Origin of the sequence: Mycoplasma amphoriforme A39 (assembly GCA_000723365.1) — a bacterium.
Lineage (GTDB): Bacteria > Bacillota_I > Bacilli_A > Mycoplasmatales > Mycoplasmoidaceae > Mycoplasmoides > Mycoplasmoides amphoriforme.
In genome coordinates, this window is the sequence record HG937516.1 from 634386 (window position 1) to 749728 (window position 115343).

A 115343-nucleotide genomic window follows, 5' to 3' on the forward strand; every position below is an offset into this window, starting at 1 on the left:
AAAGTGGCTGCAATGCACTTTGGTGATTTGATTTTAGATGCAAAAGTGATTAAAATCCGGACCACAATCGAAGAAGAATTTGACAGCAATAATCCTAAAAAAATCCCGCCAAAAAACATGCGTAATAGCGTTAATATTAAATGAAAAACGATTGGTAAAGGCAAATATTTAAAGGTTAAAATTGTCGATAAAAATAAGTTTCCCGGTTACATTTATGTAAAAATGGTGATGACTGATGATACGTGGTATGCAGTCCGTAATGCACCAAACATTACGGGTTTAATTGGCTCATCAGGAAAACGTACTAAACCAATTCCGATTAATTTTGATGAAGAAATGCTTTTATCAGGAGAAACTGATGATCCTAGTAGAAGGATTGTTGTTGAACCTAACGCCATTATTGATATGGATCGTAATCTTTTTGATGAAGAAGGCAAACTAATTGGCTTCCTTGCTCCTGAAGATCATCAAGATCATGATTTTAAACCAGATCCTAATAAAGTAGTTAACTCACCTGAATTAGCAGTCGATTCAGTGCAAGATGATTCAATTAGTAACAGTTTACCAACATTAATTTTAGAAGAATTAAATAAGTCTGACCAAAGGCGTGAACCATTAACAGCAGAGATTGAAGTTGACGAAATTTCAGTAACCAACCCCACAGTAATGAAGCTTCCTGATGAAACGAGTGATCACAATCAAAAACCCGAACTTGATACTCATTCTTTAAGTCATAAAAAAGATGAATAATTCCAACAAACAATACCGCTTTTCTTATGATTCAAAATTGCTAGGTAAACAGTCTACAATCACCTTAAATTTTAACATCCAAAGCACGCAAAATTATCCAATCAAGCCCGATTTGTTTCGCATTGGTCACGGGGTCAAAATTATTCTAGATGAATGCCGGGAGTTAATTGGAACAATCGTTGGTGTTGATATGTTTAACCGTATGGCTTTGGTTGAATTGGAACTATTAGGTCGCTTAACAAAAGTGATTATTAGTTATGATTATTTAGAACTAGATCAGTAAAAAAGATCTTATGAAAAAAGCGATTTATCCGGGAAGTTTTGATCCGTTTCATCTGGGCCACTTAAACATTATTAAAAAAGCAGCAAACTTGTTTGATGAACTTATTGTGGCCGTTGGTATTAATATTAGTAAGCAACCTAGCAGTAATTTAAATATGCGTGTTGCAAATATTGAAAAGGCAATTAAAAATGCTGCGTTAACAAACGTTACGGTAATTTCATGATCAGGTTATATGGTTGATTTAGCCAAAAAAATGAGGATTCATTATTTGGTTCGTGGGATTCGCAATCATGATGATTTAACTGATGAAATCCTAACTGCTGCTGTTAATAAAAATCTCTATCACCAAATTGAAACTGTGTTTTTTTTAAGTGATGTTGCTTACCAGTCAGTATCGTCATCAAGAATTAAAAAAATTCTTGCTGATCACGATCATTTTTTTGATAAAAAATAACCTAGATCAGAATCTTAGTCAATAAATTATCGACGTTTCGGTAGATTTTCAAGTATCTTGATAATGTGAGATCTACTAGAATTTTTTCCTCACCAATTAAAATAATCCGGTTTGTTAATAATTGGATTTCTTCATCAACATTGCTACATAATACTAAACAAATCCGGTTAGTTTTTACATACCAATCAATGATGTTTAAAAGGTATTGTCGGTGTTTTATGGGAATGCGGTACCAAATTTCATCTAAAACACACAAGCGTTTGGCTAGCAAGAGTTTTAGTAAAATTTTTAGTTTTAAAGTTGTGTTTAGATCTAGTTGGTAAGGATGATCCAACAAGTTTAATTCTAAACCAAAAGTTGTTACTAAGACTGATAACTGTGATTTGGTAATACGATTTTCGGCTAGATTAATGACGTAATTAATTAAATCACTAACGGTATTAAACCCTGTTAAGGAGGCTTCGTAAGTTAGTTTTCTTTTAATTTTATTAATTTTTGTTTTTGCACTGGGTTTAACAAGCTTTTTATGAATTAGATAAGGTTGCTTGTCGTCAAGAATATGGGCTAATTCAAAAACCCGATGGATGTCGTTACTTAACAATGCAATTTGGTTAGTTTCATAAATTTTTAAACTGATGTTTTTAAATAAGCGTTTGGGTTTAAGGAAACTTTTTCAACTTCATTTTAAACAACTTGAAATTTGTTCAAAGTTGATGATTATTCCTTCTTTTTTGAAGGCTTCATCAACTGCAAAAGGCACGTGGTTTGTGTTGATTTCCGTATTTTGCGATCATGATTTTTCGATTTTGTGAATCCTGATTAATCCCGGTGTTTTAATTTGTTTTGGTTTTGCTAAGAACCTTTTTTCTTTTAAAAAAGTAATAATTTTTTTCAAAGTTGATCAAACTTTGGCGATAGTTTTTTTCATGATACCTAAACGATGATTATAAAAATGATAACACAAGATAGGTTATTATTAGCTATTAACTATTATAATTTTTAAGACATTAATTAGTTTAATTTATACCATATTTTTAGCAATCACGACCACGCTTAAAAAGATGGCTACAGTACAATTAATGAAAAACAAAAACTTAAAATAATTTAATTAAATATTATTTTTTTAAAACCCTTGGAAACTGGCTTGGATGTCTGGATCACTAACAAAAACATAAGATAAGAAGTTTTTAACTTGTTGAACTAGTTTGGGTTTTTGATGATCAGTCGTATCCAAAACACTATATGGTAAATAAGTGGTCGAATCTAATAAACGAATGTCATATGATAAATTAATTGTTAGGCCAATTTTAACTGGAAAAATGACAACGGGAATATCGACTTGATTTAGTTGAAAGGCCAATTTACTTAAACCACTACCATACAGGTTAATCGCAGTATTTACATAACGTTTCTTTAAGAAATTCTTTAACTCAAGACTGAACTTAACATAACTTTTAACTAGTTTTGACGCTGTATCTGATAGTTTTGGAACATGATTTTGGTATGTTCACCCTTCTTTCAAGATCGTTTCTTGTGTTTTGCTTAATTGATCACCACCAAATTGGGGATTTACTGCTAAGGTGTAGTTGTTTAAATAAACAAATGGGGCCACATTTTGTTTTGGATCAGATAAATCTAGGGTATATAGGGGCGTACTGAGGTTGGTAATTGGATCAATCTTTTTGGGGAACAACGTGATATTAGTTGTTGTTTGGTACTTACGATTAACAGTATTTTTTAAGAAATTTTGTAATAATTGCTGAACTGATTGATTGAGTTGTTTACTAATGTAATTTTTTTCAGATCCACCAAAATTAGCGACAATGCTTTGCTCGCTTGGATTAATATTGTAAATCGTTGTATTGCCAAACTTTGATTTCTTGGCAATATCAGTTGCATTAATTATAAAGTTAGCACCAATTATTTGGTAATTAACAATCGTTTTATTTTGCCCATCAACATCATAAGCTGGTAAAATAACTAAATCTTCACCAGTATAACTAATTTGAATTGATCCGTTAATTGTCATGAAAGGATGGTTTAGTTGTGGTGATAATGAGCCAAAAACTAATTCTTTAAAAAAACTTTGAATTGTCGCCTTTTTGCTAACTCCCCGTTTAATTCCATCCAAGACGTTATCGATTAATCCGGGACGTCCGTTAATTCCGTTAATTCCATTATTTAACATTTTTCAAGAAATGTACCATGGTTTTGGGTACTTTTTAACTTGCTGACTGGCTTGATCTTTAATTTCTTCAAAAACTTCAGGAGTTAAAAAATTATCAAAAACGAAATCAGATAAACTCGAAGTTGGCATTAAGTCCACTAAAGCAAGAATTAAACTATTTTTAATAACAAGATGATCAACACTAATTTGATATGTTTTATTTAAATTACTAATCACTAGATCGCCATATTTATTATATCTAGTAACTGGTTTGTTTGCTAGTTGGTTATTAATTGTTATTTTAATCTTATTTAAGTTGTCATTACTAAATAATGCACTAATCTCTTTTAATAAGGTGTAGATCTTATTAATTGTTGCTGGATTATTTTCTAACAAAGAATTGTTAGTGATAAACGTATCAAATAAATGCTTCACTTGGGGTGTTAGTGCTGCTGTACTAAAACCAACCAGCCCTAATAAATCAGTTAATCCTTGCTTGTTATTGGCTAATAATCCTTCGACAAAACCATTTACGGGATTATTAGCATTTGCTAAGATGTCAATAAAAATGTTTTTGTATTTCTTTAAAAAATCGATTAATGATAGTTTCTCTAAAGCGTCAGGCGGATTTGGATTGCTTACTAAGTTAGTAATTGGGTTTTGGCTTGGTTTGCTTTCATTTAAGTCAGGTGGGGTTAAGTTATTGAGTAATGATGCACCATTTTCGCTTAATTGGATGACTAAATCAAAAATTAACGGGGCAATGTTTGGTTTGGATAATAAGTCTAGTACATAAACATTTTTAGTAGCAACTAGTTCTTGAAAGATGGTGAATAATGAATTTAATTTCGCATTCTTTAATAAATCAAGAACTAGTGGTTGGAGCGTTTTTAATTGTTTGAATAAGTCTTCAGGTTTTTTAAGAGTATTAAAGAAATTGTTAACAATGAGATTAATTCCGCCAGCTATCGGTAGATTTTTCAATATAAAGTTAACCAAGATGTCCTTATTATCAAAAATTATTTGGTAGATTGTTTTTCCATTATTGTTGGCTTTTGAACTAGTTAACAGATCATATATCAGGTCACGAATGGAGGTTTTGTTTTTGATTTTTTCATTTAATTCGGGTTTGGCAATAGTTAACAAGTGAGTAATGTTATCGGCGTTTTCGATCACTAGATCAATTAATTGGTGGTTGTTTGCACGCATTTGGCTTAGTGAACCAAAAATTCCACTAACTGTTTTGGCAATTTGTTTAACTAAAGCTAATTTTTTGGTAAATAAATTGTCTAAATCGCTAACAACTTGTTTTCCTGATAAGGTATTAGTGTTGAAAACCTTGCCATTTATACCAGCAATATCGTTTTGGGCACTATAAGGATCTAATCCCGAAGCGACATCAGTAATTTCGAGATTAATATTTGATTTTGCTTGGTTAAACACAAAATCGGTTAGATTAGTTATCTTCTTACCAATTGTTAGTTGCAATTGTTGTGTTTGTCAGTTTAAATACGATTTATTGGAAATTGGATCAACAGTAACAATCCCGTTAATGTGGTTTTGTTTTTTGCCAAATTTAGTTGTAAAAGTAAAATTAACAATGTCTTTTGGTGAAACGTTTTCCAAACCCTTAATGATATCGCCATTGTGATCTTTAAATGGGCGTGGTTGACTATTAATGTTAACAAATTGGTAATTCCCGCTAATGTTTATTGCCAGCGGATCACTACCAATTTGTTCAATTTTTGGCATTTGCCCTTTTAAAGAAAAAAATTGATTATTTTGTTTGAAAACATTATCAAGATATGAATTCACATCAGCAATAATGATGGTGTAATCAGGATAGCCGTTAGCATCAATAAGTTGACCCGATAATTGGTGGTTTAAACCGGCTTTGATTGCACTGGCTGCAACTTTTAAACCAGTAGTGTCAACAGTTGCGTGGTTGATAATACTTTGTGGTGGACTGTACAAATCATTTGCTGATTTGATTGATTTCTTGTTGACCTTAATGTCGTTTAAAAACTCTGGTTTAGTTCCTTTTTGTTCAATAGTGACTTTGGATGGTTTGAGGGAATTTGAGTCACCATTATTTATAGTATCTGGTTTGTTTGTGGCTGCAATAATTCCATAAGTAGCACCAGGAATGATTGCAGCAAAACTAAAAATTGCTAGACATATTCCAATCAGACGTTTTCTCTTGGTCATGAAGTTTACCTCATTGCAATGGACATCAAAATAAGTTTATAAAAATTTCACCTTATTCAAAAGTCGTTGAAGTTACTAGTTAAAATTAATGAACCATTGTTAGTTTTCAATTTAGTTTTTAAATTAAATACATTTTGAAAAAAAACGATAAGTAATGAAACTAATTAATTTTTTAACAGACCATCTAAATTCAGTTTTATCTAAATGAAACGTTAATAACTTAGTTAGAAAAAAATTGTTACAACTAATTTTATGTTGATGAAGGAGATACTTCGCATTACGCTGTATTAATTATACCAAAATGATACTAAATGCGTAAATGAGGACCTTTTGCGTACAATTTATGGATTTTTTATTCATTCTGTCAAAATATTTTAGTGAACATGGTAATGTTTTACAAAAAACGATTATGAAATTAAATGATTTTCTTAATAATCTACATTAAAAAGGGATTATTGGCATCATCACTTGTGCTTTTAAAAGTTGATAATGATAGTAAATTTTTAATTTCTTTTAGTAAACCATTTTTACCATCAATTTTTCAATTATTACCCATTCCGTTATTAGGATCATCAACTTTTTTATTATTTTTTATTGTAGGACCTCGACCGCCACCTAGTAAGGTTGATCCGTCTTCTTTATATTTATTACCACCATCATTATCAGGTTGATTATTATCATGTAATGGGTTAAAACTAACTATAAAAACAGAAGTCTTTAACGTGGCTTCGCTAATTTTAGAGTTGCTCCAGGCTTTTTCAATAATCTTTAAAAACTCTTCTGTTTTATTTTCTTTAACGATTGCTCGCAAATATCTTTTAACTTGTTCTTTTGTCGTTAAATAAGGTAACGAAATAAAGATACGTTTTCATGTAGGAAGATCAAGCAATTTGAATTTAATATTTTTTTCAATTTGTTCATCTATTTGAACACGGTATTTTTTGGAAAAACCTTCAATTCCTCGTGTTAATCCCCTTCATGTTTGGGTATTTTCTACTTCACCATTTGGGTCATAAACCGTGTCTTTTTCATTTACTACTGATAAGTTAAATTTGACACGATTTGATTGGTAATTAGTTTCATGATCCGACTCAACGTTAGAAATTTTTACTTTATAATTGAGTTTTTTAATCCAGGAAGTAATGGTTCGAACTTTTTGTTTTCTTCGTCTGGTAACCACTGATTAATTTTTGAAATAACATCGCCTTGATCTTTTTCTTGAGCTAATTCATCCAAGGCAATATGAGTATTTCACGTTCCTATGTTATTTAAGTTATTTTTAAGAACTAAAGATGGTGTATTTGTCCATAAATCGTATTGTTTTTTAATTAATTGAGTTTCGGTTGCAAAGCCAGTGAGCTTAATTGTTTTGCCAGCTGTACGAAGATCACCAAAGTTACCGTCACTTAAATAACTTTGACGAGCACGATTTTTTTCAGAAACAACTAAGCGCAGCGTAACGGTTCCCTTGGAATTATCATGACTTATTTTGGTTAAAGATACTTCATGTTCTTCATTTAATTTATTTGATAATTCTGGAATTGGTTTAGGTTCATCTTGCTCTGAATCCTGATTTTCTATATCTGAATCGGATTCACCACCCCCATTATTCTCTAATTCTGAATGACTAGTTTCATCCTTTGAGTCTTCTTTTGTTGCATCGTTTTGTGCATCTGAACTAGTAGTTTCACTGTGCGGACTTAACTGGATGTTTTGGTTTTGTTCATTTGTCAATTCCAATCATTTTTTATTAATGTCACCAATTGTTAGTTTTTTTTCAGAATTATCTGTATCTTCAAGGTTAATTTCCACCGGAAGCAGTGACTTTATTTTTTCACTTTTAACTTGGTATTCACTTTTAATGGATGCGTAATATTCGCGGACTAGGTCATTATTAGTAGGTACATGTGGTTTTGGTTTGGAAATAATTTTTTTGTTTTGCTTACCAAGGACTGATCCTGGTTCTAAATGTTCAGCCAACACTACCACTCCTGAACTAGCAGCACCTATTACGCCAACTGTTCCAACTGCGGATCAGATCGAAATTCATGCTTTCAAGTTAAAACGATTAATTTTCATAAGGTTCCTCTACTTTCATTGCTTACACACCTTGATACTGCTGATTAATTTTAAAATAACGATTAAAAGAATGATTGAATAATTTAAATGTAAAATCGATTACTAAAGTAATAGTTTTTGATTTGCTTCCATGTTTATATCAATAATTGCTTCATCGAAGTTTTCTTTCCTCTTTATTCTTTTTATGTATCCTAGTTAAGATCAATGATTAATTAGGACATTTGAACCAACATTAAAATTGTTTTTCATATTAAATTTATATAAACAAGTGAAACTTAGATTTTCTTCTAATAGTTAAATCAGGTCAAACGAAGAATAATTGACGATCAATTTATAAAAATTTATCTAAATGCATTTTTCTTGTAACGTAATTGTAAAAAATTTTAAATCTTAAAATTGACTAGATTATGTTATTAAGAACCGTTTATTTTGTTAATAACTTTAGATTTAGACAGAAAGAATTTTGAATATAATTTTTTCCTCTTCAATTATTTACACTTTTAAGATTTTATATATTCAAATGAAGCCCAACACTTATAAATATTAGCTTAAAAAAATTGCTAAATCTTTAATTTCTGCAACTATTAGGAATTACAAATTATTACTTTACAATCTCTTATTTATAACTAATTGTTTTAATTTTTTAGTTTCATCTTAGTTATCAAGGATTAATAAAATCATTCATTTTTTGTTTGAACTACCTGGGTATTTTGTTTAAAAACAGTCGTGATCTAGTGGGTATTAATTGAAAAAAGAGGCGAAAAATACTTGACTTAACAGATGTTTATTTTTCACTAAAATCGTTACGAACCGGCCAGTACGAACTTGAAAAACTCTTAATGTTTGTTTTTTTAAAAATAACGATTTTGCTTAGAGAAATTATCATGATTTGATTTCACACCAAAAATCATTATTGGCATGAACAAAATTTGAATGATAATTGATGGTTAAGCCAACTTTAAATTATGTTGGCTGCAAATTTTAAGCAAATAACATTAAAAACTGGACACCTGATAACGCCTTGTAGTAGATTACACGACTTAGATTCATTTATTTTTCAGTGATTTTTTCTTAATTATAATTCCTTAAAATTGTGGTTTCATTACCACTTTTCTCACAATAATAATTTTTGGTATTTTAAGTTATTCTTATTTTTGTAACAAGTTTATTTCTAGTAGCGACTATGAGTAAGTAACATAAGGAATGATTGTTGCAAAACATATGCTGATGAATCGTTTTCTTGTTTTTTTTGATCATGAAGGCTTACATCATTGCAATAAATGTGAAAAATTTTTATAAAAACTATATTTCAAAAAGATTAATACCATAAAATTAAAATGAGTAAAATGAAACTGGTTTTTATTTGATTTGAATCAATATATCTGCATAATTTATAAAACAAATCAATTATTTAACAAACTTATTGGTCACATTTATAAAAATTAAATGTGAATATAAATTTTTAGAAAAAGAAAAATAATTACAAAATAACTTAATGACGTTATCTTTTGGATACGCTTTAATTTGTTACTTATATTAAATTGAAAAAAATAATTCTAAGGACTTTACATACAAATTTATAAACACTTGATAATTTTTTTATCACCAATATTAAATGGGATATTTTTGTGAATATCAATCAAGTTTGCTAAAAAATAAATATGCAATTAAATCATTTTCTTAATAACTTATCCTAAAAAAGGGTTAGTTGGATCTTCTTTTGTAAATGTTGATAATGATAGTAAATTTCGAAGTTCTTTTACTAATCCTTCTTTGCCATTAATTTTTGCTTTATCACTCATTCCGTTTGTAGGATCGTTCAAATTTTGTCGATTAGGAGCACGACCACCACCTACTAGGGTTGACCCGTTTTGTTGGTATGAACTATCTTGATTTTTAGTAGTCTCATTATCGTGTAAAGGGTTGAAACTAACTTGATAAACGCTTGTTTTTAACGTGTTTTCGTCAATCTTGGAATTACTCCAAGTTTTTTCGATAACTTTTAAAAACTCTTCAGTTTTATTTTGTTTAACGATTGCGTTTAAATATTTTTGAACCTGTTCCTTTGTTTTTAAGTAAGGTAACGAAATAACGACGCGTTTTCAGCCTGCTGAAGTATCGTGCAATTTATATTCAATTCGTTTTTCAATTTGTTCATCTATTTGAACACGATATTTTTTGGGAAAACCTTCAATTCCTCGTGTTAATCCCCTTCATTCTTGTTCATTTGTTGCTTCACCGTTGGAATCATAAATCGTGTTTTTTTCGTTCAATATTGATAAGTTAAATTTTACCTGATTTAATTGGTAACTAGTTTGGTGCTCGGCTTCAACGTTAGAAATTTTTACTTTATAATTGAGTTTTTTTAATCCAGGAAGTAACGGTTCGAACTTTTTGTTTGCTTCGTCTGGTAACCACTGATTAATTTTTGAAATAACATCACCTTGATCTTTTTCTTGAGCTAATTCATCCAAGGCAATATGAGTATTTCACGTTCCTATGTTATTTAAGTTATTTTTAAGAACTAAAGATGGTGTATTTGTCCATAAATCGTATTGTTTTTTAATTAATTGAGTTTCGGTTGCAAAGCCAGTGAGCTTAATTGTTTTGCCAGCTGTACGAAGATCACCAAAGTTACCGTCACTTAAATAACTTTGACGTGCCCCATTTTTTTCAGAAACAACTACGCGCAGCGTAACGGTTCCTTTGGAATTATCATGGCTTATTTTGGTTAAAGATACATCATGTTCTTCATTTAATTTATTTGATATACTTGATAATTCTGGAATTGGTTTAGGTTCATCTGGCTGTGAATCCTCATTTTTTAAATCTGAGTCAGTTCCATCGTCCTCACTATTCTGTAATTCTGAATTATTAGTTTCATCTTTTGAATTTTCTTCCATTACATCATTTTGTGCATTTGAACTAGTAGTTTCACTGTGCGGAGTTAACTGGATGCTTTGGTTTTGTTCATTTGTCAATTCCAACCATTTTTTATTAATGTCATTAATGGTTAGTTTTTTTTCAGAACTACCAGTATCTAGCAAATTAATTTCCGAAGGAAGTAAAGATTTTATTTCTTCATTTTTAACTTGATATTCACTTTTAATGGATGTGTAATAATCGCGAATGAGTTCATTGTTAGAAAGTGACGGTTTAGGTGGTTTTGGAATTACTTTGGTATTTTGATGTCCAAGGATTGAACCTGGTTCTAAAAATTCCGCCAAAACTACCACTCCCGAACTAGCAGCACCTATCACACCGATTGTGCCAACTGCTGATCAAATTGAAATTCATGCCTTTAAGTTAAAACGATTAATTTTCATGATGATCCTCGATTTCAATGATACACTAATTGATATTGCTAATTTTAAAATAACGATTGGAAAATGATTGAATAATTTAAATGTAAATCGATTACTAAAGTAAGAATTTTTGATCTGTTTCCATGTTTTATCAAGTACGACTGACTTGAGTTTTTTCATTGTTAATTGCTTTTCATATAACATTGATTAAATTTTGTTAATGATAACCAGCAGATTTAATGAGTTTCAAAATTATGTTTTGAAACGTTTTATGAGTGAATTAGATTATTTCTAATAGTTAGAAATGATAAACTAATTTAATTCGTTAGTCATCTATTAGATTTTATGAGAAGTAGTATTTAAAAATAAAACAAAATTGTATGTAAATTTAAATCTTAAATATTTTTACATCATTCATCGTCAAAAAAATGTTTGCTTCATTGTTTTATTAGAACTAATAATTTTTTAGCACTAATGTTTTTGTTGTGGCACATCATTAATGGTTTTAAGATTTTGTGCATTTAAACCTCTAGAAGTGGTAATTATATTTATTTGTTACATATCCACATTAATGATTTGAAAACTTTTTCTAAAAGTTAAATGCTAAATCTACAATTTTGGGCTTGATTAAACTGTTAGTTCAAAAACTTTTACTTTTACATTCTTGTATGCATTTAATTACTTTAATCTTAATTCCTGGTTATAAAAGATTAATATGATTCAAGATTTTTGCTTTATTAATAGATAATTTTTTGAAAAATTTTCATGATTTATAGAGGTATTAAATTAAAAACAAGCACTTCTTGTGCTTGTTTAGTATTTATATTGTTTGAACTATAAGTTAGTTTGATTATGATTCTGTTAATAAATAAAAGAAATCTTGGAAAATGTTAGTGTAAAAAACCGGACAGAACAGTTGTTTTTCCTGCTCCACTAGCCAGGTTTCTAGTTGTCGAGCCATCTTTTAGATAATACAGACTGCGATCTTTTTTATAAACATAAATTTTCAGCGAAATGGTTCCGTGTACATCATCTGACCTAAACTCAAAAGCAGCCACGGCATTTTTTTCTTGAAGCTCTTTTGGCAGTGCTGGAATGCCACCTTGTTTACCGATTCATAAATTTACTTGGTCAATCCCTACACTAGCTGCCCTAGGTTCGACAACTGAAGGAACTTTAGATTTGTGTTCAGGATTTGTAACTTGATAACCATCTTTAATTTGTTCATAGTATTCAGCAATCAACTGCGTTTCAGTTTTTTTAACTGGAGGAACATCTGGTTTTGTGGCCGGAGGTGGCGACGGAATTGAAGGGCCGTTATCATTTGGCTTTGATTCCGGCTTTGGTTCAGCTGGTTTTGTTGGTGGTGTAGACTCCTCTTTTTGTTTTGGTGGCGGTATTTGTGGGTCGGGTTGTTTCTTTTGATTTGGTCTAGGTTGCTGAGGCTTTGGCAGTTGTGGTTTGGGAGGGGTTTGTTGTGTTTCGTTTTGATTTTTATTTTCTGATGCTGGCTTTTGGGCTTGTTGGTTAGAAATTGAACCAGGGTTCACGTATTCACTTAAAACTAATGCACTGGGAACTATGACTCCAACAGCTCCGACTACTGATCAAGTCGACCCTCATACTCAAAGGTTAAAACGCTTTTTCTTCATAAAAATTCCTTAATAAATATTTGTTGTGTTTATTTTAAACATGCAATAATTTTATTATATTTTTGAAAACACTGCTTGAAATTGGATTATTCGACCTCTATTAATTCGTTATTTTTAATTATTTGAAGAACTCAAAATATCTTCAGATAACAAAAATTTTATTAATTCAAAACTTAAAATTTAGAAACTAAAGTTTTTAAGTTTTATTCAACATTATTAATTTTTAGAACGATATTCTTAATTATTTTATCTTTTTTCCTTAGCCAAGATTTTACTGTATTTATTAATTAGTTTTTTCACATCATGTTTAATGTCATCATGATGAAGGGCGGCTTCAATTGTGGCGTGTAAAAAACCAACTTTTGAACCGATATCAAAGCGTTTACCAGTAAAAACTTTGGCATAAATACGTTGGTAACTTAATAGTTGAAAAATGGCATCAGTTAAACTAATTTCATCATGAAGATCTGGTTTTGTTTTAGCTAATTCATCAAATATTTCGGGTGTTAATACATACCTACCCAAAATGGCATAATCAGATGGGGCATCTTCGGGTTTGGGTTTTTCCACAACGCCCTTCAAAGAAATAACATCATCCCCTCACGTTGCTTTTTTAAAATCTTTGGAAGGATTAATCACTCCGTATTTAACAACCAGTTGATGTGGTACTTTTTGGACACCGACAACTGTTGATTTAACTTTTTGAAAAACTTCAATACATTGCTTTAAAGCTGGTTTTTCATCAGGTCTAGACATTACAATATCATCACCTAATAAGACAGCAAAGGGCTCATCATTAATAAAATTACGAGCACATAAAATCGCGTGTCCTAAACCACATGGTTCTTTTTGTCGAATGTACTGGATGTTAGCCATATCAGCAATTTTACGAATGTTTTGAAATTCTTTTAATTTGTTTTTTTTCTGTAACCGATTTTCTAATTCATAAGAATAATCAAAATGATCAATAATGGCATTTTTACTTGATGAAGTAATGATCATGATGTCTTCGATGCCGCTAGCTACTGCTTCTTCAACAATATATTGAATGGTTGGTTTATCAACAATGGGTAACATTTCTTTCGGTAAGGCTTTGGTTGCTGGTAAAAAGCGGGTGCCTAAACCGGCTGCTGGAATTACGGCCTTACGAACATTTAATAGTGGCATCTGTTTGTTTCCTTAACTGTTGATCATTTGCTGAACAACTCTTTTGATAATCTTATTTTATTTGTAACATAGTTTAATTTATGAAATTGTGATTGATAAGATTTTTGTAACTTGAAAATCAGATCTTTTTCAAAATTTGCTGATGATAGACACAAGCATCCAATTTGATTTTCAATATTTTTTAAATTCAAAGATTGATATTTTCAATAATCAAATCATTCAGTTTATTAAAAAATAAATACTAAATGAGGACTAATGCCTTTTAGTTTTTAAAAATCTTTTGGCAATTAATAAATGGTTTTTCACCAATGTTCTGCAATCTATTATAAGAATGGATTTACATTATCATCATTTTTATTTTGAAATGTTGATAAACTTAATAAGTTCTTAAGTTCTTTGTTTAACCCCGTTGTTCCTTGAACTCTTCATGCATTCCCGTTATGTCTTCTCATTCCGTTATTGTTTCTTGTAATTATTTTCTTATTATTAGCAGTTACATCACCATCTTGATGACCGCCCGCAATCAAATTGGCTCCTGAGTTTGTTTGTAGATCATACAATTTGTCAGCATCATATTTAGTTTTTTTCTCTTCTGGATTTAGTGATATTGCAAAAACATCACTGTTAATTTTTGCATTTGGACGTCATGCTTCTTGATGATGGTATTGCTTTTTGTAACCATCTTTGACGCTATTTTCAATTTTTTTGAGTAATTCATCTACTTTATTTTTTCGAACAATCGCCTTTAGATACCATGTTACTTGTTGTTTGGTAATAAGGTTTTCAAACGAAATGTCTAATCGATCCGATTTTTTCCCTTTTGTAGTAATCGGTGTAAAACGTGCTTTAATTGGAATGTTTAATAAATTGGTTTCGTTTGCAGCAAAATTTGTTAACTTGATTGGCAAACCAACTCACGATTGTTCATTTGGTATGGAAAAATCTTCCTTATCAACTTGATTATCTCCATTTTTGATTAAAAGGTTTAAATTTAACTCGTTTTGCCCATTAGTTAAACGGTTAAGTCCGACTTGTGCAAGCTTTACTTGATATTGACGTGCCTGCAAAGATTGATTTAAGGGTTTTAATTTTTGTGCATTATTTTCGGGTAAATAATGGTTAATTTTGGAAATCACATCTGTTTGATTTGATTCATTCGATAAATTTGTTAGATCAAAATAAACTTTTCAAAATGGATGTGTTTGATTGGACTGAACATTGAAAGTTGTATTTTGCGATCATGTACTATATTGTTCTTGAATTAAATTTTTTTCACCCGCAAAACCAGATAAAGTAACGGTCTTACCAGATGAGTCCATATTTGTTGATAGTTCGCCACTAGTTGCATAATGACCAGTGCTATCTTTTTTGGAAACAAAAATTTTTAAAGTAATTGTTCCATCACGATCATCGGCATGTAGTTTTAAGCCAACTGATTCATTGGTTTTACTAAGTTCATTTGGTAATAACGGAATTCGGGTTTGTTCACCAATTCACGAATTAATCTCAGGGACTGTTACCTTTGAAGATTGATTGATAATTTGCGTAGGAAACAATGATTTTTGCTGCTGATTTGTAACTTCATATCGTTCTTGAATTTCACTATAATATTTTTTAATAAGGTGACTATCAGTAGTGCTTGGCGAATCATCTAAACTGGGGAGTGGTTTTGGTGAATTTTTTAAATTATCGTCAGTGTTTTGTTCTGATCTAGTGGATGGTCGATCAGTTGAAAGACTCGTTTCATTTTTACCTTTTTTGGTTGGGGGGGGGGACTTTAGTTTCCTGTTGATTTACAGTTTTTACCGGATTTGTTACTTTTATTAAAACCGTTGCTGCTGGAATCATCACCCCAGCCATTCCGACTACTGCTCAACTAATTATTCATGCTTTAATACTAAAACGTTTTTTCATAACACACTCCAATTCTGTCATTTTTTAGTTTCGTATTATTTAACATTTTAACTTAATAAGCACTCATAAAATTTGATTTTTCTGCCAAAATTATTATGTTTTTTAATTAAAATTATTTAAATTTTAAAAATAATGGCTTTGATAAGGATTTAAGTAAAATTTTGGCAGTCCGTTTTTTCCTCCTTAAGTAATAAGCAAATTTAGAATTAAGTTAAAAAACGTTTTAGAAAATAAATCTTTACTACAAATTTTGTAATTAGTACAAAATTGTAGACGAATCATTGTATTAAACGATGTCTTGGATTATTTAAGTATATTTGGTACCAGTGATGTTAGTAAAGAAACAGTTGTTCTAAACTAGACTGGAAAATTTTGGATTTTATGTTGATTTAATTAAAAATCACTTAAAACCTGATTTCAAAATTGTTAACAACTAGAGTTGTGATTAATTTACTACTCAGAATATGACGGTAAGAAAGCAATCAATCAGTCGTTGTTGCTAATGTTGCAAAAAACGATGCATGGCATAGTTTTTAGATACTACGGTAACTAGCATTAATTGATTAAACATATATATATTTATATATCGATCTAATTAGAACACCAGCAAAAGAATTTAACATAATTAGAACTGTTAGCAATCATGCAATTAGAACCAATCATTTTTTTAAGTTTAACTTTTTTAGTTCAATCGCAATACTCAATACCAAAAAAAAGAATTGTTCATATAAATGCTAACAAATTTAGCATAGAAGAAAATTTAAATAATAACAAATTATCTTTGTACCTTTGCTTACTTCAATCATCATTAAAAAAATGCGATTTCTTGTCTTGCAACACTTAGTATTTTGATGATTTTGTCTCTTGCTAATTAGTGATTTAGGTAATTAATTATTATTTAAAAAGCATTAGTTTGTTTCACTTTTTGGTTTACAAGGTTCTAGTAGTTTCACTAATTTGATCTTTTCTTTCTAATCTAAATAACTTTTTAAATTATTTATTTTAATTTTTTAAACTTGTCATTTTTTGAATTATTTTCATCTGTTCAAGTTTCAAAAAAATATTGTTAATGCAATAAAACTAAATAAATGTTCACTAATCCCTATTTATTTGGATTTGACACTAATTAAAATAAACATTTTTATTTTTTTAATATTAAATTGTCATTATTTTTTATAAAAATGTAATTCAAGTTGCAACTATTTATAATGTCTCAGCCCTTGCCTTCAATTACTAAAAATAATCAAATTTAATTTGAATTTTTTATTATACGAATTAAAAAAGTCATCTTGATACTTCTTGAAATCAGCATAAGTTAGAACTATTAATTAAGCAAATTTACCAAGATTTTAGTCATCTTAAAAAGAATAAAATTGGTTACGTTCAGTTTCGAGTTCTTCCAAGCAAAATGGAATTTGTTAAAAAGTATTTAGAAGCAATCGAATTTCGCAAGGATTACCAGTACTTTATTGATAATGAAATTGATGAATCAAAAGCGTAAATAATTATTTCTTCAAAAAGTTATATTTCCGAGTAAATTGTTAGTTTTGCTAATCGGATTTAATTTATAATGTATTTATCAAATATTGAAAATTTACTCAATAATATCAAATTAATAACGGGATTAGACATGGCTAAAAAAAATAATGACTCTGAATTTCAAAAATTGGTCCTTGAGCAACTAAAAGAACTTACTGAAAATGCTAAGAATACGAATCAGAGCGTTCAGAGCATCAAAACCGATTTAAAAAAAGAAATTGATAACAATAAAATTGAGTTAAAAAAAGAAATTGAAAAAACCAACCAAAAGGTTGATAAACTAGACAAGAAAATTGACAACACTAAGATCGAATTAAAAAAAGAAATTGATAACACTAAAATCGAGTTAAAAAAAGAAATTGATAACAATAAAGTTGAGTTAAAAAAAGAAATTGATAACAATAAAGTTGAGTTAAAAAAAGAAATTAATAAAACCAATCAAAAAGTCGATAAACTGGACCAAAAAGTTGATCATGGTAATGCAGCAATTCACGCCCGGATCGATTCGTACCATTTGAATCCTGACTTACCTCCGCCTCCGCCTCCAGTAGAAAAACTTTACAAATTAATGAAAATTATTTTAGTCCATATTGGTCCTTCTTGAAATGAGCATAAGTTAGAACTATTAATTAAGCAGATTTACCAAGATTTTGGTCACTTTAAAAAGAATAAAATTGGTTACGTTCAGTTTCGAGTTGTTCCAAGCAAAATGGAATTTGTTAAAAAGTATTTAGAAGCAATCGAATTTCGCAAGGATTACCAGTACTTTATTGATAATGAAATTGATAAATCGAAACATGTGTAGCATCACTTTAGATATTTTGTTTAGAAAACTTTTGATTTCAAACTATTTCAAACTAATTAGGCTTTTGTTAATTTAAATAATTATGATTTGGCAAAAATGACTTGATATGACGAAAACGATGCTATATGTCAAAAATTAATTATTGATAAAATTAAATAAACACAAGGGAATTTTTACAAAACAAATCATAAATTTGATCACATTAAAACAGATTAAATTGTTAGGATATTTTAAACGCGTGATTGATTCGTTTATTCTTATTAAATCGGTCATGAATATTAACTATAATCAATAGTTTTTTTATATTTTTCAAGTTAACATAAAATATTAAATTAGAAGTAAAAAATTGCTACAACTTTAAAAAATAAAAGCGGTTAAAAAACCTAACAAATGAGTTAGGTTTTTTATTACACGAATTAGAAAATTATACGATCATTTTTTTTATGATTTACTTAGATTTTTTAAAATTCGGCTATGCTTAATGTTTTAAGTGTAACGCATTTAATTGCAATTTCTCACCAGTAGTTGGATCAAAAACAGGTGTTTTTTAAAGCAAGTTAAATTATAAAAATGTTCCTGGAAAATCATTACCATTTGCTGAAATATCATAATGAAATCTTGAAGTTCTTCAGCGATTTTTGGAAATTTTTACCATCGGCTTTAATCTGAGTATTAGCAGCATGACGGTTACTGATTTCAGTGCAGGTTAATTTGCTTTTTAGACTTAATAACACTTGTAGTTAATATATCCATCAGTTTTAAATTTTTCGAATAATTCTTTAATTTTGCTATTTTGAGTTACTGCAGTGTTTTCTTGTTTTCTGTTATTGGAGCACGCCGATGTAGTTACAACTAGTAAAACTGCGAATACTAATTCCAGTTAATTAAATTTATTATTTAGATTTTTACTCAGATTAATCTTCTTACAATCTTTCATAAATATAAAAATTTGGAAGAATGAATTCTTGGTTTTGAAAGAAATTGGTTAATTTTTTGTCGAATGATTTTTTTTAAAAATTCGTGCTTTCTAGTGTAAAAATATCTAGATTAAGTTTTTTTAAGGTGATAAATTTTCGTACTAAAAAAATTATTGTATTTTTAATTTAACCTTGGAAATTGCCAACAATTAAGAATCATAAATTTAATAAATGCATATTTTTCGTAAGCATTCTTGGAACCTGGTTTTGGATTTTGGTTATGATTATCTTAATTATAAACCTTATACTTTTTAATTTAATTTTAGGTTATGAAACAATCATGTAAAAAAGTATCTTGCTTGAATGAGCATTTTAATTATTATTTTATTAATAGTTTGGCTTTATAAAAAAATGAACTAAAACAATAATTTAATGTATTTTTCAAATAATTAAACTTATTCAAAACAGAAAATTTATGTGCAAAAACTAAAAATTGTGGCCCATTTTTAAGTTTTCGATTATTTCATATCGTCACTATAATAAAGATGGATTTGTGATGTTAAATCTAAAAAAAACAAACCTATTTTTACGTTAATGCTTGGCTTTCTCAATGGCTTAATTGTTTGTTATTGATCAAAAGAATATCAAGATATTGTGAAGCAATCCTTGTTTTCATTCCTAAGTATATAACTTATTAAGAGTGAGTTTGATGCTATTACGCTGTTTCCTGAAGCAAGAGGAGGGAAAGTTGGAATAATGGAAACACTTGTTTCTTAACGCGTAACCACTTGTAGATCAAAGATTGTAATAATTTTATTTTATTAGTTTGTGACAGTTTGCCAATAGTTTAATTTATGAAATCGCTATTGATTACTTTTTTGTAATTTGAAAATGGTTTTTTTCTAAATTTTAAGATAACTGACCCTAATTATCTAATTTGATCCTACTTATTTCTTTTTTAAGCTTAAAAATTGTGATTCCAATAACTTAATAATTGTTATCAGAAATAAAAAACTAAATTGGCGTTTAAACCACTTTAGTTTTTAAAATTGCATCGTAATTAATAGTTTCAAACAAGATGTAATCAGAATCTATCCTAAGAATGGATTAGCATTGTCATCTGTTTGATCTTTGAATGTTGATAGACTAAATAAGTTTTTCAGTTCTTTGTTTAACCCAGTTATTCCGTCAATTCGTCATAAATTTTTTCGTAATTTTATCCCATTGTCATTTTTTGTAATTATTTTCATATTATTAAAAGTTACATCATTATGCTCGTGACCGCCAGCAATTAAATTAGCTCCTGAGTTTGTTTTAAGATCATATAATTTATCCACATTATAATTAATCATTTTTTCCTCAGGATTTAATGATATTGCAAAAACATCGTCGTTAATTTTTGCATTTGGCCGTCATTTTCTTTCGTCCTTGTATTGGATCTTGTACCCTTCCTCAACACTGCTTTTAATTTTTTTAAGCAATTCATCTACTTTATTTTTTCGAACAATAGCCTTTAGATATCATGTTACTTGTTGTTTGGTAATAAGGTTTTCAAACGAAATGTCTAATCGATCCGATTTTTTACCTTTTGTAGTAATCGGTGCAAAACGTGCTTTAATTGGAATGTTTAATAAATTGGTTTCGTTTGTAGCAAAATTTGTTAACTTGATTGGCAAACCAACTCATGATTGTTCATTTGGTTTGGAAAAATCTTCTTTAACAACTTGATTATCTCCATTTTTGATTAAAAGGTTTAAATTTAACTCGTTTTGCCCGTTAGTTAAACGGTTAAGTCCGACTTGTGCAAGTTTTACTTGATATTGACGTGCCTGCAAAGATTGATTTAAGGGTTTTAATTTTTGTGCATTATTTTCGGGTAAATAATGGTTAATTTTGGAAATCACATCTGTTTGATTTGATTCATTTGATAAGTTTTTTAAATCAAAATAAACTTTTCAAAATGGGTAGGTTTGATTAGACTGAACATTGAAAGTTGTATTTTGTGCTCATGCACTATATTGTTCTTGAATTAAATTTTTTTCACCCGCAAAACCAGATAAAGTAACGGTCTTACCAGATTTTTCTTTATTTGTTGATAATTCGCCACTAGTTGCATAATGACCAGTGTTATCTTTTTTGGAAACAAAAATTTTTAAAGTAATTGTTCCTTCACGATCATCGGCATGTAGTTCTAAGGCAACTGATTCATTGGTTTTACTAAGTTCATTTGGTAATAACGGGATTGGGGTTTCTTCACCAATTCATGAATTAATCTCAGGGACTGTTACCTTTCAGGATTGATTTATAATTTGCGTAGGAAATAACAATTTTTGCTGCTGATTTGTAACTTCATATCGTTCTTGAATTTCACTATAATATTTTTTAATAAGTTGACTATCAGTAGGACTTGGCGAATCATTTAAACTGGGGAGTGGTTTTGGTGATTTTTTTAAATTATGGTCAGTATTTTTTTCTGATCTAGTTGATGGTTGATTAGTTGAAAGATTTGTTTTATTTTTAGTTTTTTCGGTTGGGGGGGAACTTTAGTTTCTTGTTGATTTACAGTTTTTCCCGGATTTGTTACTTTTATTAAAACCGTTGCTGCTGGAATCATCACCCCAGCCATTCCGATTGCTGCTCAACTAATTATTCATGCTTTAATACTAAAACGTTTTTTCATAAAACACACTCCAATTCTGTCATTTTTTAGTTTCGTATTATCTAACATTTTAACTTAATAAGCACTGATAAAATTTGATTTTTCTGTCAAAATTATTATGTTTTTTAATTAAAATTATTTCAATTTTAAAAATAATGGTTTTGATAAGGGTTCTAATTTTTTGCATTCATTATTTCATCAACATTGTTTTAAACCACTTTAATTAGACAACTTTAAAGAAAATGATTTTCGAAAATTGATTTATTGAACAAAAGCAAACAAGTTATTTAGTAAATTTTCAAACAAAGTCACAGTGAATATTAAAACTGTCTATCAAACTTAGGTAGCAATCAAAATTTCTTAACAAATGTATCCACAGTTTGACTTTCTTTTAAAATCCTATATTCCATTTTAATCTTGCGATCATCTGGTTTATTTTCTCAATTTATTCGATGATTATAGCTGTCTACCAATATATTGTTTAGTAGCAAAAATTGTTATTAATAACATTATTAATAAGCAAAAAAAAGCAGCGATTGGATTCGTTTTAACGGTTTAATTTGGGTAAAATTTTAGAAGGCAGTTTTGTTAAGACTGCAACCGCAACGTGTTTTAGTTTATAAGGGGGTACGCCGCATGAAATACCCACGTAAATCCAAAAGGAATCAATTTGGCCTGGTGCTTTTAGGTTTTTTAACTGCATTAGGTAGCAGTTCGTTAGTTTTATTTTCTCATAATAGTTTTAATGAATCGCGTAAACAACAACACATTTGATTAGCTAATAAAATAACACAAAGTGAAGTTAATAATGGCCAGAAGTCTGTTCATGATCCTAAGTCTGTTGAACTTCACGACCAAAACGGATCTACATTAAACTTTGCCAGTTCTTTCATTCGCTTAAATAATAAACAGATTTATAATGAAGTTAAAAACGTTTTAGAAACTAAATCCTTATTACAAATTTACAACCAGTACGCGATCGTTGAGCAATCAATTGAGCTAAACGAAATGTTTAATCATTTAAGCATGGTCGATACTAACGATATTAGTAAAGGAATCGTTGTTTCTAATTTGTCCGGAAAAGCCTTGTGGTTTGATGTTGATTTAATTAAGAATCGCTTAAAACCCGATTCTAAAAGTGTTAATGTTCCAGTTAATTCAACTAGTGTTGGCGCTAATTTTAATACTAAGAATAGTGATGGTAAAGAAACTAACGAATCAGTTGTTGTGAGTGTTGAAGCTAAAAATGATGCATCAAATAGTTATTTTTTAGACATCACCGTAACTAGCATTAACTCGCTGAACAAATATCATGTCGATCAAATTAAAACCTCAGCAAGAGAATTTAATGCGATTGAAGTTGTTAGCAGTTATGCCATAGGAACTAATTTATTTTTAGGTTTAAACTTTTTTAACATTGACCAGATGACTCATACTAAAAAAGCCATTGGTTCAGAAATGATCTTTCTAAGAGACGGAAAATTTGTTCCCGGCGGTCCCTCATTTTTCTTACACTTTACGTTAACAACCATGATTTTTGACGCGGAGCACCGCTCGATTTACGCCCAATACCGCGATATTAAGGATAAATCGTTACGAATCTGGGGGTTTGGCACTGATAAACCCGATGCTTTTGCCCAAATTACAGCCCAAGTTCATCATGAATTTAGTAGTATGACTTATGTTCCAGGAGTGGGGATTGCTGCATTAAATGCATCAAAAACCACAGTTGAGTTATTTAAATTTGCTGAGCAGTCATTAACAACGGCACCGAATTTTACTGCAGCAGTTAGTTTTCAGAACAATTTAATGCGTAACGGTGAATTAAAAATTAGTGATTTGGTTTTCAATCCGTCAACAAAAACCTTCAATTTGTTTTACGCTCCCGATAATTTTACTGACGGCTTCATTCAGTGAAACCTTAATGCCACTGTTAATGATGATACTTGGTACACCAACTTTGTGCCGATTCATATTGACTATGAAAAATTAATTAAGATTAAAAACCAAAATAGTTGGTTAAACGTTTTTGCTTCTGTCTATGCAAGACAAGAAATCAGTAAGGCTTTTGCTGATTTTCTAGTGCTTGATGGTTACTACCAATGATTAAGGAAACAAAACCAGCTTCATAAGGATGATCGTTTTGTAATAAATTATGTTGTTAATGATAATTTAGGCGAAATTAAATTAACAATTACGGGCAAACCCCAGGCGATTGAAAATTCGATTACGTTATTAGATACAAGTGTTCATGGTTATCGCAAGGTGTTGCCGGACAATATTGTCACTAATATTAATCGAAGTTCAGATTTATTTAATAAAACCCCATCCGAAGTCCAAACTTTATTATCTGACCCTTTAACTACAGCCCAAACCAAATTAGAGATTTTTGATTTGTTTGGTTTTGCTAAAGAATATGCTCAACTTCCCTTTGATGTGAAAATCAACGATACTTCAGTATTAGGTAACATTAATTTTCAAATTACTTTTAGCACTGTTCATACGACAACTCAAAATAGTTTAATCTCCAACCATGGCGAAATAATTACAAACCAGAATGATTTAACAAATAGCCAAGCATCAACATTAAATTTTTCCGATGCTTTTCAAATTTCCATCGAACGCTGGTTTATTCCCGTGGTGACTATTCTAGCCATCATTGTTTTTGCAGGTATCATTTTAGGCTTGTGGTTTAGTTATGGTAAGCGCTTATACAAACGCTATGTGATTGGCAACCAGCAGCGCATCATGGAAGAATACGATGCACTAGAAGAAGTTGCAATTGAAAATGAAGCATTTTTAAAGACAAGCGATTTACAATTACCAGTAACAATTTCTAAATCCGTACCAGAAGCTGCGTTTGGTGCCCGTTTCCGCGAAGAAATTCCTTATGTTAAAAAACGCCAAGATCAACAAATTGACCGACGTTTGACTAATAGTCACAACATTGATGACTTTCATACCCGATTAGCCAAAAAACGAATTCATTGACAAGCATCTTTGTCATTAACCAAACCGGTTATTAAATCCTAAAATTAAGTGCACTAACTTTAGTGGTGAATCTAGGTTGACCAACTTAATTATCTAATTGGTTAATTTTGGTTTACAAATCAAATATTTAATTTATAAATTCCTTATAAAAAGCAACTTATTTATGAAAATTAAAGGAACCGTATTAGATATTGGTGGTACCAAAACCCGACTCGCTGTTGTGATTAATGATCAAGTCGTTAATCGTTGAATTTATTCAACGAATCCGATCGATCCCATTGCGACATTAAAACCAGTTGTCGAGCACTTGCAACAATTAGATACTACTGCCCTTGGTGTTTGTATGCCAGGGCCAAGTGATTTTGAAAAGGGTATCGTTTTAAATACTCCTAATTTAACTGGTGGTTGAAATAATTTTAATGTGAAGGCTTATTTAACTAATCATAGTCATGTGAAAAAAATTGCTTTTGAAAATGACGCAAATGTCATGGCCTTAGGGAACCATTATTCTTATGGTTTTAATCATAAAGATATTACCCAATTTTTTACAGTTAGCACCGGCCTTGGAGCAGGCTTAATTATCAATAACCAAATTTTTACAGGGTTTAATCATTTTGCCCAAGAAGTAGCTCGTGCACCACTTGCTTTTTTTGCTGATAAAACCCCACTAGGTATTGGTTCGTTAGAATATTATGCATCTGGTTCTTGAATGGAAAAACAGGCATTAAAAAAAGAGATGAAATATTCAACGAAAACTTTGTTTGAAAATTATCAAACTAATCAAGTGGCTCAAGAAATTATTAACAATGGTATCAGCACTTTGGCAAACGCTTTTGCTACAGCCATGGCTTTTCTTAATCCGAACCATTTCGTTGTTGGTGGTTCTGTGGCCTTTCACCACTGGTGGTATGTCCAAAAGGCTTTTGAACTTGCTAGAACCCGAACGGTCAAAGAGCAATATGATGTTGCCAAATTACTTCCTGATAAATTCGGTGATGATTCAGCTTTAATCGGTTTAAGTTATTTTATTAAAAATACCGTGTCCGATTAAACTTTGTTTTACATTTAATCTAAATGATCTTTGCTTGGAGTGTTATTTGTCTTGTAAAAAAATAGCTTTTTATTGATTAATAAATCGTTATATATCATCTATTTAATACATCCAATATTACGGTTATTTTTGTAGAACTTAAACTAATTTTTATAACAAAAGCATTTTATTTTTTTAATTTTATTTTATCTATTGATAATTTATTATATTTATCGCCAAAAAAAATTATAATTAGATAACTATCTATACAAAATAGTAAAACTTTAAAAAAAATCAAACCAGATCTTTCGTATTTGGTATTTATTGACAAGGAAAATATTATGCCTTTGCCTGAATATGCAAAAATGGTTCTTGATGAATTAAAAAGAACCAACGCAAGAATTGATGAAATTAGTAAAATTATTACTAGTGTTGAAAACCGTTTAAACCAACGGATTGATTTGTTATATAAGAAGATTGAAGAAGTAGAAGCGAAATTTAAAAAAAAGATTAATGAAGCCTTCGAAAGAATTCAAGTACTCCAAGCCGAAGTTAATGAAAAATTAGATCTTTTTGAGCAGTATTTTGACCGAAAAATTGATGGTCTAAATAAAAAAATTGAGGAGATTAGACGTAAAAATCGTTTGCCATCAGAACAACGCGAGTCTGATGGTAATAATCGATTCTTCATTCTTGACAATTCATTTGCTTGTATTTTTGTTGATGATACCTGGGATGCTGACAAGTTTAATCTATTGTTATCGCAGTTACAAGACTGTGACAAAGATCGAAAAACAAATAAATTTAAATACATCGATTTTCGGGTTCCACGACATTTGTATCATTGGACTGTAGAAAATGTTGAAAGATGAGGTTTCAAACAATATTGAAAATGTCAAATTATTAAAGTAAATCGGTATAAAAAAGTCGTTTAAAAACATTTTATAGGCTTGTGCATTAGAGAAGATGAGGTGATCACAAAAATGCCGTTTTTAGCACAAAACAGAGTTAATTTTAGATTAATTAATAAAAGGAATTGAATAGCAAATCAATAAGAATACTAGAATTAATTATTCTAAACTAAAAACTTAGTTTTGAAAAAGAAATACCTATGTTGTAAAACACCAAAGGCCAACTGTGCTATTTTAGTTGTTTTTACATATTTTCTTATTATTAATTTAAAAGATTTTGCGTCGTAAATAATAATGTTTACAACATCTATTTTTTTTAATTCTAGAAATTTAACCGTAATATTCAGATTTTTTATTATTTTTCCAGGATTTTATTTGGTAGTTAAATCTTTTTATTTAATGCTTTTAGAATCCTAAGATAATTTATTAAACGTTGATTACTTGGTGCAATTAAATAATAATTAACGAATTTTTTAATAAGATAATTTGCCTTAATTGAATGAAAAAAACTTTAGTCATTTTATATGACTAAAACAATCCTAGATTATGTAAAATGTTGCTAATTTTAATTTAATTATTTTGCAACTCTTATTTTTTTAATAGTTAACTAAACTGATTCAGAATTGGGTGCAGGTTCTACAGAATTTGTAGAGTTTACAGGACTTGGATCTTGTGAAACTGTTGCACTTGGACTCATTGCATCTGGACTAACTGGTTTTTGCGGCGTTGGACCTGTCGGCTTTCCAGCATTTGGAGCAGTTGGTTTTTGTGGAGTTGGTCGCATTGGTCTTTGAACAGGTCTTGGACCAACAGGCCCTTTATTTACTTTAGCATTAGGATTCCGAAGCGGCTCTTTACCGATAATTTTCGGAAAATCTCAGTACTTTGTTTCAGCCTCGGGAGTGTTCATGATGTTAAACTCAATTAAGTAATTGAGTCATTCATAATCAGTTTTGTCAACACTAAGTTGTTTTGGCTCGTTGTCATTAAAACCGCCTGCTTCCATTTTTGCAAATAGTTTATCTAGCAGGATTTTAAGTTTTTTGTCTGTTATTTCGTTTTCTGCAAAAAATCGTAAAATTTCTAATTGCCAACTTGTGTAAATAATTTCCTTAGTTTGTGATTTGAAAACTGATTTTACTGAAGTCATAATATCTTTAAATGATTTCATCTGTAACCTTCTCCTTTTTTCGAACTTAAGTCTTTGTGTGTTTTAGTTTTTATTAGGTATTTTATATACGTTATGTGCTATAAATTTTAACATCTTTTTGTTAAAGTTAATTGATAAAAGTTATGTTAAAGTAACTATCTTTTATTAATTTTAGACTAATTGCCTGCATTAACTTTAATTATTTTAATTTTTTAACAGGAATTTGCTTGCATTAAAGTTTCATTGATCAAACAAAGCGATTATTTTTTCTTCATAATGTTAAGAGGGGTAAATATTTTCTCTTACACATTTTATCTTTTAGATACAATAATACAGGATTTTCACTATCATTTGTAAAAATGAATTTAGGAATTAAAAAATGAACTTAGAAAATGGCAATCTACCAGAAATTTTAAAAGGAATTGAATATCTAGCCAGTCCAGTAGAACACGCAAAAGGAACAATTTTTTACTGCCATAGTTTTATGGGCACATACCAACATAAACATTCATTAAGAAAACATTATGCAAACTATAATTTTTATGCTTTAAATTTACCTGGACAAGGCAAATCCGCTTATACAAATGAAAAGCAATTTGACTTGGATTATTCGATTCAAGTTCTTCTAGCCTTTATTGACTATTTTAAACTTCAAGATATGATCATGATCGGCCACTCACGAGGCGGGGGAATTGTTGCGGTATTAAATGAATTAATTGGCGAAAAAATTAAAATGAATATTTTAGAAGCTCCTGCTAGCGGAGCCATGTTGTTAAATTATGATGTGATTAAAGTTCTGATTCCCAATTCGATTAGTGATGCCAAAGTGATTGTAGATGCATTGTATTATGATGCAGCCAAAACTTTAGGACCACACTATAATGGCTTTGTCCAAAAACAATTTAGTGAAGTAAGTAATGAATTTGGCAAGTTTCGTCATATGTTAAACAAAGCAGTGGTAATTAAGGACGGTAAAAGTTTTGATAATGGCTATAAAAAAATCATCCGACCCACATTGTTTATTTTAGGAGAAAAAGATGGTATATTACCACCTTGACAAACGGTTAACCACTTAAAAGATTTGAATTCAGATTTTTATTTTGAAATAATTCCTAAAGCCGGACATTTGGTCTTTCATGAACAAACTAACCAGTTTTTGCAATTATCTGACGCGTTTATTGTAAAACATCAAGGCAAACAATAAAAGATTAAGTTGTTAATAAATATTAGTAAATTTTGCTTCGAATCGATTTATTTTAATGATTATCGAATGGTTTTATTCTCGCCTATGATTAAATTTAATTAATTCGTATTTTATTTAGAATAATATATAAAAACACACCGTAACTGGTGTGTTTTTATATGTCAAACTTTAACTATCTTCTAGTTCTCACTACTTGATCGTTAATTTTTCAGTCAGAGTAGAAGTTTGTTCCAATTGCTGTTGGGAACACATAGCCAGGGTTGCGTAAAGCAGGAACGAATTTTTTTGCACTTGCTAGCATTGTGTTGCTTACTGTAAAGCCCATAAAATTAGTTAATTCATGAGCTAGTTTTACTAATTCCCAGTTCTTGTGAGTAGTTTGATAGTTTAATCAAAACTTAGATGATAAAACATACGGATCGATATATGTTTGATTTTTAATTTCATCTGCAGTTTGATCGATCAATGATGGATTACCATTACTATTAGAAATAGATTGGCTGGCGATGTTGGTGGCTAATTTCATTGAAAGTAATGCATCTTTTAAACTAACTTTTTTGTTACTTTGGTTATTAGCATCACCTTTACCCGGTATTAAATTAGGTAAACTGTCTCATTGTTCTACTGGAACTGATAGTTTTGGTTTTTGATTATTACCATCTTTTTTTAGTTCCTTGTCTACATAATCAACAAAACTAGATGCAGCTTTTTTAATTTCTGGATAAACTTTTGATATGTACGAAAGGGAAGCATCGTTTGCATTATTACTGTTGTTTTTGGCTTTAGTACCAAGTACACCCAATAACGGAATGATATCAGCACTTCATGATAAAGCATCGATGTTCGCTCCAATTCCGTCGTAATCATTATGTCAACCAGATCGACTTCGATCTAAAAATTTATTTTGGGGTGGTAATCAATTTTGGATAAATGATTCCCGATTGCCATCTGATTTTCAAAATGTTGGCTCTAGTCGATTATCTAATTCTTTAACAATTCTGACTACATTCTCGCTAGCAATAACTTGGTTATCATTTTCGTTTAAAAATTCACTGGTAACTAAAGGTCATTTTACCTTCTCATTTTGTTGAATGTTATCACTATCTAATAAAGCTTTTATTGCTGTCTTGATTTCATCAAAGATGGCAGATTTTCATTGGTCATTTGCGTTAGCAGTTAATGCTTTTTGATCGTTGTCTTCAGATGTCACCTTTTTCGAATTACCATTAGTTAAATCAAGTAATGCAACACGTGTATTTAAGTAGTTAGTGCTATCACGCAAATTATTAGTAATATTACCAATTGTACTATCACTTGGTTTTTCTGGACCACTTGCAGCATCCCTTCCGTTAATTGATGCATCTGGTGCAAGTCGACTTAATCACGAGATGGCTGCATTGCTTTTATCTTTCGTTGTGGCAACTTTTTGTCAATTAATTGCTGCACTAATTAGCGATCTAAAAGCAACGGCTTTTGGCGAAAAGGAATTGGAAATCGTATTTTTAGCATCACCCTTTCGAATGTTTAACACAGTATCGCCATAAAGTAATTTTGTGTATGCATCATTATAAAACTCGCTGGGATTATTTTGGTCAATACTTTCACTACCACTATAGGCAACAGGAATTAATTTTGGTAATTGTCTAAAAATCGGCGAATCAATATTCTTCGATGGTCTTTGTGTTAACCCATAAGCTGTTGCATTGCTGTTAACAATATTTAGATCTGCATCATCTAAATTACCGTATCCGGCTTCACTAACCGTTCCGTTAACATAATTTTGAAAACTTTGTTTACTAAAAACTTTTTCATCAGCCTTTTCAAGTTTATAAATACTAGTGAATGTTCTGATTACATTAGGGTCATCAACAAATGATTTATCCCAATAATTTTGGTTCAAGCTATAAGTTTCCTTATTTTCTTGTTTATCATAGCCTTGAGCGTAGTAGGGTCCGATTTGCAAGGTTGTTAATTCACTTTGTCCGTACCAGTAGATGCCAAACTTTTTTGAATTGGAAGTTTCTGGCAATTCTTTGATGATTTTTTTTGCGGCTTCAAGTTTTGATTGATCACCATTTTCACTTTGTAATTTATTACCATCCATATTTTGTTTAATGTATTGCGATGGAGCTGGAATAAAGGTTGTATCGTTTGTTAGAATTTCAGTAACGTATTGATGAATATCATTTCCGGCTGTTTGGTTTAGAGTTTGAAAGGTTACCGCATTAACATCAACATTACTTTTTAATAGGCCTTTGTCTACCTTCTGAATGAATTGATTTTCTTCATCAAATTTTTTTCAGTCAATTCCAAATAAATCAAATAAATATTGGTTATTATAGTTAGATCCAAGGCTCTTACCACCAGCGGTGTCTAGATAATTGTCGTTACTAGATAAAATTTCTCGTCATGTTTTTTCCTTATCAGCAGATGTATCACTATTAGTAAATCGCGAAATTGGGTTATTAACTAGATTAGTTCGTTTTCAAGAGTAATAAAAGTCTTCAGCAGTTAGTTTAAATTCTGTTGGTTTGCCTTGATTATCAACCCAGGTTGCGTCTTCACGAATTACAAATTGAATTTTTTTAGTTTCTTTTAGTGCATTAATGAATGCCACACTGTTTACAGAGTTGCTTTTATTGCTAGTTGCTTTATATAATGCTTCCTTGAAGTAAATTTTTTGACCGTCATCTAGCGGCGAGTAGTCGGGTTCTTGCTTAACTTCAGCCTCATCACTATCAAATAGATGTGTTTTATCATCTTTAGTTGTGACTACAATGGCTTTTGCTAATTCCAAGCGAATTTTCGAATAAGTTGGCGAAGTCACAACTTGTTCGGATTGACCATTTTTTAGTTTAACGGTTTTGCTAACTGGTGCTCCACTATTTTGAACCCGAAGCAAACCAGCAATGTTAACTTCATTCATTCTTGATTGAAATGCACCAAAACTTGCTGATCGGTCATAATTTAGAAATGCAGGCGTAGACGTTGAATTATATTCTTCAATATATGTTCGATTTTGCGGTAAGGTTAATGAGACTTTGTGTGGATTTTGAGTCCCACTACCACAAGCTGTGATAATAAGAGCACCAGCAGATAAAATTGCTGAATTTGCTGTTCAAAACAATAAACGTTTTTTTTGATATTTGTTATGTTTCATTATTCAAATTCTTACCTCTTTTATATTTTTATTTTTTATGTTGTTTTAATTTAGTATACAAAAATAGCGAATCTGAAATTCGTAATTTGAATACCCACATTAGTGGTGAAAGAAAATACTAAGGATTAAGACAGAATTGCATTGAAAATTTAATAGAGCGATTTGTCTTATAGATGCATTTAGTGAATTTATTTAAACAAAAACCCTTGGTAAATTGTTTCACCATAATTTAAGTATATCAAAAAATTTATTATAAAAATAATAATTTTGTTTCATTTTTAAAACAAAAATTAAAATCCAATAATCCTATTTAAACATAAAATTTCAGACCACAATATTTGCTAGAATTATTTTAGTTACTCGGGTCGTTTTTGGTTATTCTTTTATTTTTAAGTTTTTGACTGTTACATTAATCCTAAATGACTATTTGTTAGACTAAAAAACAAGTAATCATTTTTATTTGTAATTTACTACATTTTTGGCATTAAGCATTTATTTTGGATTTTAATTATTTGTAATTCCCTAAGTTTTAATATTTATTTTTATAATTAAATTTCTAAAATGAATTGTTGCAGAATTTATTTTTCTTATGTGTATAAAATTGTGATTTTTTCAATAATTTTTAGTTTGGTACCTTTTATAAAACTAATAAAATAAACAGAAAATAAAAATGATGAAAACGCGAAAATTTAATAATACTAAAAAAGCACCAGGATGCTTGCGAATTTAATCATGATAACGTTTTGATTTTAAAAAGTGGCGTGTTGCTATAACAAACAAAAAAGATATCTTTGTGATGTGCACAGAATCACCAAGTAAAAAATAAATTATGGCTTTGTTCAGTCAATGTTTTTGTAGTTGTTAAAATTTTGGATTCATTTTACTCATTGAGTTATTGCTACTGTTTTGAAATGATTGAAGCAATTATTAATATTTCTTCAAAATTCATTAATGTACGATGTTAAAACTTCTTAAAAAATAGAACATACAAAATACGAAACAATTTATTAAACACTCAAAAAAATAGATGTGTCAACTGCATGTAAAACTGCCATACTTCACTCGCAAAAAATCATTATCACTTTAAAAAAACTACTGAGAACTTAATTAGCAGATCTAGCTAGTTTTGCTTTTAAAGTAAAAACTAAATGGAATAAAAAAAATGTGCGTAAATTTTGTAGTATTTATTATTTAATTGCAAAGTATAAATTTCAATTTCGTATCTAAAAGTAGAAAAAGCTTAACAATAAATTTTGCATTTTCTGCAAGAAAGTTTAGAAATTTTATTGGATCAAATTTATAAAGCAATTGATTTAAGCAAAATTAAGAAGCTAACCATGAAATAGATCTAAAATCACTCATTGCTAGCATTAGTAAATTATGGTAACAATCATTTAAAAAGTACGATATTAAAAATAGTTTTTATCAGTAATTAATAATGTAAAATTTGCAACCTATAAAATATTTTTTTAGTGAAATTAATTTTGAAAAAAATTTCATACTAAAAAAACTACATAAAACACAAATACTTTAACATCAAGATTTTAAAGTCTATTGAAAACCAAACATTTTTAATAATGAATAAAAAACCGTCTATTTTTTTAATCATTAATAATTTAATAATATTGTTCTAGCATTGTTGTTGTAAGTTGCTTTTTAATGATGCATATCTTTCTAAAAAAAATGAAAGTTAAAATTCACCGAAACATCGAAGTTTTAATTAGCATAAAAATTTATTTGCACATTTTTTGCAATCGTTCGATAATGCTGTTGGCTTTTATTACGTCATCTAGAGCAAACTTTCAACGTTATTTAAGTGAAATTATTAAGGGTAAAACTTGCAAATCAATTTGATTTAGTAATCATATCCTTTTTTGTTAATTCGATTTAAATAATTTGGTCACCCCTTCTTTATTGTCCCAGAAGTTATTTTAGGAAACCTTAAGTTTCAAATTCATTTGCTGGATATGATGTATAAGGCGAATCTTTAAGTTATTAAAAATGGTTTTTTGAACCAGTTTATTTTATTTATTAATAACAATAAATACTGGCTCAACCTACAAATATTTATTTGCAAAATAAAAGATGTTAAATTTATTAAAAAAACTCAAAACAAAAAGAAAATAAGCATGATAATTTACAAATAATTAACTTAAGAAAATAATACTATTGCTTCAGTCAAAAATAAACCAAAATTATTCAAGTTAATTTTCACCAAGAGAAATAATAATTTGTTGAATACTATACTATTTTTCGTGGAGTTGAATGTGCAAAAAAGAAAGAGATTTATTAATTAGTAATCGTTATTTTTATTTGTTAATTGGTAATTTGAAAAGCACTGATTTTAAACTTTTTAAACATTTAAATCTTAGCTAAGGTGTGTATAAATGATGTTAGTTTTGTAAAACTGCAAGATTATTTTTTAAAAATCAATTTCAGTTTTAGTTAAAAATAATTGTTTTGAGTCTGTAAATAATCGTGGAAAACTAATTGGATAACTTGTTGAAAACCACTATTTTTACTAAAATATCAAAGATTTTTGTCCATTTATTATAGTTTTTTTAAAGGGAAGAAAAATTCCATTTTTCCTTAATTTTGCAAAATAAGTCTTTTCTTTAACGCTTTTTATTTGTGCATAGGGGGAATAATAAAGATTAAAAAATGCTTTTATAAGGGTTTATTTTGCGTTTAAATGATTTTTCTTTGATATAAACTCATCAAAGATGCAAAACAATACAAATAGTTATAAAAAATAAAATTTTTTAGATTTTTTTATTTATACTTTTTATACAATTTCTTCAGATTTCTCTCTTTTTTCATTTTTTCAAAAATTTGAAAACCCGATGAGTTTTATGAAAATCTCTGTAAATTGTTGTTGGCAGACCGTTATCAATTGTAAATATTAGTTCAAAAAATAAAAATTATTATGTTTTATAATCCAAAAGGCTATTAATAAAAGACTTATTTAAACTGTATCGTTTATTGATAACAGTTTTTTTATCTAAATGTTGATTTAACTAAAGTAAAAAAAGCAAAGGTGGTTACTTGTCATGAAGGAAGCAAATAAAACTAAAGTAAGAAATCAATACTATCTGGATTCTGTTTCGCCAATTGAATATATCAAAAGCGGATATAAAGGCAAAATGAGAGCTGCAAATTGAAACGTAATCAATGATGATAAAGATTTGGAAATTTGAACAAGAATTACCCAAAATTTTTGAATTCCTGAAAAAATCCCTGTATCTAATGATATTTCTTCATGAAAAACATTAGATAGCAAATGACAACAATTAATTACAAGAACCTTTACTGGTTTAACATTATTAGACACTGTTCAAGCTACTGTTTGTGATATTGCCCAAATCCCTAATTCCCTAACTGATCACGAACAAGTTATTTATGGAAACTTTGCCTTCATGGTTGGTGTTCATGCCCGTTCGTATGGAACAATATTTTCTACCCTTTGCTCAAGTGACATGATCGAAGAAAGCCATGAATGGGTCATTAATAATGAAGCACTACAAGCACGTGCTCGGGTACTTTTACCTTATTATCATGATAAAAATCCTTTAAAATCAAAAGTAGCAGCCGCATTAATGCCTGGTTTTCTATTATATGGTGGCTTTTATTTGCCATTTTACCTTTCAGCCCGAGGCAAGTTGCCAAACACAAGCGATATTATTCGTTTAATTTTACGCGATAAAGTGATTCACAATTATTACAGTGGTTACAAATACCAAAAAAAAGTTGTTAAGCTTCCAGTTGAACAACAGGAAGAAATGAAAAAATTTGTCTTTGATTTATTACATGAATTAATCGATTTAGAAAAAAAATATCTTTATGAACTATATGAGGGTTTTAATTTAGCCGAAGATGCGATTCGGTTTAGTGTGTATAATGCTGGCAAGTTCTTACAAAATTTAGGTTATGAATCCCCATTTACTGCTGAAGAAACAAAAATTGCCCCAGAAGTATTTGCTCAATTATCAGCCCGTGCCGATGAAAACCATGACTTCTTTTCTGGAAACGGTTCTTCATACGTCATGGGCGTGATTGAAGAAACTGATGATGACGATTGAAAATTTTAATAATTAAGTCAACAAAAAGGAAGGTAAATAATGAAGGATTTAATCAAGGTTGAAGAAGTGAAAATCAAACGACCTAACGGAGCATGTGCTATTGTTTATTTTTCATCAATTTCTAACAACACCCATCGGTTTGTTCAAAAACTAGAAATGCCAAGTTACCGAATTCCCTATTCCTTGGAAGATCCGGAATTACTTATGAACCAAGATTACGTATTAATTTGCCCATCATATGCTGGTGGTGGCGACCAAACAGCTGGTGCTGTCCCAAAACAAGTTATTAATTTTTTAAATAACGTCCAAAACCGTAGTCATTGCAAGGCCGTTATTGCCTCAGGGAACACGAATTTTGGCGAAACTTTTGCGATTGCTGGCCCCATTTTGTCGAAAAAATTAAAGGTTCCCCTGTTATATCAATTTGAACTTTTAGGCACTGCTCATGATGTTGCTGAAGTCAAACGCATGCTTAGAGATTTTTGAAAACAATAAATTATTTAAAAAAGGAGATTACCATGAACGACAACTATCAACCTACCGACTTAATCGAAGAAAGCGATGAATACATTGCTTTAAACGCGTTATCAAAAATGCGTATTAATGGTAAGGATAATTTTCATGCCGATAAAAGTGCTGTTGCTGAATACATGTTACGCAGCATTACGCCAAGAATTAAAAAATTTGCTTCCTTTGAAGAACGAATTAAGTTTTTAGTTGATAACCAATACTACGACCCTAAGGTGATTAATTTATACGAGTTAGCCCAAATTAAAGCACTAACCGAATACGCCCAATCATTTAAATTTGAATTTGCATCGTTCATGGGAGCACTAAAGTTTTTTAGCACTTATGTTTTGAAAACTTTTGACCATAAGCAATATTTAGAGACCTATGAAGATCGGGTTGTGATGAATGCCTTATTTTTGGCAAATGGTGATTTTACTCTTGCTCAATCGTTAGTTCGCCAAATGATGCACCAACGGTTTCAGCCAGCTACCCCTACCTTTTTAAATGCTGGCAAAAAACAACGGGGCGAATTCATTTCGTGTTATTTATTACGAGTGGAAGACAACATGGAATCAATTGCACGTTCCATTGGAACCTCATTACAGTTATCCAAACGGGCTGGTGGCGTGGCTTTATGCTTAACTAATTTACGCGAAGCTGGTTCACCAATTAAAAACATTTCTGGGCAATCAAGTGGTGTAATTCCGGTTATGAAAATTTTAGAAGATTCATTTTCATATGCAAACCAATTAGGACAACGTCAGGGAGCAGGAGTCGTTTACCTACACGCCCACCATCCTGATGTGATGCAATTTTTAGATACCAAACGCGAAAACGCTGACGAAAAGGTTCGGATCAAGTCATTATCGTTAGGTTTAGTAATTCCTGATGTTACTTTTGAATTAGCAGCTAACAACCAATCCATGGCGTTATTTTCGCCATATGATATTCAAAAAGTGTATGGGAAACCAATGAGTGATATTTCGGTTACTGAAGAATATGACAAGATGTTAGCAAACCAAAATATTAAAAAAACTTACATTAATGCCCGTAAGTTTTTCCAAACTATTGCTGAATTGCACTTTGAATCAGGCTATCCTTATATTTTATTTGAAGATACTGTTAACCGGAGAAACCCGAATACGGGTCGGATTATCATGTCTAACCTTTGTTCAGAAATTGCCCAATCTTCAACGCCAAGTTTGTATAATGAAGATTTAAGTTACCAAACTGTTGGCGAAGACATCGCGTGTAATTTAGGTTCAATTAACATTGCGAAAATTATGGAAGCTGGAAAAGAATTTGGTCAAACCATTACTGATGCAATTTATGCTTTAAATACCGTTTCTACCAATTCTGATTTATCATCAGCACCTTCAGTTTTTAAGGGCAATAAAAACAACCATGCTTTAGGTTTAGGGGCAATGAACATGCATGGATTTCTAGCGACCAATGAAATTTATTATGATTCACAAGAAGCGTTAGATTTCACTAATGTTTTCTTCTATACAATGGCTTATTATGCCTATCAAGCTTCCAATAAATTAGCGATTGATACTAAAAAAACTTATGCTAATTTTAAAACTTCGAAATATGCTGATGGTTCGTATTTTGATAAATATACCAAATGCGATCCGAATGAATACACTTGCAAAACTAAAAAAATTCAAAAAATCATGGATCGCTACCAAGTTAAAATTCCAACCCAAAAAGATTGGATTAAACTTGTGGAAAGTATTAAAAAGTACGGTTTGGCCAATTCGCATTTACTAGCAATTGCTCCAACCGGATCAATTTCTTATTTATCTTCATGTACGCCAAGTTTACAACCAGTTGTGGCACCTGTTGAAGTTCGTAAGGAAGGTAAAGTCGGTCGAGTTTACGTCCCGGCTTATAAAATTGATGAAAACAATAAAAAATATTACGAACAAGGCGCTTTTGAATTAGGTCCGAACCCAATTATTGATTTAGTTGCAGTTGCCCAACAACACATTGATCAAGCTATTTCCTTAACTTTGTTTATGACTGATAAAATTACCACCCGTGATTTAAACAAAGCCTATATTCGGGCATTTAAGAAAAAATGCTCATCAATCTATTATGTACGGGTTCGCCAGGACGTATTAGAAGATAGTGAAAATTTTGAATGCGACACTTGTGTCATCTAAAATTTGGCTATAAATAATTGAATTAATAAAAATTCCAAGCACTCTTGGAATTTTTTCATGTTGCCAATTTTTAAACCAATCACTAACATCAAACCATTAATTTCACCTTAATAAATACAATGGTTGTTATTAATTAAAAAAAATGGGCGAATTCATGCAGCGGGCAAAATCAAAAGTTTCGTTTTTAACCTTGCTGGTACATGAGTCATTAAAGATTACAAGATTTGATCTATAACCATTGCCTGTGATTATTAGCATAAATTGATACCTACAATCCACTAAATTTAACGATAAATGATTTCCAATAATGGTGCTTTGATTCGTGATCTTTTTAGTCCAAAATTTTGTTTTAAACCACTTTTAAAAAAATGCTTGTTATCTTGGTCATCAATTTATTAATGGCTAAAAAAATTCCTTTTTATTAATGCCACCGCTTGTATGCACACATATGGCAAATCGCCATCGTGCGTAACAAATTAAATAAATTCTTTCAAACTAAAGATCATAATTGTTTACTTAAATATTGTGTAACGATCCTTTCGAGTCTGATCATGTGCTTAAAATTGTTTTAATAATTGATGAATACCAACTGCAGGCAATCAAAAAAAATTCTTACGCAATGCCTGTGACTTTTATGTTGTTGAATCTAGGAATCAGATATTTAGAAATTACACCATTTGGTTTGTACTAAGGGTTCATGACTTTTATTTTTTAGAACAAGACAAACATCAATAGTGACATAAAAGCCCCACTTTTTGGTAATGCGAAAAGACATTTGAATGTTTACACTAACTCAATATGTAGTGCCATCTCTAAGCAAAACCTGATCCGATCCATGCAACAATCTTTCACGCTAAAGACAACCAACTCCTGAATCGTTTTTAAAAGTTGTTATAAATAAACAAAAAAAATGGGAATAATTCGTAATTTTTTCCAACTAAAAGCAAAAAAACTTATCATTTACTGATAAGTTAAAAAAAACTATTTTTGTATCTATTTTATGATTGAACTTGGTTTCGTTTCTTTGCCCGTTTGGCAAGTTTTCACGATAAACCGATGGTCAAACTTAAGAGTGTATAGATAATAATGCCAAACACAACGGCAAAGCCCCCTGGGATCAGGTAGGTTAGTGATGTTCGTGAAATCTCTGAAGCATTTTTAATCGTATCGCTAAATCACGGACCGATGTTCGGCGCTAGATTTGTAATGGCACCCGATGGTGCTGTAGCACTGGCAATCATTTGCTGCCACAAGCTATGATCATAAACATTTTGGTACCATAATGATCCAATAAAGACTACTGCCATAATGGATACAACGATTAAAAAAAGAATTAAAAAAAAGAGCTTTTTAATAAGTTTAATAAGTCACATAATACCCTCCTAATTCTTATTTAGTTTTCAGGAATTATCGGTTGATAAAACACCTAAATTAATTATAGTGGTTTTTTTAAAATAAGGATTTTATCTTTTTTTTGCACTCATGTATTCAATAAATAAATCCAAGTGTTCTGACTTACAAACTGCTGCAACCAAATCGTTTTCGCCTAAAGTTGTATCACCAGTGATTGGAAAGATTAATTCGCCATGTCGCTGGATCGAAATGATGTTAGCTCCACCGTAATTGCGCAAATTTAATTCCACAATTTTTTGATCAAATAATTTGGAATTTGTAACGATTGTTTTAACAAAACTAATTCCTTGCCCTAGAAAGGTTAAATCTGCACTGAGGTTATGAATAACCTTTAAAGCAATGTTCTGGGCAACGATTTCTTCGGGAATGACCGAATCGCGTACTCCCATGGTGTTTAGCACCCGTTTGTGCACGATATTTTTCGCTCTAGCAATCACGTTTTTAACTTTTAATTCTTTTAAATTTGCACAAATCATAATCGAAGTTTCAATGTTGCTAATGCCCACAATGACAATACTAAAGTTTTTTAAACCTAATTCTTCTAAGGTATTTAAATCAGTCGCATCAGCACAAACAACGTGCTCAAATTTTTTCGCTGCTAATTGTACTAATTCATTATGATTATCAATTAATAACATTTTGTTATTATTAGGTAGTAATGATTCGGAAACTTTCATTCCAAAACGTCCTAAACCAATAATGCATATATCTGCTTTAGCCATGTTATTACCTGGATCAATATATTTTGTTTTTTAAATAGTTAGTGATTATAGTTATTAATAATATAATAATCTACCAAATTTATGAAAAAACCCAATTTCTTTCATTTTAAAAAAAACAATCAAAAACTTGATCGACTCTTAAAAATTTTAAAAGTAGTTTTATGAGGTGATACGGTTGCCCAAAAAATTACCCATTTCTATGTGTATTTGATCTTAATTGGTGCCATTTTATTATATTTGCCGATTTCCTTAGAAAAAATTCCACCGATTAATGCTAAATCCAAAATTATTAGTGAAGATTATTTTGATCCCATCCGCTCATCCAGTTTATTTAATGCCAAAATTGGTGGATTTATTAATTTGGATTGAATTAAACAATTGCAAAATAATCCCAATCGATTTTTTAAAATTCCTAACCACCAAAATCTTTATTTAGTTCAAGATGTTATTTCTAGAGCATTTAAAATTGTTGAAGTTCATGACTATACTTTTTGGGATGCCATTTTTACAGCTGTCTCGGCATTTAGTGATACGGGATTGTCAACCGTTGTTATACGCAGCACTTACACCGTTTTTGGCCAAGTGGTGATTTTACTATTAATCCAAATCGGTGGCATTGGTTTTGTGGTGATTGCTTTTTTAATTTGAAAACTCTTTCGGTTCCGTGTGCGGGATGAGTCGGCATTTTCTAAATCAATCATGCTACAAGCCGAACGGGGTAACTCAAAATTAGGCGGAACAGCCGATACGATTGTGGTTGCAGTTGTTTTCATTCTTATTGTCGAAATTATTTATGCGATTTTCTATAGTTTTTATTTTAATTTTGTGCCCGCATACGAACAACAAACTTTGGCAGCATCAAGTCAAGCGAATGATCCGTTAACTTTTTTAGCATCACAAATTACGGTAAATAGCACTGTTCCCATTTTTGTTAATCACAGCCCTTACGCGATTTGAGCAGGCATTTTTAATTCGATTTCAGCTATGAATAATGCCGGGTTTGACATTTTAGGTAGTGGCAGTTTAAGCGCTTATCGGAATGACATTCATGCCCTTTTTTTAATTATTGTCGCTTCTGAATTTTTTATTGGCGGCATTGGTTATCCGGTAATTTTTGAGATCTACGAACACATTAAGCACAAGAAAACCATGCCGGAAAATTCGGTTAAATTGCGTTATAGTATTTTTGCCAAATTAACATTGATTTCCAGTTTAATAATCACAACAGTTGGTTTTATTTTAATCAATTCGATCGAACTAACAGCACGCAATGGTTCGGTCGCTATCATTCGAACCATTGCCCAAGCAGCAGGAGAAAATAAACTTTCTCTTATTAATAACTTTAACGCTAATACCGATCAATTAACGCACGCAATTTATGGTAATCACCCGCTATTCAACCAAGTTTGAAACAATTTATTTATTAGTTTTTCTACCCGCAGTGCGGGTTATTCCACCATTGCTAACGATTTATACACTGATCAAACCAAAACGGTGATTTTGATAATGATGTTTATCGGAGCTTCACCAAGTTCGACTGCGGGAGGAATCAGAACAACCACATTAGCAGTCATGCTAATTGCGATTTGGAGTAAATTACGCGGTTATAAAACCGTTCGTATTTTTAAACGAACTATTCCTAAAAATACGGTTAATGATGCTTTTATCATTACGATCATGATGGCAATTTGGTTACTAATATCAGCATTAATTGCCAGCCTTAGTATTGATGCCGAACAACCCGATGCTCACCTTACTTTTATTGATGTTTTATATGAATTTAGTTCAGCATTTGGAACCGTTGGTTTATCAACTGGTGCTGCCGCTCTTGTGACTTCAATTGTTCCCACAACATTAATTATGATGATGATTTTAATGATTGTTGGCCAGTTGGGAGTATCGACCACGATTCTGGCTGCGATTCGCAAAAACCCGCGTGGTAACACCTTTGTTTATCCATACGAAGATATCAAAATTGGTTAGAATATTTCTGGTTAATTTACCAAATTTAATTTGCCATAATTACTAATTTTGCTTTCCATTTGCTTTTCAACCATAGTAAAATTGCTCATAGCATAATATTTAAAAAAATCTAACTTTTTAAGTTAATCATGTATAATTTATAATGAATTATTTTTATTTTAACTAACAAATTAACCTTAGTAAATTTCATTAAATTGATTGATTAATTTGTATTGCAAGAATGCAATAATAAGTTTTTTTCAGGTTTGCCAATCTTCAATTTTATACATAATTGAAATCTGGAAAAAAACTTTCTTAGTAAATAATTCAAATTAAATACTTATTTAATTGTTGTCATTAGCATTTTTGAAATGGAGGTATCGTTTTTTTGTGTTTAGTTACATTTTAAAAAGGATCGGTTTTGCAATATTAACATTGCTTGTTATTATTGTGTTTGTTTATATTTTAGTTGCTATCTTTGCCAAGAATCCTTTTTTTGATAGCCCCGATGCTAAATTGGATACAGAGTTAGAGCGCTTAAATGCCTTAAAAGAATCGATTCGATTTCATTATTTAACTCCAGACTCAACAGTACAACGCCAGATCCCTGAAAATATCCTGGTTCGACTTGGTTTTTTTATCCAAAGTATTTTTGATCCAAACAAACCCTTTGGCGATATTATTAGCCCTGCGTTAACAAGTAGTTTCGGAACCATACCTAATTTATTTTTCCGACCACTAAGAACAACATCGATTATTGTTATTCCAGCATTTGTTGTTAGTGCCATTTTAGGGATTTTACTTGGAATTTTTGCCGGTTATAACCGTGGTAAAATTGTCGATTCAGGAATTAACTTTTTTGTAATTTTCTTCGTTGCCTTACCGTCCTTTATTTTTGCACCAATTGTGATTGCCGTTGGTATTGCTTTAGGCTTTCCAAATCGGGTACTTGAACCAGGAACACAACAAGCCCAATTTTTTGGTTTAGGCGAAATTATTAAGTCATGGGTTCCGCCAATTTTAGTTGTAACCATTTCATCATTAGCGGGATACACTTCTTATACCCGAAATCAAGTAATTACCGTTTTAACATCAAATTATGTTTTAATTGCTAAGTCCAAAGGTTTAGGAAGAACCGAAATTTTCTTTAAATACGTCTTAAGAAATATTTCCATTCCTTTAGTAACGTTATTGATTCCAAGTTATATTGGTTTGTTAAGTGGCTCAATTATTATTGAGCGATTTTGACAAATCAGGGGCACAAGTGAAGTAATTGTTAACGCTTTCCCTAAAGGCGAAATTAACATCATCATGTTTAATTTAATCTTCTTTACTGCTTTGGCAGTATTTACCGTGATTCTTGTTGATGTTTCCTATGTTATTTTAGATCCAACAATCAAATATGCCCAAGCATCGCAATACAATTTTGGTCGCTTAGTTAAGTTGTATTTCGTTCGTAGAAATTTATTATCGAATCGTGTTTCAGCAGTTGCAGTTTAATGTAAAAATTCAAAAAAAGGAGGAATTTAACCAGCATGACTTCCAAAGATTTTAATGCTAAATACGGGGTTACTGAAAAATTGCTCGAAAAGATTGTTTTAGTTAAAAAAACCGACAATTCTCTTTCATCAATTGCTGGCCGTCCCAAAAGACAACTTGTTGAAATTTTCAAACGCTTTGTCAAAAATCCCGTTGTTTTAATTTCCTTAATTGTTTTTCTTCTCGTTATTGTTTTATCACTTATCATTCCGCTCACTTCACCTTACAAAGAAGTCACTCCGGTTGAAAGTGGGCTGCAAAGTGATTACTTCCGCGATTTACCACCATCTTTTCAACCGATAGTTACCACCACTTCTAATGACTTTAAAACAAGGTACGAATTATATAGTAATCCAAATTATCAATATCATAATTTTTTAAAACCATTTTTAGAAAGAGCAAAGGTAGAAAGGTTTGACCAGTTAACACCTGGTCGTGTAATTTCGACTTTTCGTTACGACGCTTACGAGTGGTTTCGGCTCGATAGTTTAAATATTGCCATCAATGCAGCCAGTAGAACCCAAGAAATAACCGATCAATTAGTAAATCAACTTGCTGGAAACATTAAGATTCCCTACACGGTTTTAGGAAGTGATCAAAGGGGATTTGATATTTGAACTAATACCTGAATTGGCACATGATCAAGCATCCGTTTAGCATTAATTGTCTCTTTAATTGCGACATTTATTGGGGTTACCATTGGTGCTGCTTTGGGTTATCATGCTGGTAAATGGATTGACACTGTTTTCATGCGCCTAATTGATATTTTTACCAGTCCACCAACCTTAATTTGAATTTTAATTTTAGTTTCGTTGTTTGGCTACAACGATCTTGCTTTGGGAATTATTTTGGTGATTACTGGTTGACCTAGTGCTGTTGGCGGTACCAGGCTGTTTATGATTATTGTTAAAGACAACGAATTTATCATTGCTTCCAAAAGCATTGGGGCGTCGAAATTGCGTTTGATCTACAACCATGCCTTACCAGCAATTATTGGTAAAATTTCCAGCCAGTTTGTGCGTTCAATTCCAGCAAATATTCTAACTGTTGCTGGTTTAGCGTTTTTAGGCTTTTTCACTAACGATAGTAGTGCGAACCTTGGGCAACTGTTAAATACTGCTGCCAATCAAATTCCCGCTTCACTAACTGCCAGTTATAATTTCTGACCAATTTTATTGCCAGCTTTAATTTTACTTTTCTTATCTATCTCATTGCATTTTATTGCCGTTGGAATTCACGATGCCCTTGACCCAAAAATTATCCGATAAGTTGAAAACATTACCAAAAAAAATCGCAGCCAATTTCAAAAGATTTACTAAAAAATGGTGCAAAAATAAAAGCGATCATGATGTTCATGAACAACCTATAACTTTAGATGAGCAAAATAGTTCGGTAGTTGATAAAACTATTGTTTTCGATAAGCAAGTGAATCCGGTGCCTACTAACACTATCGTTTTAGATAACCAAAATACTTCGCAAACTCTATTGTCTGTAAAAAATTTACAGGTTAGTTTTAAGGTTAGTAAAAAGTCATACATTAACATTATTCGAGGGGTTAATTTAAAGATTGGTCGTTCCCAAATTGTTGGTGTTGTTGGTGAATCGGGAAGTGGTAAGTCCGTGATGTTTAAAACCTTAATGAACATTAACGAAAATTCTGTTTTTACTGCTGATGAGATGAAAATTGATGGCATTAATTTGTTGGATATGAAAAAAGATAAGGATTGACAAAAGATTCGTGGTTTAAAAATTGGTTATGTTCCTCAAGATCCGCTAACCTCATTAAACCCAACCCGCAAAATAGGGCACCAGATGCTTGATGCTTTGAATAAAAATGAAAAAATGAAAGACCTATCAAACCAGGAAAAACGGAATTTTTTAATTTCCTTATTGAATAATTTTGGAATTAGGAATGCTGCTGAAGTTTTCGATTATTATCCTGAAGCGTTAAGCGGGGGGATGAAGCAACGGGTGATTATTGCCATGGTAATTGCGTTAAGACCTGACCTTATTATTGCTGATGAACCTACCACTGCCTTAGATCCAACGGTTCAAGCTTCAGTATTAGCCCTTTTTGAAAAGGTCTGTAAAGAATACGGAATTTCCATTGTATTAATTAGTCATAACATTTCGGTGATTGCCAAATTTTGTGATTATATTTACGTGATGTATGCCGGACGCATTCTTGAACGTGGTACCCGGTATGATATTTTTGCTAATCCAGCTCATCCATATACTTGAGCATTAATTTCGGCCATTCCTGAAAACCGCGAGGACCGCTTGTACTCGATTAAGGGAACATCGCCTGATATGGCTAACTTACCAGTGGGCGATCCGTTTGCAATCAGATCTGATTATGCTTTAGAAATTGATTTTATTAAAGAACCACCAATGATTGAAATTTCTAAAACCCACGCCGCAGCGACCTGATTATTGCATCCTGATGCACCAAAAGTTGAACTTAGTGATACTTTGAAAAAACGCTTGAATGAATTTAAAAAGGTGTTTATTAATGAACCAGATAACAAATCAAGATAAAGTCATTTTAAATGTTATTAACTTAAAAAAATATTTTGTCAACAAAGCGAATATCACTAAAGCTGTTGATGGGGTTTCATTTACTGTTAAACAGGGTCAAATTGTTGGTTTAATTGGTGAATCAGGCAGCGGAAAAACCACCTTAGCTCGAGCATTACTAAGACTATATGAAAGTTATAATGGGTTTGTAACTTTAGATGGCACAATTATTTCTGGTCGTAAAATTGGCAAAAAAAGAATTCGCGAGATGCGGCAAAAAATTCAAATGATTTTTCAAGATCCTTATGCGGCACTAAATGGGCAAAAAAACGTTTATAGCATTTTGAAAGAACCGTTAATTGTTAATAAAATTATTCATAAAAAGCTGGTTGCCATTTTTAAGAATTGATCAATTTTAAAGAAAACTTTCAAAACCGAATTCATCATTAAAATTCTTGAAATTGAAATTGAAAATCAAAAACTTTTATATGATTTAGCAAAAGTGCATGTGCAAACATGAAAAACCGCTATGGATCAAATTGAATTTAACAAAAACAATAGCCTAGATGATAATTTTGCTTCCATTTTTGCCTATTTAGATGAAGAGCAAAAAATTAATACTGCGGGTATTGACAAAATGTATTCAGGATTAACAAGCCTGCTTAACTTTTACTATGAATGTCAGGATAAATTCGCTAAAAACGAACTTTATTACGATGAATTTGCCATCATCAAAACCAAAAAAGAATTAAAGCATTTAAAACTATCAAAAAAATTTAGTGAATTTGCAATTCAAAGTCAAAACCAACTTAAAGCATTAAAAGCAGAGTTAAAAACTTTTTTATCGAATGAAAAAAACTTTCGTAAGAATACGAAAAACGTTTTTATTAATTATGTAGAAGAATTTAAAAACGAAGAAAAATTAAACAAAATTGAACGTTTAAATTCATCCGATTTAGATAGTTACCACCGTTTTTACAGTTTAGAACATTTATACAAAGTCTTAGGTAAAGTTTGTGTTGATTTGCAAACTAAATGTGCCTTTTTATCATTTAATGACGCTTTAGCATTGATTAAAGAATTACAAACTTATGGCGAAAGTTTTTATAACCAGTATTTAAATGATAGTAAAACTTTAAATGTTGCTAAAATTCGTGAAATGTTTTTTAATTTCAATTTTGATTTGCAGAAGTGAATTGATTTAAATGAAAGAGTTTTCAATGATTTTACCGCTAAAAGAAACGATTTTCATTCCCAGATAAATGAATTAAAAAATAATATTGTTAGAAGCTTCATCGATCCAGATGCCAAAAGGGCATTAAAGCAAAATTTAATTAATAAAAAAAAGCATTTAAAAGACTTGATAATTATGCTAAATGCTAAAATTGCCGATCACCATCACAGCAATTACGATCGGGTCGAAGAACTAACAAAGCAATTAAAGCAATTAAAATCATTATACAAATCGGAAATTATTGCCCAAAAAACGGTTTTAGACGCAAAGTATAAACTTGTCCTTAATAAATTTTTCATGTTCTGTGAGGAAATTAAGGTAACTAATAAAGTGCTTTTAAGTGCTTACAAACGCCGCATTTCTGATAAATATGAATCATTAAAGTCGTTTAAAATTGAGCAGAAGTATTTAATGCGTGATATTTTTTCATTAAAACTTCTGTGCGGCTATGTTCCGTTTTTTGCTAAAAAGCCTGATTCTTACCAATCACTAGCAGTTAGTTATTTTTTGGATTTATTAAGTTATCCGTTTGTTAGGCATACAACCAAAAATTTACTAATTAAAACCCAGATTTTTAGTGCTTTAGAAGATGTGGGATTATTAAAACAATTTGCTTACCGTTACCCTCACGAGTTTTCTGGTGGTCAAAGGCAACGGATTGTGATTGCCAGATCATTAATCACTAACCCCAAAGTCATTTTGGCAGATGAACCCATTGCTTCCTTAGATATTTCCATTCAGGCTCAAGTGGTTAATCTTTTGCGCGATCTTTGTGAAAAAAAGGGTATTGCGATGGTGTTTATTGCCCACGATTTATCGATGATTGAATATTTAGCCCATCATGTTGAGATTATTCACCTAGGCAAGATTGTTGAAGCTGGCGATACTGTTGAAATTTATAGCAACCCCGTTCACCCGTACACCTTAAATTTATTTAAAGCAATTCCTAAGATTTCCAACGCTAACCAAAAATTTGAAAATATTAAATTTGAGACTGCTTACTTAGAAGAGCAACGATTTCCGAACGTTCCTATTAATCATGCTATTAATGACCAACATACCGTTTATGGAACTAACGAACAAGTGAAAAAATGAACCACCCTGAACACATCTCTGACAACAGAAAGTTAAAAAAAGTAAAATTTATTGCTTATTTACAAGAAGCAATTAAAAACAAGTTTACTTATATTTACTATGGTATTTTTTTGCTGACCTTTCTTCTCTTAACCATTATTTTTTACTATGCATTATATCCTAACTTTAGTAAAAACGGGATTTTAAATGCTTATTCGGTGACAGTAGTTTTATTACTATGCGTTACGATCCTGATTATTTTGGTAAAAAAAGGTTTATTCATTCCGTTTTTGGCCCGATCACACGAAAAACGGTTGCAAAAAATTAATTATAAAAAACAACAATTAAACAAAATTTCCGACTTGAATCGGCGCAATTTTGAACAAAAAAAAATTGAATTACTTGAAAAAATTGAATTGGAACAAAACCGAAACCAACTACCTACAAAAACCTTTCAAAATAACTTTGTCTGGTACTTAATTTTAATTACTGAATTCATTGCTTTGTTATTTGCCATCATTTTAATTTTAACCATCCGTTAACCTTTATTTACTATTCTAGTAACTTTCTAAATAATCAACCTCTTTTTTCGAACTGGTTTTTTGTAAGATCGTTTAAATAAGGAGTATAATAGTTATTAATTTAAGATATTTTGATAATAATTATCAAGATCTTAAACGTTTTACTAATTTAATTAAATGGAAAAAATTCATGAATACAAAAAAAACCAAAAATCTAAAAGTCGAGCAAGAAAAACCAGTTCATCAGTCCAAAGCCAAGCGCATTGCGGTCTTGACTAGTGGTGGTGATGCTCCTGGGATGAATGTTGTTATTAGTACCATTATCAAGCATGCAGCGATTTTGAATTATGAAGTTTTGTTAGTTAGTGAAGGCTATAAAGGGTTGGTTGAAGGTAATTTTAAAACTATTGATTTGAATTTAGTTGAAGCATTAGCTGCCGTTGGCGGCACGTTCATTTACACGTCGCGCTTTCCTGAATTTCAAGAATTAGAAGTTCGCGAAAGAGCTGTGGCCCAACTCAAAGCCCACAACATTGATGTGTTAGTGATTATTGGTGGTGATGGTAGTTTAAACGGGGCAAATAAACTTAGTGAAATGGGAGTTAATTGCATTGCTTTGCCCGGAACAATTGATAACGACATGGCTTCTTCTGAATTTACGATCGGTTTTTATACCGCTTTGGAAACCATTGGTCGCTCGGTTCAAGAAATTCGCAATACATGCACTTCGCATAACCGCATTGGTTTAATTGAAGTTATGGGACGTTATTGTGGTGATTTGGCCCTATATGGCGGTATTGCTTCGGGTGCTGATTTAATCATTACTAGCGAGAATGTTTTAACTGCTAAAGAAATTTCCCAAGTGGTCGATAATGCTTACAAAAGAAATCCGCAAAGACGTACCTTTATCATTTTGGTAAGCGAAATGATTTATGGATCCAATGGCAATCCTTCCTTAGAAGCGATTGCTGAAGTAATTAGTACGGTTAATCAGAAACGTACTGCCATTAACCGTTTGGGTTACATCCAACGCGGGGGCACGCCAACTACAATGGAACGGTTCTGAGCCACAATGATGGCAATCCATGCAATTGAAATGATTAAAGATGGCAAAAAGAACCGAATGATTGGCCAAAAACAAAACGTCGTTGTTGATTTACCAATTGCTGAAGCCTTAAAGATGAAACGTCCATCCCGCCTGGAAATTTTAAAAAAAATTAATGGGTTTTGTACTTTAAAAGCGAGAAAGTAATTGCGTTATGAATCATTTTAAACGAACGAAAATTGTTGCCACATGCGGCCCTTCAATTACCCAAAAAATTTGGAGTGTGGCTCAACTTGACGATCCCAAAAATGCCCAATTGAAAAAACTTGCTTATGAAAAAATGGAAACCATTATCAAAAATGGGGTGACTGTGATTCGTTTGAATTTTAGTCACGGTAATCATGATGAGCAACTTGTAAGAATTAAAGTAGCTCGTGAAGTTGCTATGAAATTAGGTGTACCAATTTCGATTATGCTTGATACGCAAGGTCCCGAAATTCGCATTGGTGAAATTTGCGAAGAAGGCTGCAAGATCAACCAAGGTGATGTGGTTTCAATTTACACTGCTAAAAAAATCGTTGGTAAAAATCAATCCTTTTCGGCCACTGATGCTAGTGGTCAATACGACATGATCAACGACTTGAAAATTGGTTCGAAAGTTTTAGTTGATGATGGCAAGTTGAGCTTGATTGTTAAAAAACTGCACGTTAAAGATCACATTGTTGAATGTGAAGCACTAAATTCGCATACGGTTGTTAGCCATAAACGGATTAACTTACCAGGGGCGAATTATTCGATTCCATTTTTATCACAAAAGGATATCAAAGACCTAAAATTTGGAATTGAAAACAAAGTGGATTACGTTGCCGCTTCGTTTGTTAATAACGTCGAAAACATTCGTGAATTACGCCAAATTTTAGATGAAAATGGTGGTAAAGCCATTAAAATTATTTCCAAAATCGAATCAACTTCGGCCATTAAAAATCTCGATGGTATTATTAGTGAATCGGACGGGGTGATGGTTGCTAGGGGTGATTTATCGCTAGAAATCCCCTATTACGAAGTGCCGCACTGGCAACGCTATATTATCAAAATGTGTCGCTTTAAAAACCGCCGGGTGATTGTCGCTACGCAAATGTTAGATTCGCTAGAAAAAAACATCCAACCAACAAGAGCCGAAGTCACCGATGTTTATTTTGCGGTTGATCGGGGTACTGATGCAACCATGTTGTCAGGCGAAACCGCTAATGGCTTATATCCAGAAACAGCGGTTAGCACAATGAATAAAATCAACTTGCAATCTGAATTACTTTTTGATTACGAACGAGCTGTGCAGTACTATTTTCCGAAAACAACAATTGCTAAAAGTCAGTTTGGTCAAACAATTGTAGCCCGATTGGCAAAAATGGTGTTTCCCAAACGCCACATTGGCAACCAAAACTTTCGGTTTGATTTTATCGTCCATTTCACCAATAATGTTAACGAAATTTATGCCTTAGCAAATGCCCGGTTAGCAGCAGCAGTCATCATTATCACCGACCAGGAGACAATTTATAGTGGTCACGGGATTGATTATGGTATTTTAACTCATAAAGTTCATAGCCTTGCACTAGCAAAAAAGGATTACAAAAATGCGGCTAAAACTGCGATTGAATTTTATAAAAATTTTGGTAAAATATCATCAGCATTATACAATCTAGTAATTATGGATAATCGCATTATCAAGATCTAAGGAGTATCAAATTTTACGATATGATTAAACCGTTACATGACAATATTTTGGTCGAACCAATTGTCGAAGAAACCGTTTCCAATAAGGGGATTATTTTAACTACTAATCATGACGAAAACCAGAACACAACTAAGGGGAAAATTGTGGCTTTAGCTGATGGTTTTTTATACAAAGAAGATAAACAATTTCGCTTTCAGGTTAACTTAGGCGATGTTGTTTATTTTAAAGAGTATAGTGGCACAACCGTGGTTGATGATAACAAGACTTACAAAATGCTAAGTTATGACGAAATCGTTGGTATTAAAAAATAAACTAAATTAACAAAAAATAACAAAAAGGATTTTTACAAAAATGGCAAAGGAATTAACGTTTCAAAAACAAGCACGAAATAAATTGTTATTAGGACTAAACAAACTGGCAGATGCAGTGAAAATTACGGCTGGTCCCAAAGGACGTAATGCTTTAATTGAGAAAAAATACGGAGCTCCGTTGATTGCCAATGATGGTGTAACGATTGCAAAGGAAATTGAACTACCAGATCCAATCGAAAATATGGGAGCAAAACTAATTGCCGAAGCAGCAATTTCCACTAACGACATTGCTGGTGATGGCACCACGACTGCAACCATTCTTACCCAAGAAATGGTAAATCGAGCGATTGATGCGATCAATCTTGGGGCAAATCCCGTTAACATTCGTAAGGGTATGGACGAAGCGGCTCACCTAGTTGGCAAGTATTTAACTAAAGTTTCTAAACCAATTAAAACCAAAGAAGAAATTGCCCAAGTTGGTGCCATATCTTCGGGCTCAAAACAAATTGGTGAATTGATTTCAAGAGCAATGGAAACCGTTGGTAAAAACGGGGTAATCACCATCGACGATGCTAAAACTCTAAACACCACTTTAGACACCACTGAAGGTTTAGAATTTAAAGGTGGTTATGGTTCGCCATACATGGTTACTGACCATGAAAAAATGATTGCGGTTTTAAATGATGCTCGCATTTTAGTTAGTGCTAATAAGATTAATACTGTTAAGGAATTGTTACCATTACTAGAAGGTTGTATGGAAGCTAGCATTCCGCTAGTGATTGTGGCAACCGATTTTAGTGAAGAAGTGGTAACAACTTTAGCGGTTAACAAATTGCGCGGAACGCTAAATGTGATTACCGTTAAATGTAACGAATTTGGTGACCGCCAACGGTTTGTTTTAGAAGACTTAGCAGTCACAGTTGGCACCAAGTTAGTTGATAGTGCTTTAGGCAATGAATTAAAAAACTTTAAAGTTGATGAATTAGGATCAGCTGGCAAAATTACCATTGGTAAGGAAAAAACCACGGTAATTGATGGTAAAGGCGATAAGGAAACTATCAACCACCACGTTAAAACGATTCAGGGTCGAATTAACGCGATTGTGGATGATAAATATAGTAAAGATTTACTGCAAGAACGCTTAGCAGCGATGTCCAAAGGGGTGGCGGTAATTCGCGTGGGCGGAGCAACCGAAGTGGCCCAAAAAGAGCTTAAATTACGGATCGAGGACGCTTTAAATTCGACCAAAGCGGCCGTTCAAGAAGGGATTGTTCCCGGCGGTGGGGTAGCATTCATGAACGCAATTAGCGAAATCGCTAGTTTAAATTCTGGTGATAAAGAGATCAATATTGGTTATGATATTGTCCGTGATGCATTAAAAGCTCCAGCCCGTCAAATTATCGAAAACGCTGGTTATAATAGTTCTAAAACCATTAACTACATTTTGAACCAAACAGTTGGTGTTGGTTTTAATGCGGAAACTGGCGAATTTGTTGACATGATTCGTAGCGGAATTATTGATCCAACTAAGGTTGCCAAAACTGCACTAGAAAAAGCGACAAGCGTTGCTAGCTTGATGATCACTACCGAAGTAGCCATTAACGAAATTAAGGAAGAAAAAAACCATCACGATTTTGGTGATTAATTAGGATTTGAAGAACAATAGGTTATGAAATTTAATGTAAAAGCAAATAGTAAAGATTTAAAAATTAACAAAACGATTGTTGCCGTTGCTGCCAAAAAAAACGCGGAAATAGGCGTTGATAAAAAGAAGGATCTAGCCAATAGTACTGTTGAATTTGTTATTAAAAAACCGTACAATTCCAGCGATTTATTCAAACAAATTCGCACCTATTTATCCGCTCAAACTGGCGTTAATTTAATTGATGTGGATAGTTTTGTTAGTGCAGTTGAAGCATCTGATTCTAGCCATGTGGTTCATTGGGTTGTTAATGCCGTTGAATATGCTGAAGTTATCCCCTTTTCTAAAAAAACGAAAAAACCAGAAAAACCCGAATTTGTTTTAAAGTTTAACCCTAAACTAGACAAAGTTGTCAAAGAAGCAGCCGTTGTTGCCAATGCGACCACTTTGGTGCGTGAACTTCAAGATACACCTTCAAACGAATTGTATCCGCAAACTTTTGTGGAGCGTTTTGTTAAAGAATTTAAGGGAATTAAAAACGTTAAAGTCACCGTTTTAGACAAAAAAGAAATTCAAGCCAAAAAAATGGGCATGCTTTTAGGCGTGAACAAGGGATCAGTGCATGAATGCAAATTGTTAGTTGTTCATTACGAAGCTGACAAGAGTTCCAAAGAACGTTTTGCCTACGTTGGTAAAGGCATTTGCTATGATTCTGGGGGAATGAATTTAAAACCAGGAGCATACATGCGGTCGATGAAATATGACATGTCGGGTGCGGCTGTTGTCATGGGGACAGTTTTAGCATTAGCGAAAAACGAAGTGAAAACGAACGTTGTTGCCGTTGCGGCTTTAACTGAAAACTTACTGAGCAACCAGGCACAAAGACCCGATGATATTGTCATTGCTTACAATGGGAAAAGTGTGGAAATCGATAATACCGATGCTGAAGGCCGGTTGGTCTTGGGTGATGCGATTAGTTATGCAGCTAAGGACTTGAAAGCAACCCGGATTTTTGACGTGGCGACTTTAACTGGAGCGATGCTTTATGCTTTAGGAAACACTTATACTGGGGTGTGAGCGACTAACGACAAGCATTGGCAGGAGTTAGAAAGTGCTGCAAGCATCGCAGCTGAAGCAGTGTGACGCTTACCATTGCACCAAGATTATTTGGAAATGTTAAATAGTCAAGTTGCTGATATTGCCAATTCAACATCCCGCCCCGAAGCTGGTTCAAGCCGAGCAGCCATGTTCTTAACCCAATTTTGCGAAGGAGTCGATTTAGTTCACTTAGACATTGCTGCCACTGCTGAAAGTGCTGTCAAAACTGGTGAAGGTGTTATCTTACGCACTTTATACCAACAGGCTAAAGGTACTAAATAGTTTTCTATGGTCTTGCTAATATCTTTAATAATATCCTATTTTATCAAAAGAAGCAAGAAAAGCGACTAAAAGTCGAAAGTTAGCCACTTTTTGTTTTTGTTTGGCTAATTTTCTATGCAAATAGTTTGTTGTTATTTATGCGTATATGTTATACTTAATAACGAAATACGCAACACAAGCAGGAGCACCGGTCTGGTGCTCCTTGTTTCTTGCAAGCGCCTATTTAAAGAGGGTTTAGAGCAAATTTGCAATGATAAATCAAACTGAAATTAAGCCTGCTGTTTTTTTAAAGGCTTTGGAAAGTTTAGCTGTTGAAAAACAAATCACCTCATCTGAAATTGCTACGGTACTAAAAGAATCAATTATTAAAGCCTACACTAAAGATGATCCTGATTACCGCCTTGAGGTTAATATTGATCTAACTAGTGGTAACATTGCACTTTTCCATTTATTAAAAGTTGTTCAACAAGAAACCGAAGACTTTGATGACATTCACGAAATTCTTTTAGAAGATGCGATGAAAATGCCAGCCAATGCTAAATTTGATGATTATGTGAAAAAGGAAATTGCGTTTACATCAATTAGTAAAAACACGGTACGTTACATTTTACAAATTTTTAAACAACGCGTTACCGAATTATCCAATAAAAAAATTATTGAAGAATGAGCACCTAAAGTTGGCCAAGTGATTTTTGCTGAATATGAAAAGCAAGAAGAACGGGGCGGCGGCATCGTTGATTTAGTTACCACTAAAGGGCTTTTAGACCGTCACAATACTTTAAAAGGGGAAGTTTTAAAACCTGGTGAAAAATACTGGTTCGCCATTAAAAGTGTGGCCCACCAATCGCACGGTTGACCGATCATTTTATCACGTACTGATGGGGCAATTTTAAAGCACATGTTGGTGGAAAATATTCCCGAAATTGCCGATGGCACGATCGAAATTAAAAACATTACCAGAATGGCTGGTCAAAAATCCAAGGTTGCCGTGATTTCTAATAATCCTGAATTTGATCCAATTGGGGCCATTGTGGGCAAACAAGGCGAAAAAATTAAAATGATTTCCAAAGTTTTATATGGTGAAATCATTGATATTCTTGTCTGAAGCGAAGATCCGCGGCAAATCGTTGTGAATGCCATTGCTCCCGTTCGGGTGCTAGGGATTAACATTGTCGAAGATAGCGAACGCGAAAAAAGCATGGAAGTAATTGTTGATGATGACTACTTACCAAACGTGATTGGTCGTGCTGGGATTAACGTGAAATTAATTGCCCGGTTAACCGGATGAAACATTGATATTAAATCAGTATCGCAAGCAAATGAAGAAGGTATTGAATATGCTCGGATTGACTTGATCGCTCAAGGTCAAATTAACTCCTTGCACCGCTCGCGAATTACCCGAAAAAAAGAAGGACGTATTGCTTCAGTTAATAGTCAACGCCAAGCATTTCCTACTCGTTCAACTAAGGCCATCTCCTACACAACTAAAGTTGCTAATGTTGACGAAATTGAAGTCGATCTTGATTTACCACCACCTAAAAAACGTTATGAAGAAGTTTATCAGCCTAGCGTTGAGCCTGAAGTTTTCTCTAAAAGCATTCCACCAGTTAACATCGGTGATGATTTACAAGTTAACAACAATGTCGACGTGAACCAAACAGTTATTCAAGATAGCCATGAGCAAACTGAAGCAAAGGCTAATTCCATCACCACTTTAATTGCCGAAATCGACATTGCTAATGAACCGAAACGGGCCATGAAGGAAGTCAAAACGCAAGCACCAAAAGACAAGAAAAAGAAAGATAAAGATGCTAAACCTAAAAAAAGTCAACGTAAGTCACTGGATGATTTTGCGTTACTTGATTTTGATAACCTAGATGCCAAAAATGATTCGTAAAGTGGAAATTAACCATACCTCTAAAAAAAATCACAACGCAAGAATGTGTGCAATTACGCGAAAAATTTTTTTAAAAAAAGATCTAGTTCGGTTATGCAAAGTGAACGCCACTACTATTGTCTATGATCCTAATCAAAATTACTTAGGTCGTGGCTTATATTTTGTTAATTGTCCTAACGCGATTGAAAAATTAAAACAAAAAAAAATTATTTTGAAAGTTTTAAAGGTGCATGTTGATGCCAACTGGTACGAAGAACTTGCTGAGCAAATTAAAAAACAATCATAACTATAAGGAGTGATCAAGATGGCAAAAACCGCAAACAACCGCAAACAACGGAACAAACATATTAGTAAACGAAATGATCAAAGGGATGCGATTTCGTTACAAAGTCATTTTAAAAAAGTGACTACTGGTGTCCAAAATGGGGTTTTTGTCTACACTGGACCCTTATCATTGCATGCTTTTAGTGAAAAAATTAACCAACCAACTGCCGCATTAATCAAACACTTTTTTTTAAAAGGTAAAATTGTTAATTTGAACACAATGTTATCAATTGAACAAATTGGTGAATTGTGTTTGGAGTACAATTTGGATTTTCGGATTGAAACGGAAGTTAATGAAGAAAACATTTTAGATGTGATTAAATTTGACGATGATCCTTCCAAACTGCAACCCCGCCCGCCTATTGTGACCATTATGGGCCATGTTGACCATGGCAAAACGAGTTTGTTAGATGCGATTAGAAAAACCAATGTCGTGCGTGGCGAACGGGGTGGGATCACCCAACACATCGGGGCCTATCAGGCCGGTTTAGATGGGAAATTAATTACGTTTATTGATACTCCCGGTCACGAAGCATTCACTAGCATGCGGGCCCGCGGGGCTGATGTGACCGATATTGTTGTTTTAGTCGTTGCAGCTGATGATGGGATTAAACCGCAAACTGAAGAAGCAATTGACCACGCAAAAAATGCTAAGGTGCCCATCATTGTTTTTATTAATAAAATGGATAAACCTGATGCTAATCCTGACCGGGTTTTACAACAACTTGATAAATACCATTTAGTTCCCGAAGCTTGGGGCGGGGACACGATTATTGTTCAAGGTAGTGCTCATACCAAACAAGGCTTAACCGAATTGTTGCATAGCATCTTATTGTTGGCTGAAATTAATAAATATCAGGCTAACTTTAACTGTCAACCTTATGGGGTAGTAATCGAAGCGAATTTAGCTTCTGGTCTTGGCCCGTTAGCTTCGGTGATTATTAACCGGGGGACTTTAAAAATTGGTGATTATATTGCTTTAGGTGCCGCGTGTGGTCGGGTGCGAACGATGCAGGATGAAAATGGGGTTGACGTGACTGAAGCCACCCCAGGAAAACCGGTTAAAATTTCGGGCTTTGATATCGTTCCTGAAGTAGGTGAAAAGTTTATTAGTTCAACAAACGAAGCTGAAGTAAAAAACATCGCCTTATCTTACAAGCAGAAACAACAACGCCAGAAACACGAGAATTTATCAGCCAGCATTCACCTTAAAGAAAAGGTTGATAATAACGAAATTAAATGCCTAGATTTGATACTAAAAACCGATGCTCAAGGTTCACTAGAAGCACTAAAACAGGCAATTTCTAGTATTGTGGTTGAAGGGGTCTGCACTAATCTAGTCCGTGCGGGAACTGGAGCAATTAGTGAAACTGATGTGAAACTAGCCCAAGTGTCCAAAGCGACCATTTTTGGCTTTAATTTAGCAATTACTAAAACGATTAAGGAAATTGCTGATAATTCGGGTGTAGTCATTCGTTCTTATGATATTATTTACAACATGTTAAACGACATTCGTAATTTATTAAAAGGTAAGTTAGATCCAGTTTATGAAGATGTGGAATTAGGAGAATTGGTTATTAGGCAAATTTGAAAACATAGCAAAACCGGCACAATCGCTGGGTGTTATGTGACTTCTGGCAAGATCAAACGGAATAGTAATTGCCGGATAATTCGTGATGGTACTATTATTTACAAATCAAAAATTAATTCTTTAAAATCTTACAACGAATTTGTTCAGGAATTAGACCATGGTCACGAATGTGGAGTTACTGTGGTTAATTTTAATGATCTTAAAGTTGATGATGTCATTCAGGTTTATGAAACGATCGTTCAGGGACAAGAATAATTTTATGTCATCATATAAAAAAGAACGACTTGAAAACCAAATAACTTACATATTAAATAGTACAATTTTAACCGAGATTGAAAACCCCATTGTGAAACTAGGTCAAGTTACTTATGTGAAATTGTCACCTGATTTTGGTGTTGCTAAGGTTTTTTTGGATTGTTTAGATCGTAAGCAAATTACCAAGGTGGTTAACGCTTTTAAAAAAACAATCAGTGTTTTTAAAACGGCTTTAAGCAAACAATTAACCATTCGCAAAGTGCCCCACTTACATTTTGTTGTTGATATGGCGATTGACAATGCTTTAGCGATCGACGCAATTTTAAACGAGATTAAAAACGAAAATAATTCTTAAGTAGAAAGGTGAAAACGATGAATAATTCTAAGAAACGAACTGGCGTGATTGCACCACCAATTAAACGAACTAGAAATGTTATTACTAACCCGCTGGTTACTTCTTCCAAACCCATACCTACTGCACAAAGTCAAATCTTGCCTGGTACAAAGCAAAATACCGCCCCATTAATTCATCAAACAATGACCGAAGACCAACCAACAAAAAAAGTTGATGAACCCGCTATTAACAAACCTACTGATGACCAAATTTTAAATAACTTTGAACAAAAATTAAATGCTAAAGTTACTACACCTGGTAAACAGAAAAAAGCGAGAAAACCACGAGATAAAAAAAATTTCAAAGAATGAATTTCCACCCGTAAAAAGAAGCGTCTGGAAAGTACGGAACTTTCCAAATTTGCTGTTTTCAACCGTTATGTAACAAATACCCTCAACCAGAAAAAACCCCTGCGTAACGAATGAATCATCATTGGTAGTTTATCGGCTTTAATCATGATTTTTTTTGGAGTAATTATTGGGATCATGCAACGTTTTATTGGGTTAAATGCGTTAAATTATCCCGCTGTTGCTAACGCGAACACTTTAAATAACGTGATGCGGATTGTCGGGATTTTTTGTTTAGTTTTATTAGTTGTACCCTATTTGTATTTATCAGCTGCTTTCTTTTCAGGAATTAACCAGATTCATAAATCAAAAAGCGTTCATTACTTAATTTGGTTCACCTTTATTATTAATTTTTTATTTATGCTAGTTGTTTCGATCTTACTAATTGTTGGTTATCAAGGTTTAGACAGTTTTAATTTGGCAAGAAGTTTCTATTAGTTACTATGAATAATATTATTAATTTTTATAAACCTCGCGGTTTAAGCTCAGCACAAACCACTAACCAAATTAAAAAGATGCTAGGGATTAAAAAAATTGGTTATGCTGGCACGTTAGATCCGGTTGCGTGCGGTGTTTTAATTGTTGGTACCAATGATGCAACCAAAGCCTTGACTAGTTTAACAAATGTTGACAAAACATACGAAGTCAAAATTTTATTTGGGGTGCAAACTAATACATGTGATATTACTGGTGAAGTAACTGAAATTAGTTACCATTATCCCACCGCTACAGCATTAGCCAAACTAATTGAAAAATACCAAAACTATGCATACTTACAAACCCCACCGCAATTTTCAGCGGTTAAAATTAACGGTGTTCGTGCTTATAAAATGGCTCGAAAAAAAATTAATGTTCCGTTACAACCGCGATGAACAAAAATTTATCGTTGCGAACTTTTAGAATTTAAATTACCAGTTATTTCCTTGCGGCTTCATGTTGCTAAAGGTTTTTATGTACGCAGTTTTGTGAATGAATTGGCCGCCCAATTGCAAACAGTGGCAACAATGTTAAGGCTAGTACGAGTACAATGCGGTAATTATTGCCTTAACCAAACTGTTTGCTTTGCTGAGTTAGAAAATCATGACGGGTATTAATCAAAATTATTTAGTTCTTGGTTTTTTTGACGGCATTCACCTTGGCCATCAGCAACTTTTTGCGTGCCAACCACATCGTTTTGAAATTTTAACTTTTAAAAATATTCCTAATAAAACAAGCAACTTTCTTTATTGCTTTGAAGACCGGTTAGAGCAATTGGAAGCCATGCGACCTGTTAAGATTCACTGTATGGATTTAGTTGAAAACAACATGACTGGTCTTGAATTTATTCAAAAAAAATTACTACTTATGAATCCGGTTGGCATTATCGCTGGCAATGATTTTCGTTTTGGTAGTGACAGTTGTTCGATCGTTATTTTGCAACAATTTTTTCCAAAATCCGTTTTTTTTCAACGCACGCCTGTTGCTTCCAAAGTTATTAAGCAATTGATAATTAACGGTGATCTTAATGAGGCAAATAACCTCTTGGTTGAACCATATTATCGCACCGGCATCGTGCGTGAAGGTTCAAAACAGGGCCGGTATCTTGGTTTTCCAACAGCTAATATGGAAATCCAACCATTTTTAGTACCAATGGCTTTTGGTTCTTACATCACCACTACATTATATGAAAATCAAATTTATCCTAGTGTCAGTTTTATTGGTGCTAGCAAAACTTTAAACCATTTGGCACCAGTTATCGAAACGCATTTAATTAACTTTAATGAAAATCTATATGGTAAGTCTTTAAAAGTACGTTTTCACCAATACTTACGCTTGCCAGAAAAGTTTGACGATTTAACCGCACTAAAAACAATGATTGCTCAAGATGTCAAAAATGCAACCAAATGGTATGAGAACAATTTTAAAAACTTGTCTGTGTAATCAGAATGATATTTGTTTCAATTAACTTTGATCATTAATTAAGCAAACAAGTTTTGAAAATTTTAAGCAAAATATTTTGAATTAAAATAATATGATTAACCTAGCAAGATAAAAATTAAACCTTTTTCAACATGAAAATCTTTGATACTTTTTCCCAACAAAAACATTTGTTAACTGAACAAACAATCAGCATTTATTTGTGTGGTCCTACAGTTTATAACCACGTTCATTTAGGAAACATTCGGCCCCTGATTACTTTTGATGTTTTTCACCGGATTTTACGATTTAAAAAAATTCCGGTTAATATCGTTCATAACATCACTGATATTGATGACAAAATTATTAAACAAGCGGTTTTGGAACATGCTTCGGAGTTAGTTTTAGCAAACCAATACACCATAGCGTATTTTCAAATCATGGACCAGATGAATGTGATTAGAATGCATCATCCTAGGGTCTCAGAAAACATTTCTGGAATTATTGCATACATTGAGAAACTAATTGCCAATCAAGCCGCTTACGTTGTTAATGGTGATGTTTATTTTCGTGTAGATTGTGTGAAAAGTTACGGTTCATTATCGAAAAATCATCCGCATGATTTACGGATTGGCGAAAGGATTGAAATTGATACTAAAAAAATTAATCCTTTGGATTTTGTCTTGTGAAAACAAACTACAGAAGGATTAAAATGACCAAGTCCGTGATCGCTAGGTCGACCGGGCTGACACACCGAATGTGCTTATTTGATTTGAAACCATTTTGGAAAACAAATTACAATTCATGGCGGGGGGATTGATTTACTTTTCCCCCATCACGAAAACGAATTAAGCCAGCATTTAAGTCTTACCAACCATCCGATTAGTAAGTATTGAATGCATATTGGTCAGTTAACCATTAATCAGCAAAAAATGTCCAAATCATTAGGTAATTTTATTTATGTTAAACAACTTTTAGAAACTTATGATTTTCGCGTTTTGCGGTGGTTTTTTTACCAATCCCATTACCGTTCACCAATTAATTTTTCTAATGCTGTTTTACAAAACGCGATTAAAGATATTGAAAAAATCACCTTAAGTTTAAATAAAGCAAAAACCATGCTAGTATTGAATCACCATTCACTTCCAAGCACGTTTGCAGTTAATCCTGATTTTCTTCAAGCGTTAGAAGATGATTTAAATTTTGCCAATGCTACCAAAATAATTTGGGATTTAGTTAGGAAACTAAATGAATGGATTAACAAAAAGGATTTTAAGCAATTAACTACGATTTGTAGTGAATTATTATGGTGTTTAGATTTATATGGAATTTTACCTGAAAACATTCACACCCAAACTAACATTGATCTGATTCGCCAATGAGGTCGCAAAGTTTTAAACAAAGAATTTAAAGAGGCAGATGCAATTCGGGCCCGCTTACAAACTAAAAAACTACTTTAAGGGTGCAATTTTGAGCCATTTTAACCATAATAAATCTTCTAAAAATCTTAGTTACCTAATTGGCCGTAAAAGTGTTCTTGATGGATTTTATAATCTCTTGCCGATCAAAAAAGTGATGTTGTTCAAACCGGATAATTTGATCATTAATTTAGCTAAACAAAATCATGTTGTCGTTGAAATGCATTCATTGAAATGATTTGCCACGCAATTTCATAAAAACTTTAACCACCAAGGCGTCGTTGCTTTAGTTGATGCTGATCATCTTTTTATTCCGGTTGAGACTTTATTAGCCAAAACTAAAGCCAAACCGAAAAGTTTAATTGTTGTGTTAGACAAAATTATGGATCCAGGTAATTTTGGAGCCATCTTGAGAACTTGCTTAGCAGCCAATGTTGATGGGGTAATTTTTAAGACCGAAAACCAATCACCTGTAAATAACACTGTAATTAAAACAAGTTTAGGAGCAGTTTTTTCGTTAAATATTGTCAATGTCGCAAACTTACGTTATGCCATTGATAAATTTAAGAAAAACGGCTTTTGGAGTATTGTTAGTTCTTTAGATCGCGATGCTGTTGATTACACTAAACTTGATATTGACAAGGTTTTATTAATAATTGGTAATGAAGACGCTGGCGTTAGCTCCCTTTTAACCAAAGAAGCTGATTTTAAAACCCAAATTCCGATGAATGTCAAAATGCAGTCATTAAATGTATCAGTCGCTGCTGGAATATTAATTTACGCTATTCAAAAACAACACAAAATCTTCTAAAAGGAAATAAAACAATCATGATTTTGAAATTTAAACCAGCACTTTTAAATCACGTGTGGGGCGGCAATAAATTAAAAGAAATTTTTCAAGATCATTTAGATGATATTAATCCTGTCGGTGAAGCTTGGGTTTTAAGTGCTTTTGAAAATTTAAAACAAGCTAGTAAGTGTATTAGTTTAGGAAGATATTACAACCTTACTTTACACGAAATTTATTCAAATAATCCCGAATTATTTGCAAATTCATTGCAACCATATCCTCATTTAATTAAATTTATTGATGCTTACCATGATTTAAGCGTTCAGGTTCATCCCGATGATGAATTTGCCAAAAAACACCACAGCAGTTTGGGCAAGAATGAAGCATGATACGTTTTAAGTGATGCATTTAATCAATCGATTGTTTACGGACATAATGCGACATCAAAGCAGCAACTTCAAACTCAAATTAATTTAAAACAGTGAAACAAATTATTAAATAGCCAATCAATTAAAAAGGATGATTTCATTTATGTTCCTACCGGAACAATTCATGCTTTAAAACAAGGTAATTTTGTTTGCGAAATCCAGCAAGCTAGCGATATTACTTATCGTATCTATGATTATGATCGGTTCGGTTTAGACGGTAAATATAGACAGTTACATACTGATTTGGCTTTACAAGTGATTAGTGTTCCGCAAAACTATTATGAACAGCAAAAACTTGCAAATTGTCATGATCAATACTTAATTGATAATCAATATTTTAAAGTAATAAAAATTGATACAAAAAACGCAACATTTTTCGCAATTGATCAGAACAAGTGATACGAAATTGTTGTTGTTTCTGGAACAGGAAAAATTAATCAAATTGATTTTAAATTTGGTGATGCAGCAATCGTTACTTCTAATTCCAACAATTTAACACTAACAGGTAATTTACAATTTTTGATTATCGTTAATTAACTATTTTGTAAGTTGATCTTTATCAGATTTATCTACTTATAATAATTCTGAATTATGGTCAATACATGCAGTTTATTTAATCACTAGTAAATGCTTTTTTGATTTTTTTCAATTTAAAACTTATTAGCCCTTCTTGTTATAAAGTAATTAACTTATTTTTGCAGCGATAAATGATTTTTGGTATGCATTGACAAAATCCATTTGTGTTTTTACGATTTAACATGATAACTAAAATATGTTAGATTAAAATCATTTCGTGCAACTTTTTGATGCTATTTCAACTTTACTAAATTTGTTTAATTAATGGTTTAACCTTTCATCTTTTTTACGAATAGATGCAGTTAAAATATTAATTATAAAAATTTTTAATGTTCGATAGATAAAAAAATCGTCTAGTAATATCGATAATTTTGACCCAAGTAATAAGTATCGTTATTTATTTTTTATTCTCAATTTCTAATTTATTCTCTTGGTTTATTGGTTAATAATTTTAAAAGTTAAAACCTGACAAAATCATTAGTCTAATAAATATTGTGATTGAAATGTTTTAAGTTTTATTACAAAGATAGTTATTTTTATTCAAGCCAGTAAGTTATTGATTTAATTGATACATTAAGTATTAATTTGGTGTGAATCGATATTTTTGTTCGATATTCCCTTAGTTAATTTTTAATTTTTTTCACCAAATTTTTATCTACATAAAAAGATACATTTTATTTAATGTTTTGTTTTTATTCAAGATCACTATAAACATAGATATTATTAGTATTTCTAGTTTTTTAAAGCAATTGATTTAAATTGTATCCAGAATTTAATTAAGAAATACAAATTTATAAATCTGGAGTATTTGTGCTTAATTATGTTTAAGGACTTAGTAATAAAAAGCATCGAAATGATCTTTTATTTATAATTTTTATAAATTAGAAATTAATAATGTATACTATTAATCAATCAACAATATCTAAATTTTAGGAGATAACATTAATGACGAAATTAAAACTAAAAAAGAAAATTTTATTTACAGGACTAGCTTTTGCGATTCCATTAGTTGCTGGAGTAAGTTCTGCATGTAGTACAACTACTAATAATCGTAATAGAACAACTCCATCTGGAGACACCTCAGGAACTAAAAATAGATCAGAAATAGAAAAAACATTGCCAGCGGCTCCGCATGACGATCACGATCATGACCACGAGCACGACCACAATCACGATCATGACCACCACGACCATAACAAAAAACCAACAACTACAAAGCCGACAGTAACCGCTACTCATGATGACCATGATCACGACCACCACGATCATGACCACCACGATCATAGTGAAAAACCAACAACTACAAAGCCGCCAGTAACTGCTACTCATGATGACCATGATCACGACCACAGCCACAAACACGACCACAACCACAATGACGGGACCGGTTGACACCACCACTTTCTACCTTAACGTGAAGTTAACCTATTACAATTATTAGTAACTATAAATGAATATTAAGTATTGCAACGTTAACTAATATCAATTAGCAAATAGAATACTGTACTAAACATTAACAAAAAAACAAAAATTTACACCTCGATTAATAGTGATTAGTGATTATGAAAATGGTCGGTTAAATATTTAAATTTATTTTAAAAGCTCATGTCAATATATTCGAGTATTATGCTATAAAACAATTAATCAAACAAGGTGCATATCTCGAAAAAAGATCATGATTAAATGATAATAAAATTGAAAATTCTACACATTCGTTACTTAGAAGTAGTGTTAAGTTTAGCATCGTGATGATAGAAAATTCGCGAGAATAGTAATTTAATGAATCAATTAAAAGTTATTAAAAAAGAAATTCATGATAAATGGCATATTAAGAAAATATGGATAATTAAATAAATATTTTTCTGGCCGCAAAAAATAGTATGAAGCCCTAATAAAGGCTTAAAAATAGAAATTCTGTAAACCAAAATTCAATAAAAAGCAGAGTTTACCTGTCTTTTGTACATTTATTTTTTAAAAACACTTTAAAAATAAGTATTATAACCATATTGGAAACTCGAACTTTTTGGGTAGAAAATGCAGCAACGTTAGCAATATACTAGCATTAATTTCACTAAACGTTTTTAATTAAAAAAATCCAGTATTTTTTTTCTTTATAAACTCAACATTTAATTTTAAAATTTAATAAACTAGCAATGTTAAGCTGGTTTATTTTTTTTAAGTGTCATTTTTGAAAATATTACTAAAAAACGAAACTTAAAGGATTCAAAAATGCACGAACTTTTAAGTTATAGCAAATACTAATTTGAGAAAGTCTTTTATGTTTATTAGAATAATGGATATATAGTATTGCTAGTAATCGCGATAAGAAAGTTAATTAAAAAAACCATTCTTTTAAATATTAAATCCTTTATTAAATTTTTGAAAGATTACATCATTTTCGTTACATATCTGCTTTTCTAGTCATTAATAACATGGTTGAATCGTTATTATATGGATACCTTAAATAACTTACACGAAATAACATATATGCGTTTGTTCAATTTAAAAAACGTTACTTATCAATGTAGAAAACTATTTTTTTGAGGCATTGTTAAAAATAGATGATTTTAAGTTACAAAAATTTTATTTTTAACTAAAAAATACCTCTGATCATCATAACTCATTTTTTAAGCATATTACTTGCAAAACATATTATAAAAGCAATAATTTACCCTTATAAAATGAGTAATTTTTGACATATTAAAAGGATATATTGATCAAATGAAAAAATCTAAGATACGGTTAATTTCAATTTTAGGCGGCATTATTCCAGTAGTTGGGTTAATAACTACTTCGTGTGCTCAAATCAAGGATAATAAACGCGTTTTGAATCAGCAACAATTTAATAACTATAACTACCACGCCCGGGAAGCAATTGATCAAAACGCCAACAATACATATTTAAAATTAAAAGATATAATTCAAAAACATCCTGGATCATTAACTATTTTTTCTGAAATTGATCACCGTCAAAACGCAATTCAGGCTGGTTTAGAAGGAAATGCAATTCCAAAATTTAATAAAGTAATTATCTTTGGAAATGGGGGGACTGGCACGAATCTAATGGTTAAATCGCCAGGCTTAGGTTTGGAATTACCATTACGAATTCAGGTTTTTGAAGATGGGGGCAAAACTTGAGTGTCTACTAATGCGACCGTGGGCACTTTAACTAATCATGGCCAAAATGATGAAGCACTAGCAAACAGATTTGTTGACGTAGTTCAAAAAATAATTGACCAGATCGCAAAACCATTAAATAATCCTGAAAATTCTACCCCAGTTGCAAACGATAAATACGAACGCAAACCTGCTGAAGTAACAATACAGGAAAATGGTACGGCTGAAAATACTGCTAGTCAAACTTTTGAAAAATTTAAAAAACAAATTTTAGCCAATGCTAAGATTGAACCAAAAGATGAAAAAACACCAAATTTTGGTCGAAATTTAAAGGAAGGTGCTGGTATTTTTGCTGTTATTGATCATCGTCAAAACGCAATTGATGGGAAATTTAAAGATCAAAGCACTAAATTTAATAACTTTAATAAAGTTTTGATTTTTGGTAACGCCAAAGTGGGCACTAATTTAATTAATGCCCAACCAAATATAGGTTTAGAACTTCCGCTTAGGCTCCACGTTTACGTGCAAAATAACAAAGTTTTTGTTAATACAAATGCAATTGAATCAGTATTAACAAAATATGGACCTCAAACTGAACAAAGAAAATCCTTAGCCAATACCTTAATAAATGCAGTGAAGAAGAATTTTTTTGACAAGATTTAGTATTAATTAAATTTTTGAAATATTTTTAATAAATTTTAATTAAATCAGGATCGTTTAAAAAACGCCCAGTAATGGATTTTTTTTCGTGATCAGTCGTCGGATCTTTTTCAATATTGATTCATTCTTTTTTACCATGTGGTTTCTTTCTTTGAAGTGCTGTTGTTTTTGCCACAAACCCTAATGTATCACGCGTTACTGCTTGGTAGGTTGATGCGCCAACACCAAAAACAATATTACTTGATGCGTATTTTTGTTTTTGTAAATTTTCTAAAATCATTTTTGTTCGCTCATAAGTGATTGCATCACCATAAATAATGCCAACTTTTGGATTTAGAACTTTGTATTTTTTTGAGTTTCATGTGTTTCCAAAATGGTGATCTAAATAGTGAATCACACCCCAAGTTTTTTTGTTATTTCAAGAAAAGTTTTTGCTACCACAAATAATTTCTATAGGATCACCACTATCGGGTCGGATTACAAGACGACCATCACGCTTGATAATTTTATCTTTAAGTTTGGGCAAATATTCATCCATAACTTTTCATAAATCTCACGAATCGCTAACTAACGATAAAATCCCTTTTGGAAATTTGTTGATTAACCGCTCGTATGTTTTAAATTCATTTTCTTTGCCATCAGCACACATGACCGAATGCTCTGATGCTAGCACTGATTGGGCATTATTACCGCCAATAATTGTGTCGCTACCGTTGAAGTAATGCAAGTGAGCGTTGGCACTATAAATGGCACTAGTTATTGAACTCATGCCACGCATGCTAAAGTCATGACACTGGTATTTAATGAATGCTGAATCATCACATGTTTTGTTAGCCATATCTTTAACTAAAAAATAATAATCGCGAGCAATTGTTAACGATGTGGTAAATTGCCAAATATTTTCTAAAATAATTGTTTCAAAATAATTAATTAATCAAACAGTTGATACATCAATATTATTACGACCAGTAATGGTAATTAGTGGTTTTCCAAATGGTGTTGATTCATCGCTTTTTCGGACACTTACTGTGATTGGTAAACGATTGTTTTGAAAAATATATTGACCAATTTTTTTTAAGCAGTTAATAAAATTTTCCGAAAATTCTTTAAAGCCAAAAACGGTAGTAATTTTCTCTAATAACAGTTTGGTAATCGGATCATTTTTTTTTGTTTCTTTGCTTAATTCTTTTACTGAATTTGCAAATTTATCTAGAATATATAAAATAATTTTTTTACCGAATTTATGATTCCAAGCGATTGTTTGGAATTTGGTTGTTTTTTTTCGAGCATAAAACACCGAGTAAAGGTTGGTAGTATCATCAGGGTACATTAAACGGTGTGAAAGTTTGTATGCGTCGCAAGGCAAAATCGCTAAAACGTGTGGGTTGATTTCCCAAGGCATTTCGACATCAATTTTTTTCATAATTAGACCAATTAATTTTCGTAATATGAGTTAGTTATTTTTTATCATGTATTCAAGTTTTTACAACATCTTAAGTTTATTATAAAATTTATCTATGATTAAGATGCTAAAAAAAGAGCAATTTATGGAAAAGAAGATTCATTGTTTAATTTGACCTGAACTTAATAACTACACAGGAAAAACCAAAACAATTGCAAAATTTGAAAGTGAACGGGGTGCTGATTTAAACGATTTTTTAAAAACCCTTAATTCTTTCTGAAGCGATTTAAAAACCATTACTCTACATGTTGCCGAAAAAGCAACAAAAAATAGTGTTAATTTAGGTGCGTGGTTTGATTTTGAGTTAAAGGATTTATCTGAACAAGAAATCCAGGCATTAGAAAATGGTTAAGATTTGAATGATAAAAACAAGTACAAGGTGAAAACCCATTTATTAAAAAGTGATGATACAAACAATTTCATTTGAAAAAAATTTACCAATTACGTTTTAAAAGCGATTGAAGAAAAATATAAAACAAACACTAAAATAGTCGAGATCACAAGTACGATTGTTGAGGGATTTTTTGGTCCGTTATGTGATGCATTTTGACAGGACGAAACTAATTTTGTACCAATTAATTGCATTTTACCCACGAAACAAATGGTTGCTAATTTCTTTGCAAGTGCCGTGAAATTTTTAAATTCACCAACAATTACTGGTAAAATTGATGCAAGTTAATCGATACAGCGGCTGAGATTATTGAGTCTTATGAAAAAATGCCATCGCTAAGTGTTGTTGAAATTAAAAACCAAGATAAATAATTTATGAAAAAAATTGTATGGGTAGCGTGTGACTTGGACGGAACATTATTAAAGTTCGATAACCAATTTCATATTATTGTTCCCGAGGCTATTACAGCTATTTGGAATTTAATTAAAAATAACATTGTCTTTACCATTGTAACTGGTCGTTGACACACAGATGCATTAAAAATATACAACAGCTATCAGTTGCATGATAAGTGCCGTTATTTAGTCGCATGTAACGGTGGTATCATTTACGATACTTATCAAAAAGAAATTATCACTAAATGCTTTTTGAATCAAAAAAATCTGGAAATAACTGATGCGATCATTAATTATTTAACTGATAAAAGTTACAAGTTTATTGCTGGTGCTTACCGTTTAGATGGTTCGATTGTTTTTAACAAAATGGCTAAAAACTACCCCCGTATGGTTAATAACTTCATGATTTTTGAAGGCGATTTTAGTAAGCGTCAGTATTTTTTTACTGATTGTTTTAAGGAAATTGATCAATATTTAAAGGTAGTTTTCTTTTTTGAACCTAATGATATGTATCAAACTAATTTTGTTCAATTAAAACACGATTTACTAATGCAATTTAATATTTTAAATGATCAATTAGTTTGCACGGGAATAGCGTCGTTAGAATACTTACCAAAAGGTGTCAGTAAAGGTCAAGCATTACAAAAATTATCTAAACTTTTAGACATTAGTCTCGATAGAGCCCTTTCGATTGGTGATTCTGAAAATGATATTAGCATGTTTAAACTAACTAGGTATAGTGCTACTTTAAAAAGTAGTGCTTTTCTTGTTAAAAACCATGCCACACATGTTTTTGATACAGACGCATCGGTTGTTGTTGCTGATGCAATTAATTTATTAGTATTAAATCATTCTTAAAAGAAAATTAATTGGGTTTTTTATGAAGAATGCAATTTTAGGTTTGGTCTTCATTGGAAAAATGATGGGGCATTTGGTTTAAATGTTTGCGAATGGTAAAGTCTGGATTAACATCATAAGCTTGCCCAAAGCCCTGAACAAATCGCCCCGAACCTAGTTCCAATTCAACCAGATGGAAATCATTCATTTTCGCAATTTGTGATATGCCACCATGAGTTCCAATTTTTTGCATGGCATTTTCCAAAATTCTTTTTTTCAACTCGTTTGATTCAATAAACTTAGCCGTTGCTTGAAAAGTGGCTTTAATCATTGAAATTGGACTAGTTGCTGTTTCTTCGCTTTGTATTCACATGATTTTTACTTTGTTAGGATTTTGTTTTAACGCTTGGTAGTGTTCAGCAATTTCACTAATATAAATGTAATGTTTGTTATGACTACGGATTAATAACGCAGATGATAAAACTGGCTGATCATCATGAATTGTTGCCATCATGATGGTGTTATACTTGTTAATAAAATTGATGAGGTTGTCTTTAACAATATCTAAATCAAAGCCTTCGCTTGCACTGCGAAACATTTCGATAAAAATATTTTTAAATTCTTCTAGACTGCTAAGTTTTTTCGGAAACGGGATCAAGATATGTTTCAATCCATCTGCTAAAATGTCCATGTTTTCTAAGTCAAAATCATGTAATTTAATGGTTTGATAACTATCGGTATAGTGTTTTTTGAAAATCATTTTTAAAGCAACTAAATGATCATCATTCACGTGCTGAATTGCAAATTTTTTATAATCCATGATTATTTTTCCTCAACATTATAATAGTAAAAAAGCAAAAACAAAGAATTAAAATTCCGATATACATTTGCCTTTTCTTTTTCTTATTTTAATTGTATTAATGGAAAAAATGAAAATTTAGAAATTTACTTATTACGTAAGATAAAAATTATCTATTAAGTTTTTGGATTTAATAATGCATGCCAAATGTGATCATCATTATTAAAATATTTTGATATAAAAGCGTGTTATAAAATTAAAAAATCTAGGCCTAAACCTAGAAATTTTTAAATTGATATTGTGAAGTAAGCCAATTATTTTTTGTCAGCACCGCCAGCTTGAGCACCAGCATATTTTTTAGTCATGTCGTCCCGTCACTTCTTAAATCCTTCAATTTGTTTTTTTAATTCATCCCAATTCTCAGATTTAAGAGCACCGTTAATGCCATCGGTAATTTTTTGTAAGTTTTCCCGTTCTTCTTTAGGTAACTGTTCGGCTTCTTTGGATGCTAAAATTTCGCTAATTGTATTGACAATGCCTTCACCTTCATAACGCATTTCAATTCGTTCTTTAATAATTGCATCACGTTCTTTGTTTTCTTCCGCTTCTTTTTTCATGCGTTCGATTTCAGCATCTGATAAATCGCTACTATTTGTAATGGTAATGCTATTTTCTTTACCTGTTGTTAAGTCTTTAGCTTTAACGTTTAGAATCCCATTGGCATCAATGTTAAAGGTGATTTCAATTTGGGGCTTACCGCGTGGGGCTGGCTGAATACCACCTAAACTAAATGTTCCTAACGACTTGTTCTCACGAGCCATCGGTCTTTCCCCTTGGCAAATGGAAACATCAACACTTTCTTGGTTATCTTGGGCGGTGGAAAAGATTTGGCTTTTACTTACCGGAATGGTGGTGTTTCGCTTAATTAATGCTGTCGCAACTCCACCCAATGTTTCAATCGCTAAAGTTAATGGGGTCACATCAAGTAATAAAATGTCTTTAACATCACCACGCAACACCCCACCTTGGACAGCAGCACCGATCGCTACAACTTCATCGGGATTAATGGAGCGGTTTGGTTTTTTATTTGGAATCATGCCTTCTACAAGTTTTTGAACAGCCGGCATTCTTGTTGAACCACCAACTAGTAAAATTTCATCAACTTCTTCCGCTTTAATTTTTGATTCTTTTAAAACGTCGCTAATTGGGGTGCGGGTTCTTTCAAGGAGGTCTTTGGTTAATTCTTCGAATTTGGTTCGGGTTAATTTGTATTCAGCATTAACTGGTCCACTAGCAGTTACGGCAATAAATGGTAACGAAATAGTTGTTTCAAACTGTGCTGATAACTCAATTTTAGCCCGTTCTGCGGCTTCTTTTAAACGTTGCATCGCGATTTTTTCTTCACGAATTTTCACCGTTGGATTTTCTTTTTGAATGTTATCAACAATTCAATCAATGATCCGGTTGTCCCAGTCATCACCACCCAACCGGTTATCACCTGCTGTTGCTAAAACTTCAAAAGTGCCATCAGCAATATCTAATAATGAAACGTCAAATGTTCCGCCCCCAAGGTCGTAAACTAAAACTTTCATTTCCCGACCCGATTTATCAATACCATAAGCTAATGCGGCAGCTGTTGGTTCGTTAATAATTCGTTCCACATTAAGCCCAGCAATTTTACCAGCTGTTTTGGTGGCTTGCCGTTCGGCGTCGTTAAAATAAGCTGGAACCGTAATTACCGCTCGGGTAATTTTTTTACCAGTCTTTTTTTCGGCATAATCTTTTAAGTAACTTAAAATCTGTGCAGACACTTCTTCGGGTGATAATTCCTTATCAACCCCGTTTTCATTAATGGTAACTTTTTTGTTAGTTCCCATTAAACGCTTAATGGAAGCGATGGTGTTAACGTTGGTTAACATTTGGCGTTTAGCAGCATCACCAACAACGATTTCTCCATTACGGTACGAAACGATTGAAGGGGTCGTTCTTTTTCCTTCGGGGTTTTCTAAAACAACTTTTTGGCTGCCTTCCATGACTGCTACACACGAGTTTGTTGTCCCTAAGTCAATTCCAATAATAATTCCTGAATCGGCCATAATCACATTGATTCCTTTCATCAATACTTTTTGTAAATTGTTCAAACCATTGAAAATTTTACGTCATCAATTATACACAATATTTTCAAAAAATTAGCACTCAATATCAAAAAGTGCTAACCTTCCTATTCAAACATTAAATTAAAGTTTTGATTTATTAAATATTCAAATTCGCTAACCATATTTAAGTCTTTATTTTTTATAATATTTGAAGAATTACAAATTTTTAGTATTTATGAATCCAAAGTTTAATTCCGAAATTACCGTTTTAATTCCAGTCTATAATTCAAGGCAATTTGTTGCCAGAACGTTAGATTCGGTTCTAAAGCAAACCTTGAAAAATTTTAAGGTGATTATCATTGATGATTGTTCTAGTGATGATACTTATGACTACGTTTGCAATTATGTGAAAAGTGACCAACGGGTTATTGTCCGTAGAAACGAACGTAACCTTGGTCTTGGTTTGACGCGAAAGAAATTGGTGCAATTAGTAACGACCGATTTTTTTATTTTTATTGATGATGATGATTTTTTATACCCATCAGCATTAGAAAAAATGTTAAACAAAATGAAAAGTAGTCCAGATTTCGATTTTGTCGTCTCAAAATCCAAGTTTGGTTTTAAATTCAAAAACTTTTTCTTATCTTTGCCCTTTATGCAACAAAAATATCGCCCTGTGTCCCATCCACTAAAATGATATTGCGACAATTGGGTTTATTGGTGAGGAACTTTATTTAAAACTGAATTTGTGAAAATGCAAGGAGATGCAGTATGGTGAAAAGATAACCGTTATGAAGATGTAATCCCTTTGTGCAAGTTATTTATCAATGCTAAAAAAATTGGCTTTTGAAACGGATATGCTATCCAATATTTACGCCGGAAAAGCAGTATTACTTCAACTAATTCTGCTAGCAATGTGATCGCCAACCTTCGGGCCATTATTAATATTTATGCCGAGTTATTTAAATTACAAAAAAACAAAGTTAATGATTTACAATGACGTCAACAAATGATCGATAGCAAATACAGCGATTTAGTGTTAATTTTTTGCTTGCACTACCTTATTATTAAGAAGATTAAACAAACGGCTTTTTTTGATAAACAATTACAACAAGTTAAGTATTTAAAAAATGAATATAATGCCACATTTATTACCAAGAAAAAATGATTATCATTTTTGGCTAAAATGATTTATCACCATGTTTTTAAGCAACTCCGTTAAAAGTTAAAAGATTTTAAAATTGGTTTAGAATAACGAAAAAACCACCTTTATTCGTTTTTGTTGCAAAATCGTCAAAACTAGTTTATAACATAGTCATCGTGCAGGTATTAAAATCATCATCTCAACTGATTTAAAACGACATGGGGGATGATACATCTAGGAGTTTTTAAAGATGAAAAAGATGACCAAAAAGCAAAAAAAGGAACAACATGTAGAAACCGGTTGTGGTTCGCAAGGTAGGCCAGTTTTGGCTTCTTGCGAAAAAATGTCCGGACTAATTAACAATAAACAGGTTACATCGAAAGAATTGATTACAATTAATTCACCAATCGATCTTAAGCCATGTGGTTCATTTTATGGAATGTCACTAGATGATGTTAACCATGCTTATGAATCAGCAGCAGCATCATTTCACAAATGGTCAACATGTTCTGTTGATCAACGTAGCAAATTTTTGCTAAAATTTGCAGATTTATTAGATAAAAACAAGGAAGAAATCACTCGCTTAATGGTTGATCACATTGCCAAATCTTATAAAGATTCATTGGCAGAAGTTGTGCGAACGGTCGAGTACATCCGTGATACGATCAAGGTATATAAAAAATTAATTGAAAAACCAGAAGTTATTGGTGAAAAAATTAACGGTGTTAAGGGCAAAACCGGATATTTTTATCGTGAACCATTAGGCGTAGTTTTGTGTATTGCTCCTTTTAACTATCCCGTGAATACGGCAATCGGTAAGATTGTTCCCGCACTAATGGCCGGAAATACAGTGGTATTCAAACCATCCACACAAGGTTCAATTATTGGGATTAAATTTTCCGAACTTTTAGTAAAAACTGGTCTTCCTAGCGGTGTTTACCAATGTGTTGTTGGTAAGGGCAGCAAGATTGGCGATGCTTTAAACACAAATGAACATTTATCGGCAATCTCCTTTACTGGTAGTACGGCAATTGGTCTAGAATTATTAGCAATGGCAAAAACTGGGAATGTATTTTTAGAACTTGGTGGCAAGGATGCTGCCATTGTCTTGGAAGATGCCGATCTTGAAAACACAGCAAAAGAAATTGTTAAGGGAGCTTTCAGTTATTCGGGACAAAGATGTACAGCAATTAAGCGAGTTTTAGCTGTAAAACCAATTGTTAAAAAATTAACCCAGTTACTTATCAAAGAAGTTAATAATTTGCATTTGGGTAACCCGCAAGATAATCCGTCAGTTGTTCCTGTAGTTGATTTAAAATCAGCTAATTACATTATGGAATTAGTTAATGATGCTAAAAACCAAAAAGCGAAAATTTTAGTTGGCGGAACGGCTGAAAATAATTGAATTCAACCAACCCTGATCGGTAATGTTACTGAAAAAATGCGAATTGCTTGGGAAGAACCTTTTGGCCCAGTATTACCAATTATTGAAGTTAAAGATGTCAATGATGCAATTAGAGTACATAACCAATCGGAGTATGGGTTGCAAAGTTCGATTTTTACAAAAAATGACAAGCAAGCCGCGAAAATGGTTCCTTTGCTGCAAGTTGGAACAGTAAACTTAAATCGTTCTTCTTCACGAGGTCCAGATATTTTTCCATTTTTGGGCGTGAAACATTCGGGAGTTGGTGTTCAGGGCATTAAGGATGCGTTGTTATCATTAACTCGCTATAAAGGTTTTATTGTCAACAAATAAATTATTTTTACTATCATCAATAAAAATTTATCGATTTTATGAAAAATAAATTTATGAATAAAAATTGGCTGTTTTATTTCGTTTGAATGATTAAGATCAGTCCGTGGTAATAGTGATTAATTTCTTGTAAATTTAAGTAAAAATCCTTTTTATATTTAAATTCTAGTAATAATTTTGATATTGCTAAAGAGCAAGAAATATTAGGATAAGATTAATTAATTCTTTTGCAGATTAAACATGACAGTGAGTAATATTTTATTAGATTTTTATTTTTTTGTTATTTTTCTACGAATTTTAGATTTGACAAGGCAATTTCTAAATAACTTTCGGATAGAATTTCAATAAGATGAGTGTTTTAATGAGTATAAAAATTGCGTAAGCAAGACGTTTCAGAACATTTTAGTTTGCAGAAAATAAAGAATTTTAAACAATGGGCTTTAAATTATCTCAAAAAAAGATCGAATTTATTTTTCTTAAACAGTTTATTAATTTTTCATATTAAACAAAAATATTATAAAGGCACCAATATAACCACTGGGTTTATAATTAGATAAACATAAAAATTTCTGCTTTTACAAAGTTTATGCAACTGTTACTGAGTTTCAAACTTGCTAAACCAATACTTAAAAATTTACTTCACAAATTATTTTTTAATAATGTAAATGAATTTTAAACTTAAATTTATGGAATATTTTTTATTATTGATTGTTCAAGTTTTATAAATGTAAATTTATTATCAATTAACAGTTTTTTATTTTAAGAGTTCATTTTATAAAATACATAAAGTAGTGATCGTGGGAATAATTAAAAAAATGAAAGAACAAAAAATTATTTTTCATTTGGATTTAGATGCTTTTTTTGCTACTGTTGAAGAATGTTTAAATCCTAAATTAAGAAATGTTCCACTAATTGTTGCTGGTAAATCACGCAGAACCGTAGTGGCTAGTGCCAATTATGCAGCACGAAAATTTAAAATTAAAGCTGGTGAACCAGTTTTTCTAGCTATTAAAAAATGTCCTAATGTCAATATTATCTATCCTCATTTTAATGAATATTTGAAGTATTCGGAAATGTTTATGGATTTATTAATAAAAGAATTTAGTCCAATAATTGAAATCGGATCGATTGATGAATGTTATTTAGATGTAACTCATATTGTTAAAAAATTTGACAATGCTTATTTTTTCGCTAAAAAAATCCAACAAAAAGTCTTGGAAAAATTACATCTTAATGTTTCGATCGGTATTAGTGAAAATAAGTTTTTAGCAAAAATGGCGACAGATTTAAACAAACCCATGGGAATTACTAAAATGCTACTTAAAGATATCCCAGATATGCTATGAAAATTACCAATTTATTCGATGCATGGCATTGGTAAAAATAGTGTTTCTTATCTTGAAGGCATTGGTATAAAAACCATTGGAGATCTAGCTAGATATGACCGACCAGAAATTTTGCAAAATTTTTTTAAAAATACATATTCAATCATCATGTCACACGCTAATGGTCAAGGTTCTAATTTTGTTAATCCTTATATGAATGATCCAAAGACAATTGGCTTATCTAAAACCTTAATTAGTGATTGTCTAGATTTTAACGAATTACAAGAAATTTTAACAGAATTATGCATTGAAGTTTTTGAACGATCTACTCGTGCAAAAATGGCTTTTATGAGCATTAGTGTTTCGTTAAAAAATAATCGTTTTATAGTTGCTTCCAAAAATAGAAAATTTCCGAATTATATTCAGACTAAAGGCGAATTAATTAATAAAAGTTTAATCTTACTGGACCAATTATGAACAGGTGATCCAGTAAGATTAATTGGAGTTAGTTTAGGAAATTTAAAATCATTCAAAGACATCAAGACTGTGCTTCCATTATTTGAAAATAATATCTTTGATAAAAATAAGAATGCAATTAAAAAAGACGAAGTTTTATATAAAATTGCTAGCGAAATCAATTATGAATTAGGAAAAAGAATTTTAAACCTTGGAAGTGATTTAAAATCAAAAGAATAAAAAATAATTAAAACAGGGGATTGTTTTTTAAATAGTATAGACCTTCTTTAGTGATTAATCGACCTCGCGATGTTTTATTGATTAAACCTGTTTTTAATAAATAGGGTTCAATTTTCGTTTCTAATGTATTAATGTCAACACCAATGATTAAACTTAATGATTTGATTCCTAAAGGATTGCTTGGCGTTGCTGCCAAACTTCTTAAATAATTAATATCTTGTTTTGTTAAACCGTAATCGTAAACTTCCAGTCGCTTTAAAATTTCTTTGACCTCAATATTGGGATTTAAAAGTTTATAGTCAGCGACACGTTCTGTTAAACGCAAGGCAGTTCTTGGTGTGCAACGACAGTTCCGAACTAACTGGTGAAATTCATCGTCAGTTATTTTTAAACCAATTTTTTTCATATGATTTTCAACAATTCCCTGAATTTCATCAAATTGGTAATAATCTAAATGAATAATAATTCCAAAACGTTCTTCTAGTGGATTTAAGATTTTACCAAATTGAGTGGTTGCACCAATTAATGTAAAAGCAGGTAATTTCATCCTTGTTATTTTGGAATTAAATTCTTTGCCAAGCACAATGTCGATACTGAAATCTTCCATTAAAGGAAATAAAATTTCCATTAAATTGGGTGCTAAAGCATGGATTTCATCAATAAATAAAAGATCACCTTTGTTTAAAATTGATAAGGCGTTTAATAAATCACTAGGTCGTTGTAGGTGCGGTGCTTGCAAAATTTTGATCTTTGTATTTAAACTATTCGCTAAAATCATCGCAATTGAAGTTTTGCCTACTCCGGGTGGCCCATAAAGTAAAGTGTGACTTAATTGTTGTTTTTTAATGATACTTGCTTGAATAAAAGTTTGTAGGCGATCTTTAATGTTTTCTTTGCCAATGAATTCAGAAAATGTTTTAGGACGAATGACATTCATTTTCTTCTTTTAATGCAATGCGTTTGATTGCTTCAGAAACACAGTATGCTACATCATCATTTTGAGCAATATCCATTTCGATCAAAGTGTCATGAATCAAATTATCTTTATAACCCAAAGATTTTAAAGTATCAGATATTTCCATAAATGTTTGGTTAAAATCAGGTTCTTGATAGATTGTGTTTACACTCAATGCATCAAAATTATTTTGTTCTATTTTTGTCCTTTGATGTTTATCGTTTTGTTTTTTATAACTTGTACCTAACATCCACGGTTTTCAGGAATGGCCAACTAAAGTGTGTGCTGTTTTGGCGTTGATTCCAGGTAACTGATTTAAGCCATTACTATCGCTATCACGAATTAACGATTGAATTAAATTCAAATCATTTTGCATTATTTGTAATGCGGTTTTTGGCCCTATCCCCTGACATGACAATAAATCTCGAAAAAAATTACTTTTTTCAATTGAATCAAACCCATAAATTTCTTCAGTAATAATATTGTTTTTTCCCAATTGTTTAATTTGGAAACAATTAATTTTTACGCCTTTTTCATCCGATGTTTTGAAATTATGATTTTCATGAACGTTAACTCAGTAGGAAATGTGGTTAACATCAACAATTAAACGGGTTTTTCCTGCATACCTGATGTATCCAAATAAGTTTGCAATCATTTTTTTGATCCTCCATATACTTAAATGTCAAAAAAATAAAAAAATTACAAAAAATTTAAAAAACATTTTTTCCAACTGAATAAAACAGACATTAAAAAAGGTTTTTTTTGAAAAATAAAAAATATTTTATCATTTGCAATATTTTTCTTTATATATAAGGGAAAAATTATGCTTTTTGAAACGCAAGTAAATCTTGTCAGATTTTTAAATATTTGCTAGATTATGGCGTATATGGGAGGAAATTATGAACCGAAAAATAAATGAAAAAAGTTTTTTTAATAAAAACGAATACCGCCAGCAGACTAAAAAAATTTTTGAAAATTACCTTTATTATAAGTTTTTGCTAAAAAATAACAACACAATGAAAATGATTAACCCTAAACAGTCAAAGAAAATCAAAAAACAAGTAATGCTTAATTATATTCAATGTGTTGATGATGTTCTAGAAAATTTAGATCAACACTACTCAAAAATTCTTATTAAGGTTATTGAAAAAAAGCAAAGCTTAGAGGATTTACATTTTAGTGATGCTTGAATTTATAAATCATTAGATCGTGCTTGTAAAGAATTTTCTAGGTATTTTTCATGTCAATAATCATGAACACACAAATAACGCAACGCAGTGTAGGACATAGTCTTAATTCGCATGCTTCCTTGTGAAAGTTAAACCCTATCGATAGTAACGTTGGTGAGAAAAACCAATATTTTGCAGCCCAAATTCATGCTGTTAGCGTCACGACCACATCAACAACTATTGTTTTTCGAATTGAATTACTAGTAAATTCAAAAAGTATTTTGCCAAACAATATTTTTTTAGCAACAGTGGAACTTCCTGAATTTAAGCAAAATAATATTCCGCTGAAATCAAAAGGATTTAGTAATGATAAACCAGAATGAACCCCATATGAAATAAATTTTGCAATTAGTAAGAAAAACGTTTCATTTGGCAATGACAACTTGGCAAATTTAATTTTACCTTTGAAAATAACCTTTAATCCCAATTTAAAATTACTTGAATCCATTCAAAATTATTTAGAACCATTAGCCCTTAAAACATGATTAGATGATCTTTACCGCATCGATCTTAGCACACAAGTTCGTTTGGATTCGTTTTTACAATTGAATAATCATCAAGGAAAAACTGAGCTTTACAGTCAATTACCAACACATGATAATTCAGGAAAACAATTCACATTAACTTGATCGATGAATTATTATGATCATATGAAACAATTAGACCAAATTATTGATTTAATCAAAATAAATTCAACGATGGCCATGACTATTACCAATTTCAGTTTTTATTTTTATTACCATGTACAAGATGTGGATCAATACCGTACTTTAAAAGTGGAAGATAATGATTGAAAAAAAGTGGAAGCTAATTCAACTTTTGCTTTACGAAATCCTGTTAAGCTTTTGTACGATGAAAATAAAAAAGTTTTATTTAAAGAAGTTGTTAATGGTCATGATTTATTTTTACCAAATGGTGGGCAAGGTTATTATGAATTAATCTTTAAAACACAAGTAGGCAATACTTTTTACAATATTAAGGCAACAAATACATTTAATTATATTCGTGCATTTAATGATCCGAAACACTTAGATTTTTTTAATTTTGAGTACCAGATGATTAATTCATTAAGTGGTTTTGTAAAAGTATAAAATGACTAAAAAATGAAGGAAGATTTTAACCTTTTCTGTTTGCTCGATTTTGCTAACAAGCACTGTTGCTTTAGGAATTAGAACCTTCTTTTTAACTAATAAAAAAGAGGTGAATAAACCTGAACAAGAACAACTATTAAAAGAAGAAAGTTTATTGCCAATAATTGAAGAAAATAAAACAGTTGATTCATATCCAGAAAATTCCAGCGAATTAAAAAAACGACAATATCCATTTGGTAATAATGAAGATTATAAGTATTTGTATGCGAACATTCACCGTTTTTTATTTAATCAACCTCAGTGAGATAATTTAATAAATTATCGTAATGTAATGGCAGATTTTTCAAAAAGAAGCAATCAATTTGAAATTAAAGAAGATGTTTTGAATAAAAATCTTAGAAACTGACTAATTCAGGCAATTTATGCCCATCCGTACTTTAAAGCGATTAAAAAACAATTATCACTAGATATTGATTATGATGTTAACGTTCCAGCAAAACGAATTTTAATTAATGCTGTGTGGTGGTTTGAAAATGATCGTAGTTCTTCAGAACTTCCCAAACGTTATTGAGACCAAATTAAGGTGAATTTAATGGATCGTAGTCCGGATAATATATAATTTGCATTTGCTTGATAGTCAACAATAAAATTTAGAGGTTCAAATGACAGTTTTAGAACATTTGCAAGATATTATTAAAGAACAAAAATTAAAAGTTAATCAACTTGATGAAAAAGCCTTAAATTTACCATTTAAAGATTTGGGATTAGATTCACTTGATTTATACCAAATCGTCGTCCTTCTTGAAAAAAGGTTAAACATCCAGTTAAATGATGAGGTTTTAATGCGTTTACGAACGATTAATGACTTATTAGCAGTAATTGAAAAATTAAAATAATAATGAATTAAATTTTAAAAAATATAATAGAATGTTAACGTTAATTGCCAAGATTAACGTTTTCTAGGGGTATAGTTCAATGGTAGAACACTGGTCTTCAAAACCAGGTGTTGTGGGTTCGAGTCCTGCTACCCCTGCCATATAAAATGATTAACGCAACTTACTGTTGCGCTTTTTTTGTTTTCTTTGATTTTATTCAAAAAACTTATTAAGTGCTTTTGTTAATGAAACGGGTTGAATCGGACCAGTGTTTTCTCATAATATTTTTTGATTCTGATAAACACGGTATGTCGGAACGACTTGTAGATTTCATTTTTTATTACCATCTTCCATTCAGACATCATCTTCATTTTCGACGCGAATTAAATAAAAGTTTCCTTCATGATTGTTTTTTTCTAAAATTTTTTTAGCAATTGGTACATTTTCCTGACAATACGGACACCATATGGCATAAAAAACAACTAACACGGGCTTTTCGGATTGCTGCAATTCTTGATCCAATTGAAGCAAACCGATATTTCTCTCTTTCATGACTATATTCCTTGATTAACTTTTATCATAATTTTTTCTACTAAAATTATATTCTATTTTAAATTTTTATCTAATAAAGACAGTATTTTAAATGAAATTAGATACATACTTTTTATAAAGTAATAGTATCACCTTCACCACGGCATTTTATTCTTATAAATTTATGATTAATCGTTTATCTTTTGATTAATCCAAGGATGTTAGCACTCTTAATAATGGAGTGCTAAATTATGTTATAATAATAAAAAATATGATTTACTTACCCAGGAGGTGAGTTGGTATGTTTGGCAATTTTAAACCAGCAAATAATGAAAAAGATTTATTGAAACAATTTGGTCGTAATTTGAATGACGAAGTTGCTCGTAACAAAATTGATCCAATTATCGGTCGTGGTGACGAAATTAGACGATTGATTGAAATCATTAGTCGTAAAAACAAAAATAATCCAGTTTTAATCGGTGAGCCCGGTGTGGGTAAAACGGCAATTGTTGAAGGTTTTGCACAAAGAATTGTTAGTGGTGATATTCCTGATAATCTAACTGACGTTGAGATTATTGAATTATCATTGTCATCAGTTGTCGCTGGAACAATGTATCACGGTCAATTCGAAGAACGAATCCATAACATTTTAAAAAAAGTCAAAGAATCCAACGGACGGATCATTTTATTTATTGATGAAATTCACCAATTAGTTGGTATGGGTAAACGTGGCGATAAAAGCGGGATGGATGCTGCTAATATTTTAAAACCAATGATGGCTCGTGGTGAAATTAGGGTAATCGGGGCAACAACCTTAAAAGAATACCGCGAATATATTGAAAAAGATGGAGCTTTAGAGCGAAGGATGCAAAAGATTATGGTTAATGAGCCCGATCAACAAGAAGCATTAACCATCATGCGTGGTTTAAAAGAACGGTGGGAAATCTTTCATAAAGTTGGAATTTTAGACAACGCTTTGATTGCTGCTGTGAAACTTTCAGATCGTTATATTTCGGACCATTTTTTACCCGATAAAGCAATTGATTTGATTGATGAAGCAGCTGCAAGAATCAAAACACAAATGCATTCACAACCGCAAGAACTGGATTCTTTAAACCGGAAGATTATTCACCTTGAAACAGAATTGGCTGCTTTAAAAAAAGACAAAGATAACCAGATTGAGCATAAAAGTCGAATTGTTCAAATTCAAGTCGAATTAAACAATTTAAAAGGAAAACAATCACTGTTAAATAGTGATTGGCAAAACCAAAAATCAGCCCACCAAAAAGTCAATGAGTTAAAAGAAAAAATTAACACAATTAACAGTCAAGTTGAAAAATACCAAAATGATGGTTTGTATACAGAAGCATCAAAACTTTTATATGGTGAATTACCAAAAGTTAAACAAGAATTAGATTTAGCATTACAAGCTGTCAAAAGTATTAAAAATGATTTGTTTAAAACGGTAATTACCGAAAACGAAATTGCTGAAGTAATTTCAAGAACAACCGGAATCCCCTTAAATAAATTATTAGAATCAGAAAAAGAAAAGTTATTATTATTGAAAAAACAAATGCAAACCCGGGTGAAAGGTCAAGACGAAGCGTTAACAAGGGTTGCTAATGCTGTCTTACGAGGCCGGGCTAATATTAATGATCCCAACCGGCCAATTGGTTCGTTTTTATTTTTAGGTCCAACTGGAGTTGGTAAAACTGAAGTTGCAAAAACCTTAGCCTATGATTTATTTGATAATGAAAAAGCCATGTTGCGTTTTGATATGAGTGAATATATGGAAAAACATTCAGTTTCCAAATTGGTTGGTGCTCCTCCTGGATATGTTGGTTACGACCAAGCAGGCGCATTAACCGAGGCAATTAGATGCAAACCCTATAGCGTGATTTTGTTTGATGAAATTGAAAAAGCCCATTCTGATGTTTTGAACATTTTATTACAAATTTTAGATGATGGTCGGCTAACCGATGGTCAAGGTCGTGTTGTTAATTTTAAGAACACCATTATTATTATGACTTCAAATATTGGATCACAAAGCATTTTAAGTGGTAAAAAGGATGAAGTTATCAATGAAGTACAAAAAATGATGCGTCCTGAATTTATTAATCGGATTGATGAAGTGATTGTTTTTAATGAATTAAGCGATCAGGCCGTTGCCGAAATTGTCGACCGTTTGACCGACGAATTGTCGTCCCGATTGAAAGCCCAATCTTTATTGATTAATTTTGGTTCAAACCTAAAAACCAGCATTCGTCGGAACGGTTATGACAAGCAATTTGGAGCTCGACCATTAAAACGTTACATTCAACGCAATATTGAAAACTTTTTAGCAGAGTTAATCATTGCGGGCAACATTAAAAAGAATATAAACTACGAACTAGAGTTAAATTCGGAACGAAAGTTGCAATTAGTACCAATGTCAAAAATAATTTCTTAATTTCAAAAACAAAGTCAGAATAATCTTTAATTGCGTATGAACAATTTGTTCGTTGTTTTTAAAGATTATTTTTGATTGTTTTTACTTACTGAAAAAAATGCGTTTTGATCTTTTTTTCGGCTAATACTTGTTTATAAGACCGATGATTAGTTCCCCCAATTAGATCAAATTTATTCTTTTGAATTAATGTTTCAGCAAGGCCATAATTTGTTTGCTTGACTACACCGTTTTGCTTATATACTGCTGTTCCTGAATAGATTCCAGTAATTACGGGCTTGTCCTTATTCATTCAAGCAATAAGACTACCAGATGCGCCTTGACCTAGATGAGAATTGGCAACATAAAATGATCGATAATAATTTGTTTTGTGATTACAATCAATAAAGCATCACTTCCCCATTGCTTGTCCTTTTCCATTTTGAACAAGGTCGTTAAATTTCAATACAGGACGTTTTAATCTAGCACTATAAGGATAACCACCAATGTAGAAGTTTGCCGATCGGGTCGGTAATTGTGCGGCAAATAACTCCAAATAATTTTGGTATTTTTTTAAATTTTCGATCGCTGGAGTTAACCAATTATCAATAATTTTATTTTCTTCAGTTTGTTTTGTTGTATGTTTTAAGGTAAGTTTTAAAACACTAAAATCAATGGATGGTTTTTTATCTCCTTTTAAAACCCCAGACGCTTGGTAAAAGACTTCAGGTTTATTAACAAGTTTTTTTTGTTCGAAAACGTTTTTTTGGTTGTCATATCTAGATAATTTAAAATTTGCCGTTTTGTTATTTAACCTACTAGTAACGTGGTGATTTGTGGCGATAAAAACGATCACAGTATAGTTTGGATCTGTTGGCGAAGCCTTATCGACATAACTATAATCAAATAATCAACCCGTGCCAAATCAGCTGGTGGCTGTAATTCCTTTGTTATTTTTGAAGTGATGTTCATAACTTAAAGAAAAACTATTTTGGTAAATAAACTTGTAAGGATCATTCATTGGTGATAATGTTTTCTCTGTTGTAGCAAAACCACTGATTAAGATTTCTTTTGTATTACCATCTTTAGTTTGGCTTTGCCCGCCAGTGTTTGGACTATAGTATTGATTACCTTTTTTTAAAGCAACCTTTATAATAATTATTCCCTCAGCGTCACTATTATCAACGGAAATATCATAGGTATATCCATCAAGAACTGCTGGAATTTTGTGATCTTTAATTAAGGCATTTGCTTTTTGCAAATTAGTAATTTGCTGGTCCTTTTTAACATTGGTTATCGTGGAAGGTAATTTTTGTTTATTAATGTCGATCGTTGTTGCTTTTGAAGGAATTTTTTTAAAATGATCGACGATCATCATCTTTTCATTTCTTTCAGTTTTCAAATAACCACTAATTACGATTTCCTTAGTATTACCATTTTTGCTTAAACTTTCATCTCCGGTTAATGGATGGTAATACTTATTACCTTTTTTTAGAGCAATTTGAAAAGTAATTGTTCTGTTATTATCATTAGCAGTTGCACTAATTTCATATTCATAACCATTAAGTGGTGATGGTATTTGGTAATCCTTAATTAGAGCATTGATTTTTTTTAAGTCATTAATCGAGTGATTACCAATTGCACTAAGAACTGCTGATGGCAATTTATCTTTATTAGCATCAACTGTTACTACTTGCGAATTGATTTGATTGAAATGATTAACAATTAGATCGCCTTCATATTTGTCATAACCGTTAATAACAATATCTTTTGTATTTCCAAATCGAATTCAACCCTGAATTCCTGTTATTGGGTTATAGTACTTATTATCTTTTTTTAAAGCAATTTTAACCGTTATTGTTCCCTGACGATCATTAGCAACTGCGGAAATTTCATAATCAAATCCTGTTGGTTTTTCAGGAATTTTTTTGTCATCATCCTTAATCTGACGATTGACAGTATGTGAACTGTTAATTGTTTTTGCAATTATTTTTGCTCTTTTATTCGCGTTATAGTCAAATGTGCTTACACTTGTGTTTTTGATTTTGTTAAAAAATTCTTTAGCAATTTGCACAGATTTGTTATCGTTTGCTTGCAGTTTATTTTCGGTTTCTGATGACTCACGATCTTGCCCATTATTTTCCCTAACACCGATACTACAAGTTGATGTAATTGTCGTAATTAATGGAATTGCAATAGTTAAACTTGCTATTAAGTTTTTTTTCTTGAACTTGATTATTTTCATTTGATTTAACTAATTTTTCTATAAAAAACCCTTTAAATTGTTATTTTATTTTCTATCATGGCCAAACATTAGCCCAATAAAATTGCAAGAAATGATTTTTATTTCATCAATATAATTATAGCAAAAATTGCAATGTTAAAATTTGCTAAAAGCATTTTGAAGAATGGATTAATAATATTAATTTAAAGTCATAATAATGACGGTTTTTAATAAAAATCTTCATTTTATTTTTAATTTAAATGTTAATTGTTTTTTGAACTATATAAACTAGCAATTACCAAACTTATATATGATGAACAAATATTTAAACCTGACCAAAATTTTACAGATTTTTGCTGAGATAAGGAACAGTGAAGACATGATTTACTTATTCTCGATTCGACCAATATCATTTGGCTTTAAGTTAACTTTTTTTGCAAATTCAATGTAGTATTTCCGCATTGGCGTTTTAGCGACGTCAATCAATTTTTTATTTTCGTCATATAAGTTTTTAATTTTAATTTTATCAATTTGAACTTTTGGCCCAATGATACTAAAAATTTGCTTTTGTTGAAAGTTGTTATGACTAATAACTTCATACAAATTACCAACTTTTTTTAGAACCATGAAGGCAAAGATTTGCTTAACATCCTGGTTTCGATCATTATATAACATTGCCTTAACAGTTGGCTGCCCCTTGCTAAAGGCGATACTTGTTGGTCGGTTTTCGGCATATTTGAGGTCTTTTTTTAGTTTTTTAAGCATTTCTTTTTCTTGTGCATCCGACTGTTTTTGGCGATAAAAGTTGTCAATTGCCGTACGGTATGATTTAACAACTGTGGCCACATAATTAACCGAACGCATCCGGCCTTCAATTTTAAAAGATGCCACCCCAAGTTCCATCATTTTTTTAATTTCATCTAATAACATCATGTCTTTTGGCGACATGGTAAACTTCGCGTTATAAGCGGTTGTTTGCTCGGCATTTTTTAAATCAAACAACCAACGGCATGACTGTGCACAACCACCCACATTCGAGTCACGCAATGATCAATTATTAGACATCATGCATCGCCCTGAATACGAGATACAAACTGCCCCATGAATAAAGCATTCGATCTCCACAACATTTCTTGTGTTTTCCATTAATAGGGTTAGTTCATTCATGCTTACTTCGCGCCCTAAAACAATCCGGCTTAAACCATTCTTTTTTCAAAATTTTGCGGCCATACTATTGGTTACTGATTGTTGGGTTGATAAATGCATTTCTAAATCTGGATAGGTTTGGTAAACATAATCAATAATGAACGGATCAGCCACAATTAATGCATCAACGCCAGTTTGAACTAGATCAGCCATAAATTTTTTAAACCCAGCAAGTAGAGCGTTATGACAAATCACATTTAAAGCAACATATACTTTTTTCTTTCATTGATGGGCTTGGTTACACGTGTTTAAAATATCTTGCATAAAAAAGTTGGAAGCTTGTGATCTTAATGAATAGGCCTTGCCACCTAAGAAAACAGCATCAGCTCCGTATTTTAAAGCCGTAATTGCTTTTTTGTAATCACCAGCAGGTGCTAATAGTTCGGTTTTTGTAAGAGGTTTATTTTTGTTCATTTTGTTCACTTTTTTCTAAATGATAGATGTCTTCAATTTTGCCCAAAAATGCTGGTGTTATCGCATTTGGTTTAACAATGCCTTTAATGATCGTCACATTTTTTTCTAATTGTTTACTAGTTAGCTTATTTTGTCTTAACAATGCAATTGTTGATTGATAAATTTTTGTTATTTTTTCACATCACTGTCTCGTTTGCATTACATTATCAATTCGTAAGTAATCGATTTTCATTTTATGCAATTGGTCAATAATTGACATCACACATATTTCATAACCGCTAAACATGTGCGTTCCAAATTTATCTTGATAAATCGCATTTGGTCATTTTCGTAATGCTTCTTTAATTCATAATTGTTTTTGTTGATGCAAATTTCTAATGTGGTTGTAATTTTCAAAATTAGAAATCATTTTTCAACGCGAGTGCATGATAAACATAAAACCTTGGCCTTGTAGTTCGATTTGAAAATTTTCTGGTTTGTGGTTGGCAATCTGCTTAACTTCACTTAAGAACAATTCGCGTGCCAAAACCACGTGGTTAATTTGGTTTTTAATAAAAAAAGGGATTTGACCGTAACTTGTTACAAGTGTTTCTGAATGATAAATCGGTTTTAATTTTAAATTGTGTTCGTGAATGATTTGAACAACGGCATAGTCTTGAAAATACACTCCATCGATATCTAATTTATCTAAAAACTTTAAGTGCTTAATTAAAGTTTCTAATTGTGGTTCAAAAAAGAACTGATTCACTAATACAAAAACTTGACTATTTTGCTTGTTATTAACTATTTTTATAATGTCTTTAAAGGAAAAACTATTGGCGTATCGTAGACTAATTTGTTTGTTGGCAAGCAATAAGCAATCAACCTTGCCTTTAATAAATTCCATTGCCTGATCAACATCATACGGCATTGTCACTAATTTCATTCTTTATTTTCCTTCAATGATTGCTAAACCATCACCTGATTCATCAAATCAAATCTTGTATTTATTTACCATTAATTTTTCTAAAAAAACATGGAGTTCTTGGTTGGCTTGCAATAGCGGTAAAAGCCGTTTTTCGTTCCTTATTTTGTATTGATCATACACGTTTTTTAGATAAAGGTTATCAATGACAATTGCCCCATGTTTTGTTAGGAACTTTTCAAACTTCTTAAACAACTGTACTAATTGTTTTTTTGGTCCATCCAAAATAATTAGATCATAGAAATTGTTAACGTTAAAGTCATTAACATCAACGTGAACTAATTTGACTTTGGAATTATCTTTTAGTAATTCTTTAGCCACTTCAAAACGTTTTTGATCTTTTTCGATTGTTGTAATTGATTCTACGGTTTTTATTTCACTAAGAATTTGGGCACTATACCCGCAACCGGTGCCAATTTCTAAAATGTTTTTTATTGCTGGTTTATTTAATAAATAATCTTTTAGAAATTGTAAATTAGCCGCCCGCATAACCGCAATTTTATTGGCGATACTGCAATTTAAAATTTTTAAATGCTGCAAATTTGCATCCAAGTAGTTTTGTAAAATAATGGCCGCACTAACCCGATCTAAATTTTTATTGCGGACTGAACTTTTCAAATCCATTGCAAACAATAATTCATTGGCTTGCATTGTTGTTTGTTGCTCATCTGCATAAACAACATAGACTGAGTTAAAAATTTTTTGAAAGATTGTTGCAAATTGTTCGACCATGAAAGTTGTTTGACTTTTGGTTAGATTCATGTTTAACGGATATCCTATTATACAAACTTCAATCTTGTAGCCTGATCGTAAAATTTCACTTTGAATTTGCAAAACCGCCCTTTGGAAATTGCGTTTAATTACTTGAATCGTTTTTCATGGCGAAGCAATTAATAAATCGCTATCAGCTAACGCCATGCCAATATATTTTGAACCCACATCAAGTGCTAAATAATGCATACTAAATAATGGTTTTTAAAATTTTAAGAATTTCTTTTTGATCAATTACTTGAACCGTTCCGCCTTGGGCAAAATGATTATTACCGCCACCTTTACCCTTGAGTTTTTCGTTTAGGCTTTGAACGATTATGTTCGCGTTTAAATCTTTATTTTCCGTTTTTTTACCAACCATGTACTGTAGTTTACCTGCAACCTGATTGAAAACAATACAAACTATATCTTGTTGTTCATTAGTTGCGTTTGTTATAGCACTATTAATTTCACTAGTAATTTGGTTATTTAAAAAATTGATTGAAACATGATTTTGAATATTTGCAATAAATTGCTTTTTTAAAACTTCAATCTTGTTTTCCCGATTTTTTTTATCATGTTCAATTTTAACCTGCTTGTAAAATTGAGCAATTTTTTCAAAATCACGTGTTTTTTGCCGCAATTGCCTAATGGTTTTGGGTAGTTCAAATCTAGTTAATAGTTCGTTTAATTTTTTGCTGTGAAGGTTTGTTTTGATGCATTCTTCTTCAAATTCCTTAATTTTTTGTTTAAAAAAGGTCATTTTTTCCTTAAGGTATGCATTTGTTGTTTCAAATGAACTGATAATTTCGATTCTTCATGACCCTGATCCTTGCGAACCGTAATTAAAAATATAACATTCTTCGATTTGACTAGTTTTGTTCAAATGTGTACCCCCGCATAATTCCACACTATAATCACCAATCTTAATCACCCGAACCTGATTATGTTTTTTATATTCATCTTCAAAGTAAGCAATCGCATTCATTTTTTTTGATTCTTCTAAACTAGTATAAATGACTTCAACGGATAAATCACTTTCAATGATGCGGCGGATTTCATCTTCAACTGCTGTTAACTGTTCATCACTTAATCGGGCGGGATAACTGAAATCCAATGTTGCTTTATAAGCACTTTTAAACGCCCCTTCTTGTTTAATGCTAGGGCCAATAATTCGTTTTAAAGCAGCGTGCATGACATGCTCTAGTGTATGATTTTTAGCAACCAAACGGCGTCATTTTGCATCGTGCGAAACTTCTCAAACCTCGCCAATTGCAAATGACGCCTTTTTAAAGTGGTGTAAATGTTGCAAATGGGGTGCTTTTACAACATTATCAAATTTTACTTTTTGATCACCCTTAGTCGCATATCCTTCATCAAAACGTTGTCCGCCAGAAGTCGCATAAATTACCGTTTGGTCAAAAACAACATACCCACTACCATTAACAATTTGTGATACGGGTTGCAATTGGTCATCAAATAAACCAATTACTTTGCCCATAACACTATTTGCGCGATAATCAAAAGTGTTAACTTTTTCGAAAGCCAGTAAATTAGCATTTTGTTTTTCAATACCAGGGACATTATTTTTATTTTTGGATGCTTCTTGATGCATCTTGAACAAGGTTTGAAACTCTTGTCAATTTAATTTAACTTTTTGATCGTTTGCTAATTCTTTTATTAATTCAATTGGAAAGCCATAGGTTTCCACAAGTTTAAATAAAACTTGGCCATTGAGTGATTGCTCTTTAATAGCATTATTAAAAATTCCCAAACCATGATTGATGGTTGTTTTAAACATTTGCTCTTCGGTTTTTAAAACATTGATGATAAATGCATTTTGGGAAGCTAAATGAGGAAAAAAATCCTGGTATAACGCAATAATTTTTCGAACAACCGGTTCAAAAAAGTTATTTTTAATACCAAGTTTATATGCGTAAATTAAGGCCCTTCTTAAGAGTCGTCTAATGATATAACCCCGTTCTTTTGGACTAGGTAAAACCCCATCAGCAATCGCAAATACGCATGCTTTTAAGTGATCAGCAATTATGCGAAAGGCTACTTGCTGTTGGTGTTTGTTAAGGTCGTTAAGAAAGTAATCATCAACGTTGTATTTTTTATTTGTATGGTTTTCAATTTCACGAATAATTGGCAAGAATAAATCAGTATCAAAATTGGTCGGCACATCTTGCAAAATGCTAACCAAACGTTCAAAACCTGATCCAGTATCAATGTTTTTTTGAATTAATTCTGTGTAATTGTTTTTTCCATCATTATTGAATTGGCTAAAAACAATGTTTCAAATCTCGACATACCGATCGTTTTCTAAATCATGGATGAATAAATCAATTCCCTTTTTTTCAGGATCATATTTATCACCCCGATCATAAAAAATTTCCGTACAAGGTCCGCACGGTCCTGATCCTAGATCTCAAAAGTTGCGATCCCGATTGCCCCGTACCAAATGATCTGGTTTGATTCCTAAATTAATTCAATGTTGGTAGGCTTCATTATCGTCTTCAAAAACGGTAACATACAAACGATTTTGATCAAGGTTATAATAGTTAATTAATAAATCATAAGCGAAGAAAATAGCTTCTTTTTTGAAGTAATTCCCGATGGAAAAATTGCCTAGCATTTCAAATAAGGTTTGGTGGCGACTTGTCATGCCCACTCTTTCAATGTCATTAGTACGCAAACATCTTTGCGAGTTAACTAATCGCGATGCTGGCGGGTAGGTTTTTCCAGAAAAATAATCTTTTAAGGTAGCTATCCCCGCATTAATTCACAATAAAGAAGGATCATTTTTGGGAATAAGTGACTTTGATTCAATAAAATAATGGTCGTTTTTGCTAAAAAAATCGATTCATATTTGTCGAATTTGATTTCCTGTCATTTTTTGCTTATGTGAATTATCAAACATTGTTTTAATTTCCTTATTTTTTGGTGGTTATTATTCTACCACCGCCTAAACAAATTTTTTCTTGCGAGTAAAGTACTGCATATTGTCCTGGAGTTACTGCTTTGGATCCAGATGGATAACATAGTACTACCGCGTCTTTGCCATATTTTTTAATGTAGCTTTCAATAAGGGGTTGGCGGTGGCGGAAGCGGACTAAAACTTTTTCATTAATTTTTGGTTTTAAGTGATCATCATAAATTCAATTAAAGTTTTTTATGGTTGCTTGTTTTGAGATTAAGTACTGATCTTGAAAGGATTGGCCAACAACATGCAGTTCGTTTTTGGATTTATTTTTTCTAAAGACAAAAATGGGCTCATTTAAGGGATGATTAACTGCCAAGCCCTTGCGTTGACCAATTGTATAAAACATCAATCCGTCATGTTTTCCAATGACTTTTTTTTGTGGATATAAAATTATCTTCCCTGGTTTTTTTTGGAAATAATTTTCTAAAAATAACTTAAATTTACGTTCGCCAATAAAACAGATTCCTGTCGAATCCTTTTTATAAGCGACAATTAAGTTTAAATGCTGGGCAATTTGTCTAACTTCAGTTTTATTTAAATCAGCGAGCGGAAAGAGGCAATCTTTTAGTTGTGTTTTGTTTAAATTGCACAAAAAGTAAGTCTGATCCTTGTTAGTATCAATTGGAATTTGCAGTAAGTAATGGTTGTCTAGATTAACTAGTTTAGCATAATGACCAGTTGCAAATTTTGCATTTGGATAATGTCGCTTCACGTATTGTAACATTGTGCCAAATTTAATAAACTGGTTGCATAAAATGTCGGGATTTGGCGTTAATCCTTGCTTAAATTCATTTAGCGTTTTTTGGAAGACATCATCCCAGTACTTTTGTACAAAATTAACTTTAATTAATTTGATTTGCAATTTTTCAGCAATGGCTTTGGCATCTTGAAAATCAGCAATTGCTGAGCAACCACTAGTTGTTAGTTTTTTATGACCTTGAAAATCTCCATTGATAATCGGATCCCAGTTTTGCATAAAAATTCCGATTACTTCGTAACCTGATTGCTGTAATAAATAAGCACTAACCGCCGAATCCACTCCACCTGAAAGCCCTAAAACAGCGAGTTTTTTACTTTTCTTCATGATTATTTTTACTAATTTTGTTTACTTTATATTCTAATTTAAATAAGTAAATTACTAAAAACGCTTTATTTTTTAATGTTTTAACTAGATTGACACGGTTTCAAACATCACTATAATTATGTTATAATTTGTGACGAAATATGTTATAATTTGTGACGAAAAAATTTAAGATCACAAATTAAATTGGACATGCAACTTAAAAAAAGATTTAAGCTTCGTTGGTATGCAGTCGGGTTGTTGGTGTTTTCAAGTGTTACAATTATTACTTCAGCTTGCGGAAATTTTGCTGTTTTAGATGCCCAAGGATCAAGTTCAGTCCAGCCATTTTTAGAAAAAATGGCGGCCGCTTATAGTCAGTCACATAACGTCGAAATTAACGTTCAAGGTGGCGGCTCTGGTGTAGGCATTAACGGCATTGCTGATGGTAGCACGTTAATTGGTACTGCATCAAAGTCGCCGTTTGATACGATCACTAAAAATCAAAAAGTTGCCTCATGAAAAAAACGCAAAATCAAAACAATTACGATTGCTAAGGACGCCATCGGTTTAATTTTTGTTCCGCCAGCCAATTATCAAGGCACAGATTTTGCTATTTCCCAAGAAAATATTTTGGATTTATATGATGCCTTTGCTGGCGTTAAAGATGTTGCTTTAAAGAAATTCTATACTGGTAATAACATTCCGCCTGATCAGAACATTGTTTTAAAAGGATATGCCCGTTCGGGCGGGTCAGGTGCTTCAGGGACAGCCGAAGCCTTCTTGAAAGACTCAGGTTTTGATACTGGCAAGATTAATGCTAACGTTAAAGAGATCTTATCAACTGGTAAATATCAAGTTGGCAAAACAGTGGAAACTAGCGAGAGTAACGCCGAGGCTTACACGTTTTTTAAAACCCAGGCAAAAAACCGCCCAGGTTCAATTATTTATTTAGGCTTAGGTTATATTTTAAACAATTTATCAATAATTCGTGCCGATGGTTTTGCATTAATGAGTTACATTAATAAAACTACTAACCAGCAAGTTGCTCCAGAAATTAAAACAGTTGCGAACCAAACGTACCGGTGGGTCCGTCCGTTTAACATAATGATCTCACTTAATAGTGAAAAAATCTCCCCAATTCAAAGATTTATCAAGTGAATCTTATTTAGTAATTATGATGACCTAGTTAATGAGCAAGTAGTAAGTCAAATTAAAAAAATTTACGAAAGTCAAGGCTTAATTGAATTATCAGATGCTGAGAAAAAACAAATGTTTTCTCTCGATCAAAAAGTCAATAATTTAGATTTTAAAAAAATCGTAAAAATGCACTTTAACAACTTTTGAACAGCTGACTATGATTTTGAAAACAGTCCCAGATTTGGGGTAAAATTCTAATGATAAAGGGTCATTATTCACTGTTTAATAAAAACTTCAAAAACCAGGGTTTTAACACTTTAAGTGCGATTTTTGCTTGGTTTATTGTGTTGGTTTTTGTTACCGTGATGATTTTCATAATTGTCAAAGCAATTCCGGGATTTATTGCTTACGGGCCATCGCTGTTTACAACTGAAATTAATTTGACTAATAATAAAGGTGGCTTTTGGTTACCGTTAGTGGTTAGTTTTTTGGTAACCTTTGGGGCTATTATGATTGCTGGGCCAATCGGGATTAAAACAGCCATTTTTTTAAAGTACCGGATGCCAAGAAAAATGGTACGGTTTTTCCGGATCATTCTTGATTTATTAGCCGGGATCCCTTCGGTGATTTTTGGGTTATTTGCTGCGACCATTTTAGGAATCTTTTTTCAGCGTGTGTTTAAATTACCCTCAGCGTGAAACTTAATTACGGCGATGGTAATGTTAGCCTTTATGGTTTTACCAAATGTTGTCGCTTTAGCCTACAATGCTTTTGATGGGGTGGAAATTGATTTAATATTAGCTTCATTAGCCCTTGGCACCCAAAGAACAAGAGCAATTTATAAAGTTGTTAAAAAACAAGCGTCCGGCATGCTGGTTGTTGCTGTGATTGTCGCTACAGGTCGAGCAATCGGAGAAACTGCCGCCTTAAACTTTATTTTAACTTCCCAAAATTTTAACCAAACGTTTGCAAGTGGCTTTGGCCAGTTATGATTATCTAATTTAAAGACTTTGGGCACGGTGATTTCTTATAATTTTTTTAGCGAAAATGGCGGTGACGCCTTACGGGGCGTTCTTTATGTTTATGGGATCGTTATTTTTATCATTACGATGATGCTCAATGCTTTTGTTTACTGAAGCATTCAACCCCGTACTAAAACGAAATATTTATGAGTTAAAAAACTCGAAATAAAATTGACCAAAATTTTTACATTTATCCCTAATTATCTTGGTTATTCGTTTGAATGTTTGACATCCAAAACTAGGGTTCGTGTTGATCTTAATCATTTAGAATTACGCTCGATTTTTATTAAAGAACGCTTACGAACCAACCGTTTTTTAAACCTTTACTGCGGGTGAAAACTTTTTTGGGAATCCTTTTGTTTGTTGATTACATTCGTTTTTATTTTAGCAATTTTGTTATTTGTATTAATCAATGGGGGTAATGCTTTAGTTACTCCAACAAATACAGTGCAGTTAATCACGGCCAATAGCACGGGACGAGCGATTGTTAATACGTTTATCATTATCTTAATGACTATTGTCATTGCGTTTCCAATTGCGATGCTTGCAGCCATTTACTTAAACGAATACGCCCGCAATCGTAAACTTAAACAAGTGATTTTGTTTTTTATTGATTCGCTAGGAGCAACCCCATCAATTTTATTTGCTATTTTTGGACTAGCGTTTTTTATTCAAACATTAGGATGAACGTCAGGCGGCAAAACTAGTGTTTCTTTACTTGCTGGGATTTTAACAATGGCAATTGTGATCATTCCTGCTTTTATTCGTACCATTCAGCAAGCCCTTGAAAATGTTCCCGCAGTTTTAAGAATGAACTCTTATGCTTTAGGCGTTAGTAAGTTTGAAACCATTAAAAAAATTGTTTTGCCCATGGCGTTGCAAGGAATTGTTACTTCTTTGATTTTATCAATTGGTAGGATTATGGCTGAAACTACCCCGTTGTATTTGACAGCAGGATTAACATCGGCAAACCACATTGATCTAGGGTTGTGGGGGCAAACGTTGACAACTAGGATTTATGCCCAATTATTTTCACCTACTGCTAACGCTACCCAGATTATGTACGAATCAGCATTTATGGCATTAGCTTTAATTTTAGTTTTAGTCATTATTGGCCAATTAATTATCCCGTGATTAATTACCCAATATCCCTATATTAAAAAACAAATTATCAAAAAAATTCAATCATTAAAAAACTATTTACCAAGGGTTAAACTGAATCATGGCAGATAACAAAAAAGATACGCAAAAGCTTTTTTTTGAAGTTCCTGATTTGAATGCTAATGTTGATTTTGACCAAAAAACCACCTTGCATCACAATGGAGAAGATGCCTGTCAAACAAACTTGATAGATTATCAATCAATAAATAAACTAACAAAAGAAGCAAGAAAAGAACGTAAGGAACAGTTAGTTGCTAGACGTAGTAATTTGGTCCAGAAATTGCAAGAATTAAAAGCATTAAAAAATACCTACTTGCTACAAAAAAAGCAAATGTTTCGAACTTGAAAAAAACAGCAAATTGCAATCGTGCACAATGAACTTAATAATTTACAAAAAGTTAAAAATAAAACCATTGATTCAAGTGAACAAATTATTTTACAAAATAAAATAACCCAATTACAAAAGGTTTTAAAACGCCCGAAGGCTGCAATCAAACAAGTGGCTGACTACCAAAATCTTCTTAATAACTTGAATGATGTTAAGAATCAGATTTTTCAAACAAAGCGGATGTTGCAGGATAAAAATCCTAATTTACAAGCATTTAAAGATGATTTTCAAAATGATCATATTTTTGAAATTAAAAATTTAAATTTATGATACAATTATGGCAAGAAACACGCTTTAAAAAACATTAACATTAATTTATTAAAGCATAAAGTTACGGCATTTATTGGTCCATCTGGATGTGGGAAGTCCACTTTATTAAGAAGTTTAAACCGGATGAACGATGTCATTGATGGCGTAAAAATTAGTGGTGATGTTTGGTTTTTAGGCAAAAACATCAATTCAAATGTCCTTTCCGAACTAGAATTAAGAACTCGCGTCGGAATGGTTTTTCAAAAACCAACTCCGTTTAATCTTTCAATTTACGAAAATATTGCATATGCTTTGCGTTCTCACGGCATTAGAGAACAGAATGTGCTCGATAAAATTGTTCAAGAATCACTCCAAGGTGCTGCCCTTTGGGACGAAGTAAAAGATATACTGAATGAAAGTGCACTTAGTTTGTCAGGTGGTCAACAGCAACGCTTATGTATAGCACGAGCGATTGCGTTACGTCCTGATGTTTTATTGATGGATGAACCAACTTCGGCTTTGGATCCGATTGCGACAAATAAAATTGAAATTTTAATTAACCAATTACGTTCTAAATTCTCAATTGTGATCGTGACCCATTCAATGGCCCAAGCCCAACGTATTAGTGATCATACTGTTTTCTTTTATGAAGGCGAAATTATTGAAGCCGGACCAACTAAAGCAATATTTACCCAACCAGTCCAAAAGCGGACGAAAGATTATGTTAGTGGAAGGATAGGATAAGACGTGGCAATTAATTATGGATCATTGAAACAAGCTGAAGATAATTTATTAAAAAAATTTTATGCTTACTTAAGTCATACTTACAAAATGCATTTGGTTGTGATTAAGACTTTTGAAGAATATGCCAATATTGAAGAAGTTAATAAAAAAATCCAGCGTGTTTTTGAATTAGAAAAGATTTCAAATATTACCCAAGCCGAATTATTAGACGAATGTACCTGGATGATTTCCAAAGAACAACCGCAAGCTGGTCACTTACGGTTTGTGATTGCAATTATTAATTCCATTAATGATTTAGAACGGATCTGTGATTATGCAAACAATTTGGCGAAATTTTTAGAAATAACTCCTAGCATGAAGCCAGATCACTTAACATCTTTGGCTACTTTAGAACGTTTAGCAATTGACAATTTTTATAAGATCTTTGAGCATTTTCGAACCCATGATGCTTTTAACAGTTATGAATATGCCGAAGAATTATTAAATGATTTCACCAAAAAATTTCGTGAACATTTACAAGTATTTAATGACAGTTTCTTCAGGGAAAACCAGCATGAAAGCGGGGTTACCGTTTCACTGATTTTAGCGTTTAAAAACGTTGAACGGATTATGGACCATATTATGAATATTATTGAATATTTTATCTACATTAAAGAAGCCCATTTTTTCTTTAAAAAGCGTTCTTAATAAACCTTCTGCCTTAAATTTAAGTTGGTTAGATCTACACCCATGTTTTTTAATTTTTTCTCATCTAAAAATGATTACTTTTAAAATAAGATCAATTTAAGTTGACTTAATAGTTAAATTTCGTGAACACTTAGAATAATGTATAAGCCATAAAAATTGGTATTTAATCAGGTCTTTATTAGTTATTCTATTTTTTTATTATGATCCAATTCTAGTGATTCTTAAATTTTATTTCATTGTAGCTTCTTTAAAAAAATCAATTAAAGCATATGAACAACAACAAAAATCGATTTTCTAAAGATAAATCAAAAGATCTAAAAACAATTATTTTTGTTAAGCAAATCCTTGTCATTGTGAAAACAAAATAAAGAATAGGTTTTTAATATTGTTAATTCAATCAATCAAAATATATCAACTTATGTTTCAGTGCTAGTTTATTAAAAACTTAAAAAAGCTGATGTTTTTTTTGAAATTCATATTCTGATTTGATCATATCAGCTAATGATTTTTCAGGTTCTCATTGCAGTAATTCTTTTATTTTTTGATTTGAAGTTATTAACACGTCCGGATCGCCTAAACGTCTTTTTTCAAATTGGTACTTAATTTCTTTTTTAAGAGTTTCTTTTGCAGCCTGTAAACATTCTAAAACGCTGTAGCCACGATTTGACCCTAAGTTAAAAGTAAAAACTCCTTTTTGCCTTTGAAGATAATCATTTCCTTTTAAATGGGCATTGGCTAAATCGATAACATGAACATAATCTCGAATGCATGTGCCATCTTTCGTATTGTAATCATTTCCAAAAATACTAAGACTTTTTTCTTGCAAAATTGATCGAACTATTCTTGGGATTAATAGCGTGCTATTTTTGTTATATACGCCGAAATTATAGTCATCACTCGCTCCGGCAACGTTGAAATATCTGAAAATAACACTATTAATTCCGTAGGCTTGATGACTTGCCTTTATTAAATATTCACATGATAATTTTGATGCACCATAAGGATTAATTGGGCTTGTAGGGTCAGATTCCAGAATTGGTATTGATTTAGGATTTCCATAGGTGGCTGCAGTTGATGAAAAAATTAATCTTTTAACGTTATTCATCTGCATTGCTTTAAGAATGTTAATCATTCCTACGACATTATTTTCAAAGTAATCAAGGGGTTGAGTAACCGATTCAGAAACAATGATTTTTGCTGCAAAATGCATGACCACATCGGGTTGATATTTTTTCATGATTTCATCTAACTTAATATAATCTAGTTGTGATCCTAAAACAAATGAGCTGTTTTTAAAAATTGTTGTCTTGTTTGTGCTAGTTGATAAGTTATCATAAATAATAACCTTATTATTTTTCGATTTTGCTAGTAAATAGGCAACATTTGATCCGATATAACCAGCTCCTCCAATTAATAAAAAATTCATTTTAATCTCCTAATGAATTATTTTTTAAAACCCAAGAAATTCTTAAATAATAATTTGAGCAAGTTTACCTAAATTATTTAGATTTTTATGCCTCAAATAAGGTTTCAAAAATGATTTATTTATTTTATCAGTTGTATTTAATAAGGGCTTAGTTTATTTTTTGAATGTATTAGCAGTTAAAAAATAAACAATTTAAAGCAAACTAATACTTTTTACCACAAAAAGACAGCACGCTTTCAATAATATGCTATTTGATCTTATCGAGTACCATAATTAAAGTAATTGTTTGATTTCATTAGCATTAGAGCAAAAGCCATTAAAACCAAAAATTTAATTTTCGTGTTTGTATTCAGAGCGATTATTTTAATTAGTTTGAAGTACGAATTAATAATGATAATAAGTAATTCTACAAAAATAAAGGTTGACAATAAAATAAAGTTAAAATTTGATCAAAACTAAAATACCTAAAGAAATTTTTATTAATGTTTGTAAGTGTTTGAAAAGTCAAAGTTAACGTTATATTGTAAACAAACTATTAAAACAGTTCTTATTTTAAAATATTTATCACTATAAGTTTTTTAAGTATAGAGTAACTATGTTTGATTAACTTTTTAAAAATTATTTATTAATAACCAACTTAGATTTATTTTACTAAAACATTATTTTGAAAGTTTTTATTTTTTTTGTGAAAGTTCCTCAATTTTTTCTTATTATTTTTAAATTTACCAAAACTCATTTATTGCATTTATTTTTTGATAATTAAAGATTGCTAATTTAAATTCAAAAATTCTGATTTTTGACAATATTATTATAGAAAAAAGTACATAAAATAATTGTAAGTAGCCGCTATTAATAAACACTAAATAAAGTGAAATTTTCGTATTACCAATCTGAGAGTCCTGTTTTCTTCCCTGTCGTATCAATTTGATTTACACTAATTACGCTTATAAGTTTTTTAAACTGTTTTTTAATAAATTTTAAATTTTTAAAAAAATTGTGTTTGTTTATTAGAAATTTATATCTGTAAATACTATAAAATTTCGAGTTTTTATAAAACCACTTGACAAAAAAAAAAAAAAACGAAAATCATCACAGTCATATAAGACATTAATCAGAATTTTAAAATTCAAGTATTTTTTATTAAATGAGGAAAAAGTAAGTGGCAAAATCTAAAAAGAAATTTTTATTGACTAGTTTAGCATTAGCAGTCCCGTTAGTTGTTACAATCACTTCAGCTTGTTCTGAAATAGGATTAACCAGTCCAACAACAAAAACTGATAAAAAAAAGCAAGATGCTCAAAAAGAGACTGAAACCCCTGAAACCCAACCAGGAACCGAAACAAGCCCTAAAACTCCTGAAACTCGACCAGGAACCAAAACAAGCCCTAAAACTCCTGAAACTCGACCAGGAACCGAAACAAGCCCTAAAACTCCTGAAACCCAACCTGGTCCTAGAATCAAATCACGAGATTTCCTAGAATGGTTTGCTAAAACTCCTGAAACTCGACCAGGAACCGAAACAAGCCCTAAAACTCCTGAAAAAACTCCTGAAACCCAACCTGGTCCTAGAATCAAATCACGAGATTTCCTAGAATGGTTTGCTAAAACTCCTGAAACTCGACCAGGAACCGAAACAAGCCCTAAAACTCCTGAAACCCAACCTGGTCCTAGAATCAAATCACGAGATTTCCTAGAATGGTTTGCTAAAACTCCTGAAACTCGACCAGGAACCGAAACAAGCCCTAAAACTCCTGAAACCCAACCTGGTCCTAGAATCAAATCACGAGATTTCCTAGAATGGTTTGCTAAAACTCCTGAAACTCGACCAGGAACCGAAACAAAATAAGCATAAAAATTAAATATAATTATTTTAAAAAAGCAGAGCATACCTTACGTTAAATTAAGGTTTTTGCTTTTTTAATTTAATATATTAATTTATCTTAAATAAAGACAATATATTGAATCATAGTAAATCTTACATTTTATTTGCAAATATTGAATTTACATTAAAATAGTTTAATTAACGAAAAAAGAACTTTAAACTAGAAGCACATATACTTAAAAGTTCTGAATACGGAGTTTATTTGTATTAGCAGATTAATTAATAGTTTGATAAATTTTCAATGATTTTTTAAGCTTCTCGAAGCGTAAATTTTATTATTACGAGTTGTTTTGAAAACCAAAGCATTTATTAAAATTTATAATTTATTCATTACTGTAATTTTTTACAAATTAATCGTTTGTTTATTATTAAAAAGTTACTTATTTTTATTTATTCTTTTTACATTTAATTATTTTTTACGTCATTTTAATTCATAAATTGATATTTACTAACAAGTTATGAATTATTTTAATCTTTTTATAAATTTTGAACTCCTTTAAAAATTACCACTAATATTCATCACCACGATAATAACTATAGCGAATAATCAAATATGTAAAGTTAAAACTTTCTATTTTATGTAAAATGCTAAATGCTTTGATTCAAAGAGTCAAACGCATTCCTTATTTATTTTTCAGTACAGTTAGTAATGATTATTTGATTTTATTAATTTTGAGAAACCTATTTTTTAGTTTTTATAAGTTGTTATTGTTCTTTATAATTTAAATTTTATTTCATTGCAAGTCATAACAATTAATCTTTTAAATGTATTGCAATCTAAAATTAGATTTTAACGTGCATCATGCAATATATTTATTAGCTGAGTTTTCTGATTCCTATTATTTGATATTTTTTGTTTTTATATAGATGATTTCTGTAAATTTAAAATTTTTAACTAAAATAATTTAATTTTCAGCTTTTCTATTAAAAAGCATAAATTTTCAAGTAAACCACTTGACAAAAAAAAAAAAAAAAAAAAACAAAATATTTCCATATTTTCAAAACAAAATACGAAATTCTTCTAAACTTTTTTGTTATACGAAGAGTTGTTGTGTTGTATAGGAGATAAATCTAAATGAAAAAGTTTAAAAAAAATGTTTTATTAACTGGATTAGCATTAGCAGTTCCATTAGTAGGTGTCATTGCATCAGCTTGCTCTGAAGTAGATCAAGGTAGTAGTCCATCTACACCAAGTACTCCTGGTAGTAACCAATCCCCATCAAACCCATCTACACCAAGTACTCCTGGTAGTAACCAATCCCCATCAAACCCATCTACACCAAGTACTCCCGGTAGTAACCAATCCCCATCAAACCCATCTACACCAAGTACTCCTGGTAGTAACCAATCCCCATCAAACCCATCTACACCAAGTACTCCTGGTAGTAACCAATCCAATTCAAATATTGGTTCACTTGATAATTTACCAATGTTCATTAAACTTACAAAATAACCAGTTAAATTATTTTAAAAAACAAAACCTGATGCAAAATTCGGGTTTTGTTTTTTTTTTAAATTTAAAACACCTCAAATTTATCTTTTTATAGCAAGAGATCAAATAATCAAAAATTTAAAAATCAATTATATTTTTTGTTTTTTAATATGAGTTTTTGCATAAAATAAGTTTTTAGGTGCCCAAAAAATTAAATTTAATCATTTTTACTTATTCTCTTAATTTACTTTGTTCTTAAAAGTAAACAAAGATTAATCACAATTCAAATGTTTATATTGTTACTTTTCGTATGATTATTTCACTATCTAAAACTAAGCCTAAGAAATACGAATATTTTTTGTTTTCATGAAAGACTCAAAATCAGATTTCAAGAACTACCGTGTCAAATTATAATTTGCTAAACTTTTTGATCTTTACCATTCATTTTTTCATTTTTTTAATAATAAAAACCTGAATCTTCAATCAAGGCACTTGACAAAAAAATAAAAATTTATCCGATTGATCATGTACTAAAATATATTTTTGAAACTTTTTATGATTGTGAAGGATTATGATTCAGATTAATCTATATGAAAATCTAATAAAAGAATTTAATTAACTTAATCATTAGTAGTTCTATTTGTTGGTATGATGACGTTAGTGTTTTCTGAAGTCACAAAATAAGAAGAATTTTTAGAAGGACAGATTGATTAACAAGGTCAAAAAATTATTCAGTGAATTTAAAACTGATGATCTAGTTATCACATTTGCTAATAATTTTCAAAAAGGAAGCGATGTTTTCAATAGCATCAGTGACCGCAATAGTGCTAATATTGAAATATAAAGGAAGGACAAACAACTTCCCTAAATCTTTTTAAGAACCTCCAGAATTTCAATATGGCATTTCAGAAACTGGCGAAGGGACGTTATAATTTAAAGCACTTTAAAAAATATAATAAATTCTTTAATCCACCTACTGATTTAGAAGTTGCAACCAAGGCATACTACATTCTCGTACTAAAAATATTAGCGTAATTAAATTTAAAAAACTACTTTTTAGTCAATATTTATAATTAATTTAATAAAAATGAATGATTTTTCATGCATTTAAACCGCATTAAACCACTGTTAATTTTTTATCAACATTATCAACATTTGTTTTATTTTGTAAAAATCATTAAATTTATATTTAATCGATTAAAAATAAATTTTTAAAATCTCACATGATTTCTGACCATCAGATTTTTATTAGATAATAATATACCTTTAATTTAAAACTTAAAGAAGGATATTGAAACTAATAAAATTTGAATAAGCGATATATAAATTATGTACATATATATTCATACATCAAAAAAAAGTAGGAAGTTAATTGAAAAAATAAGATTTTTTACATACTGTTTAGATACGCTTTGATTCATCAGTTTCATGATCAATCAAATATTGGTAATCCTTACTAAATTCTATTGTTTCTAAGTATTTTTCAACAAATTCAATAATATTAGCTTCTACTCTAAACTGAACGTAACCAACTTTCTTCTTTTTAAGATGACCAAAATCTTGGTAAATTTGTTTGATTAATAGTTCTAACTTATGTTGATTTCAAGAAGTATCAATATGGACTACAACAATATTTTTCATTAATTTGTAAAGTTTTTGTACTGGTGGAGGCGGTGGTAGTTCAGTAGATAAATGGTACGAATCAATCCGGTCGTGAAGTGCCGCAATACCATCATCAACTTTTTGGTCTAACTTATCAACCTTTTGATTGGTTTTATCAATTTCCTTTTTTAACTCACTTTTAGTGTTATCAATCTTTTTGTCTAATTTATCGACCTTTTGATTGGTTGTATCAATTTCTTTTTTTAATTCAACTTTATTGTTATCAATTTCCTTTTTCAACTCGATTTTAGTGCTATCGATTTTTTGATTTGTTTTTTTAATTTCTTTTTTTAACTCAACTTTATTGTTATCAATTTCCTTTTTTAATTCAATTTTAGTCTTGTCGATTTTTTGATTGGTTCTATTAATTTCCTTTTTTAATGCGGTTTTGATGTTCTGAACGCTTTGAGTTGTTTTCTTAGAATTTTCGGTAAGTTCTTTTAACTGCTTAAGAACCAATTTTTGAAATTCAGTGTCATTATCTTTTTCAGCCATACTAATTACCCCTTTTTGATACCTATAATAATAAGTTTTAAAATTCAATCTTCTTGTTTTTAATAGTTGAAAACAAGGGTAATTTATTATAAATTATTGTCCTTTTTTGGATTTGTAATTTTGTAAAATCATTCTAAATTTAACATTAAAACTGATAACGATGCATTATTACTACTTGTCCAATCTAAATCATTATGTAAATCGTTAGGAAATATGTAGTTTTTACTATCTCAATATTAGATCAATAAATCAAGATTCTTTTAAACTTTTTAACCAGTTACACTTCTTTAATCAGGATGATGAAACTTCAAAGAATTTAGTTTAAATATATTATCGTAAATAATTGCATAAGTTATTTGAAAATAAGATATCAAACTAGCAAAACGATTAGCACTTTGCACACTCAATTGCTAAGAAATAAAAAAAACTAACAGTTGCTAAATCTGAATTAAAAGACAGAATGATAGATTGATAAAAGAAATAAAATTATTAAGATTTCAATTTTATAATGCAAAAAAATCCTGATTTTTTAATTTTTATAATTATGTAAGGTTAATACGGATCTTGTAGTTTTGATGTTTAAAATGTTTTTATAATTTTCAAATTCATAGTTGTAAAACACATTGCAAAAGTAATCTATTCACAGTTAGATTATATTAGATATCAAATTATTGAAATTTTTAGCCATAATAAAATTTGTAGTAATCATCGTCTCGAGTTATTGTTTGGTTTTATCGTTGCAATTTAATGACTAATGATAAGTCGCTTATATAATCTAATTCATTTCATTTATGACCTTAATGTAATCGAGACTAGTGTGGTTATTAGGACCGAGTTTAACTTAGTGGTTGTCTTCAATATTTTTAATTTGCGTCCTATTGTTTGTCAAGACAAAATTTAAGAATTTTTCATATGATTATTAGTTTGTTGGATTCTGCAATTTTTAATTTTGTTATTTTTTTAACTTCTATTTAAAAGATAAAATACTTTCTTGTAATCCTAAGATTTTGGACTACAAAGGATTTAATTTTTAGATTTTTCTATCAAAAAGCACGATTTTTTAAACAAACCACTTGACAAAAAAAAAAAAAAAAACAAAATATTACCATCATTTAAAAACAAAACATGAACTTTTTCTAAACTTTATGTTTATTTAAGAAGAATCATGTTATGTTATGTGAGGTATCTAAATGAAAAAGTTTAAAAAGAAGTTTTTATTAACTGGATTGGCATTGGCGGTTCCGTTGGTAGGAGCTATTGCATCAGCGTGCTCTGAGGTTAGTCAAGATGGTCCAACTCCTCCTCCTGGCAGAAATAACTCTGGACAAGGTGGGCAAAACCAAGCAGGCGGCTCTGGTGGTACATCAGGATCAGGAACTACCCAAGGCGGCTCTGGTGGTACATCAGGATCAGGAACTACCCAAGGCGGCTCTGGTGGTACATCAGGATCAGGAACTACTCAAGGCGGCTCTGGTGGTACATCAGGATCAGGAACTACCCAAGGCGGCTCTGGTGGTACATCAGGATCAGGAACTACCCAAGGCGGCTCTGGTGGTACATCAGGATCAGGAACTACCCAAGGCGGCTCTGGTGGTACATCAGGATCAGGAACTACCCAAGGCGGCTCTGGTGGTACATCAGGATCAGGAACTACCCAAGGCGGCTCTGGTGGTACATCAGGATCAGGAACTACCCAAGGCGGCTCTGGTGGTACATCAGGATCAGGAACTACCCAAGGCGGCTCTGGTGGTACATCAGGATCAGGAACTACCCAAGGCGGCTCTGGTGGTACATCAGGATCAGGAACTACCCAAGGCGGCTCTGGTGGTACATCAGGAACTACCCAAAGCAGATCTGGTGAAACTAGAATGATGAAAAAGAACATTGAAAACATACTTTAACATTTACCTGATTTCTTATAATTAGTAAGAAACAGAGTTACATTACTTGAATTAAAAAAAGCAAAACTCTATGACAAAAAGGGTTTTGCTTTTTAAATATAAAATGCCTCAATTTTATCTTTTTTATTATAGCAACTATATATCAACAATTAAAACCTCAAATCAATCACATTTTTTGGTTTTAAATATCAATTTCTGTACAAAATAACTTTACTCATGAACAAAAGATCTATTCATGTTGTTCTTCTTCTGTCAATTTTTATAAAAGTAAATAATTCCCTTAAAACCAAAGTTCAAGAGATTTATTTAAACCAGATATAATACATATGATTATACCGCTGCTTAAAATTAACTTTACAAAATCTAAGTATTTTTAGTTTATATCATCCAATCGTGATCATATTTCATGTGTATAGCAAATAATCATTTGCTAAATTTTGCCATTTTTATAACCCTATTTGAATTTTTGATTTTTTATTCCGATGAATCAATCATATTATGGGATTGATCTAAATGAATAAATGTAATAATAAATTTAACTAACTGAATTGGCGTTAGTAGTTTAATTGGTCGGCATGATTCGGTTATCGTGTTTTGAAGTTACAAAAGAAGACACTCTACAACTGCTGAGAAGAAAAAAGAAAGATTATTTTGCGAATGGAAGCCGAAGGTGTAAGTCACTACATTTGCTAATAATTTTAAAAAGAACAAGGAAAATCACTAATGGATATTAGCAACTGCGATAGACTAATGCACAGATTAAAGACGATTAGAAGTTAACTTCCATAAATTCTTTTCGAAACCTCCAGAATTTCAACATGGCATTTCAAACACTGGCGATAGGGAACCATTATGTTTAAAATTACTTTGAAAAATACAGCAAATCTTTGATCTATCTACTGATTTCGATGTTGCGACCAAGGCCTCTTCCATTCTCATACTAAAAATATTAGCGTCGCTAGATTTAAAAAAACTACTCGATAAATGAAAATAGTTGAGTACTTTTTAATTACTTTTAAAGTTCAAAATCTATAAAACCTTTATTTCTAATTTTATATATTTTCATTATTTTCATTTTTCAAAAAATAAAAAAACTACTTTTTAGTTAATCTTCATAATTACTTTAATAAAAATGAATGATTTATCATGCATTTAAACCACTTTAAATCACTGTTAATTTTTTATCAACATTATCAACTTTTGTTTTATTTTGTACAAATCATTAAATTTATCTTTAATCGACTAAAAATAAATTTTTAAAATCTCACATGATTTTTGACCATCAGATTTTTATTAGATAATAATATACCTTTAATTTAAAACTTAAAGAATTATATTGAAACTAATAAAATTTGAATAAGCGATATATAAATATATAAATATTTATATATCAAAAAAAAGTAGGAAGTTAGTTGAAAAAAACAAGGCTTTTCAAATACTGTTTAGATGTGCTTTGATTCATCAGTTTCCTGATCAATTAAATATTGGTAATCCTTACTAAATTCAATTGTTTCTAAGTATTTTTCAACAAATTCAATCATATTAGCTTCTACTCTAAACTGAATGTAACCAACTTTCTTCTTTTTAAGATGACCAAAGTCTTGGTAAATTTGCTTAATCAATAATTCTAACTTATGTTGATTTCAAGAAATATCAACATGTACTACAACAATATTTTTCATTAATTTATAAAGTTTTTGTACTGGTGGGGGTGGCGGTGGCGTCTCAGTAGGTAAATGGTACGAATCAATCCGGGCGTTAATTGCAGCATTACCATGGTCAACTTTTTGGTCTAACTTATCAACCTTTTGATTGGTTTTATCAATTTCTTTTTTTAACTCAACTTTATTGTTATCAATTTCCTTTTTCAACTCGATTTTAGTGTTGTCAATTTTTTGGTTTGTTTTTTTAATTTCCTTTTTCAACTCTGTTTTATTGTTATCAATTTTTTTGTCTAATTTATCAACCTTTTGATTGGTTTTATCAATTTCTTTTTTTAACTCAATTTTATTGTTATCAATTTCCTTTTTTAACTCGATCTTAGTGTTGTCGATTTTTTGGTTTGTTTTTTCAATTTCCTTTTTTAACTCGGTTTTGATGCTTTGAACGTTTTGAGTTGTTTTCTTAGAATTCTCGGTAAGTTCTTTTAGTTGTTCAAGAACCAATTTTTGAAATTGAGAGTCATTATCTTTTTTATCCATACTAATTACCTCTTTTTGATACTTGTAATAAGAAGTTTAACATTAAACTGTCTTGCTTTTAATCGCTGAAAACAAGGGCACTCTATTATAAATTATTTTGTTTTTTTTGAATTTCAAATTTTGCAAAATAATTCTAAATTTAACATTAAAGCTGATAACGGTGCATTACTACTACTACTACTTGTCCAATATAAATCATTATGGAAATTGTTATATAAATCATTATGGAAATTGTTAGCAAGTATGTAGTTTTACTATATCAATATTAGATCAATGAATAAAGATTTTTTTAAACTTTTTAACCAGTTATACTTCTTTAATCAGGATGATGAAACTTCAAAGAATTTAGTTTAAATATATTATCGTAAATAATTGCACAAGTTATATTTGAAGACAAGATATCAAATTTGCAAAGCGATTTCCTCCTTCTATATTTCAATTAGTAAAAAATTAAAAACTAACAGTTGCTAAAACAGTTATTAAATATGAGTTAAAAAGCATAATGATGAATCTGTAAAATAAATAAAAATTATTAAACTTCTAATTTATAATGGAAAAAATTCTGATTGTTTAATCTTTTTAATAACCATGAAAACTAATATACATCTTGTAGCTTTAGAATTTAAGATTTTTATATTTTTGTAGTTTATAACTTATTAAAAAAATGAATAATTTTTATTGTTAACTAAATTTATATTACAAATTTTTAGTCTTATTACTATTAAATTCAGTTTTGTTTTGATGTTTTAAATTTCATTAATCAATTTCATTTTGATTTCCAAATTCACAGTTGTAAAACAGATTGTAAAAGCAACCTTTCTATAATTAGATCTGTAATAATTAGATTTTATCTTATATCAAACTATTGGAATTTTTAGCAATAATAAAATTTGGAGTAATTAGTGTCTCGATTTGTTGTTTGGTTTTATCGTTTCAATCTAATGACTAATGATAAATCAATAACAATCAATCCATTTTTATTTGAACATTACTAGTTCCAGATTACTGTGGTTATTATAATCGAGTTTAAATTGGTGTTTGCCCTCAATGTTTTTAATTTTTCACTTTCTTAAAAATGATTTTGAAAATTCGATCTTTGAGTAAATTAGTTTTATTAAGTTTATTTTGAAAGCTAAATTAATTTAAAAAAACCTAAATATTTATAATTTGCATCATATTGCCAAAAGAAAATTTAACGAATCTTTTATATGATTGTTAGTTTGTTGAATTCTGCAATTTTTAATTTTGTTATTTTTTTAACTTCTATTAAAAAGACAGAATATTTTCTTGCGACCCTAAAATTTTGAACTGCAAAGGATTTAATTTTTAGATTTTTCTATCAAAAAGCACGATTTTTTAAACAAACCACTTGACAAAAAAAAAAAAAAACAAAATATTCCCATCATTTAAAAACAAAACATGAAATTTTTCTAAACCTTATGTTTATTTATGAAGAAT

84 protein-coding genes and 1 tRNA gene (1 of these 85 only partly in view) are annotated in these 115343 nt (G+C 31.1%); 54 read left to right on the forward strand and 31 right to left on the reverse strand.

Annotation, left to right across the window (positions count from 1 at the left end):
• The 3 genes in view from nusG to coaD are tightly spaced (at most 10 nt apart) and all read left to right on the forward strand, a layout consistent with a single transcriptional unit that may run on beyond the window.
• On the forward strand, nt 1–750 hold the 3' portion of the coding sequence (gene nusG / locus ABDB96_RS02415; RefSeq protein WP_343251200.1) for a transcription termination/antitermination protein NusG. Its footprint begins 201 nt before the window's first position; the window shows 750 of its 951 coding nt (coding positions 202–951); its start codon lies beyond the left edge, outside the window; the stop codon is at nt 748–750.
• Complete coding sequence (locus ABDB96_RS02420; RefSeq protein ID WP_343251201.1) at nt 743–1033, forward strand: hypothetical protein; 291 nt, start codon at nt 743–745, stop codon at nt 1031–1033. Before nusG ends, ABDB96_RS02420 begins: the two co-directional genes overlap by 8 nt.
• A gap of 10 nt (nt 1034–1043) precedes the next feature.
• On the forward strand, nt 1044–1487 hold the full coding sequence (gene coaD / locus ABDB96_RS02425) for a pantetheine-phosphate adenylyltransferase (protein WP_343251202.1): 444 nt from the start codon (nt 1044–1046) through the stop codon (nt 1485–1487).
• Between the two features lies 1 nt (nt 1488).
• Here the strand turns inward: coaD and ABDB96_RS02430 are convergent, their stop codons facing one another.
• The 9 genes from ABDB96_RS02430 to ABDB96_RS02470 form a co-directional block, all read right to left on the reverse strand.
• Nucleotides 1489–2415, reverse strand: a complete 927-nt coding sequence (locus ABDB96_RS02430) for a hypothetical protein (protein ID WP_343251203.1) — start codon at nt 2413–2415, stop codon at nt 1489–1491.
• A 195-nt stretch (nt 2416–2610) separates the two neighbouring features.
• A complete protein-coding gene (locus tag ABDB96_RS02435) occupies nt 2611–5862 on the reverse strand; it encodes a P116 family lipid acquisition surface protein (RefSeq protein WP_343251204.1) in 3252 nt (1083 codons plus the stop codon).
• 436 nt (nt 5863–6298) lie between these two features.
• Nucleotides 6299–7042 carry a hypothetical protein gene (locus ABDB96_RS02440; protein WP_343251205.1) on the reverse strand — a complete coding sequence of 248 codons (744 nt, stop codon included), beginning with the start codon at nt 7040–7042 and terminating at the stop codon, nt 6299–6301.
• Nucleotides 6970–7941 carry a hypothetical protein gene (locus tag ABDB96_RS02445; protein ID WP_343251206.1) on the reverse strand — a complete coding sequence of 324 codons (972 nt, stop codon included), beginning with the start codon at nt 7939–7941 and terminating at the stop codon, nt 6970–6972. The genes ABDB96_RS02440 and ABDB96_RS02445 overlap by 73 nt, the downstream gene beginning before the upstream one ends.
• Nucleotides 7942–9629: 1688 nt before the next feature.
• A complete protein-coding gene (locus ABDB96_RS02450) occupies nt 9630–11267 on the reverse strand; it encodes a hypothetical protein (protein WP_343251207.1) in 1638 nt (545 codons plus the stop codon).
• A gap of 869 nt (nt 11268–12136) precedes the next feature.
• Nucleotides 12137–12898, reverse strand: a complete 762-nt coding sequence (locus tag ABDB96_RS02455; RefSeq protein WP_343251208.1) for a hypothetical protein — start codon at nt 12896–12898, stop codon at nt 12137–12139.
• Nucleotides 12899–13144: 246 nt separating this feature from the next.
• Nucleotides 13145–14065, reverse strand: a complete 921-nt coding sequence (gene galU / locus ABDB96_RS02460; protein WP_425528223.1) for a UTP--glucose-1-phosphate uridylyltransferase GalU — start codon at nt 14063–14065, stop codon at nt 13145–13147.
• 323 nt (nt 14066–14388) lie between these two features.
• Nucleotides 14389–15621, reverse strand: coding sequence for a hypothetical protein (locus tag ABDB96_RS02465; protein WP_343251209.1), 1233 nt, complete (start codon nt 15619–15621; stop codon nt 14389–14391).
• 193 nt (nt 15622–15814) lie between these two features.
• Nucleotides 15815–15979, reverse strand: coding sequence for a hypothetical protein (locus tag ABDB96_RS02470; protein ID WP_343251210.1), 165 nt, complete (start codon nt 15977–15979; stop codon nt 15815–15817).
• A gap of 1630 nt (nt 15980–17609) precedes the next feature.
• Here ABDB96_RS02470 and ABDB96_RS02475 point away from each other — a divergent pair.
• Nucleotides 17610–18323 (forward strand): hypothetical protein, encoded by a 714-nt coding sequence (locus ABDB96_RS02475; protein ID WP_343251211.1) that lies wholly within the window; start codon nt 17610–17612, stop codon nt 18321–18323.
• A gap of 2008 nt (nt 18324–20331) precedes the next feature.
• Here ABDB96_RS02475 and ABDB96_RS02480 read toward each other — a convergent pair.
• Nucleotides 20332–21567, reverse strand: coding sequence for a hypothetical protein (locus tag ABDB96_RS02480; protein ID WP_343251212.1), 1236 nt, complete (start codon nt 21565–21567; stop codon nt 20332–20334).
• A gap of 122 nt (nt 21568–21689) precedes the next feature.
• Nucleotides 21690–21920: a hypothetical protein gene (locus ABDB96_RS02485; RefSeq protein ID WP_343251213.1), complete on the reverse strand. Its 231-nt coding sequence runs from the start codon at nt 21918–21920 to the stop codon at nt 21690–21692.
• 615 nt (nt 21921–22535) lie between these two features.
• On the opposite strand from ABDB96_RS02485, the gene ABDB96_RS02490 reads away from it, so the two are divergent.
• The 3 genes from ABDB96_RS02490 to ABDB96_RS02500 all read left to right on the forward strand — a co-directional run bounded on the left by ABDB96_RS02490 (nt 22536) and on the right by ABDB96_RS02500 (nt 26855).
• On the forward strand, nt 22536–24932 hold the full coding sequence (locus ABDB96_RS02490; RefSeq protein ID WP_343251214.1) for a hypothetical protein: 2397 nt from the start codon (nt 22536–22538) through the stop codon (nt 24930–24932).
• Between the two features lie 121 nt (nt 24933–25053).
• Nucleotides 25054–25941, forward strand: a complete 888-nt coding sequence (locus tag ABDB96_RS02495) for an ROK family protein (protein WP_343251215.1) — start codon at nt 25054–25056, stop codon at nt 25939–25941.
• Between the two features lie 320 nt (nt 25942–26261).
• The gene (locus ABDB96_RS02500) at nt 26262–26855 is read left to right on the forward strand and encodes a coiled-coil domain-containing protein (protein WP_343251216.1); all 594 of its coding nucleotides are present in this window, start codon (nt 26262–26264) and stop codon (nt 26853–26855) included.
• Nucleotides 26856–27438: 583 nt separating this feature from the next.
• On the opposite strand, the gene ABDB96_RS02505 is transcribed toward ABDB96_RS02500, so the two are convergent.
• Nucleotides 27439–28002: a hypothetical protein gene (locus tag ABDB96_RS02505; protein ID WP_343251217.1), complete on the reverse strand. Its 564-nt coding sequence runs from the start codon at nt 28000–28002 to the stop codon at nt 27439–27441.
• 358 nt (nt 28003–28360) lie between these two features.
• Here ABDB96_RS02505 and ABDB96_RS02510 point away from each other — a divergent pair, with 358 nt between their 5' ends.
• Nucleotides 28361–29185 (forward strand): alpha/beta hydrolase, encoded by an 825-nt coding sequence (locus ABDB96_RS02510; RefSeq protein ID WP_343251218.1) that lies wholly within the window; start codon nt 28361–28363, stop codon nt 29183–29185.
• Between the two features lie 172 nt (nt 29186–29357).
• Here ABDB96_RS02510 and ABDB96_RS02515 read toward each other — a convergent pair whose 3' ends face one another.
• Nucleotides 29358–32345 carry an OppA family ABC transporter substrate-binding lipoprotein gene (locus ABDB96_RS02515; RefSeq protein WP_343251219.1) on the reverse strand — a complete coding sequence of 996 codons (2988 nt, stop codon included), beginning with the start codon at nt 32343–32345 and terminating at the stop codon, nt 29358–29360.
• 3050 nt (nt 32346–35395) lie between these two features.
• Here ABDB96_RS02515 and nrdF point away from each other — a divergent pair.
• The 4 genes from nrdF (at nt 35396) to ABDB96_RS02535 (ending at nt 39793) form a co-directional block, all read left to right on the forward strand.
• Nucleotides 35396–36433 (forward strand): class 1b ribonucleoside-diphosphate reductase subunit beta, encoded by a 1038-nt coding sequence (nrdF, locus tag ABDB96_RS02520; protein WP_343251220.1) that lies wholly within the window; start codon nt 35396–35398, stop codon nt 36431–36433.
• A gap of 30 nt (nt 36434–36463) precedes the next feature.
• Nucleotides 36464–36919 (forward strand): class Ib ribonucleoside-diphosphate reductase assembly flavoprotein NrdI, encoded by a 456-nt coding sequence (gene nrdI / locus ABDB96_RS02525; RefSeq protein ID WP_343251221.1) that lies wholly within the window; start codon nt 36464–36466, stop codon nt 36917–36919.
• A gap of 23 nt (nt 36920–36942) precedes the next feature.
• The gene (gene nrdE, locus ABDB96_RS02530; protein ID WP_343251222.1) at nt 36943–39102 is read left to right on the forward strand and encodes a class 1b ribonucleoside-diphosphate reductase subunit alpha; all 2160 of its coding nucleotides are present in this window, start codon (nt 36943–36945) and stop codon (nt 39100–39102) included.
• 553 nt (nt 39103–39655) lie between these two features.
• A complete protein-coding gene (locus ABDB96_RS02535; RefSeq protein ID WP_343251223.1) occupies nt 39656–39793 on the forward strand; it encodes a hypothetical protein in 138 nt (45 codons plus the stop codon).
• 307 nt (nt 39794–40100) lie between these two features.
• Here the strand turns inward: ABDB96_RS02535 and ABDB96_RS02540 are convergent, their stop codons facing one another.
• Nucleotides 40101–40475, reverse strand: a complete 375-nt coding sequence (locus ABDB96_RS02540; protein WP_343251224.1) for an MG319/MPN454 family protein — start codon at nt 40473–40475, stop codon at nt 40101–40103.
• A gap of 90 nt (nt 40476–40565) precedes the next feature.
• Nucleotides 40566–41237, reverse strand: a complete 672-nt coding sequence (locus tag ABDB96_RS02545; protein WP_343251225.1) for a potassium channel family protein — start codon at nt 41235–41237, stop codon at nt 40566–40568.
• Nucleotides 41238–41318: 81 nt separating this feature from the next.
• On the opposite strand from ABDB96_RS02545, the gene ABDB96_RS02550 reads away from it, so the two are divergent.
• The 23 genes from ABDB96_RS02550 to ABDB96_RS02660 all read left to right on the forward strand — a co-directional run bounded on the left by ABDB96_RS02550 (nt 41319) and on the right by ABDB96_RS02660 (nt 69890).
• A complete protein-coding gene (locus ABDB96_RS02550; protein WP_343251226.1) occupies nt 41319–43220 on the forward strand; it encodes a TrkH family potassium uptake protein in 1902 nt (633 codons plus the stop codon).
• A 369-nt stretch (nt 43221–43589) separates the two neighbouring features.
• Complete coding sequence (locus ABDB96_RS02555) at nt 43590–44699, forward strand: ABC transporter permease (RefSeq protein ID WP_343251227.1); 1110 nt, start codon at nt 43590–43592, stop codon at nt 44697–44699.
• Between the two features lie 35 nt (nt 44700–44734).
• Nucleotides 44735–46006 (forward strand): ABC transporter permease, encoded by a 1272-nt coding sequence (locus ABDB96_RS02560; protein WP_343251228.1) that lies wholly within the window; start codon nt 44735–44737, stop codon nt 46004–46006.
• A complete protein-coding gene (locus ABDB96_RS02565) occupies nt 45978–47276 on the forward strand; it encodes an ABC transporter ATP-binding protein (protein ID WP_343251229.1) in 1299 nt (432 codons plus the stop codon). The genes ABDB96_RS02560 and ABDB96_RS02565 overlap by 29 nt, the downstream gene beginning before the upstream one ends.
• Nucleotides 47251–49620 (forward strand): ATP-binding cassette domain-containing protein, encoded by a 2370-nt coding sequence (locus tag ABDB96_RS02570; protein WP_343251230.1) that lies wholly within the window; start codon nt 47251–47253, stop codon nt 49618–49620. Before ABDB96_RS02565 ends, ABDB96_RS02570 begins: the two co-directional genes overlap by 26 nt.
• Nucleotides 49581–50105 carry a hypothetical protein gene (locus tag ABDB96_RS02575; protein WP_343251231.1) on the forward strand — a complete coding sequence of 175 codons (525 nt, stop codon included), beginning with the start codon at nt 49581–49583 and terminating at the stop codon, nt 50103–50105. Before ABDB96_RS02570 ends, ABDB96_RS02575 begins: the two co-directional genes overlap by 40 nt.
• Before the next feature lie 169 nt (nt 50106–50274).
• On the forward strand, nt 50275–51336 hold the full coding sequence (locus ABDB96_RS02580; RefSeq protein WP_343251232.1) for an ATP-dependent 6-phosphofructokinase: 1062 nt from the start codon (nt 50275–50277) through the stop codon (nt 51334–51336).
• 7 nt (nt 51337–51343) lie between these two features.
• Nucleotides 51344–52861 (forward strand): pyruvate kinase, encoded by a 1518-nt coding sequence (pyk, locus tag ABDB96_RS02585; protein WP_343251233.1) that lies wholly within the window; start codon nt 51344–51346, stop codon nt 52859–52861.
• A gap of 20 nt (nt 52862–52881) precedes the next feature.
• On the forward strand, nt 52882–53172 hold the full coding sequence (locus ABDB96_RS02590; protein WP_343251234.1) for a co-chaperone GroES: 291 nt from the start codon (nt 52882–52884) through the stop codon (nt 53170–53172).
• 40 nt (nt 53173–53212) lie between these two features.
• Entirely contained in the window at nt 53213–54817 is a 1605-nt protein-coding gene (groL, locus tag ABDB96_RS02595) for a chaperonin GroEL (RefSeq protein ID WP_343251235.1), read from the forward strand.
• A gap of 24 nt (nt 54818–54841) precedes the next feature.
• The gene (locus ABDB96_RS02600) at nt 54842–56194 is read left to right on the forward strand and encodes a leucyl aminopeptidase (protein ID WP_343251236.1); all 1353 of its coding nucleotides are present in this window, start codon (nt 54842–54844) and stop codon (nt 56192–56194) included.
• Between the two features lie 250 nt (nt 56195–56444).
• Nucleotides 56445–58091: a transcription termination factor NusA gene (nusA, locus tag ABDB96_RS02605; protein ID WP_343251237.1), complete on the forward strand. Its 1647-nt coding sequence runs from the start codon at nt 56445–56447 to the stop codon at nt 58089–58091.
• Nucleotides 58081–58377 (forward strand): DUF448 domain-containing protein, encoded by a 297-nt coding sequence (locus ABDB96_RS02610; protein ID WP_343251238.1) that lies wholly within the window; start codon nt 58081–58083, stop codon nt 58375–58377. Before nusA ends, ABDB96_RS02610 begins: the two co-directional genes overlap by 11 nt.
• Before the next feature lie 18 nt (nt 58378–58395).
• Complete coding sequence (gene infB, locus ABDB96_RS02615; protein WP_343251239.1) at nt 58396–60261, forward strand: translation initiation factor IF-2; 1866 nt, start codon at nt 58396–58398, stop codon at nt 60259–60261.
• A 4-nt stretch (nt 60262–60265) separates the two neighbouring features.
• Nucleotides 60266–60616, forward strand: a complete 351-nt coding sequence (gene rbfA, locus ABDB96_RS02620) for a 30S ribosome-binding factor RbfA (RefSeq protein ID WP_343251240.1) — start codon at nt 60266–60268, stop codon at nt 60614–60616.
• 17 nt (nt 60617–60633) lie between these two features.
• A complete protein-coding gene (locus tag ABDB96_RS02625; RefSeq protein ID WP_343251241.1) occupies nt 60634–61440 on the forward strand; it encodes an MPN157 family protein in 807 nt (268 codons plus the stop codon).
• A 5-nt stretch (nt 61441–61445) separates the two neighbouring features.
• Nucleotides 61446–62096, forward strand: a complete 651-nt coding sequence (gene truB / locus ABDB96_RS02630; RefSeq protein WP_343251242.1) for a tRNA pseudouridine(55) synthase TruB — start codon at nt 61446–61448, stop codon at nt 62094–62096.
• Nucleotides 62083–62922, forward strand: a complete 840-nt coding sequence (gene ribF, locus ABDB96_RS02635) for a riboflavin biosynthesis protein RibF (RefSeq protein WP_343251243.1) — start codon at nt 62083–62085, stop codon at nt 62920–62922. The genes truB and ribF overlap by 14 nt, the downstream gene beginning before the upstream one ends.
• A 131-nt stretch (nt 62923–63053) precedes the next feature.
• Nucleotides 63054–64358: a cysteine--tRNA ligase gene (gene cysS / locus ABDB96_RS02640; protein ID WP_343251244.1), complete on the forward strand. Its 1305-nt coding sequence runs from the start codon at nt 63054–63056 to the stop codon at nt 64356–64358.
• Nucleotides 64318–65127 carry a 23S rRNA (guanosine(2251)-2'-O)-methyltransferase RlmB gene (gene rlmB / locus ABDB96_RS02645; RefSeq protein WP_343251245.1) on the forward strand — a complete coding sequence of 270 codons (810 nt, stop codon included), beginning with the start codon at nt 64318–64320 and terminating at the stop codon, nt 65125–65127. The genes cysS and rlmB overlap by 41 nt, the downstream gene beginning before the upstream one ends.
• Before the next feature lie 17 nt (nt 65128–65144).
• Nucleotides 65145–66071, forward strand: coding sequence for a type I phosphomannose isomerase catalytic subunit (locus ABDB96_RS02650; RefSeq protein WP_343251246.1), 927 nt, complete (start codon nt 65145–65147; stop codon nt 66069–66071).
• A gap of 984 nt (nt 66072–67055) precedes the next feature.
• Nucleotides 67056–67523: a hypothetical protein gene (locus tag ABDB96_RS02655; RefSeq protein ID WP_343251247.1), complete on the forward strand. Its 468-nt coding sequence runs from the start codon at nt 67056–67058 to the stop codon at nt 67521–67523.
• A 1308-nt stretch (nt 67524–68831) separates the two neighbouring features.
• Nucleotides 68832–69890 carry a DUF302 domain-containing protein gene (locus tag ABDB96_RS02660; RefSeq protein WP_343251248.1) on the forward strand — a complete coding sequence of 353 codons (1059 nt, stop codon included), beginning with the start codon at nt 68832–68834 and terminating at the stop codon, nt 69888–69890.
• Between the two features lie 25 nt (nt 69891–69915).
• On the opposite strand, the gene ABDB96_RS02665 is transcribed toward ABDB96_RS02660, so the two are convergent.
• Complete coding sequence (locus tag ABDB96_RS02665; protein WP_343251249.1) at nt 69916–71310, reverse strand: nicotinate phosphoribosyltransferase; 1395 nt, start codon at nt 71308–71310, stop codon at nt 69916–69918.
• A gap of 124 nt (nt 71311–71434) precedes the next feature.
• On the opposite strand from ABDB96_RS02665, the gene ABDB96_RS02670 reads away from it, so the two are divergent.
• From ABDB96_RS02670 to ABDB96_RS02680, 3 genes are all read left to right on the forward strand, one after another.
• The gene (locus ABDB96_RS02670) at nt 71435–71701 is read left to right on the forward strand and encodes a hypothetical protein (RefSeq protein ID WP_343251250.1); all 267 of its coding nucleotides are present in this window, start codon (nt 71435–71437) and stop codon (nt 71699–71701) included.
• A 3-nt stretch (nt 71702–71704) separates the two neighbouring features.
• Entirely contained in the window at nt 71705–72028 is a 324-nt protein-coding gene (locus ABDB96_RS02675) for a hypothetical protein (RefSeq protein WP_343251251.1), read from the forward strand.
• Nucleotides 72029–72114: 86 nt separating this feature from the next.
• On the forward strand, nt 72115–72993 hold the full coding sequence (locus ABDB96_RS02680; RefSeq protein ID WP_343251252.1) for a Cof-type HAD-IIB family hydrolase: 879 nt from the start codon (nt 72115–72117) through the stop codon (nt 72991–72993).
• Between the two features lie 37 nt (nt 72994–73030).
• On the opposite strand, the gene ABDB96_RS02685 is transcribed toward ABDB96_RS02680, so the two are convergent.
• Complete coding sequence (locus tag ABDB96_RS02685) at nt 73031–73792, reverse strand: pyridoxamine 5'-phosphate oxidase family protein (protein WP_343251253.1); 762 nt, start codon at nt 73790–73792, stop codon at nt 73031–73033.
• 293 nt (nt 73793–74085) lie between these two features.
• A complete protein-coding gene (gene dnaK / locus ABDB96_RS02690; RefSeq protein ID WP_425528227.1) occupies nt 74086–75867 on the reverse strand; it encodes a molecular chaperone DnaK in 1782 nt (593 codons plus the stop codon).
• A 235-nt stretch (nt 75868–76102) separates the two neighbouring features.
• On the opposite strand from dnaK, the gene ABDB96_RS02695 reads away from it, so the two are divergent.
• The 3 genes from ABDB96_RS02695 to ABDB96_RS02705 all read left to right on the forward strand — a co-directional run bounded on the left by ABDB96_RS02695 (nt 76103) and on the right by ABDB96_RS02705 (nt 80785).
• Complete coding sequence (locus tag ABDB96_RS02695; RefSeq protein WP_343251254.1) at nt 76103–77089, forward strand: glycosyltransferase family 2 protein; 987 nt, start codon at nt 76103–76105, stop codon at nt 77087–77089.
• A 172-nt stretch (nt 77090–77261) separates the two neighbouring features.
• The gene (locus ABDB96_RS02700; protein WP_343251255.1) at nt 77262–78767 is read left to right on the forward strand and encodes an NADP-dependent glyceraldehyde-3-phosphate dehydrogenase; all 1506 of its coding nucleotides are present in this window, start codon (nt 77262–77264) and stop codon (nt 78765–78767) included.
• Nucleotides 78768–79579: 812 nt separating this feature from the next.
• Entirely contained in the window at nt 79580–80785 is a 1206-nt protein-coding gene (locus ABDB96_RS02705; protein WP_343251256.1) for a Y-family DNA polymerase, read from the forward strand.
• A 7-nt stretch (nt 80786–80792) separates the two neighbouring features.
• Here the strand turns inward: ABDB96_RS02705 and ruvB are convergent, their stop codons facing one another.
• Both ruvB and ruvA read right to left on the reverse strand, forming a co-directional pair.
• A complete protein-coding gene (gene ruvB / locus ABDB96_RS02710; RefSeq protein ID WP_343251257.1) occupies nt 80793–81722 on the reverse strand; it encodes a Holliday junction branch migration DNA helicase RuvB in 930 nt (309 codons plus the stop codon).
• The gene (gene ruvA, locus ABDB96_RS02715; protein WP_343251258.1) at nt 81703–82395 is read right to left on the reverse strand and encodes a Holliday junction branch migration protein RuvA; all 693 of its coding nucleotides are present in this window, start codon (nt 82393–82395) and stop codon (nt 81703–81705) included. Before ruvA ends, ruvB begins: the two co-directional genes overlap by 20 nt.
• Before the next feature lie 244 nt (nt 82396–82639).
• Between ruvA and ABDB96_RS02720 the strand changes: the two genes are divergently transcribed.
• The 5 genes from ABDB96_RS02720 to ABDB96_RS02740 all read left to right on the forward strand — a co-directional run bounded on the left by ABDB96_RS02720 (nt 82640) and on the right by ABDB96_RS02740 (nt 85096).
• On the forward strand, nt 82640–82990 hold the full coding sequence (locus tag ABDB96_RS02720; RefSeq protein ID WP_343251259.1) for a hypothetical protein: 351 nt from the start codon (nt 82640–82642) through the stop codon (nt 82988–82990).
• Nucleotides 82981–84060, forward strand: coding sequence for a DUF5443 family protein (locus ABDB96_RS02725; protein ID WP_343251260.1), 1080 nt, complete (start codon nt 82981–82983; stop codon nt 84058–84060). The genes ABDB96_RS02720 and ABDB96_RS02725 overlap by 10 nt, the downstream gene beginning before the upstream one ends.
• Before the next feature lies 1 nt (nt 84061).
• The gene (locus ABDB96_RS02730; protein WP_343251261.1) at nt 84062–84679 is read left to right on the forward strand and encodes a DUF5452 domain-containing protein; all 618 of its coding nucleotides are present in this window, start codon (nt 84062–84064) and stop codon (nt 84677–84679) included.
• 43 nt (nt 84680–84722) lie between these two features.
• Nucleotides 84723–84956, forward strand: coding sequence for a phosphopantetheine-binding protein (locus ABDB96_RS02735; RefSeq protein ID WP_343251262.1), 234 nt, complete (start codon nt 84723–84725; stop codon nt 84954–84956).
• Between the two features lie 65 nt (nt 84957–85021).
• Nucleotides 85022–85096, forward strand: a tRNA-Trp gene (locus tag ABDB96_RS02740).
• A gap of 52 nt (nt 85097–85148) precedes the next feature.
• On the opposite strand, the gene ABDB96_RS02745 is transcribed toward ABDB96_RS02740, so the two are convergent.
• Nucleotides 85149–85487 carry a thioredoxin family protein gene (locus tag ABDB96_RS02745; RefSeq protein WP_343251263.1) on the reverse strand — a complete coding sequence of 113 codons (339 nt, stop codon included), beginning with the start codon at nt 85485–85487 and terminating at the stop codon, nt 85149–85151.
• Nucleotides 85488–85767: 280 nt separating this feature from the next.
• Here ABDB96_RS02745 and ABDB96_RS02750 point away from each other — a divergent pair, with 280 nt between their 5' ends.
• Nucleotides 85768–87915: an ATP-dependent Clp protease ATP-binding subunit gene (locus ABDB96_RS02750; protein WP_343251264.1), complete on the forward strand. Its 2148-nt coding sequence runs from the start codon at nt 85768–85770 to the stop codon at nt 87913–87915.
• Between the two features lie 85 nt (nt 87916–88000).
• On the opposite strand, the gene ABDB96_RS02755 is transcribed toward ABDB96_RS02750, so the two are convergent.
• The 6 genes from ABDB96_RS02755 to mnmA form a co-directional block, all read right to left on the reverse strand.
• The gene (locus ABDB96_RS02755; RefSeq protein ID WP_343251265.1) at nt 88001–90136 is read right to left on the reverse strand and encodes a DUF31 family putative serine protease; all 2136 of its coding nucleotides are present in this window, start codon (nt 90134–90136) and stop codon (nt 88001–88003) included.
• Between the two features lie 363 nt (nt 90137–90499).
• Nucleotides 90500–91735, reverse strand: a complete 1236-nt coding sequence (locus ABDB96_RS02760) for a peptidase U32 family protein (protein ID WP_343251266.1) — start codon at nt 91733–91735, stop codon at nt 90500–90502.
• Complete coding sequence (locus tag ABDB96_RS02765; RefSeq protein ID WP_343251267.1) at nt 91722–92660, reverse strand: U32 family peptidase; 939 nt, start codon at nt 92658–92660, stop codon at nt 91722–91724. Before ABDB96_RS02765 ends, ABDB96_RS02760 begins: the two co-directional genes overlap by 14 nt.
• 3 nt (nt 92661–92663) lie before the next feature.
• Entirely contained in the window at nt 92664–93659 is a 996-nt protein-coding gene (ruvX, locus tag ABDB96_RS02770; RefSeq protein ID WP_343251268.1) for a Holliday junction resolvase RuvX, read from the reverse strand.
• Nucleotide 93660: 1 nt separating this feature from the next.
• The gene (gene alaS / locus ABDB96_RS02775) at nt 93661–96372 is read right to left on the reverse strand and encodes an alanine--tRNA ligase (RefSeq protein ID WP_343251269.1); all 2712 of its coding nucleotides are present in this window, start codon (nt 96370–96372) and stop codon (nt 93661–93663) included.
• 13 nt (nt 96373–96385) lie between these two features.
• The gene (gene mnmA, locus ABDB96_RS02780; RefSeq protein ID WP_343251270.1) at nt 96386–97519 is read right to left on the reverse strand and encodes a tRNA 2-thiouridine(34) synthase MnmA; all 1134 of its coding nucleotides are present in this window, start codon (nt 97517–97519) and stop codon (nt 96386–96388) included.
• 240 nt (nt 97520–97759) lie between these two features.
• Here mnmA and ABDB96_RS02785 point away from each other — a divergent pair, with 240 nt between their 5' ends.
• The 4 genes from ABDB96_RS02785 to phoU are packed head-to-tail and all read left to right on the forward strand — an operon-like array spanning nt 97760 to nt 102886.
• Nucleotides 97760–98893: a PstS family phosphate ABC transporter substrate-binding protein gene (locus ABDB96_RS02785; protein WP_343251271.1), complete on the forward strand. Its 1134-nt coding sequence runs from the start codon at nt 97760–97762 to the stop codon at nt 98891–98893.
• Nucleotides 98893–100890 (forward strand): phosphate ABC transporter permease PstA, encoded by a 1998-nt coding sequence (gene pstA / locus ABDB96_RS02790; protein ID WP_343251272.1) that lies wholly within the window; start codon nt 98893–98895, stop codon nt 100888–100890. Before ABDB96_RS02785 ends, pstA begins: the two co-directional genes overlap by 1 nt.
• Nucleotides 100880–102199 carry a phosphate ABC transporter ATP-binding protein PstB gene (gene pstB, locus ABDB96_RS03950; protein WP_425528228.1) on the forward strand — a complete coding sequence of 440 codons (1320 nt, stop codon included), beginning with the start codon at nt 100880–100882 and terminating at the stop codon, nt 102197–102199. Before pstA ends, pstB begins: the two co-directional genes overlap by 11 nt.
• Before the next feature lie 3 nt (nt 102200–102202).
• The gene (gene phoU, locus ABDB96_RS02800; RefSeq protein WP_343251273.1) at nt 102203–102886 is read left to right on the forward strand and encodes a phosphate signaling complex protein PhoU; all 684 of its coding nucleotides are present in this window, start codon (nt 102203–102205) and stop codon (nt 102884–102886) included.
• A 445-nt stretch (nt 102887–103331) separates the two neighbouring features.
• On the opposite strand, the gene galE is transcribed toward phoU, so the two are convergent.
• Together galE and ABDB96_RS02810 are read right to left on the reverse strand one after the other, a co-directional pair.
• Nucleotides 103332–104312, reverse strand: a complete 981-nt coding sequence (gene galE / locus ABDB96_RS02805) for a UDP-glucose 4-epimerase GalE (protein ID WP_343251274.1) — start codon at nt 104310–104312, stop codon at nt 103332–103334.
• 1140 nt (nt 104313–105452) lie between these two features.
• The gene (locus ABDB96_RS02810) at nt 105453–106199 is read right to left on the reverse strand and encodes a hypothetical protein (protein ID WP_343251275.1); all 747 of its coding nucleotides are present in this window, start codon (nt 106197–106199) and stop codon (nt 105453–105455) included.
• 1070 nt (nt 106200–107269) lie between these two features.
• Here ABDB96_RS02810 and ABDB96_RS02815 point away from each other — a divergent pair.
• Both ABDB96_RS02815 and ABDB96_RS02820 read left to right on the forward strand, forming a co-directional pair.
• Nucleotides 107270–107647, forward strand: coding sequence for a hypothetical protein (locus tag ABDB96_RS02815; RefSeq protein ID WP_343251276.1), 378 nt, complete (start codon nt 107270–107272; stop codon nt 107645–107647).
• An 876-nt stretch (nt 107648–108523) separates the two neighbouring features.
• Nucleotides 108524–108661, forward strand: coding sequence for a hypothetical protein (locus ABDB96_RS02820; protein ID WP_343251277.1), 138 nt, complete (start codon nt 108524–108526; stop codon nt 108659–108661).
• Nucleotides 108662–109027: 366 nt separating this feature from the next.
• On the opposite strand, the gene ABDB96_RS02825 is transcribed toward ABDB96_RS02820, so the two are convergent.
• Nucleotides 109028–109783 (reverse strand): hypothetical protein, encoded by a 756-nt coding sequence (locus ABDB96_RS02825; RefSeq protein ID WP_343251278.1) that lies wholly within the window; start codon nt 109781–109783, stop codon nt 109028–109030.
• A gap of 1190 nt (nt 109784–110973) precedes the next feature.
• Here ABDB96_RS02825 and ABDB96_RS02830 point away from each other — a divergent pair.
• Nucleotides 110974–111684: a hypothetical protein gene (locus ABDB96_RS02830; RefSeq protein ID WP_343251279.1), complete on the forward strand. Its 711-nt coding sequence runs from the start codon at nt 110974–110976 to the stop codon at nt 111682–111684.
• Between the two features lie 1442 nt (nt 111685–113126).
• On the opposite strand, the gene ABDB96_RS02835 is transcribed toward ABDB96_RS02830, so the two are convergent.
• A complete protein-coding gene (locus ABDB96_RS02835) occupies nt 113127–113885 on the reverse strand; it encodes a hypothetical protein (protein ID WP_343251280.1) in 759 nt (252 codons plus the stop codon).
• Between the last annotated feature and the right edge of the window lie 1458 nt (nt 113886–115343).